This window comes from Deinococcus cellulosilyticus NBRC 106333 = KACC 11606 (assembly GCF_007990775.1).
Classification (GTDB): domain Bacteria; phylum Deinococcota; class Deinococci; order Deinococcales; family Deinococcaceae; genus Deinococcus_C; species Deinococcus_C cellulosilyticus.
In genome coordinates, this window is sequence record NZ_BJXB01000008.1 from 110,837 (window position 1) to 216,328 (window position 105,492).

Sequence of the window (105,492 nt, forward strand, 5' to 3'; positions counted from 1 at the left end):
TCAAAAACAGGATTTGCAAAACAACTGATCCTGCACGGTTGTTCTGAAATAGACTGGAAATGAAAGGGATGCGGTCTGGATACACACAGGTACAGATCACATGCCAGATGACGAGTCCTCCAATGCCACCGAACAGAAGCAGAAGCGTTCCAAAAAATCCAAGAGCATTTGCAGCACGTCCAGCTCTAACAAGGGGTGGATGATCAAAATAAACCTCATTCATTCTGGTTCAACTTACGACAGCTGGGCCAAAAAAGTTCTCTGTCAGAATTTGATGTCACCCTCAAGGTTCTGAAGCCCGATTTTTGCCTCCGAATGAAGCACGTTCAACAATCCATCCCTGAATGCGTGCTAAGATGGTAAATTCGGAGGGCGTTAGGTGGAAGTGTACCCGGCTCGAATCAAAGAAGTTGCTCCAGGGAGTCCTGCACAGCGCGCAGGCGTGAAGCCTGGCGATCAGTTGTTGCGTGTGAACGGTCAGGCTGTCACAGACATCCTGGCTTACAGATACCTTTTGGAGCAGGGGGTGGCCACACTGGAAGTGGCCAAAACCCGTGATTTTGATCAGCCCAGCTTCACTTTTCAGCAGGACCACCATACCCTGAAACCCGTTGAAACAGCGGAAACCTTCACCTTTGATGTGGAATGGGAAGACCCCGGTCTGGAGTTTGAAGAGGTGCTCTTTGACGGCATCAAGAAGTGCGCCAACAAGTGCGACTTCTGCTACGTGCACCAGATGCCACGGGGCTTCAGAAAGAGCCTGTACATCATGGATGACGATTACCGTCTGTCTTTCCTGTATGGCTCTTTTGTGACCCTCACCAACCTGACCGAAGATGACATCCAGCGGATTCTCAATGAAAACCTCTCCCCTCTGTATGTCTCGGTGCACACCACCAATCAGGACCTGCGTCAGGACATGATGAAGTGGTGGAAACTGAAGGTCAAAGACCAGCAGGCCACCGACATCAAGCACATGATTGAGCGTCTGGAGTCCATCGACCTTTACACCCAGATTGTGATGCTTCCGGGCCGCAACGATGGGGATGAGTTCGACAAAACCATGGCTTACCTGACCAGCCGCCCCAATGTGCTCTCTGTGGCCTGTGTGCCCGTGGGCCTGACCGACCACCGCACCAATCTGGCCCAGGTGCCCACCTTCAGCCCTGAGCAGGCGAAAGATGTGATCCGCCGTGCGAATGTGTGGAGAAAACGCATGCTGGAGGAGCGTGGAACCCGCTTCATCTTCCCATCAGATGAGTTTTACATCCTGGCAGGTCTGCCCATTCCTCCTGAGGAGGAGTACGAGGGCTTCCCCATGCTGGAAAACGGTGTGGGCATGGTGCGGGACTTCCTGAACGAGCCTCTGCCTGAGCTCCCTGAGGCCCTGGAAATTCCCCAGAAGGTCATTCTGGGAACAGGGAAACTCTTTGCACAATCCCTGGACCTGGCTGTGGAACCCCTGCGCAAGATCAAGGGTCTGGAAATCGAGGTGCGCAGCGTGACCAACCGCACCTTTGGGGAGAACACCACCGTGGCAGGTCTGCTGACAGGTCGCTGCTTCCGGCATGCCGTTCAGCCTTCCGAGGCAGACCTCTTGATTGTGCCTCCAACCACCCTGAGGTACGGCACAGAACTGATGCTGGACAACATGAGCCTGACGGAGCTTTCCCAGGACCTCAGGATGCCGGTGCTCCCTGGAGGGGCCACCCTGGGTGAACTGGCCCGCATCATCCTCAAGCAGGGTGCAAGTTCGGGTCTGCAATTTGGTTATTCCGCCCATGCGGTCAAAGAGCAGCGCGGTCAGGCTTAAATTCTGGGCGTAAAAGAGTACACTGAATACGTGGATTACGTTGTTTTTGACCTGGAAACCACCGGACTCTCACCGGAGCGGGATGGCATTGTGGAAATCGGGGCCATTGTGGTGCGAGATGGGCAGCTGATCGAAGAGGAGATCTTCCATACGCTGGTCAACCCTGGGCGTCCCATCCCCTATCACGCCACCAGAGTGCATGGGCTCAGAGATGCAGATGTTCGGCATGCCCCCACCATCGAGCAGGTTCTGCCTGAATTCTTGACCTTCATCAAAAGAAAACCTCTGGTTGCCCACAACATCAGCTTTGACATGGGTTTTATTCAGGCCAATGCCCGAAAACTGGGGCTGGATTTCCCTCCCCGGGCACAGATTTGCACCATGCAACTTTCAAGACGGGCCTATCCCCAGGAGCGCAGCCACAAACTGGATTTGCTGGCCTCCCGACTTGAACTGACCTTCACCGAACGCCACAGGTCGATGGGTGATGTGCGGGTCACTGCGCAGGCTTTCATTCACCTGTCGCGGGCTTTGCAGGTGGGCATGTGATGTGCCTGTAAGAAAGTCTAAAAAACAAAAGAAAAAGAGGAGGAACATTCCTCCTCTTTTTTGGTGGCTGTGAATTACTTCTTGCGGCCCTTGCGGGTTGCACCAAGCTTCTTGCCTTTTTCTTCGCTGGCTTTCATTTTGGCGCGGGTGGCTGCTGCCTGTGCCTTGAAATCCAGTTCCCCTTTGGCAAAAGCTTCGAGGCTGGGTTTGACTTTGCGGGTGCGCTTGTTCTGGGTGAGCTGGTCGTCGAGATCGTTGAACCACTGCTCGAAAGCGGGGTTCACTTCAAAGACCATTTCTTTGGCGCTCTTGCTGTAGGAACCTTCCTGTCCACGTTTTGCGTATTGCTTGGGCAATTCGAAACGCTCAGGAACTTCAGTGGCATCAAAAACCCCGTCTCTTACTGCATTGCGGAACTGACGGACGAATTGATCGCTGCGTTGTGGGTTCTTGAGCAGGGCCACCTGTTCACTTAGTCTACGTAAATTCATAAAAGCACACTCCTTTGCTTCGAGCTATTTTATTCACATTTCAGTTCTCTTTGCAAGCCCACATTGATAAACAGAATTGTGCATGATTGATGGATTTTTAAAAAATGATCTGGGCTCAAAATCCTCTTTAACGCACTGATTTACAGCTGGGCAAAAGATTTACTCAGCCTGGCTTCACCTGAGGTTCATGTGGGTGATCAGGGTTTCATGAAAAAGCAGAGCAAAGCTCAACTTTGTGGTGCCCCGAGCAGGTCAACAAGTTGCTGGTGAAGGGCTTCCAGTTGCTGACCGGGCAAGACAGGACGGGCATGGACCTCATGCACCTGATCGAGGGGCACCCAGCTGATGCAGCCGAACATTTCTGGCGTTTCAGTGAGGACAAAAGAAGTTTCCAAACTGAAAACTTCAAGAAGAAGAACATGCAAATAGGGTTTGTTCCGGTAATTGAAACGTCTTTCAATCGCTTTCGAATTCAGGGCCTGTAATTTTTCAATTTGCAGAGCCACATCCAGATCCTCGATTTTCCATACCGCCCTGACCCTGGCAAATGCTGAAAATGCCACTTCACTCGGCGGGTTCTGGTCCAGAATGAGCGGGTGGTGTTCTTCTTTCAATTCCAGTTTGTTCTGGTGAAGAAAAGTCGGGTACAGGAAGAACTCGCGGTGTTCGATTTCGAACTCCAGGTTCTTTTCGATGATGCCCCCCTTGCGGACCAGCACCGCATACTGCCCGCTGAGGAGAAGCTGAACCTGGGCATCCCATTCCTTGAGGCCATACATGCTCTGAACAGTCATGCCCTGGAGTGTAAGTTTCCCCACCCCCTCTACACAAGGCCCTTGAGAGAATGAACCAGGCTTGCTAGAGTGAGATGGATGTATTCGGCCTGCGCCACCACCATTATTCTCTAGGCGGTAACGTTCCAAAACGTTGCCGCTTGAAACCTGCCCTCCAAGGCAGGTTTTCGATTTGAAGAGACCGGTGAAACACAGGTGCGGCCCGGGAGGTTTTATGCGTTTAGCCATTGTTGGAGCCACAGGAGCAGTTGGACATGAATTCCTCAGGGTGCTCGAAAACAGCCCACTGCAGTTCAGCGAACTGCGGCTGTATGCCTCTCCCCGCAGTGCAGGCAGCAAACTCACCTTCAAAGGCAAAGAAATCACCGTCGAGGTGATGCCCGAGGGTCCCATCGCTGCAGACGTGATTCTGGCTTCTGCCGGGGGCAGCATCTCCAAGACCTACGCACCCGTCTGGGTGGAGGGAGGTGCTGTGGTGATCGACAACTCCAGCGCTTTCCGCTATGACGCAGATGTGCCGCTTGTCGTTCCTGAAATCAATGGAGACGCTGCACTGAAGCACAAGGGCATCATCGCCAACCCCAACTGCACCACCGCCATTGCTGCTGTTGCCGTGTACCCCCTGCACCAGAGGTTCAAGGTCAAGCGCATGATCGTCTCCACCTACCAGGCCACCAGTGGGGCCGGAGCCAAGGGCATGGACGAACTGCTGCACGAAACCCGCCGTTACTTTGATGGCGAGACTGTGGGCAACCAGGTGTTCGCGCACCCCATCCCCTTCAACCTGATTCCTCACATCGACTCCTTCCAGGACAACGGTTACACCAAAGAAGAGATGAAAGTGGTCTGGGAAACCCACAAGATCTTCGGCGATGACTCTTTCAAGGTGTCCTGCACCGCTGTGCGCATCCCCACCCTGCGTGCCCACAGCGAGGCCATCACCCTGGAACTCGAAAAGCCCGCCACCCCCGAAGAAGCCCGCGAGATCCTCAGCAAAGCCCCTGGTGTGCAACTGGTGGATGACCCCGGCAACAAGGTCTACCCCATGCCCCTGAATGCCAGCGGCAAGTATGACGTGGAAGTGGGCCGCATCCGCGCCAGTCTGGTGTTTGATGGCGGTCTGGAACTGTTCGTGTCCGGGGACCAGTTGCTGAAAGGTGCTGCCCTGAACGCCGTGCAGATTGCCGAGTACCTGCAAGCCAAGGGTGCCCTGCCTTCTGGTGAAGTGGCTGCCGGGTAAGACAACACACCCATTTGTAGCTTTCGCTTTTAAACCTCACCTCCCTTTCCCTTACCTTGGGAAGCGGAGGTGTTTTTTGATGGGCAGGAACTCACTCGTGCTGGGAATGGTTTTGCTGGCATCCTGCAGTTTTGCAGCAAGCAACCTCAAACTTCAGAAGGTCATTGATGGCCTCAACAATCCGCTGGGCATCACCAGCGCCATGGACGGCAGCAACCGCCTGTTTGTGGTGCAGCAGGTGGGCCTGATTCGCATTGTCAAGAATGGCAAGCTGGTTTCAGAGCCCTTCCTGGACATCCGTTCCCTGACCCGTGCAGGCGGAGAGCAGGGGCTGCTGGGGCTGGCTTTTGCTCCCGATTATGAAAAATCAGGCTTCTTTTTTGTCAATTACACGGATCGCAATGGGAACACCCAGGTGGTGCGCTACAAGGTCAGCAAGAACCCTGATGTCGCAGATGCCAAAAGCGCCCAGAAAGTCATCAGCGTGGATCAGCCTTACGCCAACCACAACGGTGGGCACCTGGCTTTCGGCAAGGATGGTTACCTGTACATCGGTCTGGGAGATGGAGGCTCTGGAGGAGATCCTCAGAACCACGGCCAGAACCTGAACTCCTTGCTGGGGAAAATGCTGCGTCTGGATGTGAGTGCCCTGCCCTACAAGATTCCAAAGGACAATCCCTTTGTGGGCAAGGACGGCAAGGATGAAATCTGGGCCTATGGCCTGAGGAACCCCTGGAGATACAGCTTTGACCGCCAGACCGGGGACCTGTGGATCGCAGATGTGGGTCAGAATGCCCTGGAAGAGGTGAATGTCCAGAAAGCCAGTTCCAAAGGGGGCGAAAATTACGGCTGGAGGCTGATGGAAGGCACCCGCTGCTACAACCCCTCGGACAATTGTGACCGGGGGAATCTGGTCAAGCCTGTCCATGAGTACCCCCGTTCTGAAGGGGTGTCCATCACGGGTGGGGTGGTGTACCGGGGCAAGGCCATCGCTGACCTGAAAGGCACCTACCTGTTTGGCGACTTTGGCACCGGGAAGCTGTGGGGCCTGACCCTGAATGGCAGCAAGGCCAGCAACAAGCTGCTGCTGGACACCGGAATGCAGATCAGCAGTTTCGGTGAGGATGAGGCAGGTGAGGTCTACATCACCGATTACAGCGGCACCCTCTACAAACTGACCGATTGATCTACCGGGTGCTCTCCGCAATCCAGCGGAGGTACTTTTCCTGACCCTCTTTGATGTCCAGAGCAATGACTTCCGGGGTGTCGTAAGGGTGGAGTTCAAGAATGCGCTGCTCCAGGGCAGCGTATTTTTCTGTGGTGGTTTTGATCAGCATCAGAATTTCACTGTCCTGATGGATCTCTCCCTGCCAGTGGTACAGGCTCAGGATCTGGGGGATGAGGTTGACGCAGGCACAGTGTTTCTCTTGCAAGAGGGTGTGGGCGAGGGTGCGGGCACCCTCCAGATCGGGAGCCGTCACCAGAACCATCTGAAATGCAGGGTTCGCCATGCCATCAGTATAAAAGCATTGACAGTATCCCTAGTTTTTCTATATAGTCAAACTATAAAGGAGGCAATGATGAGCCAACACATGCTCAAGGGGCATCTGGACATGATCCTGCTGTCGATCATTGAACCTGAACCCACCTACGGCCTGCGCATCATTCAGGAAGCCCAGTTGCGCACCGAGGGGTACTTTGATTTCAAAGAAGGCAGCCTCTACCCTGCCCTGCACCGTCTGGTGGAACAGGGCTTCCTGAGCACCGAAATGCGGCCTTCCAGCACTGGAGGGGCACCCAGAAAGTACTACTGCATCACCGAAAGCGGCAAAAAAGAGCTGGTCCAGAAACGCGAGGAATGGAAAACCTTCTCCCGGGCCGTCAACAACCTGGGGGGCATCGGATGAGAGAATTGCAGCGTTATCTGCAGCAGGCCACCAGAGGGCTGCCTGCACACCAGAAACAGGACCTGTGGCAGGAACTGGAGGCGGACATCCTGGAACGGGTCGGGCACCTCAGAAGTTTTGGCCTGACCGAGCAGGAAGCCCTCCAGAAGACCCTGGCCCAGTTCGGTGCAGCCCACAGCATTCAGCAAGGCATGCATCAGGTGTACACCGTTCCCAGAGTGACGCGCTGGTTTGCTGGCCTGATGGCAACAGGCAGCCTGGTTGTGCTCAGTTCTGCTGCCGCCACCACCACCATTGCCACCCATGCCTTTGGCTGGACCTATCTGTATGCAGCCCTGGATGATCTGAAACAGCAACTGACCGAACAGCAGGTGAAGGTGGAACAGAGCCAGAGTGCCCTGAATCTGGTCCTTCCTGCTGGACAGCAGGTGTCTTTGCCCCTCACGGAGTTCAACCACCAGGACAACCATCTGGTTCTGAACAATCTGCTGGATGCTGCCCTGCGGGCCAACCTGAACATCTCGGTGACAGGCTGGGAGACCCTGAATGTCCAGCTTGAGCAGGTGAAGTTGACCCTGAGTGCCCCGATCAAAGCCACCCGGACTTACCGCCTGTGGGAAGGAGAACAGCAGAGCAACTTCAAAAGCTGGTATCAGGAAGCTGCGCGTGGATGGTTCGAATATGGCCTCTACAAGAAAGATGCTGCCCTGGCAAAATCCACCCCACTTCTGACCGCAGACAGCACCCTGAAAGGCCACAATCCTGCCCTGGCAAACCAGATTGTTGCTGCTGCCGTTTACCGGGAGGGCCATGAGGTCTACACCGACGCCACAAAAGTGGACGCCCAGGGCAATTACACCCTGAAGGTCCCCTCTGGCACCTACCGGATGCTCCCCAGACGGGCAGATGTGCAGAACAACACCCTGGGACTGATGGTGTTTTCTGGGAAATACACTTCTGGTGCCAGCAAGCCATTCACCATCATCCCCACCCAGCAAAAACAGCTCAAAGTTCAGGCCCGGCAGACCGTGCAGGTCAAGTGATGCTGTTCACCCCACCTCGCGCCCGAGTTGTTCCAGAAACTGGCGCATCACCCCCACCCGCTTCTCGGCTTCCTCTCTGGCAGCCTGAGTGTGCATCTGGGACGGGAGTTTGAAGAGTTTCACAAAGAAGTGGTCGATGGTGTAGGTCAGGTCATCGTGCATTCGACTTTCACCAAAAGGGTCCTGTGGGTGGTACAGGGCACGTCCCATGCTGCCCCCGAGCATCAGGCAACGGGCGATCCCAATGGACCCGAGGGCATCCAGGCGATCCGCGTCCTGCACGATTTTTGCTTCCAGGGTTTCGGGCGGGATGCCTGCTGAAAAGCTGTGGGTCAGAATGGCGTGGTGAATGGCATCCAGATGCTGCTCTGGATAGCCACCTGATTCGAGGAACACCTTTGCAGCATCTGCAGCAAGTCTGGAGGCCTGCTTCCTGAGGGGGGAATCCTTGGGGACGATCACGCAGTCATGCAACCATGCGGCAGGCAGGACCACATTGAGCTCAGCGTTTTCCTGCAGGGCAATGCGTCTGGCACTGAGCACCACACGCTGGATGTGCTCCAGATCATGGCCTGCATCAAAGCTGGCGTGCGCCAGCAGGTGGCTTTTGAATCGCTCTTCCCATGCATGCAAATTCAGGGCGGGCTGTACGGACATGTTTTGCAGTATACGGGACATCACAGGACCTCTCTGGTGCGGGCAGGCTGGGCACTGCCAAAATAGGCTTCAAACAGTTCTGCATTGCGCATCTCGGTTTCCCGGTCCAGATGACCCACAAAACCGGTGGCCCTCTCCCCTTGCAGCAAGGTCTGCACGCCCGACAGGATCGCGGCCTGCACCAGATAGATGTAGGGTCCCACCTCTGCCCCGTGAATGAAGTTGACAGCATTCCCGTGGTTGCCGAGGTGCAGGGTGCGGTCCCCAAATCTGGCCCGGCTGAATTCCCCATCCCGCAGGATGCTGTCGCAGCGCACAAAGAGCCCGGGATCGAGTTCATCGTCTGCAGAAGTCACAGAGAAGGCATACACATGGGGCTTGAAGTGTGGGGTATCCTGCACAGTGAGGGCCTGGTTTCCTGTGGCACAGAAAAAAATGTCCGAGGCGGCCAGCAGGTCTGCTCTGGGACGCACCCGGTAATTGATGCACTGGGCATAAATCCGCTGATTCGGGTCGATGTCCCACACGTACACGTCGTACCCTCTGGCCCGCAGGTTGTGGGCAATGCTCTGTCCGATTTTGCCAAACCCGAACACCGTGATCACCTGATCGGCAAACAGCAGGCCTTCTTGTCTGAGCAGGGCCTCCGCAGAGAACACGATGGATTTCCCGACGTTCCAGTCCTCGGTGCGCTTGGCCAGACTGCGGGCCACCGACACGCAGGGAACGGTCAGGGGCACCACCGACTCGTATTTCTGGTGGCCGTTTTCGGTGTCCTCCACCACCCCAATGAAGCGGTCCCCGAAGTGATGCTTCAGGTCGTGCACCACCTGATGAAAATATCCCCCGATGTCAATGATCATGAAGCGTCCTGTGGGCCGCAGACGCTGAATGAACTGGATCACCTGATCGCTGTCCGAGGTGAACGCCCGGTCCAGAAAGTACAGTGGGTACTGGCTCTGGATCTGCGGCAGGTGCTGGTCGCTGATGCTGCGCGGCTTGGGAATCACCGCCAGAATCTCCCCCAGTTTTTCCAGGGCTTTCAGGAAGGGGGGCATGCTCCTGAGGACATGCCCAACCACAATGAAACCCACACCTGCATCGGGCGTGGGTTCAAGCACCTTGCTGAAGAACTGGCGGGCTTTCTCGGGTTCGATCTGGCGTCTGTCTGAGGGGGTCAGCATGGGGACTCTCCTTGTTTACATGCGGGAGTGGGGCTTGACGTCTGCTTGTCGAGGGAGTCGGGAAATTTCTGTGACAGGACAGAAAAAACAGCCAGCTCTTTCAGCTGCTGTTCATCCATGTTCGGAGATTCCTGTACAGATAAAAACGGAATAACCCCTAGGCGAACCTAAGGGTTATTCCTATGTCGTCTTCACCTCTCCAGAGGCTTCAGGGACAGGACCACTCCTGCGTTGTGGAGAGGGTCACATCAGGCAGTGCAGGGGTCAGGTCTTCCTGAAAACCCACATCTGCAAACACAAAACGCAGAGACCACGTGGGGTCCGCAAAAGTGCCCCCATTTCTGAATGGGCTGGTTCGCACCTCGGTCTCAATTCGCACGGGCAGGTTCCAGGGCAGATTCGACCAGGCCTTCAGACCATACTGGGGTTGCAATTCCAGAGGGGAAACCTCGGTGGCACGGGCATTCCACACCCATCCCACCTGCCCCATCAATCCTGCTCCGGCTGTACCGTAGCCCACCTGAACGCTGCTCTTCCATGCGCCTGCCCCAATGAACTGCTCCTTGCGCCCAAGAGGGACGCCCAGGGTGGCTTTCACAAAGAAATCATCCAGGGGATAAGCCCAGCTCAGGGTCGCATCCCCCAGCCCAAAAGCAGGCTGATCGTACACCCGCTCTTCTCCACTGCTCAGGCGGTAGAACGAGAGGGCACGCCCACGCTCAGGGTTGACAATGCGGTTCATGCGAATGATCTGGTGGTAGACGTCCAGAGGGGCATCCAGCACCCCACCCCACACGTAGGTGAGCGGCACAGAGACCCCAAACTCACCCACAGACGTTGAGGTCCGGAAGGTGGGTTCCAGCTTCCAGACTTCTGCATCAATGCCCATGTCTCCCCAGTCTCCCTTGTTGAAAGACTGCTCATTGGCAATGCTGAAATTCAATCCCAGTCTGCAGCCTTCAGAGAGAGGCAACTGCCCAAAAGGAGACAGCACCGAACTGTGAATCAGGCTGTTGGACTCAGGCATCAGAAGCTGGGCCAGGGACCCACTTGTGGTCATCAGCAGGATGCAGAGGAGGCGTTTCACAAGACAACATTCTGGCATGAAAAGCCCCTCCAGTGTTGTCTGGAGGGGAAACGTGCTCAGAAGCTTACCAGCTGAGCTGGTACTGGGCAAAGCCGTCGGGAGTGGTGCCGATCTTCTTGGCGTTGGAGGGCAGGAACTTCTCAGCGTTGGGGCTGGAGAAGAACAGCACGCTCTGTCCAGGAATGGGGGTCAGTTTCCAGTTGTTGTCTGCAGTGGGATTGATCTTGCCCTGGGCCACCATGTACTGGATGATGGCTTCGCGGTTCTCATCGGGAGAGTCCAGCACAATGTTCTGTCCCTTCAGACCGGGGAAGCTGCCACCGCCACCTGCGCGGTAGTTGTTGGTGACCACAACGAATTTCTGGTTGGGGTCGATGGGCTTGCCTTCAAACATCAGGTTCTTGATGCGGTGGGCACCAGCGTTCACCACTTCACCCTTGCTGTTGTAACGGCTGGGCTGGGTCACGTCAATTTCGTAGGTCACACCGTCGATCACGTCGAAGTTGTAGGTGGGGAAGCTGGTGTCGACAAGTTCCTGGTTGGCAGGGCCTTTGGGATCAATTTGCTTGAACTGACCGGCGCTGCGCTCCAGCCATTCCTGCACTTCGGCTCCGGTGACCAGCACGCCCTTGATGGTGTTGGGGTAGATGTACAGATCGGAGATGTTCTTGATGGCGAGGGTGCCCGCAGGAATGTCGGTGTAGTAGCTGACTCCAGCACGACCACCTGCTTTGAAGGGGGCAGCAGCAGACAGCACAGGGTACTTGTCGTACTCGGTGCCCTGCAGGGCACGTTTGGCGTACCACATCTGGGCCTGGGACACGATCTGCACGCTGGGATCATCCTGCACCACAGCGAAGTAGCTGTTGATGGGGGCTTCAAGGTCAGCAACCTTGCCACGCACGTAATCCAGGGTGTGCTGGTGGTCGTCAGCGACAGCTTCCACAATGCGGGGATCGTTGTCCACAGTGGCTTTCTTGTTGACCTTGTCAAAGATGGGGCGCAGGGTGCCCTTCTTGTCGACAATGGTCCAGCTGCCGTCTTCCTGTTTTTCGAGTTTCAGGTCCACCACGCCGAGGTTGTTGCCCCAGAATCCGGGCATCACTGCAGCGACGCCGTTCAGGGTGCCTTTGGTGACATCTGCACCGGGGTAGGTGGCGAAGGTGGCACTGGGGAACTCGGTGTGGGAGTGACCGAAGAGCACCACATCAATGCCAGGAACCTTGGTCAGGCCGGAAGTGACGTTCTCGTCCATGGCTTTGGGATCGGGATCACCAAGGCCAGAGTGGGGGATCGCCACGATGATGTCCGCACCCTTGGCTTTCATCTCGGGAACGAACTTTCTGGCGGTCTCGATGATGTCCTGGGTGGTGACCTTGCCTTCCAGGTTGGTCTTGTCCCAGATCATGATTTGTGGGGGCACAAAACCAATCACGCCGACGCGCACCACATGGGCGTTGTTGTTCTCGTCACGCACAATCTTGGTGATGATGCGGTAGGGCTTGAAGTAGTTCTTGCCGGTGTTGGCATCATAGACGTTGGCGTTGACGTAGGGGAAGTTTGCCCCTTTCAGGGACAGCTTCAGGAAGTCGAGGCCATAGTTGAATTCGTGGTTGCCGATGTTCCCGAGGTCGTAGTCCAGCAGGTTCATGGCCTTGTATACGGGGTGGGTTTCACCTTCCTGCAGGGGGTCCACGCGGGCCACATAGTCGCCGAGGGGGTTGCCCTGAATCAGGTCTCCGTTGTCGAACAGCAGGCTGTTTTTGACCTCTGCTCTGGCCTGGGTGATCAGGCTGGCGGTTTTGGACAGACCATACTCATCGGTGCTCTTGTCCTGGTAGTAGTCGTAGTTCAGGACGTTCACGTGAATGTCGGTGGTCTCCATGATGCGGAGGTCGACGGTCGCAGCGTGGGCCACGCCGGTCATGATCAGCATGGCGCTGAGGAGTTTCAGGTGTTTCATGGTCATCCTTTCGGTGCACCTTATCTAGGTCACTCTTAACTTAGTTCAGCACACGCGACTATAAACGTACCATGTCAGGGGTCTGTCAATAAAGCCCCCTTTGTTGCGTGCCAGACTTTAGTCATACGTAAAACTTTTGTTCGATTTTCCTGAAAAATGAAGGGTTTCAAAGCACGGGATTTTCGGTTCACTTCAGGACATTCGCAAAGCCTCTGGTGATGCCCTGAAACACCATCCAGCACTTCTGGAGGATTTTTTTCCCCCCAATCCAGGGTGAACTGTAAGCTTTGATCTCCCAAAAAAAAGTTCTCCCCTGGACCCTCCAGAGGAGAACAACACCAGAAACCTTACCTGTTGGAGATGTGGATGGCCTGACGGTGCACGTGCTCTGCAGCCTCAAGCACGGCCTCACCCAGCGTGGGGTGGGCGTGGATGGTCAGCGCAATGTCAGACACGGTGGCAGCCATCTCCAGACCCAGCGATGCTTCACCAAGCATGTCAGAGGCGTGAGGGCCCACAATGTGCACCCCGAGCAGCAGGTCGGTTTCTGCGTCAGAGACCATCTTCACGAAACCATCGGTGCTTTGCAGGGTCATGGCACGGCCACTGGCAGCAAAGGGGAACACCCCGGTCTTGACCTTGTAGCCCTTGTCCTTGGCTTCCTGCTCGGTGAGGCCCACCCAGGCAAATTCAGGGCTGGTGTAGACCACACCGGGAATGGCCACAACGTCCATGGCGCTCTTCTTGCCCGCGATCACTTCGGCGGCCACCAGACCCTCTTTCATGGCCTTGTGGGCCAGCATGGGGTTTCCGGCCACATCACCGATGGCATAGATGTGGGGCACAGAGGTCTGCAGTTTGTCGTTGACCTCAATGAAGCCACGGTCACTGATCTTGACGCCCACGTTCTCCAGATTCATGCCTCTGGAACGGGGACGGCGGCCCACGGCCACCAGCACGCGGTCAAAGACCTCGGTGCGTTTGGCTCCGGTTTCCACGCTCTCGATTTCCACGTGGAGGCCGTCTTCTTTCTTCTCAAAGCTGTTGGCCTTGGTGCGGACTTCGATCTCGATGCCCTGCTTCTTGATGGCCTTTACGAATTCCTTTGTCGCATCGGCATCTGCACCAGGGATCACCTGGGGGGCAAACTCAATGACCTTCACTTTGGAGCCCAGGTTGTTGTACACGTGGGCGAACTCGAAACCAATCACGCCCCCACCAATGCACAGCACACGGCCAGGGATGGGATCAGGCACCACCAGAGCACCCGTGGAGTCCACAATGTCTTTCTGGTCAATCGGGAAGGTGGGCAGGGTGGCAGGCTCAGAGCCCGTGGCGATGATGATGTTCTTTGCTGTGACCTTCTGGTCTCCAACCTGCACGGTGTTGGCATCGATGAACTTGGCTTCACCGGTGACCACAGTGACCTTGTTGCCCTTGAGCAGGCTGCTCACCCCACCGGTCAGGCGCTTGACGATGCCCTCTTTCCAGGAGTTGAGTTTACTCACATCGAGTTTCGTCTCATTGAAGGTGAGGCCAAACTCCCTGGCGTGCTTGCTCTCGGCCATCTGTTCACCTGCGTGCAACAGGGCTTTGGTGGGAATGCATCCCACGTTCAGGCACACGCCACCCACCGCACCCATCTCTGCCACGGCGGTTTTCAGACCGAGTTGTGCAGCACGAATCGCAGCGTGGTACCCGCCGGGACCTGCACCGATCACCAATACGTCGTAATCCATATCCTTCTCCTTCACTCACCCTGTGTTCGCAGGGTTGTTGAGACGGCTGCAGAGACGCAGCACAGCAAGCAATAAAAATGTCAGCGGTGGGTTTCGGGCCTGATGGGATTCAGGGCCAAGACATACCGCTAACCAGTTTACATCTGAAATTCAGATCTAAAAAGTGAAAAGCTCTCCTCGCATACGCTCAAGACCTAGATTTCTTCCGCTCATTGCCCCTTTTGAAGTTCCCGGTGATGCGGGCCAGCAGGAGCTGCTCCTCTTCAGGGGTGGCGGCGGCAAGTTGTTTGCCGAGTTTCTCTGCTTCCTTGCCTGCATAGGTCCGCACATGTTTGCCGTGATAATAAACAAAAAGTTTGCCGTCTGAATGGGCTTTGTAACTGAAAGGTTGTTCCTGAAGAGCACCGTGCTGGTCAATGGGCATGCTTTAGGTTAGAGAAAGAACCTTAAAAAGACATCAAGCATCTGGCGGAGGGGAGCAGGGTGCAGCAGGTGTGTTCAGTAGGTCAGAACAAAGTTCCCATCGGTTTTGATCCTGGCGGGCCATTTCTGAATGCCCAGACTGCAGGTTGGAATTCCCGGTCCCTGTCCCAGAATGTGCTCCATGCCCTCTGCAGAGGCAGACCCACCTCCAACGGAAGGCATCCAGTGCTGATCTGCCGCAACAACGGTGGTGGTTGGAGGCCAGTACAGGGTGGCATTTTCTGGATCTTCCAGATCAGAACCCCCATCAAAGTCGCGGTCACTGACCTCCACAGAAGCCGTGCGATAAATGTACCGCTGTCCATTGTGTTGAGGCTCTGTCTGGTAACGCATGGACACACTGCGCGGCTCGGAAGCCACACAGAAGAACCTGGCATCAAAGTCATGCTGGCGCAGCGATTGCAAGACAGGTGCAATTTTCTCCTTGAAAGTTCCCACCTGCCGAAATTCATTGATCGCTGTCTCCAGCCCCCGCTGGGTCTCTTCCTTGGTGGTTTTGAAGACCGTGGGCAAGCGTTCTGGAGGATTCAACTGGGCGGAAACAGCCTGAGCAAACAAAATTCTTTTGGTTCCTCCAAAGGCACCCCTTTTGACCTGAACTTCCCAGATTCTGAGCTGAGAAGGCTGGTACATGCGCTGGATGCTGTCGGAAAGAGCCAGATACCTGGGGTCATGGGTGACTTCACGGGTCTGGATCTGCGGGTCCATCCAGCTGAGGACAGGCGGGTTGGGGTAGTGGTTCTGGTAATTGAGTTGCCCATAGGAAATCATGCCAAGCACCGTCAAAGCCAGGGCTGCACCCAGAGGAATCAGGCGTCTGGGATGCTGCAGTTGCAACATGGTTTCCTCCCAGTGTTCATGCAGGGCTGCCTGCACAAGATCAGCGCTGGCCCGCGCCAGATACAGGCTGGCCTTAAAAGGTCCTGCTTCCCGCTGGATCTCCTGGTGCATTTCTGCTGTGTCTCTGAGCAGGTCTCTGGCATAACGCTGTCGGAATGATGCAGGGAATAAATACGTCAATGTTTTCAGCCATTTCATGGTCAGGCTCCGGTGATCCGTCTCTGTCGGGCGAGGTTCAGGGTGGCTTCGAGCTGCTGAAGTTCGTCTTCGACCAGGGTTCTTCCCTGATCACTGAGCTGGTAGTACCTCCGTCGTTCGCTCTGTTCCTCTTTCTCGGTCTCTGCAATCAGGCCCTGAGCGAGCATCTTCTTGAGGTTGGTGTAGAGGGTGGCAGGGCCGAGTTTCAGGCGGCCTCTGGTGTCTTCCTGCACGGCTTTCATGATGGCGTAACCATGTTTCTCGCCATCCAGCAGTGAAAACAGAATGTGGAACTGGGCACCCAGCACAGGCAAAACCTCCTATATCCGATTTAGATATATCATGATCGGATATAGGAGGTCTGTCAAGAGGAAAGCGTAACTTTCATCCCTCTACGTTTCGGAAAAAGCTTGCTATTCTATATAACGTATCTTTAAAGCACCCTTTCGGGAAACTTTTCACCCGTGAGCATGCGAAGCAGGCCCCATCCACAAACGATCCTCAGGCAGCAAGGAGAAACCACATGAGCATTGAAGCAAACAAAGTTGTAGAGCTGGATTACGTTCTCACCATTGAAGGCGAAGTGATTGACAAATCCGAACCCGGTGATCCCCTGCTGTACCTGCACGGCGCAGGCAACCTGATCCCTGGCCTCGAAAAAGAACTCGAAGGCAAAAGCATCGGAGACAGCCTCAGCGTAACCGTTGAACCCGCCGACGCATACGGCGAATGGAACGAAGATGCCCTTCAGGAATTCAGCAAAGAAAACTTTGAAGGGGACGTGGAAGTGGGCGCAACCTACTACGCCGAAAACGCCGATGGCGGCATCACCCCCTTCACCGTGGTGGAAGTGCGCGACGACGTGATCATCGCCGACTTCAACCACCCCCTCGCTGGCCAGACCCTGCACTTCGATGTGAAGGTCCTGAACATCCGCGAAGCCACCGAAGAAGAAATCGAGCACGGACACCCCCACGGGGCAGACGGCACCGAAGCCCACGACGAAGAAGAATTCAAATGAAAGAAGGACTGGCATGGCCAGTCCTTCTTTATGGCTGTCAGCACGAACCACTGTCTTGACCTGAAACGTATTTTGTTGACTTTAACGCAGTGCCGACCGGATTTTTCTGGGGCACTGCGTTTTACTGCACCTTTCGCTGGCGCGTCCTGACCTGGCAGAAGTCCTGGTGAATTCGCTCCCTCAACCTGCTTTGAACCCCAGCGCAAACCCGGCCACAAAAGCTGCAGTGAAAGGCAAATTGGCCGTGATCATTTTCATGAAGTTTTCGGAGACGGTTCGGACGTTCTCTTCTTTGAAAAGGGGATCGGCCTGTTTCTGGATGGTGAGCCAGTCAATCTGGATGTAACCGTAGGCAGACAGCACCTGGAGCAAGATGAAGACTCCACCCACCAGAAAAAGCGCCATCTTGCCGACCTTTTTGACAAAATACCCTGCAGCAAAACCCAGCACACCACCGAAAGAGAGCTGCCCGATGTAAGGCGTGAGGAAATCCAGATCCATAACGCCAAGTGTACTCTGCTTTTTTGTGGCTGCATGAGGACAGGATCTGCTGCTGTCTGTCACCAATGTTGCGATGTGCCAGAACAAATCTGGACAGGATACAGACAGGAGCTCTGTGTTCAACAACAGATCTGTGGCATGACCTCAGGGAGATGGGCACATTGGGCAGTAGAATACAGAGTGATGGTCCGGGCCCTTTCGCAGGGCCCACAGCAAAGCCCCTCCCAGAGAGCACCGCAACAGGGGCAGTCAGACAGTCCTGAACAGACAAAACTGGCTTTTATTGACATTGACCGCCGTGGCGGAACCATTCCCTCAGAGGTCGCGTATGAATCATGTGTCGCAAGTGTCGTCAGAGTACAACCCGAGTCATCCTGCTGAACTGCAACTCCTGAAGAAAGGAGATGAGCGTGCCTGGCATCAACTGATCGAAAACTATCAGGACCGGATGCTGACCTACCTGTTCCGCTTAGAGGGGAACTATGAGGACGCGCTCGACCTGACCCAGGAGGTGTTCTTCCGGGCCTGGAAAGGCATTGGGACCTTCAAGGATGGCGAACCCTTCCTGCCCTGGCTTTACCAGATTGCCCGCAACACCCAGATCGAGAAGCACCGCCGCAAGTCTCACCCGCAGTTCTCCATGGAGGAGGCTGCAGAGGAAGTGGGTTTCGAGGTCACCTCCCACCTGCTGAGCCCGGTGGTGCAGGCCGAGAGTGCCCAGAATGCAGAACGGGTGCAAGAAGCCCTGCTCACGTTGCCGGAAGATTACCGGGAGGCCGTGGTGCTGCGTTTTGTGGAAGAAATGAGTTATGAAGAAATCGCTACAATCCAGGGTGTTGCCGTGGGCACAGCCAAGAGCCGGGTGTTCCGTGCGAAGGAGATGCTGGCGCAGGCTCTCAAAGGACTGGTGGAGTAGGAAGACAAGGAATAGAGGTTGGCATGGACAAGCCCTTAAACGCCCACGAAGAACAACTCCTGAACGCTCTGGATTTCGGCAGCCCGCCACCAGAGGGGTTCTTTGCACGCTTCAAGGAGCTCTTCGAAGTGCAGGAGGCCCTTGACCGCCTGCCCGTCTTGCATGTGCCTGCATGGCTGACCGAATTCATGGAGGAGCGGATTCATTCCGACCTCTTTCACAGCATCTTTCTGAACACCCTGAACGTCGAAGATGTGCTGACCACGGCAAGCAGTTTCACCCGCCAGTACCTTCCTCCCACTTATACCCTCCCCGAGCGAATCATGGAAGATTTTGAAGCCCAACAGATCCTCAGCAGCCTGCCTGCCCTGAAGGCGCCCCAGGGGTTCGCTTCGCTGATGGTGGCGCGCATTCAGGAAGACCAGTTCCGTGGGCAAATGCAACAGCTGAAAGTGCAGGCCCCACAGGGACTGGCCTCCCGCATTGTGGAACGCATTCAGGAGGACAGGCTGAACGAAAATCTGCAACACCTGAAAGTCAGAGCACCTGAGGGTTTCGCTTCCCGGATTGTGGAACGGATTCAGGACGATGTGCTGACTCAAAACCTGCAACACCTGAAAGTCAAGGCTCCCGAGGGCTTCGCTTCCCGCATTGTGGAACGCATCCAGGAGGACCTTTTATCGGAGAACCTCCGGCAGCTGAAGGTGAAGGCTCCTGAGGGGTTTGCTTCCCGCATTGTGGAGCGCATTCAGGACGATGTGCTCACTGAAAACCTGCAACAGCTGAAGGTGCAGGCTCCCGGGGGCTTTGCAGGTCAGGTGCTGCAACACATCCAGACCCGCAGCGAGCAGGAAATGCAACAGGCCCTGCAGAACCTTCCGGAAATGAAAGCGCCACAGGGCTTCAGTCAGGCGATGGCCCAGCGCATTCAGGAGGCTGCCCTCAAAGAAGAACTCTCCGACCTGAAGGTCAAAGTTCCTGCAGGTTTTGCAAACCGGACCCTGCAACACATGGAAGCCAGAAGCGAGCAGGAAACGTCTGCTGTTCTGAAATCTCTGCCTGTGGTGCAGGCTCCAGAGGGTTTTGCTGCCCATGTCGCCAGTCGAATTGTCCGGGATGCCCATGCGCAGGAGACCCACAATCCTGCCCCGCTGTATCTGGTGGGCATGGCCTTGCTGGCTGCAGCTTTTGCCCTGTTCAGCTTTGTGTTCCCCAACGTGCAGGTGGGGGTGAGTGTGCTGCTGGATCTCGCCAGCAACATCTCTGCTCCAGCCATCGGGGTGATGGTCATTCTGGCCGTGATCAGCCTGTTCGGGCTCTTCAGCAAGGTCAAATTCACCCCCCAGATCACCTACGCAGCATTCACCATTGCCATGCTTGCCGTATATCCCAACGTGCAGAGCGCTTTCGGTCCTGCCACGGTGACCCCACAGCAGGAAGTGGCAAGTGTGGTGCGGGTCGGTGGCGATGTGGTCGTGCGTGGTCACGTCACTGGTGACGTGGTGGCCCTGGGTGGGGACATCACGCTGGTTCAGGGCGCGAAGGTGGATGGACGCACGGTGAGTTTGCTTGGGGATGTGAAAGCAGACCCTGGTGTAGAGGCCAGCGTGGCCCCCACTGCCATCCTGGGTCGCGTGAACGGTGAACTGCCCCTGCAGAAAACCGTGCTGCCCTCGGTGGGCGTGGCCTCGGCTTTCGTGCCCCTGATGGACCTGATGAAGTCCGAATACTGGCCTGCCTTCTACTTTGCGTTCCTGTGCATCTTCACCTTGCTGGTCTACCAGTCCGGGCATGGCACGGCCCTGGTGCGCCAGTCCCTGCGGGAACCGAACCGCAATCTGGCCCTCGGTTATGTGGCCTTCCTGCTGACCCTGCCTGTGCTGCTGGTGTCGAATCTGGTGGGCAATGGTGTGCTGCTGGGCCTGAGCATCGCCCTGCTGGTGGCCCTCACTGCCGGTCTGAGCATCAGTCTGCTGCTGCTGGGTGCTGCTGTCACAGTACGCCTGCGCAAACAGAGCCACCCCGTGACTTTCGCGTTGATCGGTCTGGCGGTTTATCTGGTGCTGCTCACCTTCCCTGCTGTGGCAACCGTGACCTGGTTTGCCGGAGGGTGCTATGGTCTGGGCGTGTTGCTGAATTATGTTCGCAAGACGAACGTGACCCACCTGAAAGCAGCGTAAATCTCACCATCAAAACGCCCCGGAACATTCCGGGGCGTTTCTAGTGGCGTTCATTTTGCAGCAGGTCTGAGCAGTTGAATGCCCAGCAGCACCACCCAGATCAGCCACATCAGGCTTCCAATCAGGCCTGCGGGTTCCCAGACAGGGACAGCGGGGATCACGGTGTGCAGAAGTTCAAGCTGGGCCAGCAGGTACACCCCTCCGGCCACAAAGCCAAGCATCCCAAGCCAGCGTGGGAAGAGGCCCGTCTGCAGCAGGATCAGGCTGAGGGTCCACATCCACAGCACTGTGAACACCTGACCGAGGTGCTCCCCAAGCAGAACGCCTCCGTACTGGTGGATGGCCTGAAAGACCACTGTAAGGGCTGCACGGGTGCTTTCGGTGGCTCCAGCAGACACGTAAAGGTCGGCCAAAACGGGATTCACGAAGACCCAGCGCAGCAGACCCACCATCTGCAGCAAAGCGGCCAGAATCCCAAACGCAGTGGCATGGTACAGCAGGGGGTGACAGGTGGTTTTCAAGAGGCCATGCAGACCGATCATGGCCAGCAACATGGGAAACCCGAGCCAGGCGAAAGCCATCCAGGTGAGGATGCCTGAACTTCCCAGGGCATGGTAGCTGCTCAGGATCTGCTCCGGGCTTTCTCTGAGGATGTCCGGGTAATTGAAATTCTGAATCAGCAGCATGTAGGGAATGTTGATGGCCATGGCCCCGATCAGGAACTCAATGCCCACCCATCTGCGGGTCTGTTTTTCCTGGGTGGGATTCTGTTCTGCAACAAGGGTGGTCATGGCTGTCCTTTCAGGTGGGGTTCAAGCACCATCCACATGAGCCCGATGCCCTGCTCGATGGTGTCCTGTGAGAGGGTCCGTCCACTGAGTTCCAGGTGGGTCGGCCAGAAGTCGGTGATCATCCAGCAGGCTTCGGCAAGCATGGTGATGCGCTCAGGCGGCAGGGAGTGCATGAGTCCTTTTTCGATCAGCATGTCGCACAGGGCATGAAAGTCCTGCTGACCCCTGGCCCGGACCTGCCTGTAGTGCTGCTCAAGTTCCGGGTCCTGCTGCAACAGCGACAGGGTTTCCCGGTAGAAGAACCGGTACTCCCAGAGCATCTGGTAGTTGCGGACAAGCATGGTGTTGATGTCCGCAAAGGTGGGCTCTGCAGGCAATCGGTAGATCTCATCCCAGTGGCCCTGGAGTTCCTGAAAGAGTGCCCGGATGATGGCTTCTTTGTTCTTGAAGTGGTAATACAGGTTCCCTGGACTGATGGAGGCGTGCTGGGCAATGTGGTTGGTGGTCACACTGTGCGTGCCTTTTTCGTTGAACAGGGTGCGTGCGGATTGCAGGATGCGAGACTGGTTGCCCATGGTCCTCCTTAGAGTATTTACTCTAATTTAGAGCAAATACTCTAAAAGATCAAGAGGCTTTCAATCCCTGGAAAACCACTCCTCCCGCAACACCCCCAGACGCACAGAATCGTAATACTCCCCCTGCCAGAAACGCACCTTGCGGATCTGGCCTTCCAGTTGAAAACCCACTTTCCGGGCAGCACGAACCATCCTCGGGTTCCCCGACCAGGTGGTCAGGCCAAGACGGGGCAGATCAAAACGTTCAAAAAGCTCAGTGGTCCACAGTTTCAGGGCTTCACGGCCATAACCTCTGCTCCAGAGACGCTCGTCATAAATCACGATGCCCATTTCAATCCAGCGCTTCAGACGCCCATCATCGAAATAATAGGACACCAGACCAGACAGGACACCATCAATCCAGATGCCCTTCCAGCGTTCATGCTCTGCAGCCAGCCTGAACGTTTCCAGAAACGCATTTTTGCTGAAGTCGCCATCCTCAAAATAAGGGGCATCGAACTTCTTCCATTCGGTGTGGTGGGTGGACAGTTCCCACAGGATGCCCAGGTCCTCCTGGGTGAGGGGTTGAATCTTGACGGTCATCAGCAAGCAGTGTACCCAAAAAAAGGCCCCCTCAAATCTGAGGGAGCCAGGGGAAAACCTGAAAATCACTGTTCCAGCAGGGCTTCAATTTCTGCTCTGGTGGGAGCATAAGCTCCTGCTTTGGTGCAATTCACTGCTGCTGCTGCCAGGGCATATCTCAGGTGGCCCTCGATCCCCCAGTCCTTGTGGGTCATCAGGGAAAAGTTCAGGGCACCGATGCTGGCATCTCCGGCCCCCACGGTGTCTGCCACGGTGATCTTGAAGGCAGGCTCAAAGATTTCACCTTCTGGGGTCATCAGGATGGCCCCCTTCGCTCCCTGGGTCAGCATGATCCAGGCTTCTGCGTTCCAGGCCCGAATCTGGTTCAGGGCTTCTTCTTCGCTGCATTCTGGCAGGAGGCCAAGCAAATCCTCATCGGACACCTTGATCAGGTTGCTGAGTTCCACCATGCGCTGAAACGTGGGACGGTAGGCGGCAGTCATGGTGATGCGGTAATTCGGGTCAAAACTGATGAATTTCCCGAGCTCCCGGGCCTGCTCGGCCAGTTTCACCAGCGTGGTCTTCAGGGGGTCCCGGGTCAGGGAGATGCCCCCAAAGTGCAAGGTTGCCACCGCATCCCACCAGCCTTCGGGAAGCAGGTGAGGATCGAACGACAGATCTGCACTGTCGTTCCCCACAAAAAAATACCTGGGAGGGTTGGTTTCAGGCACCATTGCCAGCAGAGGGGCTTTCGGATGGCGCTGCAGGTAACGCAGGTCCAGACCACCCGCCTCACTTTTCTGGTACAGATCTTCTCCAAAATCATCCTGAGAGATGCCTCCAGCAAAAGCTGCAGGAAGGCCGAGTCGGGCCACCACACGGGCCACATTCCAGCCTGCCCCTCCGGCCTTGGAGTGCCAGACTCCAGGCTCCACCTGAATGAGGTCCGTTAACGCTTCACCAGCACTGACAAATCGAGCAAGGGTCATGAATTCTCCTTCTTGGTCCAGCGGTCTTGGTCTCTGCCTTCCACTTTATCCATCATTCGGTTGAAGCCCTTTTCGAGGTCTAAACCTTGACCGTTCGCCATGCAGATGATCACGAACATCAAATCCGCAAGCTCCATCTCCAGATCGCCGACCTCCTCCCCTGGCTTGGGTTTCTTGCCATTCTGGTGCGAAATCACCCGGGCAATCTCCCCGACCTCCTCGGTCATGCGGGCAAGGTTCAAGAGGGGCGGAAAATAACCTTCTTTGAATTGACCGATGAAACGGTCCACGCGTTCACTGGCTTCTTTGAAAGTGAGGGACATGGTTTCAGTTTAAGCGGAGAGCTGAAAGCAGAAGGCAGAAGGCAGAAGGCTCCAGACTGGTTTGTGTTGCAATGCCCAGAACCACACAAAACCCTGGCTCTCTCGGCTCCCTTCAGTGAATCAGGGCTCACAACATGGCAAAGTCTTCTGTTCCCCAATAAACTGAAAACAAATGTTCAAATTCAGCACCTTTCCTCCAAGGTATTCGGATTTCTGTCAGGCTTTTTCGGACAAGACGCTACAGAAAGCCAGAGCCATCCTGCACAAGGGTGATCTGGAACTGATCGAGCTCAGCAGGCACACCATCATGGGCAACGTGATGGGAAGTGAGGGCAAATATTACACGATGAGCGTGGAATCCAATGGGCGTTTCTCCTGCACCTGTCCAGCAGAAGTGCAGCCGTGCAAACATGTGGCCGCTCTGCTCCTGGTCGTTGAGGGGTACGATGATGGCGATCAGGAACCTGAGTTGTCTCTTGAAGACCACGTTGCAAACCTGGATCTGTCCACCGCCCAGGAGTTGTTGCTGGAACTCGCTGAAATTCCCAAGGTGCGGCGTTTGCTGATGAAGTATTTCCGGCATGCTGAGCCTGTGGTGAAACGTTACACTGCCCTGGACAGGTTGCAGGAGGCTGTTCGGGCTGAGCAGAACATTGAGCTGCTGGGCAGTCTGGGCGAAGAAGCTTTTGCAGAACTGTCAGCGTTGCCTCCAGAAAAAAGGGCCGGGTGGGCCTGGGACATGGTGCTCAGGCTGAAGACCTATGAACCCGACTGGGAAACCTATGATGCTTACAGTGAAGCGGGAGACGCCCACTGGGAAGACCGGGTGGGCGACTGGACCGAGATCCTGCTGACCCACTGGGCTGAAGCTCAGGTGGAACTCGGGCAGACCGAAAAAGCCCTGGAACAACTGGAAGACTTCTTCGAAAACAATGCAGCAGCATTTGGTGGCCTGCTCCATCTGGCAGCCCAACTGCCCAATGGCCGCGCCTGGATCACGAAACGGGTTCAGGGCAGCTACAGGGAAGATGAATACATGAAGGCCATCATCAAACGAATGGGCACCCCTGAGGAGTTTGAGGCCCTCTTGCGCCAGAACCTTTCCAGCCCTTACAACCACCATGAACTGGTGGAATTTCTGGTCGAACAAAACCGACTTCCAGAAGCCCTGGACCACGCTGAAACCAGCGTACGGGAGCACGTCAGGAGACACCAGATCCAGCATCTGGACCCTCACCTTCAGGCCATGCTGGAATTGCTGCACCATCACCGGCCTGCTTTTGAATGGGAAAAGGCCCTGTTTTTCTACCAGCAGAATCTGGATGCCTACCGAGCCCTGGCCCGCTGGCCTGAGTTTACCGAGGAGCGCGACGCTTTGCTGAAAAAGGTCTGGAACATCAGTGCCAAGCTGGACATGCTGCAATGGGATCAGGACCTTGCTGGCCTGAAGGCACTGCTCAAGAGCCATCCCAATCCAGAACATGCTGTGCGATTGAAACACCTGTTGCCTCTGGAAGTCAAAACCCTGTTGAAACGGCACATCGAGAAAAGCCTGGAGGAAACCTCCAGCCGCTCCATCTATCAGGCTGCAGCCCTGTGGGCCAGAGAATACCAGGATCTGGAAGCTCCAGAAATCTTCAAACCCTGGTTGCTGGCATTGCTGGACAGATACCGCAAGCGTCCTGCCCTGCAAGATGAGTTCAAATCCCTGAAAGCCCGTCTTCAGGAACAGGGTTAATTTTGGAAACCTGAGCCATCCATTCGCTGGCTGCTTTGAACATTCGTGATGGTACTGGCAGAGGAACTTCAACCTTCATTCTGACAGTTCAAATCAGAGAAAACATTCTGCTGATCACACCTGAAGCCATTCGATTCAGCAGCTTAAGGATGCTTTTTCTGGCAGCCTTTACCCTGCCAGCCTGTAAACTGTCAACTGGGATTTCAAGCATCCTCTAAGCAACCTGCTCCCCCCTTCACCCCGAAAGGTAGGACAATGAAGACCATGAACCCTTTAGCGAAACAACTGAATGACCAGATTCAGAAAGAAAACCCTTACGTTCTGGAGATGCTCTCCGAACTCGGGAAACAGATTTACTTTCCCAAGGAGGGCATCCTCTCCCAGTCGGCCGAAGCTGGACAGAAGGCCAAGAAGTTCAATGCCACCATCGGGATTGCTGTCGAGAAGGGCGTGCCCATGCACCTCGAAGTGCTGCAGCGCAACCTCTCTGCTTACGCGCCCAAGGACCTGTATCCTTATGCCCCTCCTGCAGGGAAGCCTGAACTGCGCACCGCATGGCGCGAGAAGATGGTGCTGGACAACCCCAGCTTGAAGGGCAAGAACTACGGCAACCCCATCGTCACCAACGCCCTGACCCACGGGATCAGCATCGTGGCCGACCTGTTTGCAGACGCAGGCACGCCTGTGATTGTTCCTGACAAGAACTGGGAGAACTACGAACTGACTTTTGCCATCCGTCGTGGTGCAGAGATGGTGTATTTTCCCCTCTACAACGACAGTGGCCTCTTCAACAGCGAAGCCCTGCTGGAAGCCCTGCTCGATGCCAAAGAGCAAGGCAAGAAGAGCGCCGTGGTGCTCCTCAACTTCCCCAACAACCCCACGGGCTACACCCCCACCCAGCAGGAAGGCCAGACCATCATCGATGCCCTGGTCAAAGCTGCAGAGGCTGGCATCAACGTGGTGGTCGCCACCGACGACGCATACTTCAGCCTGTTCTTTGAGGACTCCATGCATGAGTCCCTGTTCGGCCTGCTCGCCGGACTGCACCCCAGAATCCTCCCTGTGAAGATCGACGGGGCCACCAAAGAAGAGTACGTGTGGGGCTTCCGTGTGGGCTTCGTGACCTACGCCAGCGAATCCGCTGCTGTGCTGACCGCACTGGAGCAGAAAACCATGGGCATCATCCGTGCGACCATCTCCAGTGGTCCCCACCCCAGCCAGACCTTCCTGCTGCAAGCCCTGAAAGACCCCCAGTTCGAGGCCCAGCGGGTGCAGAAGTTCGAGATCATGAAGGCCCGCGCCAACAAGGTCAAAGAAATCCTGGACAGCGGAAAATACACCGATGCCTTCGATTACTACCCCTTCAACTCCGGGTACTTCATGTGCCTGAAGATCAAGGGCACCACGGCAGAAAGTGTGCGCCAGCAACTGCTCGAAAAACACCAGATCGGGACCATCGCGCTGGGTGAAACCGACCTGCGTGTGGCTTTCTCCTGCGTGGAAGAAGAAAACCTGCAGGAAATCTACGACAGCATCTACCAGGCTGTGAAGGAAGTTCAGGCTGTAGAAGCCTGATCCCACCTGATAAAAAAGAACAGGAGGCATTGGCCTCCTGTTCTTTTGCTGTAAACCTCAACGAATCCAGAATCCAGTTTCCACCACGTCGCGGTTCTGGGCAGGGGCAGGTTGCAGGTACAGGCGAACCTGGGCGTCCCACTGTCCTCCCTCATAGCGGCCCTGGATGGAACCCCGGGCATAGCTGTTCTGGGGTTGGGTGGTGAAAATGGCTCTCACCCGCTGGTAGCCTCTGGGAGGGGCCACTTCAAAGTAATTGCTGGGACCACCGTCGATGAGGGTGGTTCCACCCCGCACATACAGGTTGTAGGCCAGAATGTTGCTGTACCCATCAGGGTTGAGGGCCACCACTGTCACGTAACCTGCGCGGTTGGTGTTGAGGCGGAAGCGGACCTGCTCACCCACGTAATAGGTGCTGTTGGTCCCACGGTCGGGCTCGAAGGAGTTGATGTAATTGGCGGTCTCAAAACTGATGGTGGCGGAAGGGGCGGTCACCCGCACCGTGCAGGCGCTCAGGGAACCCGCACCCAGCAGCATCAAAGCAGCAAGCATCAGACGCGTTTTCATGCTCTCAGTCTAGAAGCGGAGGCCTGATTTAACATGCACCTCTGCTGAAGAGGCACTTCAGGTTTTTCTCATCTGAGAGGAGGATTCAGCTGCTTTTATCCTGTTCCAGACAGCTGAACATGTTCCCCAAATGGCACCACGCAATTCCGCCCACAGGCCTTGGCCTGATAGAGCGCCTGATCGGCACGGTGAACCATTGCATCATGGGTTTCCTGAGGCATGTGCTCGGCCACCCCGAAACTGGCACTGAAACCCGGCAATTCATGCACAGCACTCTCCAGAAAACGGGTGCGCATGTGTTCTGCCAATTCCAGGGCTTCTTGCAGGGTTGTGGAGGGCAACACCACCAGAAACTCCTCGCCACCCCACCGTCCAATGTGATCAGACGGGCGCAGAACATCACGGGCTGCTTCTGTGGCTTTCCTGAGCACAGCATCTCCGGTGGCATGGCCGTACCGATCGTTGATGCGTTTGAAGTGATCCAGATCAAAGAGAATCACACTGAACTGCGACCCCTCAAGATGACCCTCCATCACCTCGTAGAGCCTGCGTCGATTGAGGGCTCCGGTCAAGAGGTCAGTGGAGGCAATCTGGTGCAACCAGTGGCTGCGTTCCTGTTCCCTCACCCACTGCTCCTTGTAAACCCCCAGCACATAAACCAGGCCCACCATGCCTGTGGTGATCAACTGCACCCGGAAAAAATCATCGAACACCCAGTCCAGCCGACGCTCAGGCAAGACGGCCAGCACCAGCCAGGGGAAAAAAATGAACACCAGATAGAGCACCTGCGTGACCCGCATGGCTGAAAAGGTGGGCAGGGAGATGAAGGTCAGCAGCACAAGCACCGTCAGACCCGTATCTGAGTGCAGTGGGAAAGCACCCATCCGGTAATGCGGACTGACGATCTCCACCGCAAAACGAAACACCCAGAAGGCCATGTACATGCCCAGACTGAGCCATTCGATCACCTGCAGAGGGACCTTTCTCTGCAGCAACAGCAACAGCATTCCTGCAGAAAAAACCCCCAGCACCGTCTGGGTGACATTCTGCACCTCGATGGACAGCTGAAAAGTCAGGGCACCCAGAATGCCCCCAATCATCACCAGGACACTCAGCAAGAAATAAATTCGCCTGCGGATCACTGCTGCATCGAACATGCCCTCTCCCTTTTTTGTATTGTGGCACAACCCTGACCTTTTCAAGGTCTTTCCCCTGTGCAGATGGATGGCATGAAGCAGAATTTCTCATGAGCGTCCGTCAAGAGCATTGAAAAACACCGTTCATCACAGCATCGAGGTAAAGTAAGCAGGTTTACATCCCCAGGAGGCAGGGATGTTAGCATGAAGTATCTGGTTCCCTGGCAGAAGAAAATCTTTTGACACCTCAGGGCTTCCAGGGGGAAAGCTGGGTAAGGTTGATTCCATGCGTAAAACACTGATGTTGTGGCTGGTCATCGGCAGCCTGGGGGCAGCACTCGCCCAGGGTTACAGTTACAGTGATCTGGTCCATGACCTGGAAAAAGGTGCCGTTCGGCAGGTGGTCATCGATGCCGCAGGCAATGCCGAGGTGCAATTCAAAACGGCAGGCCGACGCTCAATGGTGACAGTGGTGCCCACCAGTTCTGATTTCGTGCAACTTGTGCGCAAAAGCAATGCTGAACTCACCGTACGCTCAGGGGTCAAAGGGGACTTCTGGGTGTCTCTGTTGCAGTGGCTCCCCTTTCTGGTTGGCATCGGCTTCATGTTCCTGATCTGGCGTTCCTTTCGAAGCAATGTCTCGGGAGGTTCCAGTGGGGCTGCCCAGTTCAGCAAGTCGAGAGCACATGTTTTGACGGAAGGCTCGATCAAACTGACCTTCAGTGACGTGGCCGGCTGCGAAGAAGCCAAATACGAACTCCAGGAAGTCGTCGAGTTTTTAAGGAACCCCGAACGCTTCCACGCCCTCGGGGCGCGCATCCCCCACGGCATTTTGTTGGTGGGTCCTCCCGGTAGCGGCAAGACGTTATTGGCAAAAGCTGTTGCAGGCGAAGCCAGAGTGCCCTTCTTCTCGATCAGTGGCTCTGACTTCGTGGAAATGTTTGTCGGAGTCGGTGCTGCCCGCGTCAGAGACCTCTTCGAGCAGGCCAAGAAAGCCGCCCCCTGCATCGTTTTCATCGACGAAATTGACGCCGTGGGCCGCAAAAGAGGACTCAACGTCGGTGGGGGCAACGACGAAAGAGAGCAAACCCTCAACCAGCTCCTCGTGGAGATGGATGGCTTTGAGAGCAAGCACGACATCATCATCCTGGCCGCCACCAACCGTCCTGACGTGCTGGACAATGCTCTGCTGCGTCCTGGTCGTTTTGACCGTCAAGTGGTCGTCGATGCTCCCGATGTGAAGGGCAGAGAGCAGATCCTTCGCATTCACGCCCGCAAGAAACCGCTGGACCCCAGTGTGGATCTGCATGTGGTGGCGACCCGCACCCCCGGGATGGTCGGAGCGGATCTGGAGAACCTGCTCAACGAAGCTGCTCTGATCACCGCTCGTGCAGGACGCAAACGGATCAACATGAAGGACATCGATGAGGCTGCGGATCGGGTGGTGATGGGACCTGCAAGAAAATCCCGAGTCATTTCCGATAAAGACAAGAAAGTGACGGCTTACCACGAAGTGGGACATGCACTGGCCGCAGAGAAACTCCCAAATGCAGACCGGGTCCATAAACTGACCATTGTGCCTCGTGGACGAGCTGCGGGGTACATGATGCCGATGCCCGAAGACCGCATGCACTACTCGCAGGGGGTCCTGGAAGACATGATCGCTGTTGCGCTCGCTGGACAGGTGGCAGAGGAGATCATTTTCGGAGAGATCACCACGGGGGCATCAAGTGACTTCCAGAAGGCGACGAACATCGCCCGGAAGATGGTCACCGAATGGGGGATGAGTCCCTTGCTCGGGAAGATTGCCCATCAGGTGGAGAACGAAACCTACCTCGGGGGCTATCAGGACGCCCGAAATTACAGCCAGGAGACCGCTGAACTCATCGACAATGAGATCAAGCGCATCATCGACGAACAGTACACCAAGGTGAAAAGCATTCTGGAAGAGTATAAACCGGTCATCCATACGGTGGTGGAAACGCTGATGACCAGGGAAACGCTGTCGGGTGAGGAGTTCCGCATCCTCCTCAAAGGTGGACAGCTTCCCGATCAGGATGAGTCGGACAGCACGCCCCCTCAGGCCCCGAACCTCACCAAGCCTGCAACCAATTGAATCACCCAGAGCCAAATGAAAGCCTCCCCGATCTGGGGAGGCTTTCATTTGTAAGGTTTATTTGTTGGCTTCGATGAAGCTCACTGCGTCCTGCACAGTGCGGATCTTCTCAGCGTCTTCATCGGCGATGGTCACACCGAATTTGTCTTCGAGACCCATGATCAGTTCCACAATTTCGAGGGAGTCGGCGCCCAGGTCGTCCTGGAAGCTGGCTTCGAGGGTCACTTTGTCGGCGTCCACGCCGATTTTATCCACAATCACTTCTTTGACTTGTTCGAACACGCTCATGTTTTCCTCCGTATTTCTTGGGGTAGTTTACACCAAAAAATCTGATTTGCGTTAGACTCTATCAAACTTCAGGTGTCTGACAGGTGCTTTTCCCGACAGTTCTGCAGGACTGTCGGTGGGGGCTCAGTGGGAATGCATGCCACCGTTGATCTCGATGATCTGTCCATTGATGTATCCAGCGTCTTCAGAGGCCAGGAAAGCCACCAGTTTGGCGACTTCTGAAGGCTGTCCGAAGCGGCCTGCGGGAATCTGTTTCAGGTAATCCTGCTGGACATTTTCAGGCAGCTTGGCGGTCATGTCGGACTCGATGAAGCCAGGGGCCACAGCGTTGACGGTGATGCCCCTTCCGCCGTATTCCTTGGCGACAGCCTTGGTCAGGCCAATCACCCCTGCTTTTGAGGCCACATAGTTGGCCTGTCCGGGGTTGCCCATCAGGCCGACCACACTGGAAAGGTTGATGATGCGGCCATAGCGGGCTTTCATCATGCGTTTGATGGCGGCGCGGGTGGTGTAGAAGGAGGCACTGAGGTTGGTCTGGATGACGTCTTCCCAGTCCTGGTCTTTCATGCGGATCAAGAGGCCATCGCGGGTGATGCCTGCGTTGTTGACCAGCACATCCAGGCCACCCAGCGCTTCTGCAACGGTGTCCACCAGCCTGATGGCGGCGGCTCTGTCAGAGAGGTCAGCCTGGAAGGTCTGGGCCTCTCCTCCATTCTGGCGGATTTCTTCTGCGACGGATTCTGCAGCAGCCTGTGAACCGGAGTAGTGTACAGCAACCTTGAATCCTTTTTGAGCGAGTTCCAGTGCGATGGCCTTGCCCAGACCACGGCTGGACCCGGTGACAAGTGCGACTCTCATTGATGGGCCTCCAGGTATTTCTGAATGTCTTCTGGGGTGTGAATATTAAAGCTTTTCGCTTCGGGAAGGATGCGTTTGAGGAGACCGGTCAGCACGGTTCCGCTGCCGAATTCCACAAACTCGGTGACGCCAAGGTCACGCAGTTTAAAAATGCTCTCCACGAATCGAACGCTGCCGGTCACCTGTGCAGAGAGCAGGGCAGCGACCTCTTCAGGGGTCTGCACTTCCTGAGCGGTGTAGTTGGCAATCACCGGGAACTGCATTTCGCCATATTGGATGGCCTGCAGGTCATGTTCCAGTTTCTCTCTGGCAGATTGCATCAGGCTGCAATGGAAGGGGGCAGAGACTTTGAGGGGGATCACTTTGAAGCCTTTGCTTTTCAGTTCTGCACTGGCGGCCTGCACGGCATTGGCCTCACCAGAAATCACGGTCTGGGTGGGGGCGTTGAAGTTGGCCACCTCCACCACACCGGGGGTGTCTTTGCAGACCTGGGTGATGGTGGCAATGTCCTCCCCCATCACGGCGGCCATGGCTCCAAGCCCAACGGGAACAGCTTCTTGCATGTAGGTTCCGCGCTTGTGAACCAGTTGAATGGCATCAAAAAGGTCCAGGGTTCCTGCGGCCACATGGGCGGAGAATTCACCCAGGGAGTGACCCACCGCGTAGGCAGGTTTCAGGCCGGTGGCTTCCTGCCATGCGCGGTAGGCAGCAATGGAGGCGGTCACCAGTGCGGGTTGCTGGTTGGCGGTGAGGGTCAGGTCCTCAAGGGGACCTTCGGCCATGACGTTGGTGATGCCAGGGAGTGCTTGATCTGCAGTTTCAAAAACGGCTTTTGAGACCCCGTAAGCATCCCGCATGGCGGTTCCCATGCCCACAGCATGGCTGTTCTGTCCAGGAAATAAAGCAACAATCATTGTTTTCCTCCCCAGGTGAGCACACAGGCTGCCCATGACAGTCCGGCTCCAAAGGCCACAAAGAGCAGGTTGTCTCCATCGTGAACGCGTCCTTCGTCCAGGGCACGTTGCAGGGCAAGGGGGACACTGGCTGCGCTGTTGTTGCCGTAATCCTGCACGGTGACCACCACACGCTCGTGGGGCAGTTTCAGGCGTTCACGGGCCGAGTCGATGATGCGGGCATTGGCCTGGTGGGGCACAAACAGGCTGATGTTTTCGGGTTTCAGCCCTGCTTTCTGAATGGCCTCCAGGCTTGCGCTGTCCATCACACGTACGGCAAATTTGAAGACTTCGCGGCCATTCATGAACAGCTTGCGGGTCATTTTTGCCCCGCTGGGCAGGCAGTCTGCGAAGGCCTTCATGTGCAGGTGGTCTGCACCCATGCCATCTGAGCCAAGCACGAAGCTCTTGAAGCCATAACCGTCTTTGACCGGTTCAATGATGGCTGCTCCAGCACCATCTCCGAAGAGCACAGCGGTGGCACGGTCATCCCAGTTGATGACCCTCGATAAGGTCTCTGCCCCGATGGCCAGCACCTTTTTGCAGGTGCCTGAGGCCACGTAAGCCTGGGCTGCGGAAATCGCATAGAGCCAGCCAGGACATGCAGCCAGCAGGTCAAACGCTCCGGCTTTCAGGCCAAAGTGGGCCTGCACCAGAGAGGCCGTGGCAGGGAACATGGCGTCCGGAGTGGCGGTCGCGACGATCACGAGGTCCACACCATCCAGAACACCCTTGCCATAGCGGGCCTGCAGGTTTTCCACCGCCCGGATGGCAAGGGTGGAGCAGAACTCTCCATCTGCTGCGAAGTGTCTTTGCTGGATGCCCGTGCGGGTCTGAATCCATTCATCACTGGTGTCCAGGCGCTGTTCAAGGTCAGCGTTGGTGACCACCTTTTCTGGAACATAAGTGCCGAGTGCGGTAATGCCTGCGTTCATGGTGACCGCACACTATCATAAACTGACCAGTCGGTCAATTTATTGCGTTGCATTTTCTGGGACCCTCAAGGGAGCACAGTTGTGTTGAGGACAGAGGAAAAGAGATCCGCCTCCAGCAGCAGAAGGCCCCTGCGAAACCTGAGCTTCCTCAGCTTCAGAGGGATGGAGCCATCCTGATTTCACTGCAGACGTTTTTGCAGTCCATCTCGCAAGGTGGCAGCCAGTGCGTCCTCCAGCAAAAGCTGTTCGATGGCTGCCCGGTCGTTTCTGTCCACATGGATCACCCGATTGGTCTCGGTGATGGTGATTCTGCCTTTTTCCAGCAGGGTGATGGCATCTCCAGCCTGCACAGTGCCTTCCTGAAGCACACGCAGGTAGAACCCTGTGAAGCCACTCTCGGTGACCTGCACAGCCAGATCCTTGATGCCGTGACGCATGGCAAGCTTGAAACAGGGCTGTCTGGGCTGGGTCACCTGTACCCGCACCTCTCCAACCTGATACACGTCTCCGATGCACACTTCAGCTTCGAGGAGGCCCAGGGTGGTGAAATTCTCTCCGAAACCCGGCACAGGCAATTCACGACCCAGCTTTTCCTTCCAGAACGCATAGTGCTCTGCTGGATACACACAGATGGCCTTGTCTGGTCCTCCGTGGTACCTGAGGTCTGCCTGCTGGTCTCCCACCAGACCGGTCAGGGTGAGCTGCAAGGGCTCGGAGGTGGAGGATTTCACGATGGCACTGCTGACCAGCCCTGACTGATACGGGTGCTCCTGTGCCTGTCCAATGCTGAGGGTCTGCAAAATCATAGGGACCATTATGCCTGCACCCCGCAGGCAGCGCATCAGCAAAAAAAATCATCCCCAAGCGAGAACCGCTCGGGGACTAATCAGGCGAGGTCAAATTAGACGCTCAGGACCTGTTTGCCGTCGTAGTAACCACACTCGTTGCACACGTGGTGCTGGAGTTTCTTGGCGTGGCAGTTGGGGCACTCCACCAGGTTGGGGACCACCAGGGCGTGGTGGCTGCGGCGCATGTCGCGTTTGGATTTAGAAGTTTTCTTCTTGGGTACGGGGTGTTTAGCCATGAGCGTTTCTCCTTGAGACTAGAGCCTTAAAAGGCAGCAAATGAAAGTATAGCAAAAAAATTTTGAAGTGTGTGAGATTATCTCAACCGTGGCCCTTTGCCCTTCACACCAGCGAACTTTCGTTTTTTGTCCACCTTCTTGAACTTTTTGCTGTCTGTGGCACTGCCTTTTCTTGCTGCAGCAGGCGCAGGGGTCATGTCGAGCATGAACCAGCGCAGGAAGGGGATGTACACGAGCAGCATCACCAGGGTCTGGCCCCAGAAGGTGTTCATGTAGGGCACTTTCAGGGCAGCAAGGCCAACCACCACAAGGTTGATGACCATGGCGAACATGAAGGCCTTGACCAGCAGGCGAATGATTTTGTCTTTGTTGAGACCCGGGCGGGGGTCTTTGGTGTTGAGCCAGTTCCAGAAAGCCAGTGGTGCACCGAGAATTTTATCCATGCTGTTCCCTCTTAAGCCTCATTGTACTGTCCAAGTCTCTCGGAAAACGCACGGACCTGGGCAGCATCTGCAATCTCGGGGGTGTCCTGCAAGGTGAGGACCAGTGAAGGCTTGCGGGTCTTTTTGACCAGGTCTTTCACGAACTTCTGGTGGGCATCAGAACGCTCGGGAACCAGGAAGATCACACCCTGGGTGAATCCTTTGCCGTCCAGCAGGCTCAGGGCTCCAGCGAGTTCCTGTTCGATGTCGGTGCTGACCTTCACATCAATGCGGGAGTGGCGGCCCATGGCTTCGTTGCGGTCCAGATCGCTGGAAAGCACAGGGTTCAGGCCGTACTCCTTGAACATCTCCAGCACCGGGGCAACGTGGATGTCCTGTTGCAGCAGGTAACGGGGAGCAATCACGGCAACACTGCGGTATCCTGCGAGGTCTGTCACCAGATCTTTGCGGCGGGTTTTCAGCAGGGGTTTGTGGCGCTCCCAGGCCAGACGCACCTTCTGGGGGTTGCTGGTGAGCTGCGTGCCCACGGTGAGGGCAGTGCGCTGGATCTCCTCTTCCCCATAAGTCAGGACCTGTTCGGGTCTGGGGAGGCTCAGGCGGTAATTGACCACCAGGGGGAACTCGGTCAGCCAGGGGTTGGCATCGATTTTGTCCCCGATCACTTCTGCAGGCCGGGGCACGATCACGGTGGCCCCCTGCATGTGGAAATCAATCAGGCGGCCCACAGCGAACTGGACGTGGCGGGGTTCACTCGGGAGGCTTTCCCGTCCCAGGTCCAGGGCTTCCTGATCCGTGTTTCTGGGGCGGACCATTTCCAGGTCCAGTTCCCTGAAGAAGGCATTCCAGAAGGCCAGGCTGTCTTTTTGGAAGGTGTCTAACAGTGCTGCTTTCACGTTACTCCTCTGCGTGATAATCGCCGCTCTTGCCTCCGGTCTTGGAGAGCAGGCGAATGGTGCGGATCTCGATCCCTTTGCTGGCCGCTTTCAGCATGTCGTACACGGTCAGGGCAGCAACGCTGGCCGCCGTCAGGGCTTCCATTTCCACCCCGGTCTGCCCCTCGGTTTTCACGGTGGCGGTGACCCTGAGGCCCAGTTCGTGGGGCTCGATCTCCACACCGACTTTTTTCAGGGCAAGAGGGTGACACAGCGGGATCAGGTCGCTGGTTTTTTTCGCCCCCATGATTCCAGCAAGCTGGGCGACCATCAGCGGGTCGCCCTTGGGATTGTTGGCCAGTGCCTGCTTTGCAGGCTCGGGCAGCATGATGATGGCTTCTGCCATTGCGGTGCGGGTGGTGATGGGCTTTGCGGCCACATCGACCATGTTGGGCGCACCGTTTTCAAAGTGGGTCAGTTCACTCATCGGGGAGGTCCAGGTTTTTCAGAGCATCAAAGGGATTTTTGCTGTCTTTTTCCTGGGCCACCCTGGGGCAGTTCTCAAAGGGGCAGGTCTGACCACTGTCAGGGTTGAGATCGATGCCGCAGATCGGGCACAGGCCCTTGCAGTTCTCGTCGTGCAGAACCACGAAAGGCACGTTGATCAGCAGGTTTTCCACAAAGATGTCCCCGAGGTCGAAAATGGGATCACCAAACTTGATGACTTCCTCTCCGGCCTCTCCCTCGTCGAGGTAGGGGGTTTCCACTTTGGGGCTGTATTCCATCAGGATGCCCAGCGTGACCTTCACCGGTACGGGTGTGGGCCTGAGGCAGCGGGCGCATTCCTGAAAGAGGGTGGCTTCCACGGTACCGGAAAGCCAGAAACGGTCTTCTCCAACGTTGCTTGCGGTGACTTTGTAGCGCCCGTCTTGCACATTCAAGGTGGCTTGTTCGCCACTCTGTTCGTAAATCAGAGACTCAAATGTTCCAGAGTCGGTGACCTCTTCTCCAGGGATACTCAGGATGCGGGACAGGCGAATGGCGGGATTAGCGCGATTCACAGACATCATATAAGTGTATGCTTTTTGACCCTTGTGGGTCAAATCATTATGAATATGCAAATGAATATACATTTTGAGGCTGTTTTCAGCTGATTTGAAAAATATTGTTTCAGTCGTTGTGAATACTGGATTTTGCATGTTAGACTCGGTTGCATGGAAGTGGCCATTCTCGGAATCCCAATGGACCTCGGCGCAGGACGCCGGGGCGTCGACATGGGGGCCAGTGCCCTCAGAAACGCACGCATCAAACAGCACCTGCAGGACCTCGGGCACTCGGTGACCGACCTTGGCAACATCGCAGTGGAAATCGCTGACACCTTCAATGTGCTGGAACAGTCTGGCATGGTCTTCCTGGACCCCATCTATGACGCCTGCAAACGCACCTACGACACCCTGATGCAACTCCCCGAAGGGGTCTTCCCCATCTGCATGGGCGGCGACCATTCGGTCAGCATGGGAACCGTGGCCGGTTGCGCCAGAGGGGAACGCACAGGCCTGATCTGGGTGGATGCACACACCGACTTCAACACCCCCGAAACCAGTCCCACCGGGAACATTCACGGCATGCCTGTGGCCCACCTGTGCGGCATCGGGCACGAGAAACTGCTTTCCATCGCCGGAGAGTGGCAGATTCGCCCGGAAGACATCGTGATGATCGGCATCCGCAGCGTGGACATTGAAGAACGCCGCCTGATCAAGGAACACGGCATCACCGTCTACACCATGCGCGAGGTGGACGAAAAAGGCATCTCCAGAATTGCTGCAGAGACCATGAAGAAACTCGGGCACCTGAACCGCATTCACGTGTCTTTTGATGCCGACGGTCTGGACCCCACCCTGGCCCCTGGCGTGGGCACACCTGTGGAAGGTGGCCTGACCTACCGCGAAGCCCACCTGCTGATGGAACTCTTCGCAGACAGTGGAAAGGTCACCAGCATGGACATCGTGGAAGTGAACCCCATTCTGGATGAAAAGAACCGCACTGCACAGGTGATGGTGGAAATGGCCGGGAGTTTGCTCGGGAAACGGATTTTGTAAGACCGAGAGCCGGGAGCAACGTACATTTCTTGATGGATCGTGTCCAGATGATTCTGTAGGGGCGTAGCGTGCTACGTCCTTTTTGCATGCCAGAGGTCAAGCAAACTCCAGACAGTTTCGCTCGACCTCTCTGTTCATTCAAGGAGGAATCTGCAGGGCCGCAAGAAGCTTCATGTGTAGTTTATTTTTCAAGTCTATAATATTATTTTTCAATCCTACACGGAAAAAATCTTTAATTAAACTAATCCGACCAGATTACTTGACATTTGGAAAAGGGGTCTTTAAGCTCGAAGTCATGTTGAAACGCCTGACTGTTCTGACCGCCCTGATTCTTGGCTCTGCTTCTGCTGCCAATCTGGACCTTGCCACCAACCTCGATCTGATGCGTGGTCACCTGTTTGCCAGTGTCTCCAACTACAACGCTGGAAGCCTGCAATGGGGCAAAAAGCACGCTGGTCACTCTCTGGAAGAACTGTGGAGCAAAATGCAGCCTGTGGTGCAGCCTGAACTGGTCAAGCCGTTTGAAGATGCTTTGCACAAAATCATGCATGCACCGGGCAACACCCCTCCTGCCGATTACCAGGAAACCGTGGAGGACTTCCTCGAAGGTCCCTGGGACAAAGCCTATGACGCTGCTGTGGCCGGTGCAGACACCAACTTCTACATTGCCCTGACCAGCAATCTGGTCACCAGTTCCAAAGGGGACTACGCTGCAGGCATGGAAGGGGGCAACCAGAGCAACCCTGGTGAGTATCAGGATGCCGTGGGCTTCCTCAACCGTGCTGTGGTCGAAGCCGCAAAAATCTCCCATGACGCCATGGAAGGCGTGGAAAAACTGCAGATCGCACAGCTCAGCCAGATCAGCAGCGATGCCTACAGCAAACTGGCCGATGAAGTGATTGCCAGCTTCCAGGCCGTGCACAGCGATCCCAACGCCGAGAACCTGCGCCTGCTGGGTCTGGGCCTCACCGCCACCAACGATGAGTACATCGGTGAAGGAGAGATCGGTGAAGGTCTGGAATCCCTGGAAGGTGCAGAAAAACGCTGGGATCTCCTGAAAACCACTGTGGAAGCCAAAAATGCCGGATTGGCCGCAAGTTTCGCTGCCCACCTCAAAGAGATGCAGGCAGCCATCACCAAAGACGATCAGGCGGCTTTCAAAGCTGCGCTCGCTCTGGCCCAGGCAGAGTTTGCTGAGATCAGCAAGCTGTTCTAAAAGCTGACAGCTGTCAGCTTTCCAGAAAGAGGCCCGTATGGGCCTCTTTCTGTTCTGAGTTCAGGCTTTCAGTCGCGCATCAGGATTTTTGGCATACGATACAAATTTTTTTGTACAAATTGCAAAAATAGACCTGTTTCTTGACTAAATATCCAGATTTTTCTTATACTTGTGCAAGAAATTTCTGACACCGTGCAAACGGATGGGAAGGTGAAGGTCGAACTGTGTTCAACACCCCAGAGGCACTCCTGAAATACATGCGCGACGAACAGGTCGATTTTCTGGATGTGCGTTTTGTGGATGTGCCCGGCAGAGAACAGCACTTCACCCTTCCCCTTTCCTACCTCTCCCCACAGTTGCTGCAAGCAGGCATCGCCTTTGATGGGTCTTCAATCAAGGGTTTCCGGGGCATCGACAAGTCCGACATGCTCCTGATCCCTGAACCCCACACGGCCTGCCTGGACCCTTTTGCAAAGCACAAAACCCTGATGGTCACCTGCCATGTGGTGGAACCTGAAACAGGGAATCCTTACCTCAGGGACCCCCGCAACATTGCCAGACGGGCAGAGCAGCATCTGGTCTCCACAGGCATTGCAGACACGGCTCAATTTGGTCCTGAGGTGGAGTTCTTCATTCTGGACAGCGTTGGATATGCAGTTTCGCCCTACTCCAGTTTCTTTGAAGTGCAGGCCACCGAAGCCTGGTGGACCACTGGAAAACAGGGAAACGGGTACAACCTGCCCCAGAAAGGGGGATATGCCCCTCTGCCTCCTGCAGACCGTTACTCCGACCTGCGCAGTGACATGGTCAAGCATCTGGAGTCCATCGGGATTGCCATCGAACTGCACCACCATGAGGTGGCCAGCGCCGGGCAGATGGAAATCGACATGCGCTTTGCCCCCCTGCTGACCTCTGCAGAGCAGGTGCTGAAATACAAGTACGTGGTCAAAAACACCGCATTCCAGGCTGGGAAGACCGTCACCTTCATGCCCAAACCTTTCTATGGAGACAATGGTTCAGGGATGCACTGCCACCAGTCCCTCTGGAAGGATGGCAAGCCCCTCTTTTATGACCCTGAGGGGTACGCGGAGCTTTCCGACCTTGCCCTGAGCTACGCAGCAGGTCTGCTCTATCATGGACCTGCCCTGACGGCCCTGTGCAACCCCAGCGTGAACAGTTACCGCCGTCTCGTTCCAGGCTACGAGGCTCCGGTCAATCTGGTGATCAGTGCAGGCAACCGCTCGGCCGTGGTACGCATTCCCGCTTTTTACAAAGGCCCCCAGCACGCCCAGGACAAGCGCATTGAATACCGGGCCCCTGACCCCAGTGCCAACCCTTATCTGGCCTTCAGTGCGATGCTGATGGCAGGCCTGGACGGCATCCAGCAGGGCATGAAGCCTCCCACCCCGATGGACAAGAACGTGTACTCTCTCTCTGCCCGGGAATCCAGACGCATCAAGACCCTCCCCAGAACGCTGGACGATGCCCTCGATGAACTGGAGTCCGACCATGAATTCCTGCTGGCCGGAGAGGTGTTCTCCCGGGACTTCCTGGACAACTGGATCGACCTGAAGCGGGAAGAGGCAGAGTCCTTCCGGATGCAGACCACGCCCAAAGAGTTTGAGATGTACTACAACATTTGAAAAGCCGAGGGCCCAGGGCCGAGAGCAAAAGACACAGCCCAGGACAATTTTGTTCTTGAAGAGCAAGTCCTCAGGATCAAAAAGCAAAACAGCTCTCGCTGAAGAAGTGCAGGGTTTTTGCTGAGCGCTGATGGCTGACCGCTGACTGCTCTAAAAAACAAAAAAGCGTCACTTTCGTGACGCAGGTGTTCCCTGAGGGACCTTATTCCAGGATGCGCTTGAGGTGCAGGTAGATTTCGTACCAGTCCTGCTTGTCTCTGGGGCGCTTGCCACGCAGTTCAATGCGGCTCAGGGTGCGGACCCAGTCGGGGGTGAGTTGTCCACCCAGCACAGGGTCAGCGACCAGATCGGCAAGGCCTTTGGGAAGTGCACCATCAGTATTCAGACCGTAGAATTCTACGGATTCCAGCAGGTCATGCACCGTGATGTCGTACGCGGTGGCCAGGGTTTGCAGTGTGTCCAGGCTTGGGTTGGTTCTTCCGCGCTCCAGGTCGGAGAGGTAGGGGACGCTGATGCCAGCGATGGCAGCCACGTCTTTGAGCCTCAGATTCCGTTCTGCGCGGAGTTCACGTAAACGTTCGCTCAGTTTCATGTGATCCTCCTCTATCAGACTCCCGGGCGTCTTCTCGTTCTGCTTTGAACTTAAAAATCGCTCCTATCCGTAGGATAGCAGAGGTGTCAACTACGGTCAATACAGAATGTATTTTTTCGGTTCTTGAAACAGCCTACATATTATGCTATGATCATAACCAAGAACGGTTTTTTATGCGAAAGGAGCAGTTTTGATGCGCGTACTGGACACCATTGCCGACAGCTTAAAGAAAGGACAGGCCCATCCCACCACGGTGATGAACGCCCTGATCGAGGCAGACAACCAGGGAGGCAAAAACGCCCTCCGGGACCTCGAAGAGCACCTCCTGCGCAGTGCCAGAGCCCTCAAAGAGCGCCAGCATCCCCATGCTGAACTTGCTCACGCCTGGCTGCATGCCACCCGCATGTACCTGATCAATTATTACGTGCTGGAAACAGAAACCCCCGCTGCTGCTCCTGTTCGCAAGCGCACCCTCTTTCCCCTCCCCCGCAGACTGGTGATCTGAACCCTCCTGCACACTCCCGAGGTCTGACTTTAACTTATTTAACAAAAAACATAATCAAAAGAAGGCGCTCCTGGAGCGCCTTATTTGTATTTTGCATGGCATTTGTAAAGCTTTTGCCACAAATCGTTAAAGCCTGTAAACGTCTTTGTACTTGGTGTTCAGGTACTGAACGTAATGCTCTGCAGAGAGTGGAGCCCCTGTGGCCTTCTGGATCAACTCTCTGGGAGAGTATATTTTTCCATACTGGTGCACATTTTCACGCATCCAGCCCATGATTCTGGAGGCTTCGCCCTGAGCAATCAGGCTGTCCATGTCTCCGAGGTCCTTTGCAGCTGCATTCCAAAGCTGGCAGGCATACAGGTTTCCAAGAGAGTAGGTGGGGAAGTACCCGATCAGGCCTGCAGACCAGTGGATGTCCTGCAGCACTCCCATGGCGTCATTGGGCGGAGTGATCCCCAGATCGTCTTGCATCTTCTGGTTCCAGGCTTCTGGCAGGTCTTTGATGGCGAGGCTCCCCTCAAAGACAGCAAGTTCCAGTTCAAAGCGCAGCATGATGTGGAAGTTGTAGGTCAGTTCATCGGCCTCCACCCGGATCAGGCTGGGTTGCACCCGGTTCACGGCGCGGTACAGGTCTTCTGCACTGGCTTCTCCTACCACTTCGGGGGCAAAAGCCTTGAAGTCTGCATGGTGGTGCTGCCAGAACGCCCTTGAACGGCAGATCATGTTCTCCACCATGCGAGACTGGCTCTCGTGGATGCCCAGACTGGTGCCCCGGGCCAGGTTGGTGCGCTCCAGCTCAGGGTTCACCCCGTGCTCGTACAGGCCGTGTCCGGTTTCATGCCAGACCCCATAAAGCGCAGTGGGCCAGTAGGTTTCGTCATACCGGGTGGTGATGCGGATGTCATTGATTGAGAAGTTGGTCTGGAAAGGGTGTGCGGTGGTGTCCAGACGGGAGAACTCAGGAGAGAGCCCCAGATCCCGGGCCACCCGCATGGCAAACTCCTTCTGCTTCTCTGCAGCCAGAGGGCGGTTCAGGATGCTGTAATCGGTGGCATCCCCTGCATCGATCACAGCACGCAGCAGAGGGAGGGTGTCTTTGCGCAGGTTGGCAAAGGTCTCCCGCACTTCACTGACCTTCGCACCCTGCTCGTAATCATCGAGGGCTGCATTGTAAGGGTGCTCCTCATAGCCCATCAGTTCTGCATACTCACGGGCCAGATCAAACATCTCCTGCAGGTGGTCCTGAAACAGGGAGAAGTTGGATTCCTTGCGGGCCCTGATCCAGGCATGGTGGGCACGGTTGCGGGCCAGGGTCTGGCGCTCCACAAAATCCAGCGGCAGACGGGTCAGTTTGCCGTAATCCCGACGGGCCACCCGAATCATGGCTGCATCGGCAGAGCCCTCCTCCAGAGAAGCTTCATGGTCGTTGAGGTCACTGAGCAGGTTCCCCAGTTTCTCACTGGTGGAGGTCTCATGGGAGATTTTCGCAAGGGTGGCCATCTGGCGGGCCCTGGACTCTGCACCCTTTTCAGGCATGTAGGTTTCCTGATCCCAGCTCAGGAGGCCCAGTGTGCCATTCAGGTCACTGATCTGGCCCAGGATGTTTTTCAGTTCTTTCAGCTGTTCCATGGGCAAAACATACCATGTCTAGAACAGGGGCCGGATAGGTGAAACAGCTTATGGGCCGAGAGCTTGTAGGGGCGGACTGTCGGCTTGCCCTGAACTGACAGAACTCTGAAATGACTTCTCAAATGGGATCTTTCCAGGAAATGATTTCCAGCCCGGTGGTGTTCAGTGTTCCCAGCAACAGGACATGAGGGACCCCATGAAACCAGGCTCCTTGTTTGTTCTGGCGATGCAGTGTCCTGTACCAGTCCCATGTAACTGCAGGCAGTCCATCAAGTTCCTGATAACCTGTACAGTCCATCTGCTTGACTGCACCATCAGACTGATAAATCACTGCAGGCATCTGATCCAGAACAGCTGCGGGAATTTTGAACCATCTGGTGTCTCCCAGCTCTTTCCCGAGACTCTGCCATGCCTGATAAACCAGATGAGGGTGCACTGGTGCACAATGCAGCACATCATTCCACAGGCAGTTCAGCAACTGAATTCTGCGCTCAAGAAGATGTTCTCTTCCCTGATATTTCTTTCTGGCCTGCAAAGCAATCTCTGGAAAAAAATTCTGAAGTTGATTGAGGGGATAAAGCACATTGCCTTGCATGTGCTCAGGACACTGATGGTAAAGGAACATGCAAGACAGCATATGCAGATCTGAATTATTCAAATGGAAAATCCATCATGGTGATGAAAATCCAGATCTGCTACAGTTGGTGCATCCGAAAAGCAAATGCTACAGCTCCTCGATCCAGCCCTCGGCCTTTATTGCCAGCGTTCCCGATCCTCGGTTTTCTCTCCCAGAATGATTGGACGAATTTCTCCGAGCAGGTACAGGCTTCCTGCAACCAGCGAGAGACCCCCAGGAAGCAATTTCAAAGCTTCTTCTGGAGTTGCAGCGACCTGAGCTGGAGCACTGAAGTACGTTTTCAGGGTTTCTGGATCTGCGGCTCTGGGGCTGAGAACCGCACGGGTGAGGATCACTTCGGAGGCCATAGAATTCAGTTCTGCGGCCACTTTTGTGATGTCCTTGTCTGCTGCTGCACCGAAAACCACCGGGAGTTTTTCAACGCCCAGAGACCGCAAAGCCTGCACCAGTGCTGCTGCACCCTCTGGGTTGTGTGCTCCATCCAGCAAGACTTTTTTGCCTTGCCAGTCCAGCAATTCCATGCGGGCAGGCCACTGGACCTTTAAATGGTCTGGCACTTTGTGGCCCAGGGCAAGGGCCGCACTTGCGGCGAGTGCGGTGTTGCGGATCTGGTACCGTCCGATCAGGTTGGAGGAGGTCTGTGCAGAGCCCCAGGGGGTTTTGACGGTCACAGTGATCCCTTCCCAGGCATTTTCCCGACCCTCAAATTCCAGGTCTTCCCCTAAAACATGCAGGTGTGTTCCCCTGAGCACAGCCTGGTCCCGCAGGGTTTCGAGGCCTTCCCCGGTGGCTCCGGTGAGGGTGGGAAGTTGTGGGCGCATGATGCCTGATTTCTCGAAAGCAATCTGGGGCAGGGTGTCACCCAGGAACTGGGTGTGGTCGAGTCCAATGCTGCTGATCACGCTCAGCACGGGATCGAGGGCATTGGTCGAATCAAATCGGCCTCCCATGCCAACCTCCATCACCGCAATCTCCACCCCATGTTTTTGAAAGAGCACACAGGCCAGTGCAGTGATGATCTCAAAAAAGCTGGCTCCGACTTCTTCGGCAAGGGGCTTCAGGGTTTTGAGGGCTTCTCTGACCTCCTCTTCGGACAGTTCCTGTCCGGCAACCCGGAAACGTTCGGTGAAGCGGGTCAGGTGAGGGCTGGTGAAGAGTCCGGTTTTTGTTCCCCCAGCACGCAAAATGGCTTCAAGGGTGGCACTGGTGGACCCCTTGCCATTGGTCCCTCCGATCAGGACCGTTCTGAAGACCTGTTCCGGGTGGTCCAGCAACTGCAAGAGTCTCTGGATGCGCTCCAGGCCAGGTTTGATGCTGCTCTGTCTTGCAAAGAGCCAGTCAAGAAGATTCACGTTTTCAGTTTAGGGGTTTTGTTTGGGCTCCAATGTGCCCCACTTCGTAACCATCCAGAACAAACTTCGAAAGCCAGAAATGCTTTCCTGTGGCTGGTTTTTCTGAGAGATTTGGTGTACTGCAAACATTTTTTATCGGTAAAGCTATTGACAACGTTTTCAAGTTGCGTTACATTGACTCTACATCCTCAACCAACCCCACGTCTGCTGGCTGCAAGACATCTTTTTGCATGGCCAGGAGAGGACATCCATGAGCAGAAATGTCACCATCAAAGACATCGCCAAAGTGGCCGGTGTGTCGATCAGCACGGTTTCTCGCATTTTAAACAATGCACCGCTGGTCACCCCCGAGAAACGCCAGAAGGTCCTGGAAGTGATTGGTCAACTGGGTTATGAACCCAACGCCAGTGCCCAGGGTCTGGTGCGTGGCAAGTCGATGACGGTGGGCGTGCTGACCCAGGACATCGCCTCTCCCTTCTACAACGAGGTGGCACGGGGGATTGATGTGGGATTTTCCGGCACGGGCTACCAGCCCATTTTTGTCAACGGCCACTGGGAAGCGCAGGATGAAGCCAGTGCTGTTGCCGCCCTCATTCGCCGTCAGGTGGACGGACTGATCATTCTGGGAGGACGCTTACCCGAACAACAGTTGCACGCCTTGAGTGAACGCTTTCCCCTCATTCTTGTGGGCCGTTACGTGCCCGGTCTGGAACACTGCTGCATGCGTGTGGACGACCTGCAGGGCGCTTACCTTGCCACCAGACACCTGCTGGAACTCGGCCACCGCAGAATTGCCCACATTGCCGGGATCACCTCTCACCGGGACGCTGTGGAACGCTTTGAAGGCTACCGCATGGCCCTCACAGACGCCGGAATTGATTTTGATGAAAGTCTGGTCTATGAGGGTGAGTTCGACGAGCCCTCCGGCATTCTGGCCGTGGAATCCTGGGTCACCAAAGGGGTCCACTTCAGCGCCATTTTCGCTGCCAACGACCAGATGGCCTACGGAGCAAGACTCGCCCTGTACCGCAGGGGCATCCGGGTTCCCGAGGATGTCTCACTGGTCGGCTATGACGACCTGCCTGCCTCCAGTTTTTCCCTCCCCCCACTGACCTCCATGCACCAGCCCCTCTTTGAGATGGGGGAACTTGCAGCACAGACCATACTCACACGTCTTCAGGACCAGGACTGCGAAATCCCGCAGATTGCGGTGACGCTCAGCGTCCGTGAGTCCACCCGCTACCACCGCAGGTAACACGCTTTAAACCAACCCCAGACAACTGAAAACGTTTTCAGTCCAGTGCACTGATCGGCGCTGGACAGGAGGTTCTGCATGTCACAAAAAGTCCGATCCACCCACGCCCTGCTCATCGGCCTCAGCCTGCTGGTTGCCAGCTGCGGAAACGTTGCTCCCCAGCGCAACAGCCACACCGAAGTGACCGCCCAGGACTGGGGCACCAGCCCTCCTCCCGGCTCCAAGGGTGGACCCACCAACAACAACGGGGTGATCCTCAGCCCGGCCCTGACCACCAACGGCGCATCCAAAGGGAAAGCCCCCACCAACGAATTCTGGTCCTCTCTGATCTTCAAACGCTGGGCAGGCAACAACTACTCCGAGAACATGTTTGCCCACCCGCTGTCCATGAAAGCCAAGAACAGCGGTCTGGAAATCAGCTACCCCACCCAGCTGGAAATCGTGGGCGCCACCGGACTGGAAAAATACCAGTACGCCCACATCCCCGACTTCACCATGGGCATCGTTGGCCTGAATGCACCTGATGCCAAAGTGGACGACTACGGCGACTGGACCGTCACCAGCTACCACAGCGATGGCACACGCACCCTGAAAGCGACTTTTGGGCACGGCCTGCCCTTCGTGTATGCCACCAAAACCGGAGGAGATGCCCAGATCAGTTTCATTGCCACCCCCACCGTGTGGAGCAACCAGGGCAATGTGCTCGGCGTGACCATCAACGGACGCCACTACGGCATCTTCGCTCCCACAGGAGCGACCTGGAACATCAGTGGCACCAACGTCACCTCCAACCTGGCAGGCAAAGACTACTACTCCATCGCTGCCCTGCCCAACAACTCCGTCACCACCCTGAACGACTACAAGACCTACGCTTACAACTTCGTCACGGGCAGCACGGTGACCTGGACTTACAACGCCTCCACCGCCACCCTCACCACCAACTTCAACCTCACCACCACCGCCAAAGAAGGCACCGCCAGTGGGACCCTGCAGGCCCTGTACCGCCACCAGTGGATGAACTCATCCAATGTCAACACCTCCTACACCTACGTGTCCCCCAGAGGTGAAATGCGCGTGGTGAGGGGCAACAGTTTCTCCATGAACCAGAAGTTCCAGGGGGTGCTGCCCTACTTCCCGGACAACGGCAGTGCCAACACCCTCAGCAAGACCGAACTGGCCAACTACGTGAACCAGGCCAACACCTCTGCCACCCTGAACCCCACCGGAGACTCCTACTGGGTCGGTAAAGGCCTGGGCAAACTGGCAGAACTGGTGCCCCTCGCAGAGCAGGTCGGCAATACCGCTGCACAGACCGCCTTCCTGGACGCCATCCAGCGCGTGCTGCAGGACTGGCTCGACGGTCAGGGCAGCAACTACTTCTACTACAACCCCACCTGGGGCACCCTGATTGGCTACCCTCAGGGCTACGGCTCTGAAGAAGAACTCAACGACCACCACTTCCACTGGGGTTACTTCATCAAAGCTGCTGCGCTCCTCGCCAAGTACCGCCCAAGCTGGGTGAACGGAGCCACACCGCAGGGCAAGACGTGGGGGGCCAGCATCAACGACCTGATCATGGACGCTGCCAACTGGACCACCAACACCAGCCAGTTCCCCAGACTCAGAAGCTTCGATCCCTACGCCGGTCACTCCTGGGCCGCAGGACACTCCGGATTCGCAGCAGGCAACAACCAGGAGTCCAGCAGCGAAGACATGAACTTCTCCTCTGCACTGGTCCAGTGGGGCGCCGTGACGGGCAACAATGCTGTGCGTGACCTGGGGATCTTCCTGTACACCAACGAAACCGCAGCCATCGAGCAGTACTGGTTCAACCAGTCCGGCCCTGGCACGGTGTTCCCCGCAAGCTACAACAAACCCGCAGTGGGCATGGTGTGGGGCGACGGCGGAGCCTACTCCACCTGGTTCTCCCCCGAGAAGGAAATGATTCAGGGCATCAACTTCCTGCCCATCCAGGCTGGAAGCCTCTACCTGGGCAGAAACCCCAACTACCTGAAGACCAACTACGACTTCCTGGGCAGAGAGCCCAACGTCTGGAAGGACATCTTCTGGCAGGTCTACAGCATGTACGACGCTGCAGGGGCCGTCAGCAAATTCAATGCCCAGGCCAGCACCTACACCCCGGAAGAAGGCGAATCCAAGGCCCACACCTACCAGTTCATTCACAGCCTGAACGCCATGGGACAGGTGGACACCTCCGTCACCGCCAACATCCCCACCTACGGCGTGTTCAAGAAGGGCACCACCAAGACCTACGTCGCTTACAACCCTGGCACGGCCAACGTCACCGTCAACTTCTCCGACGGCTTCAACATGGTCGTTGGACCCAAACAGGTGCTCTCCAGCAGAGGCAGCAACCCCTGCGGAACCGACACCACTGCTCCCAGCATTCCTGCAGGCCTGACCTCCCCCAGCAAGACCAGCACTTCTGTGAACCTCTCCTGGAGTGCTTCCACCGACAACTGTGGCGTTGCCAGTTACGAGGTCTACCAGAACAACGCCCTGAAGACCACCGTGACCGGCACCACGGCCAGCATCACTGGCCTGACCGCCAACACTGCCTACACCTTCAAAGTCCGAGCCAAGGACAATGCAGGCAACCTGTCCGCCTTCACCAGCGATCTGAGTGTCACCACCAACCCACCCAGCCCCTGCGACACCGACACCACCGCCCCCACCACCCCCGGTGCGCTCTCCAACCCCAGCAAGACCGACAGCAGCCTGACCATCTCCTGGGGTGCTTCCAGCGACACCTGCGGAGTGACCGCCTACGAGATCTACCAGAACGGCGTTCTGAAGACCACCGTGTCTGGCACCACCACCAGCACCACCATCACCGGACTGAGCGCCAACACCAGCTATGCCTTCAAAGTGCGCGCCAAAGATGCCAAGAACAACCTCTCGGCCTTCAACACCGAAGTGAGCTACACCACCTCCCCCATCACCACCCCCAACCTGCCCGGAACGGTGACCACCAACGGTGGAGCCATCGCCAACGGGACCAGCAAGTCCTTCCCTGTGAACGTGACAAGCAGCGGCACCTACCGTCTGTCCATCCAGAGCAGCTCCTCTGTCAACAGCAGGCTCATCAACGTCAGCTTCAACGGCACCAACTACGACCTGGCTGTGGACGCTGGACAGACGGTGATTGCAGACTTCCCCAACGTCGGCACCGGAGCCAAGACCATCGTGATCACCGCCAAGTCTGACAGTGTGGTCATCGGCAGCATCTCTGGAGCCAACCTGACCGGAGGCAACGTCTGCGACACCGACACCACCGCCCCCACCACCCCCACTGGCCTGACCTCCCCCAGCAAGACCAGCAGCAGTGTCAACCTCTCCTGGAGTGCTTCCAGTGACAACTGTGGCGTGACCGCCTACGAGGTGTACCAGAACGGCGCACTGAAGACCACCGTGACCGGAACCAGTGCCAGCATCACCGGGCTGACCGCCAACACCACTTACGCCTTCAAAGTCCGCGCCAAGGATGCCAAGAACAACCTCTCGGCCTTCACTGCAGACCTGAACGTCACCACCAGCACCGGAGCGACCAACGTCCCCGGAGTGGTGAGCACCAACGTGGGAGCCATTCCCAACGGCACCAACAAAACCTTCAGCCTGAACGTGCCCACCACCAGCAACGTGCGCATCCTGATCACCAGCAACAGCACCTTCAACAGCACCAGCTTCACCGTGAACTTCAACGGCACCACCATCCCCCTCTCTGTGAACGCCGGACAGACGGTGCCCATCGACTTCGCCGGCGTGGGTGCAGGGGTCAAGACCCTGACCATCACTGCCACTTCTGCGAACGTCTCCATCGGCAAACTCGAAACCCAGACCTACTGAGCCCTCTCTCCCCCTGCCCACTCCCCTCCGGCGGCATCTGGAGGGGAGGTTTTTATTGCCGAGAGCCGAGGGCCCAGTGCGACCCAGCCGCCTGGGGAACACGTATTCAGAGTCAAGACAGAGCCGAGAGCCGAGAGCCGAGAGCCGAGAGCAACGTAAATTTTGAAATTGCTGGTGTCAACGACTTTTTTGGGACAAGCATTGACCTGCTTGTGGTCAAAACCCGAAATCAAGGCATATAACCCTGTTTTGCAAAAGCCAGAGCTGAATGAATTGCCCTCGGCCCTCGGCCTTTTTAACCCCTACAATAAAAACCAGAGGCTGCCATCATGCTTGACGTCACCCACCAGTTGCACCGGGACCATCTGCTTGCCCACACCGGGCAGCAGAAGCTTTTTCTGTTGCTGACCCTCAAGCCTGGACCCGAGGCGATTCAGGCGAGGCCCCCTCTTGCTGTGGCTTTTGTGGTGGACACTTCGGGGAGCATGCGGGAAAACGTCACGGCCTCTGGCAAGGGACGCAACAAGATGGATCTGGTGATTGAGTCCCTCAGAGGCATCCTGATGTCAGGAATGCTGGGGGCACAGGACCGGGTTTCCCTGGTGCAGTTTGATGACCGGGCTTCGGTGGTCCTTCCGATGACCAGCAGTGCGCAACGGGCCAGATTGATGGCTGGCATTGAGCGCCTCGACTGGCACACGGGGGGCACCCACATGGGTGCAGGCATGGGCCTTGCCCGTGAAGCGCTGGAGGGGCAAGAGGGCAGTGTGCGGATGGTGCTCCTGACCGATGGGCAGACTTCGGATGAAGCCCTGGTGCGCAGTGAAACCCAGAAATTTGCCGCAAAGCAGATTCCGGTGACCACTGTGGGTGTGGGGGATGAGGTCAACACGGATCTCCTGATGTTGATGACGGACCAGACGCAGGGAAAGCCCATTGATGTGGTCCCGGACACCCACAATCCGCAGCCTCCTGCGGTGAGAGCAAGTGATTTGCCCGCCGTGCTGCTGGGAGACCTGAGGCAGAGCCTCAGTGAGGTGGTGACCCGGGTGAGCCTCAGCGTGAAGACCGTGAAGGATGTGGTGCTGGAGCGGGTCACGCGCGTGCACCCCACCCAGACGGAAGTGGACATCAAGCAGCAACCGATGTCCCTGGGCAATCTGGCAGGACAGGCAGGAGCCACCTTCATTCTGGAATTCACACTGCCTGTGCGGCCTCCTGCCCGAATCCGGTTGGCGCAACTGGGGATCACGTTTCAGGTTCCCGGGGCGCAATTCACTGGAGAACTTCCGCCCATTGATGTGGTTGCCGAATTCACCCAGAACGAGGAGGTTGCTGGACGCCTGAAACCGGAGGTCATGCGCTTCGTGCAGCAGCGCAACATCGAGGGGATGCTGTCGCAGGCCATCCAGGAGGCCCAGAAGAATCCCCAGCAGGCCCAGAAGACCCTGCAGATGGCCCGGGAGGTCACCGAGCGTCTGGGGAGCCGCACCATGACCCAGGCCCTGGACCGTGCCCTGCAGGAAATCGGGCAGAGCAAAACCCTCAGTGCTGGAACCGCCAAGACCTTGAGGATCGGCTCCAAGACCCAGACCGTGAAAACTGCGGATGTGCCTCTGACCGATGAGGAGATCCGCCGCATCAGTGGAACATGACGCCCAGAAACCCCGTAATGGAGAGCATGGAGATGGACCTGTGAACAAATTGCCTGTCTGGTTGCCTGCCACCCTTGCTGGGGCAGTGGGAGGTTTTCTGGGATTCCTGCTGGCCGAGTCCACGGTGGTCCACTGGGGGGATGGTGGCCGTGGCTTTGAACTGGTGTTGAGCACCGCTGCCCTGACCGGGGTGCTCTCTGTGCCTCTTGCTGCGGCTCTGGTGGTCGCTGAAAACCTGCTGGGTCTGCGTGGGAAGTGGAACCGCGATCTGACCCGCATCCTGATTCCAGCACTCTTTGTGGGCGCGGTTGCTGGAGGAATGGCGCAAGTGTTTTATGCCTGGATGCTGCAAGGGCAATCCGAGACCAACAGCCTGATCCGGGCGGTTGCCTGGACACTGCTGGGGACAGGGATCGGCCTGCTGCTGGGCTTCAACGAGCGTTCCCTGAAGAAAGCCCTGAGGGGCATGCTGGGTGGAGCCATTGGTGGTTTTATCGGCGGGCTGCTCTTCAACAGTTTTCTCCTGATCTCTCTGGGGGAGGGAGACACTGGAACGGTCTCCCGGGGAGTGGGTTTCACCGTGCTGGGTGCTGCCATTGGGCTCATGTTGCAGGTCACCCAGGATCTGCTGAAAAGTGCCTGGTTGCTGGGCACCACCACCGGGCCTTATGAGGGCAAGCAGTACATCCTGACCAAAAACCAGGTGACGGTGGGCCGTTCGGACGCCAATGATGTGTCCCTGTACCACGACAAAACCGTGCCTCTGCAAGTCGGAAGCCTGAAACGGGAAGGGGGACTCTGGTTCTGGGAGGGAGACCCCATCCTCATCAATGGGCAGCCCTCTGGCAAAAAAGCCCTGACTTCTGGAGACCGCCTGCGTTTTGGGCAGAATGATTTTGTGTTTCAGGAGAAAGGGGCCCGCGCGAAGTCCGATGAACTTGAAGAAAAATACCTGCTGCACAGCAACGATCAGGCCTATTCCCTGCCCTCCTCTTTCAGCTCGGTGATCCTGGGGAGGCAAGGGGATGTGAAGCTGAACGAACAGGGCGTGCAGGACAGGCATGCCGAGTTGCAGGTGAAAAATGGGCAGCTTTACCTGCTGGCTTACGGTCCAGTGACCCTCAATGACCAGACCGTCCTGAAAGGCTCTTCAGAGGCCATCAAGGCAGGAGACATCATCCGACTGGGTCAGGTGGAACTCGCTGTGTTGAAAGAACGCTGAACTCGGTCTTTATATTTATGCATTTATTACAGGGAAGTTACACCCAGGAGGTACCTTTCAAGTAACGATTAGATTTCTCCACAATTTGCCCTGGACATTGGGCAGTACTTTACATCACAGTGACTGCATGAAAGACCAGACCCTCCTTTGTCACCCCACAGGACACAAAGCCACAGCAAGATCTTTCATTCTCCTGAGAAAATTTTCAATGCTCGGCATGATGCTGGGCCTGTCCGCACTGGCCCAGTCCCTCACACCCATCAAAATTGCCATTGTGGGCAACCATCAGAACAACCCCATCCACAACCAGGTCCGTCTGGGGGCTTTGATTGCTCTGGACGAGTACAAAGAAAAATTCAAGAAAGAACACAAAGTGGACCTGCAGGGCCTGACCCTGCAGGATGAAAACAACCAGCGCAAACTGGAAACGGCCCTGAATGACTCCTCCATCCTGGGGGCCATCCTCAATGTGGACAGCCAGCTTCTGGAAAAAGTTGCTCCCAACCTTGCCCGGGACAGCCTCACCCTCATGACGGTCACAGGCACAGAGGACACCCTCACCGAACAGAAATGGCCCAACATCAACCGCATCATTGCCAGAGATGAACTGCAGAGCGATGTGGTGGCCCGTTTTGCTGTGAACACCTTCTCCCCAAAGCGGGCCATGATCATCAACGACAAATCCCGCAAAGGCGAGGCCTACGCCGAAGAACTGAAAGCAGCCCTGGAAGCCTCAAACGTGCGGGTCGTGGCTTATGAGGGCCTGCCCGACAACCGGGGGGTAAACAGCGTGGCCCTCAAAGCGAATTTCTATCAGCCAGACGTGATCTTCTACAGTGGCGACCCTGAAATTGCCGGTGAGCTCCTGCGCACCCTGAAATCCCAGAAGATCGACGTTCCTTTCATCGGCAATGACACTCTGGACAGCCCCATCTTCACTGAAACGGCAAAAAGTGATGCAGTTGGGGCCTATTTTGCCTCCATCGCTGGAACCCCGGACAGCTTCAACAATGCCTACGCCTTCAACAAAGCCTACAAAGAGGCTTATGGAAAAACTGCGACTGGCTGGGCCATTTACGGGTACGACACCACCAAAGTCCTTCTGGCAGGCATCGAAAAAGCCCTGAACACCAGCAAGAAAGTCCCCACCCGCGCCCAGGTGATGCAGGCCGTGCGAAACGGCACCTTCAGTGACCTGATCACCGGAACCCTCAAATTCACCCCCAGAGGAGACCGGGCCAGCACCACCCTTTTCATCATGCGGATTGGCAATGACCTGAACGCCTCGGTGATTCGCAAGGCTGGAGGGAGTCAGAAGTAGGATTGATCCAACGTGAAACAGGGGCTTGGCTTTGCCGAGGGCCGAGAGCCCAGGGCTGAGGGCAAAAAGAAAAAAGCCCCTCCTGGAATCAGGAGGGGACATCAGATCAGCACATTCAGCCAAAATATTTTTCAAAGGCAGGCACAATCTGCTTCTTGCGGGAAATGCGGTTCCCGAGGTCGGCAACATTGTCCTGGGTGTCTGCACCGAAAACGCCCTTGATCACTTCTGCGTGGGCATCATCAAGCACAAAGGTCTGGTTGGTTTCTTCGAGGATGTCCACCACAGAGAAGAACACGCCTTCGAGGTTTTTGGCCGCTTTTTCCTGCTTCATGGCTTCCAGGATTTCCGCTTTGCGGCCCAGAGCGTAACCAGGGTTGGTGGTTTCCATCACACCCAGACCGTACTGCTTGCCACCGAAGGGGAACACCTTGTAATCCAGCTTGAGGAGTTTGTCGGCAGGGGTGTCACCGAGGTCACTCTTGGCAGCGAACATCTCCAGGGCATAAGCCTTGATGTCAGTCACGCCAGCAATCTGGGCCAGGTACACGCCCATCTCGCGGTCGGTGTCGGTGGTGGTGGGGCTTCTGAAGTGCAGGGTGTCACTCAGGATGGCAGAGAGCATGAGTCTGGCTTCCCAGCCTTCGATGGGCAGGTTGTGCTCGCGGTACAGTTTGCCCAGGATGGTTCCGGTGCAGCCCACAGGCTCGAAACGCAGGTACAGGGGGTCTTTGGAGCTCAGGTCGCCCAGTTTGTGGTGGTCCACCACACGGGTGACTTTCAGGCCGGACAGACCACTGATGCTCTGGCCAGACTCGTTGTGGTCCACCAGGGCCACTTCGGTGCCCTCGGGGAGAGCTTCGAGAAGGTCAGGAACCTCGACGCCAGCGGTTTTCAGCACAAAGCTGGTTTCGTTGTTGAGGTCGCCCAGACGGTAGGCTTTTGCAGTCACGCCCAGACGGGAAAGCAGGCTTGCGTACACAATGGCAGAGGTGATGGCATCGGTGTCAGGATTGGTGTGTCCAAAAACAGGCAGTGTCATAGCGTTCTCAGTATAAATCCACTTTGAGAGCCGCACCGTTCTTGAACCAAACAAGTGACAACTTAGGTCAATTTCAGGGAACACAAAAAACCGGACCTGTGGTGGGGTCCGGTGGCTCGAATCACGTTTCTGTCTGAAGAATGAAAGAGAAAAAAATGGTTCAGAAATTCAGGATGAGTGATCAGAAATTGAGTGTTTCAGTGTGGGTGTTTAAGAGTGTGCAAGGTCTGTTACGGATTAAGGGCGACGGTTGGTGGTCGTGGTGGTGGTGCTTTCCACACCATCGTTCATCTGCATTTCGCCAGGAGAGGGATCACGGCGGCGGGTGGAACCCACAGCGGAGATCACAGCAATACCGGCGAGCACAATCACACCGATCCAGATCCACTGCTGGGCAACTCCAAGACTGTCGGCTGCCCAGGCCAGACCGGCAATCACGATGGCAAAACCAATGATGTAAATCGCGAACGAAGACATAAATCCTCCTTTGGCTGCTTTCACAGCGAGCCTGCTTCTTTGCTGACTTCATCATGCCGCGCCACGGCGTTTCAGCCATGAGAGGGACACCGCGAAAATTTCACAGTGTTTTGAAGATCCCTTTCTCTCCCCTTTATTTTGAGAGAAGACCTGCAATTGATCGGCAGAAAATCTCACAAATGAAAGGGTTGATAAAGGTCCCAGAAGGGTCCAAAGACCGCATCACCTGACACAAACCCCTGATCTCAAACTGTTTGCAAGCGAGGTTGTGGTCCCACACCCCTGGACAGGAAAAGCTCAGTCCACAACAGAAGCAATCCCACAACATGGGCATAAAAACCTGCTCCATACATCAGCAGAGGTCCATGGGGAGGCTGCAGACTGACCATCGAACTCTGGGCCACCACCTGTGACTGAAAAGTCTGCATGCTCTGATATGCCCACATCCCGTTGAGGAGCACCCAGAGACCAGTGAGGGCCAGCAACAGCCAGACCAGGGGATGTCTCCGTTTGCCAGGTTTCAAACCAGCAGGTAAGGCACAGGCCAGGAAAACCCAGGCAAACATGGGATTCATCAGAGACATCTGGGAGTGCAATACGGCCTGCTCAACCCCTGGAAAAGCGGTCAGAAGGCTCTGGTGCTGCCCTGCTGACAACCCTGTCCATCCCACAGGACTGAGGGACACATAAGGCAAAAACACTCCAGCAATCAAAAGGGCATACGCGGGGTAAATCAGGCGTTTCATGGTTTCAGGTACGAGGGGGAAAAGGGGAAAGATCCCCCAGACAAAAACAGGAGCACCTCTCAGTGCCCCTGCCAGAATTTCAAATTTCAGTGTTTTCCGAAGTGTCCAAGCTGGGGCACGTTGGGCTTCCAGGGCACCACTTCGATGATCTCGCCGTACAGGTCGTATTCGTCGGCGTCTTCCACCAGCACGCGCACGATGTCACCAATCTTGATGCTGCCTGCGGGGATGAGGCGGGCGGCTTCGGATTCTGCGAGGTCACCGTGAACGCACATCACACTGCCGTCGATGCCAGGGGCGTCCCATTTGCTGCGTCCGATCAGCTGACCGGGTTCTTCGTTGTAATCATCAATGATCACTTCGATCACGCGGCCAATCTTTTCCTGCATGCGCTCCAGAGAGATTTCCTGCTGCACAGCCATGAAGCGTTCCAGACGGTCCTGTTTGACTTCCTCGGGGACCTGTTCTGCAAAGCGGGTGGCGTCTGCTTCCTGAACATCGGAGTAGGTGAAGCAGCCCACGCGGTCCAGTCTGGCTTCACGCAGGAAGTCGAGCAACAGCTGGAAATCCTCCTCGGTTTCACCGGGGAACCCCACAATGAAGGTGCTGCGGATGGCGAGGTCGGGGCAGATGTCGCGCCAGCGTTTGATGGTCTCGAGTTGCTTGCCTGCACCGGGGCGACGCATGGCTTTGAGCACTTTTGGACTGGCGTGCTGCAAAGGAACATCCAGGTAAGGCAGGATTTTCCCTTCGGCCATCAGTTTGACCACCTCGTCCACATGGGGGTAGGGGTAAACGTAGTGCATGCGCACCCATGCCCCCATCTCACCGAGTTTGGTGGCGAGGTCAATCAGGTGGGCTTTCACCTGTCCGCCCTGGAATTCAGACTCGCGGTGGCGGATGTCCACGCCGTATGCACTGGTGTCCTGGGAGATCACCATGATCTCTTTGGTGCCAGAGGCAATCAGGCGGAAGGCCTCATAGAGCACCTCTCCGGCGTCTCTGGAGACCTGCAGGCCACGCAGTTTGGGGATGATGCAGAAGGCGCATTTGTGGTTGCATCCTTCGGCAATTTTCAGGTAGGCGTAGTGCTTGGGGGTCAGCTTCACGCCTGTATCTGGAATCAGGGAGGTGAAGGGATTGGTGTCCGGGGGAATCAGTTCGTGAATGGCGTCCATCACGCCTTCCACATCCTGGGACCCGGTGATGGAGTGCACCTTGGGGTGGCGTTCCCGAATGGTCTCCGGGCGCTCTCCAAGGCATCCGGTCACGATCACTTTTCCGGTGGCATCCAGAGCCTCTCCAATGGCAGAGAGGGATTCTTCCACTGCCGGGGTGATGAAACCGCAGGTGTTCACGATGACGGTATCAGCCTCCTCGTAGGTGGGGGCGATGTGATAGCCTTCCGCGCGAAGCTGCGTGAGAATGCGTTCGCTGTCCACAAGGGCCTTGGGGCAACCGAGACTGATAAAACCGACTTTTTTGATGTCAACACCCTGCGTCACAAAAAAACATTGTATGACAAATGGCCGGGGTTGTGTAGAAGAGGGTCACAATTGGTTAAGGCCGAGAGCCGGCGGCCCAGTGCGACCCAGCGACCCAGCCGATCAAACCGCTTTGATCGGCGCATTGGGGTCAAGAAGCCGTCTGGGGAGCACGTCATCCGGGCCGAGACAGAGCCGAGAGCCGAGAGCCGAGAGTAAGGTAAATTCCAGAATTGCTGGCATCAATCAAATGATGCGAGCAAGGTCCGCTGTTCTTGAGCTTACGATGTGTCTGCTGGTCGAGCCAGTGCCCAGTGCGACGTGGCTCGAACTCTGGTGGCAAAAGATCTGATGTCATTTGGGGGTTCTCCCCTACAACACCTTGTTCAAGAAAAAGCTTCCCACTCTGCCCTCGGCCCTCGGCTTTGATCAGGCAACTGGTATGCAACTGGTATCAAACCGGTCCCAACCTTTCATGATCAAATTCTGACATTTCAGTCAACAGCTGCACTTTGTTTTCAAAATGATCAGAGCGTTTTTTACTGGGTTTTAGCCCAAAGAAAAAGGGGTAACGGATATGTCCAAGAAAGGAAAAACCTGCGACTTTCGCAGAAGCGTTTACAAAAATTGGTATGCCCCTGGAACGTGCAGTGCAAGGGATAAATGACTGGACTGGTCTTAGGATCTTGCAGCTTGATCAGAATGTGATTAATATGAGCTCAATTACCAATCATTCTGATCAAGCAAATTGATCAAAGTGCGCAGAGGGTTCCAGCACCGCCTGAAATTCTCTGGCATGACCTGATCCATTTGACCATCAGACCCATGTCACCCATCCCTCTGGTTCACCCCGCTCAACAAGGAGAGAAGTCATGAAAGCATCTGCAGTCAAGCTCATTGCCCTCAGCGCCACCCTGCTCGGCACCGCCGCCCTCGCCACCGACGTGAAAGTGGTCATTCCCTACTACAGCGCTGCCACCGAACCCTTCTTCAAGAAAATGGAAGCAGGCTACGAAAAAGCACACCCCGGCGTGGACATCAAACTCGAAATTGTCAACTGGGACAACCTCTACGATAAACTGACCACCGACATTGCCGGGGGCACTGCACCGGACATCTCCATCATCGGGACCCGCTGGCTCACCGATTTCGTGAAAAACGACATCGTGGAACCCCTGGATGGCTACATGAGTGCCACCGTCAAAGGCGGCTTCATTGACGCCTTCCTGGAACCCGGAAAACTGCAGGGCAAGATTTACGGCCTGCCTGTGGCCGCCTCTGCCCGCGCCATGTACTACAACAAAGACGTGCTGGCCAAAGCTGGCGTCAAAAACCCACCCAGGACCTGGACTGAGCTGCAGAGCGTGTGCAAAAAGATCGTTGCTGCCAACATCAAAGACACCTACTGCTTCGGTCTGCAGGGCAAAGAAGTGGAAACCGACGCCTACTGGTACTACGCCCTGTGGTCCTACGGTGGGGATGTGGTGTCCGGAGGCAAGAGCGGCGTGAACTCCGCAGCTGCCGTGAAAGCCGCCAACCTCTACAAGAGCCTGATCACCAACAAGTACACCCAGCCTGGCGTGACCGGATACAGCCGCGAAAACGTGCAGGACCTCTTCAAGCAGGGCCGTCTGGGCTTCGTGATCACTGCCCCCTTCCTGATTGGACAGATTGCCAAGGAAGCCCCCAAGCTGAACTACGGCATCACCGCCATTCCCAAAGGCACCAAACAGGCCACCTATGGGGTGACCGACTCCATCGCCCTTTTCAAGACCTCCAGAGTCAAGAAGGAAGCCTTTGACTTCATGGCCTACGTGCTTGATGCCAGACAACACATCGAATTCACCAAGAACGAGGGCTTCCTGCCCATTGCCAAAGGTGAGGCCAGTGACCCCTACTTCACCAACAACGCCCAGCTGAAGATCTTCACCAACCTGCTGCCCGTCGCCAAATTTGCCCCCAACATTGCTGACTGGGAAAAAGTCGCGGATGCCACCAGCCGGGCGCTGCAGAGCATCTACCTGGGTCAGAAAGATGTGAAGGCTGCGCTGAACGGTGCTGCCAGCGAGGCAAACCAGGTCATCAAGTAAATGCTTTCGGAGAAGGAAGGCCTGCCTTCTCCTGAGCAAAGCGAACAGAAACCTTCGCTGCCTGATCCACCCAACACTCCTCCACCCTCTCTGTCACTCCTCTTCTTTTCTCTCCTGCCAGAACCTGGAACTCCCCTTTCAGGTTCTGGCCCATCCCGGGGCAGATCCCACCTTTCTTTCTCCCTCTGCCCCGGGTTCTTTTTACAGGAGCACCACATGAAACAAGAAAAATTTTCCGCCACGGCCCTGCTCTTCCCGAGTCTGCTGATGGCCCTGATCGTGCTGGGGTACCCGGTGCTGGAACTCCTGAACACCAGCACGCACAGCGTCAACAAGTTTTTCAACGTCGGGGATTTTGTCCTCTTTCAGAACTACGTCAACCTGTTTCAGGATGAGTTTTTCCGTGCGGCCCTGCTGCGCACCCTCTGGTGGACCCTGGGTGTGGTGGGCGGCACGGTGCTGCTGTCTTTTCCCATTGCCATGATTTTGAACGAGGATTTTCACGGTCAGGCCGTGGCCCGCACCATCATCCTGCTGCCCTGGGCGGTGTCCCTGACCATCATGGCAGTGGTGTGGAGGTGGGCTTTAAACGGTGAAAGTGGCCTCCTCAACCTCACCCTGCAGTCTCTGGGCATCACCAGTGAGCGCATCCAGTGGCTTGCAGAATCCAGCACCAGTTTCCCAATGGCAATTCTGATCGGCATTCTGGTGTCCATTCCCTTTACGGTGACTGTGCTGCTCGGGGGTCTGAGTTCACTGCCGAAAGACGTGTATGAAGCGGCCCGGGTGGATGGAGCCTCGGGACGCATCATGTTCACGCACATCACCCTGCCGATGATGAAACCCTTTGTGAGCATTGCGGTGGTGCTGAACGTGATTTACGTGTTCAACAGCTTCCCGATCCTGTGGGTCCTCACCGAGGGGGGTCCGGTGAATTCCACCGATGTGCTGGTGACCTACCTCTACAAAGCCACCAGTGCCAAATTCTTCGGAGATCCGGGCAAGGGTGCAGCCCTGGGCATCATCATGCTGATCCTGCTCCTGATTTTCAGCCTGGTCTATGCACGCATTGCCAGAGAGGGGGATGAAGTCCGTGCTTAAGACGCCTGCCACCCCATCCATTCCCCAGGTCAAATCCCGGAGCAACCTGATGCAATCCAAAGCGTTTCGCAGCCTGATCTACTGGCTGATCCTCAGTCCCATCGTCATCCTGACCCTGTTTCCCTACGCAGTCATGATCACCACGGCCCTGAAACCCCCCACCGAGGTGTACAGCAACCCGCCCACCTGGTTTGGAAGCCACCTCGAATGGGGGAACTTTGCGAAAGTGTGGGCACAGGGCTTCGGGCAGAACATGCTGAACAGCATCTGGGTGACGCTTGCTGCCACCTTCCTGGCTTTGCTGGTGAGTTTTCCTGCCGCCTACAGCCTGAGCCGTTTCAACCATTCTCGCCGTTTTACGGGATTTTTCAGGCAGTTTCTGCTGGTGACCCAGATGGTCAGTCCGATCATCATCACGGTGGGGATCTTCAAGGTGATTGCCAGCCTGAAACTGATTGACAGCTTCACTCCCCTGATCCTGATTTACGCCACCTTCAACATAGCGTTTTGCACCTGGATGTTGCAGAGCTACTTCAACACCATTCCTGGAGAACTTGAAGAGGCCGCCTGGATTGACGGGTGTTCCAGATTCCAGAGTTTCACCACCATCTTCCTGCCTCTGGCCCTGCCTGCCACAGCCATTGCTGCACTTTTCAGCTTCATCTACTGCTGGAATGAATTCGTGCTGGCCTTCCTCGTTCTGCGCACCCCTGAACATGCCACCATCACCATGCGGGTGTTCAGTCTGGTGGGGGGACGTTACACGGTGGAGTGGGAGCAGGTCATGGCTGCTGCGGTGCTTGCCACCATCCCGATGGTCCTGATGTTCGTGTTTCTGCAGCGGCAGATCATCCGGGGTCTGGCGATGGGGTCCATCAAGTGACCTTCATTTGAACCCTCTAAAAACAAGCTCTTCTCACAGAACAGGCAGAAAACCTGTTCTGTCTTTATTTTCGCTTTATAAACTGTACTGCAGAACCCACAAGATGGAACTTTCGCAACCCTCACAGGCTCTAAGAGACAGCTAAAGAAAGGGTCAAGCTGGGCTTCAACTTCGCTTCAGTCTCAGCCCGTAGCTTGTTATAGGAAGGCTTCTGGAGCCAGGAGGAATGCATGAGACGCATCAGTGCAGCGTTCACAGATCCACAGAAAGCAAGAAATGCGCTTGAACACCTGGGAAGCAACCCCCAGATGAAAATCAACATCAGGAAACTCAGTGTCACCGATCCCCGACTGCACCAGCAGGACGTGGGATTTGCCATCCTGTATGGCGTGCTGATCGGCACCATCGTTGGCCTTCTGGTCGGTTTTGTGGGATTTTTCAGTGTGGGGGGCAGTCTGGGCAACCTGCTGCTGATCAGCACCATTCTGGGCATGGTCAATGGGGCCGTGATCGGCAGTGTGGTGGATGCCGGAACCAAGCGTTCCCTGGCCCACCAGATTGACATGCTGCGCAAGAATGGTGCCCTGCTGATCGATGTGCAGGCCGAAGATGTTTTCGCAGAAACAGAAGCCTACCAGCAGTTCACCCGCAATCAGGGTGTGATTCTGCAGAGCAAATGAACCTGCGTGCCAGAAAGACCTGTCTGAAAATGACAGGTCTTTTTCATTGACGGGGAAGTAGAATCAGGCAGATGGCAGAACAGGGCAACATCATTCACTGCACCTGTGGCAGACAATGGCGTTTTCGGTGGAGCCAGAGAGGGCACATGGTGTATTGCAAACCCCGACCTTTCCTGGGCATTGTTTTTGGCTGGAAACTCTGGAAAGGCGGCTTCTGGCATGATCCCATCCCCAAATTCCGCTGTTTCTGTGGCCGCAACCTGCGCAATGTGCGCTGATCAGAGGCTGTTCAGAAACTCCAGGGTGGTCTTCTGGTAATCCTCGGCCATGCCACTGGTGATGAGTCCACTCGCCCCGTGAATGCCCACTTTTGGAATGTACATGGCCTTGCGGGTGCTGCCAATCAGCGGAAGCAACTGCCCCGGAAACCCTGTTTCGTTTTCTGGCATGATCATCAGCACAGGGGCCGCAATTTTCGGGGCGTATTTGATGACCTCCTGCGTGAGGTCCAGATCAGGACTCACTGGAGAATAGGCGACCACTCCCTGCACCTCATCTGGATGAAGTCCGGCATAATCCAGCACCATGGCTCCAGAAGTGCTGCTCCCGGAGAGGATCACCTTCTTGAGTCCTGTTTTCTGCTGAATCCAGCGAACCGCTGTTTCCACATCCACAAAAGCATCAAAAATGTCCGTGCTGCTGGCTTTTGTGAGGTTCTGGCACAGGCCATTGCTGGCTCCAATGCGCAGGTCCACGGCAATGGTGGCAAAACCCTCTGCTGCCAGTTTTTCAGGGAAGTTGCCATATTCGCAGGTGTTCGCACGTAAACTGTGCAGCAGAACAATGGCTGCTTTTGGGGTCCCTTCGGGGGCGTAATACTTCAGGTGAATGCTGCTGCCCTCATCGGTCTTCACCATGTGGGATTCCAGGGCGGATGCAGTGCAGCAAAAGGCCAGGGCAAGAGTCAGCCAGTTTTTCATAAGACTCCTCAGGGGTTGAATTTTGATATAGAAATACGATATCGCTTTTCGATATTGATTGCAATCCCCTGCGCAGGTTCGCTTTCTGCAAATCGGGCGAGCCAGCGGCCCGCCCCTACAGATGGTCGTCCCATACCCTTCTGCGTTCTGCGTGTCTCACCTTCAGCCTTCTGCCCTCAGATGTAAATCTTCAACGCATCCTGCAACCTGTCCTGCACCGCCAGATGGGCCGCTTTCGGGTACCAGGGCAGGTGACCGCATCTCTGCAACTGGATCTCCAGCACCCTCTGCAACGCTCTGGGAACAGGCATCCCCTCAAATTCATCCAGAAGTTTGCCCAGATCAGGGTGGGTGGTTTCAATTCTGCGGAACACATCCAGGTTGTCCATGCGGTGGTGTTTCGGCTGGCCTTCCACGATGGGGAGGTTCTTGTACATGTAGATGAAACTGCGCAGCACCCCGTTCAGAAAGACTTCACGGCCACTGGCCCGCTCTCCCCTGGCGTAACGGCCCATCGAGATGATGCTGCAGGTCAGCACCTTCCCGACATGGTGCCGCAAGTCCTTCTCCTGGGGCACCTGCTCTCTGGCACAATGCCTGAGGATCTCTGCGAGGTTCCCTTTGTCCACCATCAGGCTGTAGGCATTCACCCGTGCGTACCTGTAGAGTTCATCTTCACTGAACACAGCAAATTCCAGCAGGTGCCCCGTGTCACTGATCACCTGAACCCCGTGGTCGGTGTCCTGAAATCCCAGCTCAATGTTGAAACCCTCAGGAAGCCAGGAGAGGTCCTCACGGAAATGCTGCTGCAGGCCTTCCTTCGAGATCAGAAAAAAATCGTGGTCGCTCCAGCGGTCCTGTCTGCTGCTGTCCGAGGCAGATCCCAGAAACACCAGTCCAATCAGGTCTGGATGCTCTGCGGTTCTGGCAGCCAGCCTCTCTTTGAAAGCCTGAAATTCCTCTTTGTTCATGTGCCCACCTTAAACCCTCACACGCTGGAGACTTCAAGCCCCACCCAGGTCTGACATCAGGGCAGGGTTTGGGGTTCCACCTGATAGAACACATGGGTGATCCACATGGCCGGATCGGTCTCATGCCAGGGGCCCACCTCGAAATGCTCAAAACAGATGGGGCCAAAAGTCAGTCCGTGTTGCTGGGCAGATTTCACCACCGCCTGATGGGCCAGGTGCAGGGGTTCATAAGGGCCATTGTGGGTGGTTTTCAGGTAAGGGCCACCGGGCAGAATGGCATGATGGAGCGGCAGTCGAACAGACCCCGTGGCTTCCTGCACCTGCATTCCAAAGGTCACCTCAAAAGCCCTGGGATTGAGGACCCGCTGGTGTTCCAGCAGGCCCTGCATGCGCTCGGGGTCCAGTGCATTTTTCTGAATGGCAAAAAGGCTTCCTGAGGGCCCACTGGACATGGGTGAGAGTTTTTCGATGGCCTCCAGACGGTAACGCTCGATGTCTTTCAGGCCTGAAATGGTGGAGTAGGCAATCAGGGTCCGGTCCTGCAAAAAAACCTGCTCCACAGGGTAATTCTGTTTTTCCAGAGACACCTGATCCAGTTGCTGCAAAATGCGCTGATGGGTCTGGATCTGGCCCATGATGTGCTTGCGGTGCTTTTCCAGAATCTCTTTCGTCAGCTCTGGACTGTCACTGGCCAGAATCTGCCGGATGTCCTCCAGAGAAAGCTCCAGGGAACGCAACATGCGGATGCGTTCGGCCATCTCGAACTGTTCGGGCTGGTAGTAGCGATAACCTGTGTCTGGATCGGTGTAAAGAGGTCGAAAAAGCCCCACCTGATCATAAAACCGCAAGGACCGCACCGAGATGCGGGTCAGTTGCGAGAACTTCCCGATGGACAGCTTGGGCGTGTGCAGGTCTGGTTTCAGAGGTCCACCCTTTGCAGCGGCGCTTTTTTCAGGATGCCCTGGCGGTGGTACCATTCCAGGGTTCTGGGCAGGCCCACCTCCACAGGGGTGTACTCCAGGCCCAGTTCACGCACGGCTTTTGAACCATCTGTATGAATCCCATGTCTGCTGATCCGCACCATGTCCACGGGAACCCAGGGCGGCCTCCGGGTGATTTTGGACAGGCCTTCCAGCAGGTACCCCAGCCCCAGGGTGAGGTGATAAGGCAACTCCATCACCGGTCCCATGCCCATCAGTTTGCGGCCCAGATTCATGTAGTCTTTCACCCGCATGGCCGGGCCAGACAGCAGGTAACGTTCCCCCACCTGTCCTTTTTCTGCGGCCAGGATGTGCCCTCTTGCCACATCATCAATGTAGACATAGTTGTAGGTGCCATCCACCACACCCGGCAACTGGCCTTTCAGGATCTGCAGCAAAAGCTGCCCTGTGGGCTTGAAATCCCCTGGACCATACACATTCCCGGGATTCACAATCACCACAGGAAGGCCCTTCTGAACAAATGAAAGGGCCACCCGTTCAGATTCCACCTTGGCCTGTTCATACACGGCGTAATGGTAACCCCGATGCACGGTCTCTTCGGTGCCCACTGTCCCTGGGGCCTCACCGATGGTGTTGTAACTGCTGGTGTAGACCACCCTTTTGACCCCGGCGTCCAGGGCGGCCTGCAGCACATTTTTTGTGCCTTCCACAGCGATGCGGATGATGTCGGATTTGTTCGGCATCCACATGTCATAGACTGCGGCCACATGGTACAGGACGTCCACCCCCCGCATGGCCGACTTCACGCTTGCAGCGTCCAGCACATCCCCCTTCACCACCTCGACCCCGAGGGCCTTCAGGGGGTGTGCTTTTTCAGGGGTGCGGGCCAGCACCCGAATGCTGCGATGGTCTTTCAGGAGGTGTTGCACCAGTGCCCCACCCACGAATCCGGTCCCACCAGTCACCAGAATGGTCATGTTAGAAGTGTACAGTCCCACTGTGCACATTTCGGTGAGCATCCTCCACCATCAAAAACAGGAGGGCCTTGACCCTCCTGCCAGCTTTCCGAAAGTTCACCGGACCTTGATTTTTCCATCATCCAGGCTGTCAATGATCGCCAGACTGTAGATCTCAATGCCCAGGCTCTCCAGCAAGGTGCGCCCCCCTTCAAAACTCTTCTCGATGATGGTCCCGATCCCCACAAGCTGGGCTCCGGCCTGCTCCACGATGTCCACCAGGGCCTTGATGGTCACCCCACGGGCCAGGAAGTCATCAATGATCAGCACCCGGTCTTCTGGGGCAATGTAATCCGAACTGACACTCAGGGTCACCACATCCCCCTTGGTGCGGCTCACCGCACTCGCCTGATAGGTGGTGCCATTCATGGTCACAGGCTTCTTCTTGCGGGCATACACCACCGGAAGGTTCATCACCAGGCCTGTCGCATATGCAGGGGCAATCCCACTCACTTCTGCCGTCAGAATGCGGGTCGCCCCGTAATCCTGAAAGTGCGCGGCAAAATGCTCGCCCATTTCACGGGTGAGTTGCGGGTCCAGCTGGTGGTTGATGAACGCATCCACCTTGAGGATGCCACTCCCGAGGCTCTGGCCTTCACTGAGAATACGGTCTTTGAGGCTCTGCATCTTGAACAGTATAAGGCTGAGGGCAGAAGGCTGAGGGCAGAAGACAGAAGGTGAATGTAAACCCTATTGCCTTGCTCGACTGGAAGTCACATGGGGATTGTAGGGGCGAGCCGTCGGCTCGCCCTCTATTGCCAGCCCTCTCAACAAAACCCAGAAAAGAAAGCTGTGACAAAAAAATCCTCCCCTGACAGGGGAGGACCGGGCGAAGCTCGCGGTGGGGTGGGGAGTTACACGCCACCGGGATTCAATTTGGGGGTGAAAGGAGGATTGCTTTCCTTGCCAGAGTCGTCTTCTTCGTCGGGGAGTTGACCGCCTTTGAGGAGGATGCGGAACTCCTCACCCGACAGGGTCTCCCGGGTCATCAGGGTTTCCACCACCGTGTGCATCACGGGTTTGTACTCTTCAAGGATCACTTTGATCTTGCCGTACTGGGTGTCGATGATGCGTTTCACTTCATGGTCGATCTGGCGTGCGGTTTCTTCAGAGTAGTTTTTGGCATCCTGATAACCGCCGAGGTAGGTTTCGTTCTCGACCTGATGGGCGATCTTGCCCAGCAGGGGACTCATGCCCCATTCGGTGACCATCTTCCGGGCAATGTTCGTTGCCTTCTGGAAGTCACTCGAAGCCCCTGTGGTGATCTCACCAAAGATGATCTCCTCTGCCACCTGTCCAGCGAGCGCAACAGCGATCATGTCCTCCAAGACCCCTTGACTGTAGTGCATGCGGTCTTCGGGCATGGGCATCATGTACCCTGCAGCACGGCCTCTCGGTACGATGGTCAGTTTATGGACCCGGTCTGCATTGGGCAGTTTCTCTGCGGCCAGTGCATGCCCCACCTCGTGGTAAGCCGTGACCTTCTTGTCTTTATCGGAAATGACCCGGGATTTTCTTGCGGGACCCATCACCACCCGATCTGCCGCCTCATCGATGTCCTTCATGTTGATCCGCTTCCGACCTGCACGAGCCGTGATCAACGCAGCTTCATTCAAGAGGTTCTCCAGATCCGCTCCCACCATGCCTGGGGTGCGGGTCGCCACCACATGCAGGTCCACACTGGGGTCCAGCGGCTTCTTGCGAGCGTGAATCCTCAGAATCTGCTCTCTGCCCTTCACGTCTGGGGCATCCACCACCACCTGACGGTCAAAACGGCCAGGACGCAGCAGGGCGTTGTCCAGCACGTCCGGGCGGTTGGTGGCGGCCAGGATGATGATGTCGTGCTTGCTTTCGAAACCATCCATCTCGACCAGAAGCTGGTTGAGGGTTTGCTCTCTTTCGTCGTTGCCCCCACCGACGTTGAGTCCTCTTTTGCGGCCCACGGCGTCAATTTCGTCAATGAAGACGATGCAGGGGGCGGCTTTCTTGGCCTGCTCGAAGAGGTCCCGCACCCTTGCGGCACCCACCCCGACGAACATCTCCACGAAGTCAGAGCCACTGATCGAGAAGAAGGGTACTCTGGCTTCGCCTGCGACCGCTTTGGCGAGGAGGGTTTTCCCACTTCCGGGAGGACCCACCAACAAAATGCCGTGGGGGATTCTGGCCCCCAAAGCGTGGAAGCGTTCGGGGTTCCTTAAGAACTCAACGACTTCCTGGAGTTCGTATTTGGCTTCTTCACAGCCGGCCACATCACTGAAGGTCAGTTTGATGCTGCCTTCAGTCAATACGTGCGCACGGGACTTGCTGAACTGGGTCACGCCAGCGTCTGAGTTGGCCCGGACGCTGCGGTTCATCCAGAGGATCAGCAGGATGAACACACCCACCGAGGTGAGGGGCAGGATCAGGTTCCACCAGTTGAAGTTGCTGAGGGGCTGGATGTTGATGTTCACACCGTATTCCTGCAGGGCACGGGTGCTGAGCATGGGATCGTTGTTGAGGGTGCGAACGGTGATGACGGTCTTGCCGTCTTTGAGGGTGGCCTGAGCCTCAGTGGTTGCACCTTCTGGAATCAGGGTGACCGACTGGATGTTCTGGCTCTGCAACTGCTTCTGGAATTCGCCAATGCTGACTGCACTGCTCGGGGTGTTGCGGACCGCCACGCTGATCATGATCGCGAGGATGGCCACCACCAGAAACACCCACCAATAATTGAGTCCCCTGAGGTTCATGTTCTTATTTTAGGCACGTTTTCCTTACAAAGCTATGAACCTTCCTCACAAAGATCCTTTAACCTCGTGACTTTTTCGTTACAATTCCTGAGTGTTATTGACTCAAGTCTATTGACAAAGCTTACATTCACCGTTATGATGATCATTGTAACAAGCCTGTTTATGGCTTGCTGGAAGAAAAAACACCAAAGCACTGTAAAGGAGCTTGAACATGCCTAGAGCAGTAGGAATCGACCTGGGAACCACCAACTCTGTCATCTCCGTCATGGAGGGTGGCAAGCCCGAAGTCATCGTGAACGCAGAAGGCGCCCGCACCACCCCCTCCGTGGTGGCTTACAAAGGCGAGGACCGTCTGGTCGGCCAGATCGCCAAGCGTCAGGCCGCACTGAACCCCCACGCCACCCTCTTTGAAGTCAAACGCTTCATCGGTCGCCGCTGGGATGAAGTCAAAGAAGAAGCCAAACGCAGCCCCTTCAAGGTCAAAGAAGGCCCCGGTGGCTCCGTCCGAATTGAAGTGAATGGCAAGGACCTTGCCCCCGAGCAGGTCTCTGCAGAAGTGCTACGCAAACTTGTGGATGATGCCAGCGCCAAGGTCGGCACCAAGATCAAAGATGTGGTCATCACCGTGCCCGCATACTTCGACAACAGCCAGCGTGAAGCCACCCGCCAGGCCGGTGAAATCGCAGGCCTCAACGTGCTCCGCGTGATCAATGAGCCCACCGCTGCTGCCCTGGCCTACGGTCTGGAGAAAAAAGGCAACGAAACCGTGCTGGTGTTCGACCTTGGGGGCGGGACCTTCGACGTGACCATCCTGGAACTCGGTGATGGGGTCTTCGAAGTGAAATCCACCAGCGGGGACACCCACCTCGGGGGTGCCGACTTCGACCACGCCATCGTGAACTGGCTGGTGGCCGAATTCAAAAAAGAGCACAACTTCGACCTCACCAAAGACCCCCAGGCCCTGCAGCGCCTGATCGAAAGCGCCGAAAAAGCCAAGATCGAGCTGTCCAGCGCCACCGAAACCACCCTGTCCCTGCCCTTCATCACCTTCGACCCCGAGACCCGCACCCCCCTTCACCTGGAGCGCAGCCTGTCCCGTGCCAAGTTTGAAGAGCTGACCGCTGACCTGCTCCGCCGCGTGAAAGACCCTGTGACCCAGGCCCTGCGTGACGCCAAACTGAGCGCCAGCGACATCAACGAAGTGATTCTGGTCGGGGGTTCCACCCGCATCCCCGCTGTGAAACGCATCGTGCGTGACATCATGGGCAAAGAACCCAACGAGAGCGTCAACCCCGATGAGGCCGTTGCGCTGGGTGCTGCCGTGCAGGCCGGAATCATCACCGGTGACTCCTCCCTCGGAGACATCGTGCTGGTGGACGTCACCCCCCTCACCCTGGGTGTGGAAGTCAAAGGTGGCATGATTGCCCCCCTGATCACCCGCAACACCACCGTTCCCGCCAAGAAGACCGAAGTCTTCACCACCGCTGAAAACAACCAGCCTGGCGTGGAAATCAACGTGCTGCAAGGTGAGCGCCCCATGGCCGCCGACAACAAATCTCTGGGTCGCTTCAAACTCGAAGGCATTCCCCCCATGCGTGCCGGTCAGCCCCAGATCGAAGTGACCTTCGACATCGACGCCAACGGCATTCTGCACGTGACTGCCCGCGAGAAATCCAGCGGCAAGGAGTCCAGCATCCGCATCGAGAACACCACCACCCTGGACAAGGGCGAAGTGGACCGCATGGTGCGCGAAGCCGAGCAGAACGCCAACGCTGACAAGCAGCGCAAAGAACGCACTGAGAAGAAAAACACCCTGGACAGCGTGCGCATTCAGGCCCTCGGAGCCATTGACGACTACGCCTCTGCTCCCCAGGACCTGAAAGACAAGGTCAAGGGCATCGCCGATGAAGCCGAACAGGCCATCCGTGATGACGCCGACAACAGCAAACTGGACGACATCAAGAACCGTCTGGAAGGGGCCATCCGCGACCTTGCTGCTGCCGGTCAGCCTGCACAGGGCCAGGAAGGTCAGGGCGCACAGCCCCAGGGCAACCAGAAAGCCGATGAAGACGTGATCGACGCCGACTTCAAACCTGCAGACTGATTCCATCTGTACAATGACACCCTGTAGGGGCGAGGCATGCCTCGCCCTTTTTTAACAACAACCGTGACAAGGAGCGTGCAATGAGCGAAGAGAACCTGAAAGACCAGCACCTGACCGAAGATCAGGTGGATGACAATGACACCGACACCACCAGTGGTTTTGATCCCGACAACCTTGACCCTGAAATGATGGCTGGCGTCCAGAAGATGATGGAGCAACTCCAGCGTGCCGATGAGCTCGAAAAAGAAGTGAACGACCTGAAAGGCAAATACGCCCGTCTGCTTGCCGACTTCGAGAATTACCGTCGGCGTACCAATCAGGATGTGCTGGACGCCCAGGGAGCAGGGGTGGCCAAAGCCGCAGAAGTCCTCTTCCCCATCCACGACGATCTGGATCGTGCACTGCAGGCTGCACAGCAGAACCCGGACAGTGTGATTGGAGGTCTGCAAGGCGTGCTGAACAACCTGCTGCGTTCCTTTGAAAAACTGGGTCTGGAACAGACCGGCAAAGAAGGGGAGCAGTTTGACCCCAATTTCCACGAAGCCCTCACCGTGGTTCCTGGCGAACAGGACGATGTGATCGTGCAGGTGTACCAGACCGGCTTCAAGATTGGAAGCCGCCTGATCCGTCCTGCCCGCGTGGTGGTCAGCAAGAAATAACGGCTGAGCCATCGGCCCATCCATACACACTGTAGGGGCGGGCCGATGGCTCGCCCTTCTCACAAGGAGGTGAGTCATGGCCTATAAGGACTATTACGACATCCTCGGGGTGAGCAAGACCGCCTCCGAAGATGAAATCAAATCTGCCTACCGCAAACTGGCGAAAAAATACCACCCGGACAAAAACAAGGATGATCCCGGTGCTGCAGACAAATTCAAGGAAATCGGTGAAGCCTACGCGGTCCTCTCCGATGCCGAGAAACGCAGGTATTACGACCAGTTCGGGGCCACCGGACAGGTTCCTCCAGGGGGTTACCCTGGTGGCGGCTTCAACCCTCAGGATTTCCAGGGTGGAGCGGCAGGGTTTGATCCCAGCCAGTTCAGTGATTTCTTCCAGCAGCTGTTCGGAATGGGAGGCATGGGAGGACGCGGAGGAAGCTCACGCTCCGGTGGCTTTCCCTTCGGTGACATGTTCGGAGGGGGATTTCAGGGGCAACCTGAACCCCAGGCCCACAACCTGCAGGCCAGCCTGAACATCTCCTTTCAGGAAGCCTACACTGGAGGTCCCAAAACCATCCAGATCGATGGAAAACGTCTGGAAATCAACATTCCTCCCTACACCCGCCACCACCAGAAGCTTCGTCTGAGGGGTCAGGCTCCAGGTGGAGGGGACATCATCCTGCGTCTGGATGTGAACCCGGATTCCACCTTCACGCTGGATGAAAACGACGTGCGGGTCAGTGTGGCTGTGCCCGTGACGGTTGCTGTGCTGGGAGGCAAATGGAAAGTCCCCACCCTCAAAGGGAACGTGGAACTGACCATTCCGGCTGGCACCAGCAGCGGCAAAACCCTGCGCCTGCGGGGTCTGGGCTGGAAACACAGGGACCACACCGGAGACCAGCTGGTCACCATTCAGATTCAGGTGCCCAGGGAACTCAGTGACCGGGAACGGGAGCTGTATCAGGAACTGGAATCGCTGAGGGGTTAGATCCCCCTGTGCATCGCTTCGCCTGGCACTGTCCCCCTTCGTTAAGGGGGACAGCTTCGAACGCATTGAGAAGCAGTGGAATCTGCCCCCCAGCAATCTCAAACGCCCACCATCCAGCATTCATGAAATCCATTTAACATAGACACCCCCTTGAGTTTTCATATTTTTGACAGCCCATGCCTGATACACTACCCCCTTGATGAAGGCTGGCCTGATTTTCCTCTCGCTGTCTCTGCTGGCAACAGCCCAGGCAAACCGTTTTGCCCCGGAGGGGGCAGGTGCCCTGATGCGGCTTCCCCATGCTGAGGGCGACGCTTACCTGTGGATTCCGCACAGCTGCAAAAGCAAAGCCTGCAGCATGATGGTGGTGTCCCACTCCAGAGGCAACACCTCTGATGCCACCCTGCAAAAACCGCACCTGATGGCTTTCTTTGAGACTTTCGTGGAGAACGGGGTTGCGGTGCTGATCAGCAATGACGCTGGCCCCAACACCTGGGGCAACGAAAAAGCCCTGCTGTACCTGAAAAACGTCTGGGAGGAAGCCCGCAGGAAGTTCAACTTTGGTGGCAAGACCTTTGCGATGGGGTACAGCATGGGAGGGGTCCCAGCCACCCTGAGTGTGCAGAAACAGCTGTATCCCGTCTCTGCCCTGATCCTGATTGATGCGCGGGTCAACATGCTGGGTTATGAAGCCTCCGATCCAAAACGGGTGCAGGAGATCAAGGTGGCCTATGAACAGCCAGATGGGGCAGTTGTCGGGCAGGTCCATGATCCCATGACCGGGGCTTTTTCAGGCAATGTCCCGGTCATGGTGATTGGCAGCAAGGACGACAGAACGGTTCCCTTTGAGGACAATGGAGAGAAGTTCTTTGAGCTTCATGGCAAAAACCCCAGCAGTGTGATGCTGCAACTGCCAGGAGGCCACCTGCACATGAACCGCTGGGACCCTGACACTGCACGGGACATCCTCGGATTTCTGAAGCACCTGCAGCCCATGCCTGCACCAAAACCGCTGGAAGCCAGCAGAAAATAAAAGAAGGACGCCAGAGGCGTCCTTCTTTTATTTTCCCTCTGGATCAGCGCAGCAGTCCAGCCCTCAGGCGGTGCATCTGCAGGGTGTGGGAGAACACGAGCAGACCTCCACTGAAAAGAAGCACCAACGGGATGGAGGACACAGCAGTGAAGTCCAGCACGCCCCAGTGGTTGAAGGCCCCCAGGTACCACAGCACAAAGTAGAACACTTCGAAGAGGGTGTGGTTCTGGCTGATGGCTCCCAGAGCCACCGCAAGGGTGGCGGTGAACAGGACTGCGGTCAGGACAGCCAGGGCTTCCAGCACCTGTCCGGTCAGCAGCAGGCGCAGGAACACGCTGCTGCACAGGGCAGCCCCAATCAGGAAAGCGGTGCACCATTTTGAGAACAGCAATTTCTCTCCATTCAGGGTGGTGAAAAGCACACCTGTCAGCTGATGGGCATGGGCACTGCTTCCCAGCCTGGAGAGCACCAGCACTGGAGCAATCAGCAGCAGGGGGAGCATCACTTCTGGGAAAACAAAGCCTGCAGCCCACAACGCTGCTGCCAGCACCATCAGCACTGGTGGGATGCCTTTCAGGGCAATCCTCAATTCAAGCCTGAGCACGTTCAGCCATGCGGGCATGGGCCGCAGGTCTTTGACCAGCTTCTGGACAGCAGAAACAGTTCTGTGCTGGGTTTTGTGGGGAACCTGATAGAGGGCTGCGCCCCAGCCCAGCAGCAGAATGCCTGCCAGCATCCATCCCAGACGACCCAGCAGGTATGCAGGGGTCCAGTCAAACCCGGTCCAGGTGAAGGTGTGGATGTTCAGGTTGTCCGCGACCCCAATGTTGACCTCCTGCAAGTTGGGCTGGTTGCTGATGCCGTAAAGGATGTCTTTCAGGACAGCAGCAACCCCCAGAGGGTCAGGAAAATCGCTGGTGATGGCCAGACTGGGAATCACCAGGGCCGTCCACAGGAAGAAAAACACAAGGTTCCCTGCACCTCCTCGCAGGCCCCGTGCAGCCTCGAAGAACACGGCAAGGCAGCTCACCAGAAACATGCTGGGCAGGGTGATGAACAGGGTGGGCAAAAAGAGCTGTGCTGCATCAATGCCGGTGGCCTCACCACGAAAAAGCTGCAGTGGGAGGGCAGTGATGGCCACAATCAGGGTCAGAAAGGACAGCAGGGCAAAGTTGCTGAAGGCTTTCGAGCACAGGTAGGTGAATTTCTGGATGGGACTGCTCAGGGTGAGTTGCCAGAGGCCCAGTCGGTGGTCCCGGTCCAGGGCATTTTTCACCAGATAAAACCCGGGCAGAATGAAGAGCATCGAACCCAGAATGGCGACCACCACCCCCACCCAGGCAGAGTTGTAGATGCCACGGGTGTTCATGGTGGTCAGGGTGACATAAGTGGCCTGTGAATCCGGCAGGTAATAGCCCGTCAGGATCACCATCACCAGCAGGGCCAGAATCATGTGAGGGCTGCGCAGGCGGTCTTTCAGGTCAGCCGAGGCGAGGCGCAAGCTGCGCATGGAACACCTCCTCCTTGCGGGTGTGGAACAGGTAGGCGTCTTCCAGGGAGGGGGTTACAGGCTGTGCATCGGGGTGAGGGGGCGTGGTACCGAGCATTCGCACCAGGACGCCATCTGCCTGCTGCACGCTGGCACTGATGACCCATTTGCGTTGCAGGTGCTGAAGTTCCGCTTCGGGGACCAGATGCTGCCAGACCTTGCCTTTCATGCTGTCCTGCAAAGCCCTGGTGTCGTTCTGGAACACCACCTGTCCTGCTGAGAGCAGAATCACCTGACGGGCTGCGGACTCCAGATCCGACACAATGTGGGTGGAAATCAGGATGATGCGTTCTTTTGCCATGGAGAGCAGCAGTTGTCGGAAACGCACCCGTTCTTCTGGATCAAGGCCCACGGTGGGCTCATCGAGGATCAGGAGGTCCGGTTCTCCAAGCAGGGCCTGGGCAATCCCCACCCGTTGCCGCATCCCACCGGAGAAATCACCAATGGGACGGTGCAGGGCACTGGAGAGGTTCAGGGCGTCCAGCAACTCCAGTGCCTGCTTTCTGGCTTTCAGGGACGGGATGTTTTTCAGGGCAGCCACATAATCCAGAAACTCCAGTGGACTGAGGTTGGGGTAGGCATTGAAGTCCTGGGGCAGGTAACCCAGACGGGAACGCAGCACCTGCGGCCGCCCGGTGATGTCCTCCCCGTTCCAGAGCAGCTTTCCCCGGGTGGGCCGGGTGAGGGTGGCCAGAATGCGAATCAGGCTGGATTTTCCTGCCCCGTTGGGTCCCAGCAGACCCGTGATTCCGGGTTGCAGATGGAGGTTCACATCCTGCAGGGCGATTTTCTCTTTCGAATAACGGTGGGTGAGGTGCTCAATGCTCAGGTCCATGTTCATTGCTCCTGGATGAATGTGCGGTGGTCTCAAAGAAGGGCCGCAGCGTTCTGGCCCTCATGATTGCCAAATGTACTGCACATGGAGGAGCAGGACTTCATCCAAAAGGAGGAGATGGGAATCAGGGACAAAAAGAGAAGCCAGACGCCTCTGAATTTCTGAAGGCGTCTGGCACCGTTGATTTGGAAATGTCTGCAGGATTTTTTCAGAGTGTCCCAGCAGGCTTTGCTCCGCCTGCCAGCACAATGTTCTGGCTTGCTGCCCACTCAGAGATCGGTCTGCGCTGGATCGCTGTGGCCATCAGGTCCGGAAACTGGTCCGGGGTGCAGGCAAAGCTGGGAATGTCAAAACCTGCAAAGGCCTCTGCCACACGGTGGTCAAAGCCAGGTTGACCGTCGTCGTTGAGGGCGAGCAATGCCACCACCTGCACCCCAGAGGCTTTCAGGTGGCCTGCGCGGCGGATCATGGCTTTCTGGTCTCCCCCTTCGTAAAGGTCGCTGATCAGGATCAGGATGGTTTCTTCGGGCCGCTCGATCAGCTTTTCGCAGTAAGCAAGTGCCTTGTTGATGTCGGTGCCCCCACCGAGTTGAATTCCGAAAAGCACCTCCACAGGGTCCGAAAGCTGGTCGGAGAGGTCCACGATCTCGGTGTCGAACACCACCATTTTGGTGCTGACAGACTTGATGGAAGCCATCACCGCACCAAAGATGCTGGAATACACCACCGAAGTGCCCATGCTGCCCGACTGGTCAATGCACAGCACAATGTCCCTGAGGGCAGATTTCTTGCGGCCAAAGCCAATTCTGCGCTCTGGAATGATGCTCTTGTAATCCTGCTGGTAGTGCTTGAGGTTCGCCCGGATGGTGCGGTTCCAGTCCATCTCGCTGTGCTTTGGACGGTTGTTGCGGATGGCCCGGTTCAGGCTTCCAGTGATGGCCTCCCGCATGGGCTCGGCCAGTTTGCGCTCCAGATCATCCACGACCTTGCGAACCACCAGACGGGCAGTGTCTTTCACCTTGTTGGGCATCACGGACTGCAGACTGATCAGGGTGGCCGCCAGATGCACATTTGGCTCCACGTTTTCCATGAATTCGGGTTCCAGCAGCATGCGTTCCATGCCCAGACGCTCGAAGGCGTCTTTCTGCATGACTTTCACCACACTGCTGGGGAAAAATTTGCGGATGTCTCCGAGCCACGCTGCAGCTTTGGGGGCACTGGACCCCAGACCTCCCGAGCGGTCCGAGTCATAGAGGGCTTCAAGCGCTTTATCCATGCGCAGGGCTTCACCCTGAAGTTTGCAGCCTGTGCCGTCCTGTTGCCCTCCCAGGATCAGTCTCCAGCGTTCCAGGCGGTTTGCGTTGTCCGGGTTTGAAACGGAATTTGAATGGTTTGTGGTCATGGGTGTCCTCTGGTTTATTTTAGCACGAACAGAATTCTTTGCATTGTTTTTGTGTTATAGCGTAATCACCCCTCACGGTTCCAGGCCAACCAAAGCAAGCAGGGTCATGGGATGTCTTTCCTGCTCTGGACGATCTGCTTTTCTCTGCCCCACACTCAAAGTAAGATTCAGGACTGGAAACCCCCACGGTGTTCCCTCTGGAGGAGTGCACAATGCTGGAATTTGAACACCTTACTTTTTCATTTGACCGTCAGGTCATCTTTCAAGACATGCAACTGGCCCTGCCCCAGAACACGTATGGCCTGATCGGGCGCAATGGCAGTGGAAAATCCACCCTGGTCAAACTCCTGCTGGGTGAACTGCACCCTTCCCAGGGTCGCATCCTGTTCGACGGCAAGCCCCTGATGCCCTCCTGCATTTCCTACATCCCAGAGAGCCTGAGTTTCGGACTGGACATACGGGTGCAGGAGTTTTTACGCTACATGGCTGGCATTCGTGGACTCAGCCTGAAGTGCATGCTGCAGATTGCAGAACAGCTGCATTTTGATGCCTTCCGCAGCCCCATGCGTGACCTCTCCTACGGAATGCTGCAAAAACTCAACTGGATTCAGGGACTGGCCAAAGAGCAGGCCCGGATCTTGATCATGGATGAAGCCACCGTGGGTCTGGATGATGGTGCCCGCAACCAGGTTCTGGCTTATTTCAAAACCCACTTTGCAGACCGTCACGCTTTCATGATCTCCCACCGCCTGGATGACCTGCTGACCACCAGCACTGCCTACCTCGCCCTTCAGAACCACACCCTGCACCCCATCGATATTTTTAAATATGTGGATGTGCATCTGAAAGAACAACATGGAAATGCCATCGTCACCACCACCCGCCCTTACCACCAGAGGGGAGACATCGACCCACAGAGGCTGCTCGGCATGGAAAACAGCATCGATTATGAGCGGCTGTACGGAGACCAGCATGGGTAAAATGCTGCTTCTGGTGCGCCTGATGCTGCACGAGTATTACCTGCGCACCTTCTGCGTGATGGAAATCTTGATTGCCTTTCTGGCCTTCACGCTCAGTGACCCTTCCCAGGACCCCCTGATGTTCCAGGAGCAACTGAGCCTGATGTTCTGCCTGACCAGTTTGCTGCTCGCATCCCGTCTGACGAGCCGTTTCAGGGGAAGCCTGCCGCGCATTCTGCGTGCAGAACTGGGCACCACCACCATTGCTCTGGGTCAGAACCTTGCCACCACGGTGCTCACCACCCTGCTGTATCTGCCCCTGATCCTGCGCTACAGTGTCCAGAGCCAGACATTGCCCACCAGTCTCCCTCATCTGATCCTGATGGCCTTTTTGTGCAGCAACCTGTTTTCTGTGCTGCTTTACAGAAAACACCTGAGCCTCAATCAGGGAGCAAAAGCCATCAACTCCACCTTTGGCCTGGGTGTCCTGCTGATCCTGGGGTGTTATTTTCTGGGCTCACGCTCTCAGGTGGGGCAACTGCTGCCCTTTTTTGCCGGAGATGCGAACACCCTCCTGATCGCCATTCCCAAAACCCTGCTGTACTCTGCCCTGCTGCTGTGGAGCCTCCGGCACTTCACAAGACGCAAAAACATTCTGATGGATTGAACATCAGTCCTTTTTCCAGAACTGCCACCACTGCCTGCGCCTGGTCTGCATCTGGGCAATGAAATGGCGCATCTCTCCGGCCTGCAGGACTTTTTGCTCATCGGGCACAAAAATGAAATGCACCTTGAAGAGTTTGAAAGGCCCTCTGGGTTTCAGGGTGTGCTCCTGAACGGCCTCCACCCCCAGTTCCCAGGGTTCCCCATTAAGCAGGCACTCCACAAAAGGTTCATTCCCCTCCATGGAGTGCATCACCAGACGCCAGTCGTACACCCCGAACTCGGTGAAATCGGTGGGAATGGCCCGCTGATTGACCAGTTCCACCCATGGCTGGGAGTGAAAGTGACTCAGCACTGCAGCACGGGTCTCAGGCTTCGGGGCACGCACCTGAGGGGTCCCCACATAAACCTTCCAGGTGCGAAGGAGACCAAACTCCGCATTCAGGCTGAACACCTGGTACTCGGGCTCCATGTTTTCAACGCACTGCCAGAGCACCTCATACATGGCGTTGCGCCAGTTGCGGCAGCCCTCATGGATGGCCTCCTGCGCGTCCTGCCCGAACTCGGTGATGCGTTCAGAAAGGGGACCGGACTGGGGATAGCGTTCCAGAAAGACCCGGAACTCCAGACCCACCTGCACCATGGTCGGGTGCTCCTGGCGGGCAAACTCCCGCACGGAACCCTTCATGCCTGGAAGCGAGAACGTGACGTCAGACTCCCGCACCCTCACCTGCATGGCCGGGAACATCTGACGCAGGCTCTCTGCAATCCATTTTTCGGACATTCACCCCTCCGGGAGTTGCCAGTCGATCGGGGGCAAATTTGCCTCCTCAAGTGCCTGATTGGTGCGACTGAAAGGACGACTGCCAAGAAAATGCTTCACACTTAACGGACTCGGGTGGCCTGACTCCAGCACCACATGCTGCGGGCCAGAGATCAGTTTCTTCTTCTTCCTAGCGTAACTGCCCCAGAGGATAAAAACCACCCTTTCGGTCTTTCGATTCACCGCCTGAATGATCGCATCCGTAAATTCCTCCCAGCCCTGGTTGGCATGGGAGTTGGGTTCTGCTTCCCGCACGGTGAGCACAGCATTCAGCATCAGGACACCCTGCTCTGCCCAGTGGATGAGTTCCCCATGTTTCGGAGCCTTGAAACCCACATCCTCTTTCAATTCCTTGTAAATGTTCTTCAATGAAGGCGGAGGGGTCACGCCCTTTTTCACACTGAAACTCAGACCATGCGCCTGACCTGCACCGTGATAAGGGTCCTGGCCCAGAATCAGCACCCGCACGTTCGCATAAGGGGTCAGTCTGAGGGCCGAAAACAGGTCCTCTCTGGGAGGGTAAACCTTGTTGTTGGCGTACTGCTCTTCCAGAAAGGCTTCCAGAGCAGCAAATTTTGGGGAATCCAGGACATCTTTCAAAACGTCTTGCCAGTCAGCGGGGATTAATTCACGTAGGTTCATGGGTTACTCCTTAATTGTTGGATCTTTATTGCTGGAAAGGTTGTAGGCCGAGTGTGTTAAGCAGAAGGCAGAAGGTCGAAGGCAGCGACCCAGTGCGAAGCAGGCCGTACTGCAAGCACGTCTTGGGGGTCAAGACAGAAGGCATGGCACAGGAAAACGACTTCATCGTTTTTACGGCCTTCATGAAGCTCTGGCATCAGCTTTAAAGAAGAGCCTTCTGCTTTCTGCCTTCTGCTCTCACCCATCATGCGCTCCCCAGAATCATGTGCAGCAAGGGAAGCACTTTTTCCCCTCTCTGAACATTGACCCCTTCATGGTCACCAGAGGCAATGAGGCTCTGGCCCTGTCTGGCCTGCTCTCCGAGTTTCTGGCGTTCTGCTGGGACAAAGGTGGAGAAGGTGCGTCGCATGAGGGGGAGGATGCGCTGGAAGCCCTCATCGGAAAGTTCACTGACCCACTGGTCGAGCAGATTCCAGAGGTTGTGGTCGTGGATCAGGATCAGGCCACTGCCTTTCAGGAACCCCTCGGCCCAGTTGGCGGCCTGTTCGGGTTCAGGGTTGCTGAGGCCCAGACGGAAAGATTTCGAGACTTCTTCGGGGGTGAGTTCATGGGTGTCGTTCAGCAGGCGCACCACCCGTCCAGTCACCAGACCATGCACGCCGCTCTGGGTGGAGATTTTTCTCAGGGCACGCTGCCACTCCTTCAGGTATTCTTCGTTTTGCAGGTTGCGCAGGGCAGCGTGGGTGCTCTGGATCAGTTCCATCATCTGTGTGGCGGCTTCATCGTCCAGAGAGGCCACAGCATTGGACAGGCCCACGCACACCCGGGCGATCAGGCCATCAAGCACGTGCAGCAGAAGCTGGGTGTCGGTCTGGCGCACGTTGCCGTAACGGGCCACCTGCCCGAGACTGGGAATGGCCTGCATCAGGTGGGTCACATCCGTGCTGCTTGCGGCCAGATCACTGAGCTTCTCAATGCTTCTGTGGGTGGCCTCGGACAGGTTGGCCAGCAAGGTGTCCTGCAAAACGTGGGTGACTTCTGGCAGGGCCGTGGCATGCTGGATCAGCTCCAGAACACGGTGCTCTGAAGCGGTTGCGACGGTTTGCCCGTAACGTCCAGCCTCAATCAGGCGGATTTCATATTCAGGCATCCATTGCAGGGTCCAGCCTTCCTTGAAGGTGCCCTTGGTGGACACCGGACGGAACTCCCCCCAGTTCACCCCGAGCAGGCGAAGTCGGTGCAGCACCTGGGAGCGCTCCAGATCGGTCTCTTTGCGAAGGTCCAGATCGATGTCCTTTGCTCCAGCAGAGGGCTGCAACCGGAGGCGTTTCTGCAGGGCCTGCAGGTCACGGGAAAGAGGAGCACTGGGCACCTCTGCAGGCACCGTTCCAAGCTCCTCACCCAGGATCAGTTCCTGATGAATCACCTGCACCATCGAATCATCCCCGAAGCACAGCACGGCACGCACAGCGTCCATCAGTTCAGGAAGGCCAGGGACCTTGCGCTGGGTCAGGGCGGTCAGGGTGTCGGCCAGACGCACCGCCTCAATCACCGAGGCACTGGAAGCGTCCAGGTCTTTGCTTCTCAGAAGCTGTGCCACCCGCACCATCCAGGAGACGGTGGGATTCTCGGGATTTCGCCACAGATGCGAATACCAGCCTGGAGATTCCACCCCGGCCCCATATCCGCTGCTGAAGGCCAGACGCCCGTGGGTCCAGGGCACCCAGGTCATGGCGACTTTGGTCTTCGGGAGGTCTTTCAGGAGGGCTTTGTCTGCTTTTGCGTTGCCCAGATCCAGCAGTGCAGGGGCGTGCCATGCTCCGCAAATCACGGCAATCTTCTCAAAACCGTCCTTCTGGGCTTTGCGGATGGTTTCCCGCATGAAAGCTTCACGCTGTTCCTCGAAGGCGGTGGCCGGTCTGGGGGCATCTTCGGGAGTCACCAGAAGCTCCCTGAGGGCACCCATCGCACCCAGCACCGCCTCAAAGATCCCCTCTTCATTGCCTCTAAGCTCCACATGGTGCTCCCACCAGCGTTCACTGTCCGAATAACCTGCAGCCTCTGCCAGATGGGAAATCGGGTCCTTCTGGAAAGGGCTTGCCTCGATCATTTCTTCCACAACGGCTTCCCGGGGGGCAAGCCAGTGCACTTGCGGCATGTCCATGAAACGCACCCGCACACCATGCTGGGCACCGTATTTCATGGCAATCCACTCAGGGCTGAACTCTGCAAAAGGAAAGAAGGCACAGCGACCCGGATCTTCTGGAACATAAGAAAGCATGGCCACCGGGGGCTTCAATTCTTCGGATTCCAGATACCCCAGCAGAGGTTCGGCCTCAGGGGGGCCTTCGATCAGGATCACATCGGGTTCCAGTCGTTCCAGGGCAGCTTTCAGGCTGCGGGCGGACCCTGGTCCGTGGTGACGGATGCCAAAAAGATGCACATTTGACACGATTTACTCCCGTTTCTGCCACTTCATGTGGACTTCGATTTTACGGCTGGCTTCGCCTTCCCAGGCCACCTGCAATCCTGCATCCTTCAGGGTTCTGAAAATGGCTTCAGCAATGTCTTGTTTGATCTTAAGATCGTTGTAAAAATCCTGATATCCCAGATAGAGCTTCCCATTCTCAATCACCTTGTCCACATGATGACCCGTGTAATAAACATAACCCTCGATTTTTACGGGCTTTGAATCCAACCAGCCATAATAAAATTTATCTTCTATTTCCAGTTCGTCAAATGCATCTATAATGCCAGATCGCTGGAGCCTGTAAATGACCTCAAATTCCATAGACCTTTCTTTTAACTCATCCAATGCTTCATATGGTGCTGAAGAGGAAGTGCCCTTCATGTTCTGCAACACCATGACGCCTTGGCGTTCCAGTTCAGCAAAAGCTTGCTGTAGAAGGTCATGATCCGTAGGAAATTCCCAGCTTTTTTGTTCCTCTCGAAATTCCCCAAACAGACGGTCCACCAGGGCCTCAAAGGGCGCACGATTATCTGGATTTCTCCAATCTGTCACATAATCCACAAGAAACCATTGCTTAAAAGTCTCTGCAGTGTCAAAACCACCCCAGATTCGTAGACGCATTTGCTCTTCAATTTCTTTCCAATCTTCCATCTTTTACCCTGCTCCCCCGTACTTGTAGGGGCGCAGCGTGCTGCGCCCTCTCCCCCGTCATGGCAAAAGCTTTTACCCGTCCATCTCCCCCTGATAAAGCCCCATGTCCCTGGCCTCAATGGAGTAGATGGTTGAGGTTGCCGGCGTGTCCCCGTAGAACACCAGATCCACACCTGAGGCAAATTTGAGGGTCAGGTTTTCGGGATCGTAGGTGTAGGTCAGGTTTTCGGCCTCGGCGGCACGCATGGTGTCGAGGATATGCACGCCCTGTTTCAACACCCAGGGATCAAGTTCCTGTGTGCTTCCCAGCGTGGGAACCTCGAAGTCCTGGGTGTGGATCATGTAAAGCTGTTTGCCTTTTGGGGTGAAGGCAAACTCGAACAGGCCATATTCCAGCGTGTGGGCGAAAGTGTCGGTGTACTCGTAGGTGGGTTCACCCAGAGCAGCTTTGAGGTCTTCTGGGCTGGCCCCAAGGGGAACACCAGCGAAGGCGCGGGTTTTCAGGAAGTCCAGGAGTTGGATCATGGGAAGGGTCCTTTCAGGTCAGATGGTCTCTAAATACCCGAAAAACTCATCGGGCGTCAATCCATCCGGGGTGGTTGCTTCTGCATCCTGAAAAGCCTCCAGCCGCTGTTGAGGGGTGAATTGCAGTTGCTCAAAGATGGGGAGCACCTGCTGAGCATAAGCCTCCAGTGCTTCCCGCACAGCCCGATTGCCTTCTGGTTCGTACATCCCAAACCGTTCTGGCAGGGTGTATCCGGGTCGGGGTTTGAGGACGCTGAGGTACACCGCATCGAACATCTGCTCCCGAACATCGGTGTCAAAGATCTCTCCGTGGTTTTCGGCCACTGCATTTAAACGGTCGAGCAATGTGCTCAAAGCTGCTTGGAGTTCTGCAGACATCAGCTGACTTCCTTGCAGGCCCGGTAAACGTCCTTCCATCCTGAGCGTTCCTTCACCACGGTTTCCAGGTATTCATGCCAGACCACCCTGTCCTGCACAGGATCTTTGACGATGGCCCCGACCAGCCCTGCAGCCACATCGTGGGGTCTCAGGACCGCATCTCCAAAGTGGGCAGCAAGACTCAGGCCCTGGCTCACCACAGAGATGGCCTCTGCAGTGGATAAGGTTCCAGAGGGGCTTTTCAGCTTGGTCTTGCCGTCTTCGGTGACGCCATTGCGAAGTTCGCGGAAGATGGTGACAATGCGGCGGATTTCTTCGAGGGCTGGGGGTTCGCTGGGGATTTCCAGGGCACGGCCCAGGTCCGTCACACGCTTCTGCACAATCTGGATTTCCTCTTCTGAGCTGTCTGGCACAGGAAGGATCACGGTGTTGAAGCGGCGTTTCAGTGCGCTGGAGAGTTCATTGACCCCTTTGTCCCGGTTGTTGGCAGTGGCGATCACATTGAAGCCCTTGACCGCCTGGATTTCGGTGTTGAGTTCCGGAACAGGGAGGGTTTTTTCGGAGAGCACGGTGATCAGGGTGTCCTGCACGTCGCTGGGAATGCGGGTCAGTTCTTCAATTCGGCACAGTTTGCCGTCCTGCATGGCCCGCATCATGGGACTGTCCACCAGAGCGGCACGGCTTGGACCTTCGGAGAGGAGTCGGGCGTAATTCCAGCCGTAGCGGATGGCTTCCTCGCTGGTTCCAGCGGTGCCCTGAATCAAGAGGGTGGAATCACCGGAAATCGCAGCAGCAAGGTGCTCAGACACCCAGCTTTTTGCCGTTCCAGGCACACCATAAAGCAACAGGGCACGGTCGGTGGCAAGGGTGGACACCGCAATTTCCATCAGGCGACGGCTGCCCACGTATTTTGCACTGATCTCGGTGCCGTCTGGGAGTTGCCCGCCCATCAGGTAGGTGATCACTGCAGAGGGGCTGAGTTGCCAGCTTGGGGGTTTTGGACGGTCATCAAAGTTTTTGAGGGCAGCGAGTTCGTGGGCAAATTGTTTTTCGGCGTGCTGGCGTAAGACGTCACTCATGGTTGAATTCTCCTGTCGTGTACAGCTTTGTTCTGGGTCGTTGAGGGGGCGGTTAAATCGCTCAGATCTCCCGATGCATCCTGATGCGCAGGTCAATCAGGTGTTCCACCTGTCCGTAGCTGGGATGCGCCATCACGGCTTGCTGTAGGGTTTCCGGGTGCAGGTAAAGGGCCATCTGGTGCAGGTAGCGCTCCAGTTCGTACTGCCTGCTGTAATTGTTGGTGTTCAGGTTTTTGAGCTGTTTGGAGTAAACGTGCAGCACCTGCAGTGAGAGGTCCGCGGTCCAGGGACGGTGGCTCCTGAGCACTGCCACATCGGGCAGGCGGTCTTTTGACATCCAGTCTCTGAGCAGGCGTTCATGCTGCGTGGCAGGATAAAACTCCAGCATCAGGGTTCCGGTGTAGGCCTGGATCACATCCAGCCAGTCCAGATTGCGGTTCATCTTTGCCGCTTCCGTGAAGGCAGGAAGCAGGTGCTTGCCCCAGTCCTTGTTCTGGGCAGCAAGTTCCCAGAAGTCTTTGGCAGAAAGGGCAAAGTGCCGGGTCCAGAAGTCAGGGTTCACCTTCTGAACCACCTGCACCAGCCAGTACCCCTTATCGCCAAGACCATAGATCTGGCTTTTCTCCTGGATGCCGTCCAGCTTCCAGTCTTCAGGGAGGGCATCTGGAAGTTGCACATCCAGCACAAAATCAGCGTGTCCCTGCATTTTCTTGAGCACACTGAGCTTCACAGGTTTTTTGACCAGAAGCGTGGTGGCCCGGTCCTGCATGCGTTTCTGGTAGGCCGAATCTGGAAGACAGGCCAGGAGGTCTGCGGCAGCCTCCCTGACCCCTTTTGATCGGTCCTGCAGGGCCTGGGCCAGGAAGGGTTCATCTTCTGCAGAAAGCCCGATTTCAAGGGATTTCAGGAAGTGCTCGCGGTCTGCAGCTTTTTCCTGTTTCCAGCTTTCTTCCAGCAGGCTTCTGGCCTGGGCAGGGTCGGTCTGGCGCAGGTTTTCCAGGTGTTTGCGGCGTTCCTGCGGCAGACCCTCCTCCCACACTCTGGTGCTGCCCTGCACCTGCACGGCCCACTTCCAGCGGGGGTTCTGGTGGGAAAGCCAGTTGCCCCGCTCCCCCATCACTTTTTCAAGGTGGGGCCTGAGCTCCGTGTCAAAGGTGGCAGCTTCGAACAGTCGGGGCAGCAGAGCGTGGGGCACACGCCAGCGTCTTTTCTGCAGCAAATCCAGGGCTTCAGGGAACAGCAGGTCAGAGGTGGCCTGCACCATCTGCAGCAGGGAGGCGGCAGCAGGGCTGCATTCTGCCAGCACCTCTGGAGCTGCTGCTTCTGTGTGCTGGGTGGGGGCAGAGCGTGTTTCACGGCCCACCCTGAGGTAAGTTCCCAGTGCAGCAAGTGCATGCAGGGCCTGTGTTTCTGGGGTGCCCTCTGCAAATGGCAGTCCCTCAGGGAGCGCAGGTGCATCGGACTGTCTGGCCGTTCCGAGCAGCACCTGTTTTTTCAGGGTTTCCCAGGCAGCGGTCACACTCATGGGTTGCCTCCTTTGAGGGGAATCACGGTGCCTTCTGCCAGGGCACTGAGGGGTGAGAATGTTTCACCGTTGTACACCCCGAACAGCGAAATCGGGTGGCCTCCAGAAACCGACAGCAGGGTCCAGAAATCATGGTCATAGGTGGAGGTGATGAGCAACTGCCCTTCCTGATCTTTGAACAGGGGTCCACTTTCAGGTTTGCTGATGGTGATGCCTGAAATGAGGGCCGGGAAGGTGATCATCCAGGGGTTCTGGCCCACTGCAGCAGCGTAACCATCGAGCATCCCATTGAGGTTCTGGTAGGCTTCTGGCTCCGCATCGGTCATCATCACACTGGATTGTTTGACCAGTGCCCTGAGGGGAAAACTGCTCACGAAATACACCATCTCGGCATAAAGCACACTGCCAACCGCGTAAACGGCATTGAAACTGGGCTGCCCGTGGGCGTAATCCAGCACCAGCGCGTATTTCTGGGAGTTCAGACCATAAAAATAGGTCTGGCGGGACCACAGGCGCTCGTCAGGTTCGATGCGCTGTCCGATCACCAGCCAGTCGTCTTTGAGGCCGTCTTGCTCGAGCAAGGCTTTCTGGTCCTGGGTGAAGCCAATGGCCGTTTTCACGTCCTGCCTGAACAGTTCAGGGAGGGTGTCCAGACGCTCATATGCCTGCAGCAGCAAAAAAAGATCCCCAAGTTGCCGCATGACACCTCCGGGGAAGTCCTGCCCGTGGGCACTGAAATCCAGTTGGCGGACCATTCTGGCCAGTCCCGGGGCCTGCGCATCAATCAGGCGGCGCTCCATGTTCTCCCTGTCCCTGAAGGTCTGGGGATTCACCTGGGCCAGGCCCGTATGGATCAGGTCGGAGAGCCAGATCCTGAGTTCCTGGATGCCCCCTTCAACTTTGTTTTCACGGGCCTGTTGACGTTTGGCCTGCTGTTCCTGGTTGACGGGCTTTTCTTCTTTTTCCTTTTTGGCGGCCTGCTTTTCCTTGCGCCCCTCGATCCATTCCGTCACCCATTCTGGAGCGGTGGTGTCTTTCAGGAGCGCCGGAGATGTGGCGTACATCAGCATCAGTCCGATGGCGTGCTTGCAGGGAAATTTGCGGCTGGGACAGGAACACTTTGTGGTTAAATCGCTAAAATCCACCCGGGTCTGGTAGGGCTTGCTGCCACTGCCCTGGCATTCTCCCCACAGGGCCTGTTCGTTTGCCCCGAGGGTGACCCATTTTTTGGGACCGCTGAGGCCACGTCCGGCTTTCTGCGAGGCATCATCTGGAGCAAGGCTGAGCACCTGAGCTTCTGTCAATTGCACAATAACCTCTCTTGTTATGTTATATACAAAATCCACCCTGTTGGCAAGATGGAATGCTCACCCGCATGCTGCTGATCAGGCTCTATCATAAAACAGACATGAAAAGAATCCTTGCACTCGCTCTTGCCAGCCTCGGGGCAGCCCAGGCCCAGCTCATGAATCCACCGGAATTTATCCTGAATTCCAGCTTTTTTCAGGGGCATCAGAAGGCAGCAGACGGCAGCTACAAAAAAGGCTTCAACACCCTGAAACTGACCAGCAAAGCCGGTCTGGTTTTGAAAGCCGAATACACCAGCAACAACACCAACCTGCAAACCGCTGCACAGCTGATTGCTTACCTGACCGGCTATGGGGAAAGCTTTGAAGAACCCGTCCTGAATTTCCTCAAGCAGAACCAGAAAGAGCTTTCCAGAGGGGTGTCCGTGCTGGATCAGGACAGCCAGTACAACATCAGCGTGGTGCAGCAAAGTGGTCTGCTGGGGCTCTCTGTGGAGCGTCACCAGTTTCCGGAATCCACCTTCCCGAAAAATGTGCCCACCTATGGTGATCCTAAAGCAAAAGTGGCCATTCGCATCCTCAGCGATTACCAGTGCCCCTACTGCCAGAGGCTGGCCACCACCGTGCTGTCCAGCTGGAAAAAGCAGGCTGGCAGCCTGGGCATCAAGATCGAGCACCACCACTTTCCCCTGAGTTACCACCAGAACGCCTTCCCTGCAGCAGAAGCCGCCGAGTGTGCCAACGCACAGGGCAAATTCTGGGAATTTACAGATGCCGCATTTCAGGACTGGAATTGGACCAAAAAACCTGTTCCTGATGCCCTCAAAGACTTCTCCAGAATGGCAGGCAAACTCAAACTGGACACCAAAAAGTTTGACCGTTGCCTGGCCACCCACCAGTTCAAGGATCGGGTGAATGAAGGGCTCAAAACAGGCCAAGCCGCCAGACTCACCGGAACCCCCTCGGTGTATGTGGGTGGGTTCAAAGTGGTGGATTACAACAACTGGAAGGAAATGATGACCCTGATTCAGCTGTCCCAGTAAAAAACCAGGTCTTTTTGCAGAAGTGGGCAGTTTGGCCACTTCTTTTTGTTTTCTGAAGCAAATCAAGGCAATAAGCCATATGACAGGGACATTCCTGGTGGGAGGTTCGGCTAGAATCATTCAAATGGGCAGCAAATATTTCTGCCTGCACTGGAGGATGGAATCGAATGAAGAAATGGATGGCATTGAAAATGGCTCTGGTCTGTGCACTGCTTGCCGGAACCAGTGAAGCGCAATTTCTGCAGAATGAGAAACAGTTCGCCGCCGATCTCCTGTTGCAACCTGTTGCTGGCCAGACTGGGGTCTATAAAAACAAGTATTACAAGGCTTATGTGACCTCAAAAAAAGGTCTGGTGACCGGGGCAAGTTTCGTCTTCAATGGCGAAATGCAGTTCAGGGACCTGAGCAGCATCGTGAATTACCTCTTTGATGACCTGTATTTCGAAGAAGAACGTGACCTGATCAAAGAGTGGAACAGCCATGTTCAGAACATCCGGTCCAGAGACGGTTACAGCTTCACAGATGATTCTCTGGGGTACCAGTTGAACCTGCAAGGCAAGGACAGCAAAAGTTATGTTCTGAAAATGAACCTGATTTCCCGCGATCTCAAAAGTTTCCCTGAGGATGCCGTGGTTTATGGTGATCCTGCAGCAAAAGTCAGTGTGCAGATCTTCAGTGACTTCCAGTGCCCTGCCTGCAAGATGCTGTCTTCAGAGGTGCTGGAAAAGTGGAAAACCACCCTTCCTGCCCAGGGTGTGAACATCAAGTACTACCACTATCCCCTGGATTACCACAAGAACGCCAACCCTGCAGCCCTGGCTTCCGAGTGCGCCCGGGATCAGGGCAAATTCTGGGAGTATGCTGAATACCTCTTTGAGACCACCGGATGGCTGCGCAAAACCGGAAATGACCTGACAGAAAGCCTGATCGGTCTGGCAAATCGCACAGGACTCGATGCAGCAGCATTCAAAACCTGCTATGAAACCGCACAACACCAGGACCGCATTGACCAGCACATCAAGGCCGGAGATCAGGTCAAGGTGTGGGGCACCCCCTCTGTGTATGTCAATGGCGTTCCCTTTGGCAACTGGGATGATTTCAGTCGTCTGGGTGCTTTGATTCAACTGGCAAAATGAGTCCTCTGTCTTCTCAGTCTGAGCGAACCTCAGGCTTTTTTGTGCGTCTCAGACATTAAAACTCAATAAACTTGACAATACTATACTCAACTTATATTATTGAGTTAATGAAGTTGAGCGTGTCTCAATCTGTCGTTCCCCGTAGAAAATCTGACTGCCAGCGTGCAGCGGTTTTTTTACCCTGAGAAACAGGAGGTTCCATGAATCCCGAGCGTTTCACCGAAAGCGCTTTGCAGGCGTTTCAGGAGGCCCAGCAGCTGGCGACCCAGAACCAGAACCAGCAGATTGCTCCCCTCCACCTGCTGATTGCGCTGCTTTCTGACCCCAACAACCACAAAGTCGTAGAGCTGGCCGGAGGCAATGCCACCGCTGCCCTCAACATCCTGCGCGGAGACCTCTCCAAACTGCCCAGGGTGAGCAGTGGTGCAGGCATGTATCTGGAAGCAAACGTCCCCAATGCTTTCAACAAAGCAGAAGAGATCGCCAAGGAGCTGCAGGACAGTTTCATTGCCGCTGACACCTTCCTGGTGGCTGTGGCCAGCGAGTACAGAGGCCGCGCCCTGCCCTCCTACAAAGACCTGAGACAGGCTTTGAACAAAGCCCGAGGAGGCAAGACCGTGAGCACCAAAACCGCCGAGCAAACCTTTGACGCGCTGGAAAAATACGGCCTGGACCTGACCGAGCGTGCCAGAGAAGGCAAGCTGGACCCTGTGATTGGCCGCGATGAGGAAATTCGCCGCAGCATGCAGATCCTGCTTCGCCGCACCAAAAACAACCCCGTATTGATCGGTGAACCCGGTGTCGGGAAAACCGCCATTGCAGAGGGCCTCGCCCAGCGCATCGTCAAAGGGGATGTCCCTGAGGGCCTGAAGAACAAGCGCATTGTGACCCTGCAGATGGGCAGCCTGCTTGCCGGAGCAAAATACCGGGGTGAATTTGAAGAGCGCCTGAAAGGCGTGATTCAGGAGGTCATCGACAGTGCAGGTGAAGTGATCCTGTTCATCGACGAGATCCACACCATCGTGGGCGCAGGCAAAGCCGAAGGTGCCGTGGATGCAGGCAACATGCTGAAACCCGCCCTGGCCCGTGGTGAACTGCACCTGATCGGGGCCACCACCCTCAAAGAGTACCGCGAGATCGAAAAAGACGCTGCTCTGGAACGCCGTTTCCAGCCCGTGTTTGTGGAAGAGCCCTCTGTCGAGGACACCATCTCCATCCTGCGTGGGATCAAGGAGCGTTACCAGCTTCACCACAACGTGGAAATCACCGACCCGGCACTGGTGGCCGCAGCAACCCTGTCTCACCGCTACATCTCGGACCGCCAGCTTCCAGACAAGGCCATCGACCTGATCGATGAGTCTGCGGCAAGACTCCGCATGGCGCTTGAATCCAGCCCCGAGCAGATTGACGCTTTAGAGCGCCGCAAACTGCAGCTGGAAATCGAACGGGAAGCCCTCAAGAAGGAAAAAGACGAGGAATCCCAGAACCGCCTCCTGGATCTGGAGCACCTGCTGAAAGACATCACCGAGGATCTGGCACAGCTGAAAACCCGCTGGGAATCCGAGCGTCAGGAACTGGGAGAGATCAAGCAGAAACGTGAACAGCTTGACAAGATCCGCACCGAAATTGAGCAGGCCGAGCGCAACTACGACCTGAACAGGGCCGCAGAGCTGAAATACGGCAAGCTGCCCGTGCTGGAAAAAGAAGTGCTGGATCTGGAGAAGAAACTCAAGAACGCCGAGTTCGCCCACCAGCAGGTCACCGATGAGGACATCGCCTCGATTGTCTCCCGCTGGACCGGGATTCCGCTCGAAAAACTGATGCAGGGTGAGCGTGAAAAACTGCTGACCCTCGAAGACGAGCTGCACAAGCGCGTGATCGGGCAGCATCAGGCGATCCAGAGTGTTGCAGATGCGGTGCGCCGTGCCCGTGCAGGACTGAATGACCCCAAACGTCCCCTCGGGAGCTTCATCTTCCTGGGCCCAACGGGGGTCGGCAAGACCGAGCTTGCCAAAGCCCTTGCCTCTTTCCTGTTTGACACCGAAGATGCCCTGGTGCGCCTCGACATGTCCGAGTACATGGAAAAGCACAGCGTGTCTCGCCTGATCGGGGCCCCTCCTGGATATGTCGGTTACGAGGAAGGCGGACAGTTGACCGAGGCTGTGCGCCGCAGACCTTACAGCGTGATCCTGCTTGACGAGGTTGAGAAGGCCCACCATGATGTGTTCAACACCCTGCTGCAGGTGCTTGATGATGGTCGCCTGACCGATGGCCAGGGCCGCACCGTGGATTTCCGCAACACCGTGATCATCATGACCAGCAACATCGGCTCGCACCTGATTCTGGACGCCGCCCAGCATGGGGGCATCAGTGAAGCCACCAAGCATCAGGTGATCGGTGAACTGCAACGGGCCTTCCGCCCCGAGTTCCTGAACCGTGTGGACGACATCATCGTGTTCGATGCCCTTGCTGCCGAAGACCTGCGCCGCATCGTGGACATTCAGCTTTCTGGCCTGAGGAACCGCCTCTCTGAGCGCCGCGTGACCCTCACCCTCACGGATGCTGCCAAAGACCATCTGGCACGCATTGGTTATGATCCCCAGTTTGGTGCCCGTCCCCTGAAACGGGCCATCTCCCGCGAGATCGAGACCCCGCTTGCCAGAGAGATCCTGTCAGGCAAGGTGCCAGACAACTCACAGATGGTGATCGATTTCCATGACGGTCGTCTCCTCTTCAACCCGCAACTTGTGAATTAGAGGAAATCACTCAAAACCCTGAGAGCCAGGCTCTCGGGGTTTTGTTTATTTTTTACAAAAAGGTAACAGCTTTACAGATGAAAAGCAGGTTTGCGATAAATTTTACTGGATACAATTTGTACTTTTTCAGGCAAATTCTGTATGCAATTGATTTTCTATGCATCGAATGAGATGGTTCCTCACAAAAAGCCCCAGTCTTGGCATTTCATGTGTTTCTTGTTAGAATCACTCGTCTATACCTCAGGCAGGTAGGAGAAACACCATGAAAAAAATAGCAATCGGCGCACTGCTTCTGCTGGGAGCAGCACAGGCCACTGATGCACCTTCACAAATGGACGACGGCGGAAGCGGTGGGAAAACCCTGCACATCGCCATCGTTGGCCCTTACAGCAAAAACGACCCTGTTGCTGAACAGATCCGCATGGCCACCGAACTGGCCCTCGAAGAAGCCAAAGACTACATCAGCGTCAACTTCGGCTGGCACCTCGACACCATCACCGTGGACGACGAGGACAACCTGAACAGCGTGAGCAAGGTGCTGAAAAAACTCAGTGCCGACAACCGTCTGGTCGGAGTCGTTACCGCCTCCAACTCGGACATCACCGCTGCACTCGTGGAGCAGCTTTCCAAGGACAGAATCCCGGTGATCTCCTCCACCGCCACCTCCAACAGCCTCACCGAGCGCAACTTCCTGAACTTCAACCGTCTGATTCCCCGGGAATCCACCCAGGGCGCAGTGGTTGCGGACTTCATGAAAAAATCCCTGAGTGCCAAAAAAGTCTACATCCTGAACGACAAAACCAGCACTGGAGAGGACCTTGCCACTGCGGTGCGCAGCAACCTGACCCAGGACAAGGTGGAAGTGGTCAGTTACGACGGCATCCCCGACAAAACCTACTTCGCTCCCACCCTCATCAAGATCAGGAACTACAAACCCGATGTGATCTTCTATGGGGGCAACGCAGAACTGGGCGCAGAACTAGTGAAAGCCCTCAGAGACGCAGACATCAGCACCCCCTTTGTCGGCGGAGCAGGTCTGGACACCCCCACGTACACCAGACTGGCTGGAAAGGCTGCTGTGGGCACCTACTTCAGCACCGTGGTCGGGCCCATTGAAGGTTACGCCTATGCCGACGACTTCCTGAAGAACTTCAAAAAGACCTACAAAAAAGAAGCGACAGGCTGGGCCATCCTGGCTTACGACTCTGCCAAAGTCATGATCAAGGGCATTGCCAGAGCCGCCGTGATGCGTGACACCGACCTTGGAAAAGTCCCCAGCAACAATGCCATCATGGACGGCATCCGTGGCCTCAGTGCCCAGGACCTCGCCACCGGAGATGTGCGCTTCAACAAGAAGGGGGACCGCTCTGGCACCACCCTGTTCATCATGAAAGTGGGCACCAACCTGGAACCCACCATGATTCGCAAAGTGGGCGCAGAGCAGTAGGGGCGTGCCGCTGGCTCGGCCTCAATCAGGGCCGCTGGCTCGCCCAGACCATCAAATCCCCAGAGAAAAAGACAGCAGAGCACCCCTGTGCTTTTGCATCCTACACCTGCAAAGGCCAGAGCTTCTGTTCTGGCCTTTTGCTTCTGCTGGCTCCTGAGGGAAAGTCATCCAGGATTTCTGCCTACAGGGACGAGCCTGTGGCCCGTCCCTACTTCTTCAACTCCACCAATACCGTTTCATATTTCTCTGCCACCGATTTGACGGTCCCCACACCTTCCACCACCCAGCTGGTGGATTCGGTCACCACAGGCTTCATGAAATCGAGCACCGGGATGGTCATGCCCTCGGGGGTCTGGTTGCCTGCGGCCTCCAGGCTGGCTTTCATGGCTTCCAGCATCGGGCTGGTGAAAGAGGTGGTGATTCTGGATTTCAGCTTCCAGGCGGTGAAGGTTCCGGCGGGAACGGTGACGGTTTCCTGACCCACCACTTCCTCTTCGCCTTTGAGGTTGAAAGTCATGTCCATGCCTTCGGTGGAGCCCATGAAGCTGTACTCGTAGGACCATTTTGTGCCCACATTCCAGGTGCCCAGCGGCCAGCGGCTGCCTTTCACATTGGTGTTGCTGACCTTGAAGCGCTCCATGCCAGGGCCGCTCATGCGCTGGTCATTGAGGGACATGTAGCCATTTTCGGTGCAGGTCCAGTTGGAGGTGAGGGTGTTGCCATCGCTGAACTTCATGCGCTGGGTGAAACTTTCTGGTCCCACTTCAAGGTAGGTCTGCTGGTAGGTGGTGGCGGGGGTTCCGGTGTTCTGGTAGGTCCAGACCCAGCCTTCTCGCACCGGGAAATAGGGGCTGTCGCATTTGGCCTGGGCCACGCCCAGCAGCAGAAGACCGACACCCAGCATTTTTTTCAGCATACGTCCTCCTTTGTTCCCCTCAGGATAGGGGGCAGCACAAAACACAGGTCTTAAACCGTTTTCCTAACATTATTAAAACTCTGCCTGCTCTTTTTTTGCATCAGCACAGAAAAAAAGCATGAAGTGTGCTCATATGGACTGGAAAAGCCAGAGGAAATTTCCTCTGGCTCAAAGGGAGCAGGTTTTTCAGGCGTGCTGCTCTGACTGCCTGGCCTGAATGATTCTGGCCTGCAGGTGCTGGGGCACTTCGGCGTAATTGTTGAATTTCACCGAGTAGGCACCGCGACCGCCTGTGATGGAGCGCAACTGGGCACTGTATTCCTGCAGTTCGGATTCGGGAACGAGGGCCCGGACCACGGTCAGGTTGCCGTCGGTGTCCATGCCCAGAATCTGTGCCCGTTTGCCCTGCAGGTCGGAGAGCACATCGCCCATGTTGGCTTCAGGGATGTACACGTTCAGTTGCAGGACGGGTTCCATCAGGATGGGCTGGGCTTTGCTCATGGCTTCCCTGAACGCCAGTCCTGCGGCCATCTTGAAGGCGATGTCCGAAGAGTCCACTTCGTGGTAGGAGCCGTCATAAACGACCACTTTGATGTTCTGCACGGGGTATCCGGCCAGTGCCCCTTTGGCGAGGCTTTCTTCCACCCCTTTGTGAATGCTGGGGATGTACTTGCTGGGCACCACCCCACCCACAATTTCAGAGGCAAATTCAAAGGTTTCCGCGCTGGGTTCCAGGCGCAGCCAGCAGTCTCCGTACTGGCCGTGTCCTCCGGTCTGCTTTTTGTATTTGCCCTGCGATTTGGCAACACTCTTGATGGTTTCGCGGTAGGCAATTCTGGGTTTGGTGGTGGTGACATTGACCCCGAGCAGGGCAAGTTCTTCGATGGCCAGGTTCAGGTGCATGTCGCCCAGGCCTGAAAGCACCATTTCGCCGGTTTCGGGGTTGCGGCCAAATTTGAGGGTGGGATCATCGTCGAGGAGTCGGCCCATCTGGGTGGTCAGTTTGTCCTCATCCTGGCGGGTTTTGGGGTGCAGGGCCACCGAGACCACGGGGTCAGGCAGGTGCAGGGGGCCATAGTCGATGTGGTGATGCGGATCACAGAGGGTTTCTCCGGTTTTCACATCGCTGATCTTGGTGAGGGCCCCAATCATGCCAGCGGTCAACTCTGGAACTTCCTGCAGGTCCTTGCCGTTCAGGCAGTACAGGTGGGCAGGGGTGACGGTGGTGCCACGGGAGCAGTTGTAGATGGGCTGGCCGGGTTTGAGGGTACCGGACCACACCCGCACGTAGGCCACTTTCCCCAGGAAGGGATCGGTGGACGAGCGGAAAACCCTGGCACTGAAAGGCGCATCGGGGGTGGGAGGGCGGGTCTGTCCATCCACGGCCACAAAAGGAGGTCTTTCTGCTGGTTCCCGCTCGATGGTGACCAGCAGATCCAGCAGGGCATCCACCCCCACCATTGTGGTGGCAGAGACAGGAATCACCGGGTCGATCTGACCGGTCTTGAAAGCGGTGAGGAGGGCACGGTTCAGTTCCTGCAAGGTGACTTCTTCATCTGCGAGGTAGCGCTCGATCAGTTCCTCATCGGTTTCCACAATGCGTTCAACAAGTTTTGCCCGGTATTCCTGCACCTGGTCTTCGTAACCAGATGGGATGTCCACAATCTGGCCTCCAATGTAGGCTTTGCGGGACAGCAGGTCAATCACGCCAGAGAAATCTTTTTCACTGCCGATGGGGAGGTGTGTGGCGACCACAGGGCCAGAGATGGAGGTTTCCAGGCTGCTGAGGGTTTCAAAAAAATCCGCGCGATCCCGGTCCATTTTGTTGACGGCGATGATGCGCGGCATTCCGAACTCGTCGGCGGTCTTCCACACCCTTTCGGTGCCCACCTCCACGCCCGACACCGCACTGACCACCACCAGGGTGTTGTCTGCACTGCGCAGGGCTCCACGGATCTCACCCACAAAGTCGGAGAACCCGGGCGTGTCGAGCAGGGTGACCTGACTCTCATGCCAATTGAAAGGGAGCACCGATGTGAAAATGCTCATCTGGTGCTCCTGTTCGAGGGTTGTGTGGTCCGAGGCCGTGTTTTTCTGCATCACCGATCCCAGACGTTTCAATTGTCCGGCCCTGTAGAGCATGGCCTCTACAAGACTGGTTTTGCCTACCCCGCTGTGCCCCACCACCGAAACATTAAAGCGCATAACGCCTCCTCGGGAAATGAGCCGCCCTCCAGCCTGCTGTCTCAGGTGCTGCGTGTAAATGTATGCAATTTGCCAGACAGGCGTCTCGAAAACTGGGCTATGTGTTGGACTGCCGAGAATGTGACTGACTGTGTACGAGCATCATACAACTTTCTTACAGGGCAAAACTCCCGGCTTGATTACAGCTGAGGGTTGCCTCAATGCTCCCGGGATGTTTGTCCTGTGATGGCTCATCTTTTTCATTTTCTTTTGCTGTCTCACACAATAAAAGCTGAGGATCAGCTGAAAACTAAAGGTTTGCTTAAAAAAATATCCGCTCCCAGAGAATTAAAATTTGTTTTAACAACTGCAATAAAACTGTCAGGAACTTTTCTTAGAATAGAGGTAACTCAGATCTGAGGGTGAGGCCCCACCTCCACACACATCATCACCGGGCACCTTGTCCAATGATCCGCAGCCTGCAAAGGAGGACCGTATGAAAATCGAAACGATCACACTAGAAGTCCTGGCGGATCAGCGCGAAGAATTACGCTCTGAATCGGACGAAGAAACCCAACGTCAGGCAGCCATCGCCTCTCTGGCCCACCTCGATCCTGAAGCTGTTTTCGATCACCTGCAATCCCTCGACAACCGCATGCGCCGTTCCCCCAGACAGCAAACCACCCTGCAATGCTAACTTCCGTCTTCTCGCAGGGCAGCACGTAAGAAATCCCGAGTCTTGAGCAATCAGGCTCGGGTTTTTTCTTTGGCTTCACCTTCCCCTGCCCTCAGGGCCTGAATGGTTCTGCGAAGAGGCTCTGGGATGGGCACACCTGCCCGGGCCATCTGTTCCACAATCGAAAACAGTTCATTTCCAAGCAGGATGTAGGTGACGGCATTTCTGAGGCTCTGGTCCTGCCCGAGCACCTGATCGATCTGGTGGGCAGCGGTGAGGAGCATCCAGAGCAGCAGTTTTTTCAGCAGGGTTCTGGAGGCTTTTTCTGCCCTGGATTTCGGGCGGATGAAGTGCACCAGAACACGGGTGAGCAGGTCCAGGACCATCAGGATGAACAGGGCAGAGAGGGTGGGATGTGCAGGGCCAAGAACCCAGAGAAAGATGTTTTCCACAGACAGCATAAAGCTCCTTTCTCAGCATCTTGCAGCTGATGTTCTGTCTTGAATGGATTGTCAGGGGTGATTTCGCTATTTACATAACCCAGTTTAGCACTATAATGCTAAATAGCAAGATCCGTCATTTCCCTGATGGTGTTCCTCCGTCAAACCTTCTAGCATTGTGATACTGAAGAGGTCTCTATGCCCCCCAGAACCCGCACCCCCCGAGACATCCCCCGCTGGGCCGACGCACTCCGCATGCGCCGCAGTGCCCTTGGGCTGTCACAGGATGAAGTGGCCCAGCGTTCCCAGGATGGCCTGGCCCAGCGCACGGTTTCGGCCCTGGAAAATGGCACCATCGACCTCAGAGACCTCTCTGTGGGCCGCCTGCTTGCCCTGGCAAGAGCCCTGGGGTGGACCCTGTACGACCTGCAACAGGCCACCCGCCTGGACCTCGGCATCGAGACCCCTGAAGGCAGGCTCTCCCCTGCTCCGGTTCGCACCTTTCCCCTCTATCCCCTTGAAGAAGCCAGCAAACCCCTCAGCCAGATGAAACCTTTCCCTGAGTATCCAGCTCCGGTGTGGGCCAGAGATGCCTGTCCTGGGCTCTGTGTCTTTTTTGAAGGACACCATCCGGTGACGGGGGGCAAACTGCATTACATCGACACCACGGACCACCACCCCGAACCCGACCATGCCTATTTGATCGTGTACCAGGACATTCCCCAGATTTGTGACTATCAGGAAACCTCATCCCGAAACGGCAGCATCGGTATTTTTGTGTCCAGAAGTGGTCGCTTCATTCCCCCCGAAGACAGCCAGGTGGTGGGCCGCCGTTACCTGCTCAGCAGCATTGAACGCGCCTGAACCCCATTGACAGGAGACCCCCGTGCACCGATTCAGCAAAACCAGCCTGCCCGCCCATTCTGTTCACCGCAAAATCATTGTGCCACTCTATGCTTTTGCCCTCGCCAGTGAGCCTGTGGATGGCAGCCCTCTGGAAAAACATGGCCGGGCACAGGTCCTGGAAGAGCATTACAAACCGCATTATGTCTACTTCACTGTGCAGGGGAACAGCATGGACAATGGCACCGAGTTCTCCATCCTGGACGGAGACACGCTGGTCGCCGACACCAGCGACCTGAATGCCCGCCAGAACCACATTTACCTGTGGGACATCCCCGGAGTGGGACCCTGCATCAAGATGCTGGGCTGGCATGACGACCTCGGGGCCTGCCTGATCAGCCTGAACCCGGAGCACCGCCCGTTCATTCCGCTGGATGGAGCAAGGCCCATTGGCAGGGTGATTGGCAAGCTTTTGCCCTCGGGAACTGTCATTTATATCCGCTAAGAACAGGCGTTGAAGATCAGGGAAACTTCCTATACCCGCACGGGAAGCAATCTTTTACAATTTTCTTACAGATCAAGAGCTTTCTTCTCTGGACCCCACCTGCTCCTCCCCTCAGGTGGGGGATTCGCTATCATGGGCCCATGCAAGACTTTCGAACCCAGGATTTACAGCAGATTTTTGATCAGGCTGAACCCGAGCATCAACCCATGCTTTCAATGCTGAAATCCAGCCCTCAGGACTGCTGGATGTTGAAGGTCGAAGGACAACCTGCAGGTGCAATCTGGGTCAGTGCTCCCTACGAGGGGGTCTCTCAATTCTGGATGTATTTGTTGCCCGAACATCGAGGAAAAAAACTTGCACAAAAGCTCTGGGCGCAGGTTCAGGAGCAAGCAAAAACAAAAGAAAGCCATGCTCTTGAAGCCTATCGGCCTTCAGAAAAATGGCTGGCAGAAAAAGCCCTTGCTCTGGGCTTTCAGGAAGCGGGGGCATACCATTTGCTGAGCTGGCCTGCACCTCCCCAGAAAGCGCTGCCAGAAGGCTTCGAAATCCAGTCTTATGCAGAGGTTCAGAAGGATGACCTGCTCCTCAAAATGCTGGAAACCGCCTATGCAGGTCAGCACGGGCACCAGATCCCCACACCAGAAACGGTAGAACTGCTCCTGGAAAGCGTTTCTCCAGAACACATCTTCCTGCTCAAACATCAGGAAGAATGCATTGGCATCACCCGACTGGAAATGTGGGAGGGCACCCATGTGCTGGACGCTCCAGGTCTTGTGCCTGCTTTCAGAACCCCTGAACTGGCCCTTGCCCTGGTCTCCCAGGTCAGCCAGAACCTGCAGGGCTTTCAGATGTCTTCCTGGGGTGAGAGCCCAGCTTTGCTGCAGGCCTATCTGGATGCTGGAGCCACAGTGGTCGAAAGGACCCCTTTTCTGGTCAAAGCTCTAGAACCATGATTTCTGCCTGAGAGACAGATCGGGCTTCTGTAACGAGACGTTCTGGATGTTGCCCAATAGCGGGTGAGGCATGCGTCTTGTGATGTACCAGATGCCTGCAAAGGGGTGAGCCGACGGCCCGCCCCTACAGATGTGAATCCAAATGTCTGCCTTCTGTCTTCTGCCTTTGGCTCTCGGCAATGCACCATCCACCCCTTAAACTGAATGAATCCAAATCCCCTCCCCGCGTGTCTCTATGTTTGATGCGCACCCAGGCCTCAGACCTCTTCTCTGTTTCGATGTGTGGTGGGACCCCCTGATGGACTCCGAAACCCAGCTGATCCTCAAACTGTCCAGAGGGGACGAAAACGCCCTCAGGGACCTCCATGACCTGCTGAAGGGTCGGGTGTACACCCTGGCCCTGGAGATGCTGAAAAGCCCCCAGGACGCAGAAGAGGTCCTGCAGGACACCTTTGTGAAGCTGTACCACCATGCCAGGGAATTCAGCCCGCACATCCATGCTCCCCGTGCCTTCATCTACACCATTGCCCGTCGGGAGTGCCTGAACCGCATCCGTGCCCAGAAGGCCCGGCCCCTGAACGCAGGGCTGGACCTGACCGAGCACGACCACCTTGCCTCCACCCCTTTTTCTGACCCCGAGGACCGGGTCACGGTAGACCACGCCATGAACCACCTGAACGCGCTTGACCAGCACCTGATTCACGACGCCTTCTTCGAGGGGTACACCCACGATGAACTCTCCAGCCGCTACCGGCTTCCGCTCGGGACCATCAAGACCCGATTGCGGCGTGCCCTCTCGGCCATGAAAAAAGCACTGGAGGGGAAAGGATGACCCACCCACGTGACCACCTGATCAGCTACGTGCTCGGTGAACTCCCCGAAACCGAACGGCAGGCCATGGAAGAGCACCTGCTGGATTGCCCGGTGTGCCGCAAGAAGGTGCTGGAATTGCAAGAAGGGATGGAGGTCCTGGTGGAAAAACTGCCAGAGCAGAAAGCACCGGACGTGTGGCCTGGGATTCAGGCACAGATCTCTGGTGCTTCCCGACAGGTTCCATCTTCCAGACCCCTGTGGACCCGCCCCTCCATGCTGGCAGCTTCCATTCTGGTGATGGGACTTCTGGGATATGGAACGGTGGCGTTCGTGCAGCACTACCAGTCCACCACCCTGGTTCGCCATTACGTGGAAATGGCTGTGCGAACAGAGACCATCAGGACAAAAGAAGGGCAAAACATCGCCAAAGTGATCTTCGCGCAGGATGGGAAAGCGCTGTTCGTTCCCATCTCGAAACCTCCAGCAGACCGGACCTATCAGGCCTGGGGACGGGTGGGAGGCACCCCTTTTTCACTGGGCCTCACCCGTGGAGAGCCCCTGGAAGTGCAGTACGTGGGCTTTGAACGGGTCGGACTCAGCATGGAACCCACAGGGGGCAGCGAGAAACCCACCCATCCCCTTGGTGGGATTGACCTGCTGTAAAGCTCACAGTGGACAGTTTTCAGTACAGAGAGATCCGGGGTGCTCTGGCCTGGTGCCCTCGGCTCTGGGCCCCTGGCGCTTGGCCTTCTGCCTTCCGCCCCTGCAGTCTCTGAATCCAAATCCTCCTCTCGCGTGTCTCTAGGGTTGGAGGTAGAAAACATGATGAAACACTTCTTGAGCTTTGCCCTGATGACCAGTGCCCTCGCCAGTGCCAGCAGCCTCGTGCAGTACCACGATGACGCGAAACTCGGACGCATCCTGACCGATGCCAGTGGCATGACCCTGTACATTTTCACCAGAGACACCGAAAACACCAGCAACTGTTACGACCAGTGTGCAGTCAACTGGCCCCCTCTGATGGTGCAGGATGCAAAAGAACTCCCTGAAGAACCTGGATATGGCACCACCACCCGCAAAGACGGCGCTCTGCAGGTCACTTACAACGGCTGGCCCCTCTACTACTGGGTCAAGGACCAGAAAGCCGGAGACACCACCGGACAGGCCGTGGGCAACGTCTGGTGGGTGGCCAACCAGCAACCCCTGATCACCGTGCAGAAAGACACGGCTCAGGGCAACGTGCTGGCTGGACCCAGCAACATGACCCTGTACATCTTCACCAAAGACGAGGGTACCACCAGCAATTGCTATGACCAGTGTGCGGTCAATTGGCCTCCCCTGCTGGTCTCGCACGGGTCCCAGCTGATGGGCACCTTCAAGAGCCGCCTGGGCGTGACCACCCGCAAAGACGGCGCTCTGCAGGTGACCATCGGAGGCAAACCTGTGTATTACTGGGTCAAAGACCAGAAAGCTGGAGACACCACCGGGCATGGGGTGGGGAACGCCTGGTGGGTCATTCAGGACGAAGCAGCCCAGTAAAGTCCCTTTAAGCAGGAAGAGCGTTCCAGAAGGAATTCTGGGGCGCTTTTTTATGGTCTATAAGTGCTCTAAGTGTTTTATAAGTGAAGGTCTGCTATCTTTACCG

General features: G+C 56.2%; 102 protein-coding genes (1 of these 102 running past the window's edge). 44 read left to right on the forward strand and 58 right to left on the reverse strand.

The annotated features are described in order from the left end of the window. A protein-coding gene (locus DC3_RS10575) for a hypothetical protein (protein WP_146884331.1) crosses the window boundary here: on the reverse strand, positions 1 to 223 show its beginning. Its footprint begins 275 nt before the window's first position; 223 of the gene's 498 nt are visible here — the first part of the coding sequence; it begins with the start codon at positions 221 to 223; its stop codon lies off the left edge, out of view. A gap of 156 nt (positions 224 to 379) precedes the next feature. Between DC3_RS10575 and DC3_RS10580 the strand changes: the two genes are divergently transcribed. Together DC3_RS10580 and DC3_RS10585 are read left to right on the forward strand one after the other, a co-directional pair. After that, positions 380 to 1,813 carry a DUF512 domain-containing protein gene (locus DC3_RS10580; RefSeq protein ID WP_146884332.1) on the forward strand — a complete coding sequence of 478 codons (1,434 nt, stop codon included), beginning with the start codon at positions 380 to 382 and terminating at the stop codon, positions 1,811 to 1,813. A 30-nt stretch (positions 1,814 to 1,843) separates the two neighbouring features. Further along, positions 1,844 to 2,362: a 3'-5' exonuclease gene (locus tag DC3_RS10585; RefSeq protein WP_146884333.1), complete on the forward strand. Its 519-nt coding sequence runs from the start codon at positions 1,844 to 1,846 to the stop codon at positions 2,360 to 2,362. A 74-nt stretch (positions 2,363 to 2,436) separates the two neighbouring features. Here the strand turns inward: DC3_RS10585 and DC3_RS10590 are convergent, their stop codons facing one another. Continuing rightward, positions 2,437 to 2,853: a hypothetical protein gene (locus DC3_RS10590; protein ID WP_146884334.1), complete on the reverse strand. Its 417-nt coding sequence runs from the start codon at positions 2,851 to 2,853 to the stop codon at positions 2,437 to 2,439. 227 nt (positions 2,854 to 3,080) lie between these two features. Then, positions 3,081 to 3,647, reverse strand: coding sequence for a DUF1802 family protein (locus tag DC3_RS10595; RefSeq protein ID WP_146884335.1), 567 nt, complete (start codon positions 3,645 to 3,647; stop codon positions 3,081 to 3,083). 214 nt (positions 3,648 to 3,861) lie between these two features. On the opposite strand from DC3_RS10595, the gene DC3_RS10600 reads away from it, so the two are divergent. Then, positions 3,862 to 4,887: an aspartate-semialdehyde dehydrogenase gene (locus tag DC3_RS10600; protein ID WP_146884336.1), complete on the forward strand. Its 1,026-nt coding sequence runs from the start codon at positions 3,862 to 3,864 to the stop codon at positions 4,885 to 4,887. A 79-nt stretch (positions 4,888 to 4,966) separates the two neighbouring features. Then, positions 4,967 to 6,073: a PQQ-dependent sugar dehydrogenase gene (locus DC3_RS10605; protein WP_146884337.1), complete on the forward strand. Its 1,107-nt coding sequence runs from the start codon at positions 4,967 to 4,969 to the stop codon at positions 6,071 to 6,073. Between the two features lies 1 nt (position 6,074). On the opposite strand, the gene cutA is transcribed toward DC3_RS10605, so the two are convergent. After that, positions 6,075 to 6,398 (reverse strand): divalent-cation tolerance protein CutA, encoded by a 324-nt coding sequence (gene cutA / locus DC3_RS10610; protein ID WP_146884338.1) that lies wholly within the window; start codon positions 6,396 to 6,398, stop codon positions 6,075 to 6,077. 69 nt (positions 6,399 to 6,467) lie between these two features. Here cutA and DC3_RS10615 point away from each other — a divergent pair, with 69 nt between their 5' ends. Together DC3_RS10615 and DC3_RS10620 are read left to right on the forward strand one after the other, a co-directional pair. Beyond that, a complete protein-coding gene (locus tag DC3_RS10615) occupies positions 6,468 to 6,794 on the forward strand; it encodes a PadR family transcriptional regulator (protein WP_146884434.1) in 327 nt (108 codons plus the stop codon). Further along, positions 6,791 to 7,837: a permease prefix domain 1-containing protein gene (locus DC3_RS10620; protein ID WP_146884339.1), complete on the forward strand. Its 1,047-nt coding sequence runs from the start codon at positions 6,791 to 6,793 to the stop codon at positions 7,835 to 7,837. Before DC3_RS10615 ends, DC3_RS10620 begins: the two co-directional genes overlap by 4 nt. Positions 7,838 to 7,843: 6 nt before the next feature. Here the strand turns inward: DC3_RS10620 and DC3_RS10625 are convergent, their stop codons facing one another. The 8 genes from DC3_RS10625 to DC3_RS10660 all read right to left on the reverse strand — a co-directional run bounded on the left by DC3_RS10625 (position 7,844) and on the right by DC3_RS10660 (position 16,296). Beyond that, positions 7,844 to 8,494 carry an HD domain-containing protein gene (locus tag DC3_RS10625; protein WP_146884340.1) on the reverse strand — a complete coding sequence of 217 codons (651 nt, stop codon included), beginning with the start codon at positions 8,492 to 8,494 and terminating at the stop codon, positions 7,844 to 7,846. A 20-nt stretch (positions 8,495 to 8,514) separates the two neighbouring features. Next, entirely contained in the window at positions 8,515 to 9,678 is a 1,164-nt protein-coding gene (locus DC3_RS10630) for an NAD(P)-dependent oxidoreductase (RefSeq protein ID WP_146884341.1), read from the reverse strand. 208 nt (positions 9,679 to 9,886) lie between these two features. Further along, entirely contained in the window at positions 9,887 to 10,765 is an 879-nt protein-coding gene (locus tag DC3_RS10635; protein ID WP_146884342.1) for a hypothetical protein, read from the reverse strand. A 64-nt stretch (positions 10,766 to 10,829) separates the two neighbouring features. Then, complete coding sequence (locus tag DC3_RS10640) at positions 10,830 to 12,728, reverse strand: bifunctional 2',3'-cyclic-nucleotide 2'-phosphodiesterase/3'-nucleotidase (protein WP_222594740.1); 1,899 nt, start codon at positions 12,726 to 12,728, stop codon at positions 10,830 to 10,832. 347 nt (positions 12,729 to 13,075) lie between these two features. After that, the gene (gene lpdA / locus DC3_RS10645) at positions 13,076 to 14,467 is read right to left on the reverse strand and encodes a dihydrolipoyl dehydrogenase (RefSeq protein ID WP_146884344.1); all 1,392 of its coding nucleotides are present in this window, start codon (positions 14,465 to 14,467) and stop codon (positions 13,076 to 13,078) included. A 187-nt stretch (positions 14,468 to 14,654) separates the two neighbouring features. Continuing rightward, positions 14,655 to 14,891 carry a hypothetical protein gene (locus DC3_RS10650; RefSeq protein WP_146884345.1) on the reverse strand — a complete coding sequence of 79 codons (237 nt, stop codon included), beginning with the start codon at positions 14,889 to 14,891 and terminating at the stop codon, positions 14,655 to 14,657. 74 nt (positions 14,892 to 14,965) lie between these two features. Beyond that, positions 14,966 to 15,988: a hypothetical protein gene (locus DC3_RS10655; RefSeq protein ID WP_146884346.1), complete on the reverse strand. Its 1,023-nt coding sequence runs from the start codon at positions 15,986 to 15,988 to the stop codon at positions 14,966 to 14,968. Positions 15,989 to 15,990: 2 nt separating this feature from the next. Next, positions 15,991 to 16,296, reverse strand: a complete 306-nt coding sequence (locus DC3_RS10660) for a PadR family transcriptional regulator (protein WP_246130627.1) — start codon at positions 16,294 to 16,296, stop codon at positions 15,991 to 15,993. Positions 16,297 to 16,511: 215 nt separating this feature from the next. Here DC3_RS10660 and DC3_RS10665 point away from each other — a divergent pair, with 215 nt between their 5' ends. Beyond that, complete coding sequence (locus DC3_RS10665; protein ID WP_146884347.1) at positions 16,512 to 17,009, forward strand: FKBP-type peptidyl-prolyl cis-trans isomerase; 498 nt, start codon at positions 16,512 to 16,514, stop codon at positions 17,007 to 17,009. Positions 17,010 to 17,189: 180 nt separating this feature from the next. On the opposite strand, the gene DC3_RS10670 is transcribed toward DC3_RS10665, so the two are convergent. Further along, positions 17,190 to 17,510, reverse strand: a complete 321-nt coding sequence (locus DC3_RS10670; RefSeq protein WP_146884348.1) for an FUN14 domain-containing protein — start codon at positions 17,508 to 17,510, stop codon at positions 17,190 to 17,192. Between the two features lie 328 nt (positions 17,511 to 17,838). Between DC3_RS10670 and DC3_RS10675 the strand changes: the two genes are divergently transcribed. Together DC3_RS10675 and DC3_RS10680 are read left to right on the forward strand one after the other, a co-directional pair. Then, positions 17,839 to 18,426: an RNA polymerase sigma factor gene (locus DC3_RS10675; RefSeq protein ID WP_146884349.1), complete on the forward strand. Its 588-nt coding sequence runs from the start codon at positions 17,839 to 17,841 to the stop codon at positions 18,424 to 18,426. Between the two features lie 23 nt (positions 18,427 to 18,449). Then, positions 18,450 to 20,606, forward strand: coding sequence for a hypothetical protein (locus tag DC3_RS10680; RefSeq protein ID WP_146884350.1), 2,157 nt, complete (start codon positions 18,450 to 18,452; stop codon positions 20,604 to 20,606). A 50-nt stretch (positions 20,607 to 20,656) separates the two neighbouring features. Here DC3_RS10680 and DC3_RS10685 read toward each other — a convergent pair whose 3' ends face one another. The 5 genes from DC3_RS10685 to DC3_RS10705 form a co-directional block, all read right to left on the reverse strand. Continuing rightward, on the reverse strand, positions 20,657 to 21,397 hold the full coding sequence (locus tag DC3_RS10685) for a DUF4386 domain-containing protein (protein WP_146884351.1): 741 nt from the start codon (positions 21,395 to 21,397) through the stop codon (positions 20,657 to 20,659). Next, on the reverse strand, positions 21,394 to 21,972 hold the full coding sequence (locus tag DC3_RS10690) for a TetR/AcrR family transcriptional regulator (RefSeq protein WP_146884352.1): 579 nt from the start codon (positions 21,970 to 21,972) through the stop codon (positions 21,394 to 21,396). The genes DC3_RS10685 and DC3_RS10690 overlap by 4 nt, the downstream gene beginning before the upstream one ends. A 60-nt stretch (positions 21,973 to 22,032) precedes the next feature. After that, positions 22,033 to 22,554, reverse strand: a complete 522-nt coding sequence (locus DC3_RS10695) for a GNAT family N-acetyltransferase (protein WP_146884353.1) — start codon at positions 22,552 to 22,554, stop codon at positions 22,033 to 22,035. A gap of 65 nt (positions 22,555 to 22,619) precedes the next feature. After that, positions 22,620 to 23,522 (reverse strand): carbohydrate kinase family protein, encoded by a 903-nt coding sequence (locus tag DC3_RS10700; RefSeq protein WP_146884354.1) that lies wholly within the window; start codon positions 23,520 to 23,522, stop codon positions 22,620 to 22,622. Next, positions 23,519 to 23,845: a nucleotide pyrophosphohydrolase gene (locus DC3_RS10705; protein WP_146884355.1), complete on the reverse strand. Its 327-nt coding sequence runs from the start codon at positions 23,843 to 23,845 to the stop codon at positions 23,519 to 23,521. The genes DC3_RS10700 and DC3_RS10705 overlap by 4 nt, the downstream gene beginning before the upstream one ends. A 172-nt stretch (positions 23,846 to 24,017) precedes the next feature. Between DC3_RS10705 and DC3_RS10710 the strand changes: the two genes are divergently transcribed. After that, a complete protein-coding gene (locus DC3_RS10710) occupies positions 24,018 to 25,583 on the forward strand; it encodes an SWIM zinc finger family protein (protein ID WP_146884356.1) in 1,566 nt (521 codons plus the stop codon). A 264-nt stretch (positions 25,584 to 25,847) separates the two neighbouring features. After that, complete coding sequence (locus DC3_RS10715; protein ID WP_146884357.1) at positions 25,848 to 27,158, forward strand: aminotransferase class I/II-fold pyridoxal phosphate-dependent enzyme; 1,311 nt, start codon at positions 25,848 to 25,850, stop codon at positions 27,156 to 27,158. A 57-nt stretch (positions 27,159 to 27,215) separates the two neighbouring features. Here DC3_RS10715 and DC3_RS10720 read toward each other — a convergent pair whose 3' ends face one another. Then, positions 27,216 to 27,725 (reverse strand): DUF4384 domain-containing protein, encoded by a 510-nt coding sequence (locus DC3_RS10720; protein ID WP_146884358.1) that lies wholly within the window; start codon positions 27,723 to 27,725, stop codon positions 27,216 to 27,218. A 95-nt stretch (positions 27,726 to 27,820) separates the two neighbouring features. Further along, positions 27,821 to 28,882, reverse strand: a complete 1,062-nt coding sequence (locus DC3_RS10725; protein ID WP_146884359.1) for a GGDEF domain-containing protein — start codon at positions 28,880 to 28,882, stop codon at positions 27,821 to 27,823. 265 nt (positions 28,883 to 29,147) lie between these two features. Here DC3_RS10725 and ftsH (DC3_RS10730) point away from each other — a divergent pair, with 265 nt between their 5' ends. After that, complete coding sequence (gene ftsH / locus DC3_RS10730) at positions 29,148 to 30,977, forward strand: ATP-dependent zinc metalloprotease FtsH (protein WP_146884360.1); 1,830 nt, start codon at positions 29,148 to 29,150, stop codon at positions 30,975 to 30,977. A 57-nt stretch (positions 30,978 to 31,034) separates the two neighbouring features. On the opposite strand, the gene DC3_RS10735 is transcribed toward ftsH (DC3_RS10730), so the two are convergent. The 10 genes from DC3_RS10735 to DC3_RS10780 form a co-directional block, all read right to left on the reverse strand. Continuing rightward, positions 31,035 to 31,265 carry an acyl carrier protein gene (locus DC3_RS10735; RefSeq protein WP_146884361.1) on the reverse strand — a complete coding sequence of 77 codons (231 nt, stop codon included), beginning with the start codon at positions 31,263 to 31,265 and terminating at the stop codon, positions 31,035 to 31,037. 123 nt (positions 31,266 to 31,388) lie between these two features. Next, positions 31,389 to 32,123 (reverse strand): 3-oxoacyl-[acyl-carrier-protein] reductase, encoded by a 735-nt coding sequence (gene fabG / locus DC3_RS10740; RefSeq protein ID WP_146884362.1) that lies wholly within the window; start codon positions 32,121 to 32,123, stop codon positions 31,389 to 31,391. After that, positions 32,120 to 33,037, reverse strand: a complete 918-nt coding sequence (gene fabD, locus DC3_RS10745; protein ID WP_146884363.1) for an ACP S-malonyltransferase — start codon at positions 33,035 to 33,037, stop codon at positions 32,120 to 32,122. The genes fabG and fabD overlap by 4 nt, the downstream gene beginning before the upstream one ends. Continuing rightward, on the reverse strand, positions 33,034 to 34,011 hold the full coding sequence (locus DC3_RS10750; RefSeq protein WP_146884364.1) for a beta-ketoacyl-ACP synthase III: 978 nt from the start codon (positions 34,009 to 34,011) through the stop codon (positions 33,034 to 33,036). Before DC3_RS10750 ends, fabD begins: the two co-directional genes overlap by 4 nt. A gap of 179 nt (positions 34,012 to 34,190) precedes the next feature. Continuing rightward, positions 34,191 to 34,817: an MOSC domain-containing protein gene (locus DC3_RS10755; protein ID WP_186815963.1), complete on the reverse strand. Its 627-nt coding sequence runs from the start codon at positions 34,815 to 34,817 to the stop codon at positions 34,191 to 34,193. 95 nt (positions 34,818 to 34,912) lie between these two features. Continuing rightward, positions 34,913 to 35,095 carry a 50S ribosomal protein L32 gene (gene rpmF, locus DC3_RS10760; RefSeq protein ID WP_146884366.1) on the reverse strand — a complete coding sequence of 61 codons (183 nt, stop codon included), beginning with the start codon at positions 35,093 to 35,095 and terminating at the stop codon, positions 34,913 to 34,915. A 77-nt stretch (positions 35,096 to 35,172) separates the two neighbouring features. After that, positions 35,173 to 35,538 carry a hypothetical protein gene (locus tag DC3_RS10765; RefSeq protein WP_146884367.1) on the reverse strand — a complete coding sequence of 122 codons (366 nt, stop codon included), beginning with the start codon at positions 35,536 to 35,538 and terminating at the stop codon, positions 35,173 to 35,175. An 11-nt stretch (positions 35,539 to 35,549) separates the two neighbouring features. Beyond that, on the reverse strand, positions 35,550 to 36,431 hold the full coding sequence (locus DC3_RS10770) for a hypothetical protein (RefSeq protein ID WP_146884368.1): 882 nt from the start codon (positions 36,429 to 36,431) through the stop codon (positions 35,550 to 35,552). Between the two features lies 1 nt (position 36,432). Then, a complete protein-coding gene (gene moaC, locus DC3_RS10775; RefSeq protein ID WP_146884369.1) occupies positions 36,433 to 36,897 on the reverse strand; it encodes a cyclic pyranopterin monophosphate synthase MoaC in 465 nt (154 codons plus the stop codon). Continuing rightward, complete coding sequence (locus tag DC3_RS10780) at positions 36,890 to 37,471, reverse strand: YceD family protein (RefSeq protein WP_186815964.1); 582 nt, start codon at positions 37,469 to 37,471, stop codon at positions 36,890 to 36,892. The genes moaC and DC3_RS10780 overlap by 8 nt, the downstream gene beginning before the upstream one ends. 153 nt (positions 37,472 to 37,624) lie before the next feature. On the opposite strand from DC3_RS10780, the gene rocF reads away from it, so the two are divergent. The 3 genes from rocF to glnA all read left to right on the forward strand — a co-directional run bounded on the left by rocF (position 37,625) and on the right by glnA (position 41,368). Further along, the gene (rocF, locus tag DC3_RS10785) at positions 37,625 to 38,509 is read left to right on the forward strand and encodes an arginase (RefSeq protein ID WP_146884371.1); all 885 of its coding nucleotides are present in this window, start codon (positions 37,625 to 37,627) and stop codon (positions 38,507 to 38,509) included. A 295-nt stretch (positions 38,510 to 38,804) separates the two neighbouring features. Continuing rightward, positions 38,805 to 39,725: a hypothetical protein gene (locus tag DC3_RS10790; protein ID WP_146884372.1), complete on the forward strand. Its 921-nt coding sequence runs from the start codon at positions 38,805 to 38,807 to the stop codon at positions 39,723 to 39,725. Between the two features lie 224 nt (positions 39,726 to 39,949). Beyond that, positions 39,950 to 41,368: a type I glutamate--ammonia ligase gene (glnA, locus tag DC3_RS10795; RefSeq protein WP_146884373.1), complete on the forward strand. Its 1,419-nt coding sequence runs from the start codon at positions 39,950 to 39,952 to the stop codon at positions 41,366 to 41,368. A gap of 202 nt (positions 41,369 to 41,570) precedes the next feature. Here the strand turns inward: glnA and DC3_RS10800 are convergent, their stop codons facing one another. Further along, positions 41,571 to 41,960: a helix-turn-helix domain-containing protein gene (locus DC3_RS10800; RefSeq protein ID WP_146884374.1), complete on the reverse strand. Its 390-nt coding sequence runs from the start codon at positions 41,958 to 41,960 to the stop codon at positions 41,571 to 41,573. Positions 41,961 to 42,153: 193 nt separating this feature from the next. On the opposite strand from DC3_RS10800, the gene DC3_RS10805 reads away from it, so the two are divergent. Further along, positions 42,154 to 42,465, forward strand: coding sequence for a hypothetical protein (locus tag DC3_RS10805; RefSeq protein WP_146884375.1), 312 nt, complete (start codon positions 42,154 to 42,156; stop codon positions 42,463 to 42,465). A 126-nt stretch (positions 42,466 to 42,591) separates the two neighbouring features. Here DC3_RS10805 and DC3_RS10810 read toward each other — a convergent pair whose 3' ends face one another. Next, positions 42,592 to 44,094, reverse strand: coding sequence for a carboxypeptidase M32 (locus DC3_RS10810; protein WP_146884376.1), 1,503 nt, complete (start codon positions 44,092 to 44,094; stop codon positions 42,592 to 42,594). Positions 44,095 to 44,502: 408 nt separating this feature from the next. Here DC3_RS10810 and DC3_RS29095 point away from each other — a divergent pair, with 408 nt between their 5' ends. After that, positions 44,503 to 44,664 (forward strand): hypothetical protein, encoded by a 162-nt coding sequence (locus DC3_RS29095; protein ID WP_186815965.1) that lies wholly within the window; start codon positions 44,503 to 44,505, stop codon positions 44,662 to 44,664. A gap of 183 nt (positions 44,665 to 44,847) precedes the next feature. Here the strand turns inward: DC3_RS29095 and DC3_RS10815 are convergent, their stop codons facing one another. Further along, on the reverse strand, positions 44,848 to 46,083 hold the full coding sequence (locus DC3_RS10815) for a bifunctional folylpolyglutamate synthase/dihydrofolate synthase (RefSeq protein ID WP_146884377.1): 1,236 nt from the start codon (positions 46,081 to 46,083) through the stop codon (positions 44,848 to 44,850). Between the two features lie 250 nt (positions 46,084 to 46,333). On the opposite strand from DC3_RS10815, the gene DC3_RS10820 reads away from it, so the two are divergent. The 5 genes from DC3_RS10820 (at position 46,334) to DC3_RS10840 (ending at position 55,403) form a co-directional block, all read left to right on the forward strand. Next, entirely contained in the window at positions 46,334 to 47,338 is a 1,005-nt protein-coding gene (locus DC3_RS10820) for a LacI family DNA-binding transcriptional regulator (protein ID WP_146884378.1), read from the forward strand. A 78-nt stretch (positions 47,339 to 47,416) separates the two neighbouring features. Continuing rightward, complete coding sequence (locus DC3_RS10825) at positions 47,417 to 51,205, forward strand: glycosyl hydrolase (protein WP_246130625.1); 3,789 nt, start codon at positions 47,417 to 47,419, stop codon at positions 51,203 to 51,205. 329 nt (positions 51,206 to 51,534) lie between these two features. After that, complete coding sequence (locus DC3_RS10830; protein WP_146884379.1) at positions 51,535 to 52,860, forward strand: vWA domain-containing protein; 1,326 nt, start codon at positions 51,535 to 51,537, stop codon at positions 52,858 to 52,860. Then, positions 52,850 to 54,082: an FHA domain-containing protein gene (locus tag DC3_RS10835; protein ID WP_146884380.1), complete on the forward strand. Its 1,233-nt coding sequence runs from the start codon at positions 52,850 to 52,852 to the stop codon at positions 54,080 to 54,082. The genes DC3_RS10830 and DC3_RS10835 overlap by 11 nt, the downstream gene beginning before the upstream one ends. Before the next feature lie 208 nt (positions 54,083 to 54,290). After that, entirely contained in the window at positions 54,291 to 55,403 is a 1,113-nt protein-coding gene (locus DC3_RS10840) for a branched-chain amino acid ABC transporter substrate-binding protein (RefSeq protein ID WP_186815966.1), read from the forward strand. 115 nt (positions 55,404 to 55,518) lie between these two features. Here the strand turns inward: DC3_RS10840 and DC3_RS10845 are convergent, their stop codons facing one another. The 4 genes from DC3_RS10845 to rimO all read right to left on the reverse strand — a co-directional run bounded on the left by DC3_RS10845 (position 55,519) and on the right by rimO (position 59,173). Beyond that, positions 55,519 to 56,445 carry a manganese-dependent inorganic pyrophosphatase gene (locus DC3_RS10845; protein WP_146884382.1) on the reverse strand — a complete coding sequence of 309 codons (927 nt, stop codon included), beginning with the start codon at positions 56,443 to 56,445 and terminating at the stop codon, positions 55,519 to 55,521. A gap of 237 nt (positions 56,446 to 56,682) precedes the next feature. Continuing rightward, positions 56,683 to 56,922, reverse strand: a complete 240-nt coding sequence (locus tag DC3_RS10850) for a hypothetical protein (protein WP_146884383.1) — start codon at positions 56,920 to 56,922, stop codon at positions 56,683 to 56,685. 245 nt (positions 56,923 to 57,167) lie between these two features. Beyond that, on the reverse strand, positions 57,168 to 57,668 hold the full coding sequence (locus DC3_RS10855) for a hypothetical protein (RefSeq protein WP_146884384.1): 501 nt from the start codon (positions 57,666 to 57,668) through the stop codon (positions 57,168 to 57,170). A gap of 86 nt (positions 57,669 to 57,754) precedes the next feature. Then, entirely contained in the window at positions 57,755 to 59,173 is a 1,419-nt protein-coding gene (gene rimO, locus DC3_RS10860; RefSeq protein ID WP_246130626.1) for a 30S ribosomal protein S12 methylthiotransferase RimO, read from the reverse strand. Positions 59,174 to 60,024: 851 nt separating this feature from the next. On the opposite strand from rimO, the gene DC3_RS10865 reads away from it, so the two are divergent. The 5 genes from DC3_RS10865 (at position 60,025) to DC3_RS10885 (ending at position 64,184) form a co-directional block, all read left to right on the forward strand. Further along, a complete protein-coding gene (locus DC3_RS10865) occupies positions 60,025 to 61,242 on the forward strand; it encodes an ABC transporter substrate-binding protein (protein WP_146884386.1) in 1,218 nt (405 codons plus the stop codon). Positions 61,243 to 61,458: 216 nt separating this feature from the next. Next, on the forward strand, positions 61,459 to 62,343 hold the full coding sequence (locus tag DC3_RS10870; protein ID WP_146884387.1) for a carbohydrate ABC transporter permease: 885 nt from the start codon (positions 61,459 to 61,461) through the stop codon (positions 62,341 to 62,343). Beyond that, a complete protein-coding gene (locus DC3_RS10875; RefSeq protein WP_222594742.1) occupies positions 62,327 to 63,226 on the forward strand; it encodes a carbohydrate ABC transporter permease in 900 nt (299 codons plus the stop codon). The genes DC3_RS10870 and DC3_RS10875 overlap by 17 nt, the downstream gene beginning before the upstream one ends. Positions 63,227 to 63,456: 230 nt before the next feature. Then, positions 63,457 to 63,906, forward strand: coding sequence for a hypothetical protein (locus DC3_RS10880; RefSeq protein WP_146884388.1), 450 nt, complete (start codon positions 63,457 to 63,459; stop codon positions 63,904 to 63,906). Between the two features lie 71 nt (positions 63,907 to 63,977). Then, positions 63,978 to 64,184, forward strand: coding sequence for a hypothetical protein (locus DC3_RS10885; protein ID WP_146884389.1), 207 nt, complete (start codon positions 63,978 to 63,980; stop codon positions 64,182 to 64,184). Here the strand turns inward: DC3_RS10885 and DC3_RS10890 are convergent, their stop codons facing one another. The 6 genes from DC3_RS10890 to ftsH (DC3_RS10915) all read right to left on the reverse strand — a co-directional run bounded on the left by DC3_RS10890 (position 64,185) and on the right by ftsH (DC3_RS10915) (position 70,543). Then, positions 64,185 to 64,886, reverse strand: coding sequence for an alpha/beta hydrolase (locus DC3_RS10890; protein ID WP_146884390.1), 702 nt, complete (start codon positions 64,884 to 64,886; stop codon positions 64,185 to 64,187). A 176-nt stretch (positions 64,887 to 65,062) separates the two neighbouring features. Continuing rightward, positions 65,063 to 65,857, reverse strand: a complete 795-nt coding sequence (locus DC3_RS10895) for a hypothetical protein (protein WP_146884391.1) — start codon at positions 65,855 to 65,857, stop codon at positions 65,063 to 65,065. Positions 65,858 to 65,913: 56 nt separating this feature from the next. Further along, positions 65,914 to 66,834: a MerR family transcriptional regulator gene (locus DC3_RS10900; protein WP_146884392.1), complete on the reverse strand. Its 921-nt coding sequence runs from the start codon at positions 66,832 to 66,834 to the stop codon at positions 65,914 to 65,916. Then, the gene (locus tag DC3_RS10905) at positions 66,777 to 67,775 is read right to left on the reverse strand and encodes an NAD-dependent epimerase/dehydratase family protein (protein WP_186815967.1); all 999 of its coding nucleotides are present in this window, start codon (positions 67,773 to 67,775) and stop codon (positions 66,777 to 66,779) included. Before DC3_RS10905 ends, DC3_RS10900 begins: the two co-directional genes overlap by 58 nt. A gap of 96 nt (positions 67,776 to 67,871) precedes the next feature. Continuing rightward, complete coding sequence (gene xpt, locus DC3_RS10910; protein ID WP_146884394.1) at positions 67,872 to 68,441, reverse strand: xanthine phosphoribosyltransferase; 570 nt, start codon at positions 68,439 to 68,441, stop codon at positions 67,872 to 67,874. A gap of 227 nt (positions 68,442 to 68,668) precedes the next feature. Beyond that, the gene (gene ftsH, locus DC3_RS10915; protein ID WP_186815968.1) at positions 68,669 to 70,543 is read right to left on the reverse strand and encodes an ATP-dependent zinc metalloprotease FtsH; all 1,875 of its coding nucleotides are present in this window, start codon (positions 70,541 to 70,543) and stop codon (positions 68,669 to 68,671) included. A 211-nt stretch (positions 70,544 to 70,754) separates the two neighbouring features. On the opposite strand from ftsH (DC3_RS10915), the gene dnaK reads away from it, so the two are divergent. The 4 genes from dnaK to DC3_RS10935 all read left to right on the forward strand — a co-directional run bounded on the left by dnaK (position 70,755) and on the right by DC3_RS10935 (position 75,327). After that, on the forward strand, positions 70,755 to 72,647 hold the full coding sequence (gene dnaK, locus DC3_RS10920; RefSeq protein ID WP_146884395.1) for a molecular chaperone DnaK: 1,893 nt from the start codon (positions 70,755 to 70,757) through the stop codon (positions 72,645 to 72,647). 80 nt (positions 72,648 to 72,727) lie between these two features. Then, complete coding sequence (locus DC3_RS10925; protein ID WP_146884396.1) at positions 72,728 to 73,306, forward strand: nucleotide exchange factor GrpE; 579 nt, start codon at positions 72,728 to 72,730, stop codon at positions 73,304 to 73,306. A gap of 76 nt (positions 73,307 to 73,382) precedes the next feature. Further along, positions 73,383 to 74,294 (forward strand): DnaJ C-terminal domain-containing protein, encoded by a 912-nt coding sequence (locus DC3_RS10930; protein ID WP_146884397.1) that lies wholly within the window; start codon positions 73,383 to 73,385, stop codon positions 74,292 to 74,294. 199 nt (positions 74,295 to 74,493) lie between these two features. Then, positions 74,494 to 75,327 (forward strand): alpha/beta hydrolase family protein, encoded by an 834-nt coding sequence (locus DC3_RS10935; RefSeq protein ID WP_146884398.1) that lies wholly within the window; start codon positions 74,494 to 74,496, stop codon positions 75,325 to 75,327. A 43-nt stretch (positions 75,328 to 75,370) separates the two neighbouring features. Here the strand turns inward: DC3_RS10935 and DC3_RS10940 are convergent, their stop codons facing one another. The 3 genes from DC3_RS10940 to DC3_RS10950 all read right to left on the reverse strand — a co-directional run bounded on the left by DC3_RS10940 (position 75,371) and on the right by DC3_RS10950 (position 79,113). After that, on the reverse strand, positions 75,371 to 76,837 hold the full coding sequence (locus DC3_RS10940; RefSeq protein ID WP_146884399.1) for a hypothetical protein: 1,467 nt from the start codon (positions 76,835 to 76,837) through the stop codon (positions 75,371 to 75,373). Beyond that, positions 76,809 to 77,711 carry an ABC transporter ATP-binding protein gene (locus DC3_RS10945; RefSeq protein ID WP_146884400.1) on the reverse strand — a complete coding sequence of 301 codons (903 nt, stop codon included), beginning with the start codon at positions 77,709 to 77,711 and terminating at the stop codon, positions 76,809 to 76,811. Before DC3_RS10945 ends, DC3_RS10940 begins: the two co-directional genes overlap by 29 nt. A gap of 208 nt (positions 77,712 to 77,919) precedes the next feature. Then, positions 77,920 to 79,113 carry a vWA domain-containing protein gene (locus DC3_RS10950; RefSeq protein ID WP_146884401.1) on the reverse strand — a complete coding sequence of 398 codons (1,194 nt, stop codon included), beginning with the start codon at positions 79,111 to 79,113 and terminating at the stop codon, positions 77,920 to 77,922. 212 nt (positions 79,114 to 79,325) lie between these two features. Between DC3_RS10950 and DC3_RS10955 the strand changes: the two genes are divergently transcribed. Together DC3_RS10955 and DC3_RS10960 are read left to right on the forward strand one after the other, a co-directional pair. Next, positions 79,326 to 80,093, forward strand: coding sequence for an ATP-binding cassette domain-containing protein (locus tag DC3_RS10955; RefSeq protein ID WP_146884402.1), 768 nt, complete (start codon positions 79,326 to 79,328; stop codon positions 80,091 to 80,093). Beyond that, a complete protein-coding gene (locus DC3_RS10960; RefSeq protein WP_146884403.1) occupies positions 80,086 to 80,739 on the forward strand; it encodes a hypothetical protein in 654 nt (217 codons plus the stop codon). Before DC3_RS10955 ends, DC3_RS10960 begins: the two co-directional genes overlap by 8 nt. Before the next feature lie 3 nt (positions 80,740 to 80,742). Here the strand turns inward: DC3_RS10960 and DC3_RS10965 are convergent, their stop codons facing one another. From DC3_RS10965 to DC3_RS11005, 9 genes are all read right to left on the reverse strand, one after another. Further along, entirely contained in the window at positions 80,743 to 81,519 is a 777-nt protein-coding gene (locus DC3_RS10965; protein ID WP_146884404.1) for a DUF6348 family protein, read from the reverse strand. Then, a complete protein-coding gene (locus tag DC3_RS10970) occupies positions 81,520 to 82,200 on the reverse strand; it encodes a uracil-DNA glycosylase (RefSeq protein ID WP_146884405.1) in 681 nt (226 codons plus the stop codon). It abuts the gene before it with no gap. Between the two features lie 244 nt (positions 82,201 to 82,444). After that, a complete protein-coding gene (locus tag DC3_RS10975) occupies positions 82,445 to 84,652 on the reverse strand; it encodes a DUF5682 family protein (RefSeq protein ID WP_146884406.1) in 2,208 nt (735 codons plus the stop codon). 3 nt (positions 84,653 to 84,655) lie between these two features. Next, positions 84,656 to 85,321 (reverse strand): DUF6891 domain-containing protein, encoded by a 666-nt coding sequence (locus tag DC3_RS10980; RefSeq protein ID WP_146884407.1) that lies wholly within the window; start codon positions 85,319 to 85,321, stop codon positions 84,656 to 84,658. A gap of 72 nt (positions 85,322 to 85,393) precedes the next feature. Further along, a complete protein-coding gene (locus DC3_RS10985) occupies positions 85,394 to 85,846 on the reverse strand; it encodes a hypothetical protein (RefSeq protein WP_146884408.1) in 453 nt (150 codons plus the stop codon). Between the two features lie 18 nt (positions 85,847 to 85,864). Then, positions 85,865 to 86,224 carry a hypothetical protein gene (locus DC3_RS10990; protein ID WP_146884409.1) on the reverse strand — a complete coding sequence of 120 codons (360 nt, stop codon included), beginning with the start codon at positions 86,222 to 86,224 and terminating at the stop codon, positions 85,865 to 85,867. After that, complete coding sequence (locus DC3_RS10995; RefSeq protein ID WP_146884410.1) at positions 86,224 to 87,303, reverse strand: ATP-binding protein; 1,080 nt, start codon at positions 87,301 to 87,303, stop codon at positions 86,224 to 86,226. The genes DC3_RS10990 and DC3_RS10995 overlap by 1 nt, the downstream gene beginning before the upstream one ends. A gap of 61 nt (positions 87,304 to 87,364) precedes the next feature. Continuing rightward, the gene (locus DC3_RS11000) at positions 87,365 to 88,828 is read right to left on the reverse strand and encodes a DUF5691 domain-containing protein (protein WP_146884411.1); all 1,464 of its coding nucleotides are present in this window, start codon (positions 88,826 to 88,828) and stop codon (positions 87,365 to 87,367) included. Continuing rightward, the gene (locus tag DC3_RS11005; RefSeq protein WP_186815969.1) at positions 88,825 to 90,138 is read right to left on the reverse strand and encodes an SWIM zinc finger family protein; all 1,314 of its coding nucleotides are present in this window, start codon (positions 90,136 to 90,138) and stop codon (positions 88,825 to 88,827) included. The genes DC3_RS11000 and DC3_RS11005 overlap by 4 nt, the downstream gene beginning before the upstream one ends. 98 nt (positions 90,139 to 90,236) lie before the next feature. On the opposite strand from DC3_RS11005, the gene DC3_RS11010 reads away from it, so the two are divergent. From DC3_RS11010 to DC3_RS11025, 4 genes are all read left to right on the forward strand, one after another. Beyond that, positions 90,237 to 91,178 carry a DsbA family protein gene (locus DC3_RS11010; RefSeq protein WP_186815970.1) on the forward strand — a complete coding sequence of 314 codons (942 nt, stop codon included), beginning with the start codon at positions 90,237 to 90,239 and terminating at the stop codon, positions 91,176 to 91,178. Positions 91,179 to 91,345: 167 nt separating this feature from the next. After that, positions 91,346 to 92,314, forward strand: coding sequence for a DsbA family protein (locus tag DC3_RS11015; protein WP_146884414.1), 969 nt, complete (start codon positions 91,346 to 91,348; stop codon positions 92,312 to 92,314). A 200-nt stretch (positions 92,315 to 92,514) separates the two neighbouring features. Then, entirely contained in the window at positions 92,515 to 95,070 is a 2,556-nt protein-coding gene (gene clpB / locus DC3_RS11020; RefSeq protein WP_146884415.1) for an ATP-dependent chaperone ClpB, read from the forward strand. Positions 95,071 to 95,332: 262 nt separating this feature from the next. Continuing rightward, positions 95,333 to 96,517, forward strand: coding sequence for a branched-chain amino acid ABC transporter substrate-binding protein (locus DC3_RS11025; protein WP_146884416.1), 1,185 nt, complete (start codon positions 95,333 to 95,335; stop codon positions 96,515 to 96,517). 208 nt (positions 96,518 to 96,725) lie between these two features. Here the strand turns inward: DC3_RS11025 and DC3_RS11030 are convergent, their stop codons facing one another. Beyond that, entirely contained in the window at positions 96,726 to 97,433 is a 708-nt protein-coding gene (locus DC3_RS11030) for a hypothetical protein (RefSeq protein WP_146884417.1), read from the reverse strand. Positions 97,434 to 97,619: 186 nt separating this feature from the next. Continuing rightward, entirely contained in the window at positions 97,620 to 99,638 is a 2,019-nt protein-coding gene (fusA, locus tag DC3_RS11035; RefSeq protein WP_146884418.1) for an elongation factor G, read from the reverse strand. 475 nt (positions 99,639 to 100,113) lie between these two features. Here fusA and DC3_RS11040 point away from each other — a divergent pair, with 475 nt between their 5' ends. Further along, positions 100,114 to 100,314, forward strand: coding sequence for a hypothetical protein (locus DC3_RS11040; protein WP_146884419.1), 201 nt, complete (start codon positions 100,114 to 100,116; stop codon positions 100,312 to 100,314). A 50-nt stretch (positions 100,315 to 100,364) separates the two neighbouring features. Here the strand turns inward: DC3_RS11040 and DC3_RS11045 are convergent, their stop codons facing one another. Next, the gene (locus DC3_RS11045) at positions 100,365 to 100,754 is read right to left on the reverse strand and encodes a phage holin family protein (protein WP_146884420.1); all 390 of its coding nucleotides are present in this window, start codon (positions 100,752 to 100,754) and stop codon (positions 100,365 to 100,367) included. Positions 100,755 to 100,931: 177 nt separating this feature from the next. Here DC3_RS11045 and DC3_RS11050 point away from each other — a divergent pair, with 177 nt between their 5' ends. From DC3_RS11050 to DC3_RS11075, 6 genes are all read left to right on the forward strand, one after another. Next, the gene (locus tag DC3_RS11050; protein ID WP_146884421.1) at positions 100,932 to 101,597 is read left to right on the forward strand and encodes a helix-turn-helix transcriptional regulator; all 666 of its coding nucleotides are present in this window, start codon (positions 100,932 to 100,934) and stop codon (positions 101,595 to 101,597) included. Between the two features lie 22 nt (positions 101,598 to 101,619). Then, positions 101,620 to 102,081 (forward strand): S24 family peptidase, encoded by a 462-nt coding sequence (locus DC3_RS11055; protein ID WP_146884422.1) that lies wholly within the window; start codon positions 101,620 to 101,622, stop codon positions 102,079 to 102,081. Between the two features lie 140 nt (positions 102,082 to 102,221). Further along, positions 102,222 to 103,034, forward strand: a complete 813-nt coding sequence (locus DC3_RS11060; protein WP_146884423.1) for a GNAT family N-acetyltransferase — start codon at positions 102,222 to 102,224, stop codon at positions 103,032 to 103,034. 298 nt (positions 103,035 to 103,332) lie between these two features. Next, complete coding sequence (locus DC3_RS11065; RefSeq protein WP_186815971.1) at positions 103,333 to 103,866, forward strand: RNA polymerase sigma factor; 534 nt, start codon at positions 103,333 to 103,335, stop codon at positions 103,864 to 103,866. Next, positions 103,863 to 104,510, forward strand: a complete 648-nt coding sequence (locus DC3_RS11070; protein WP_146884438.1) for an anti-sigma factor — start codon at positions 103,863 to 103,865, stop codon at positions 104,508 to 104,510. The genes DC3_RS11065 and DC3_RS11070 overlap by 4 nt, the downstream gene beginning before the upstream one ends. A 159-nt stretch (positions 104,511 to 104,669) precedes the next feature. Further along, positions 104,670 to 105,386, forward strand: a complete 717-nt coding sequence (locus DC3_RS11075; RefSeq protein ID WP_146884425.1) for a hypothetical protein — start codon at positions 104,670 to 104,672, stop codon at positions 105,384 to 105,386. The last annotated feature ends 106 nt before the right edge of the window (positions 105,387 to 105,492 follow it).

Excerpts from the sequence above, each read along its gene's own strand:
- DC3_RS10590 (WP_146884334.1), bottom strand. The coding sequence starts at position 2,853 with ATGAATTTACGTAGACTAAGTGAACAGGTGGCCCTGCTCAAGAACCCA.
- DC3_RS10595 (WP_146884335.1), bottom strand. The coding sequence starts at position 3,647 with ATGACTGTTCAGAGCATGTATGGCCTCAAGGAATGGGATGCCCAGGTT.
- DC3_RS10600 (WP_146884336.1), top strand. The coding sequence starts at position 3,862 with ATGCGTTTAGCCATTGTTGGAGCCACAGGAGCAGTTGGACATGAATTC.
- DC3_RS10605 (WP_146884337.1), top strand. The coding sequence starts at position 4,967 with ATGGGCAGGAACTCACTCGTGCTGGGAATGGTTTTGCTGGCATCCTGC.
- cutA (WP_146884338.1), bottom strand. The coding sequence starts at position 6,398 with ATGGCGAACCCTGCATTTCAGATGGTTCTGGTGACGGCTCCCGATCTG.
- DC3_RS10615 (WP_146884434.1), top strand. The coding sequence starts at position 6,468 with ATGAGCCAACACATGCTCAAGGGGCATCTGGACATGATCCTGCTGTCG.
- DC3_RS10620 (WP_146884339.1), top strand. The coding sequence starts at position 6,791 with ATGAGAGAATTGCAGCGTTATCTGCAGCAGGCCACCAGAGGGCTGCCT.
- DC3_RS10625 (WP_146884340.1), bottom strand. The coding sequence starts at position 8,494 with ATGTCCGTACAGCCCGCCCTGAATTTGCATGCATGGGAAGAGCGATTC.
- DC3_RS10630 (WP_146884341.1), bottom strand. The coding sequence starts at position 9,678 with ATGCTGACCCCCTCAGACAGACGCCAGATCGAACCCGAGAAAGCCCGC.
- DC3_RS10640 (WP_222594740.1), bottom strand. The coding sequence starts at position 12,728 with ATGAAACACCTGAAACTCCTCAGCGCCATGCTGATCATGACCGGCGTG.
- lpdA (WP_146884344.1), bottom strand. The coding sequence starts at position 14,467 with ATGGATTACGACGTATTGGTGATCGGTGCAGGTCCCGGCGGGTACCAC.
- DC3_RS10650 (WP_146884345.1), bottom strand. The coding sequence starts at position 14,891 with ATGCCCATTGACCAGCACGGTGCTCTTCAGGAACAACCTTTCAGTTAC.
- DC3_RS10655 (WP_146884346.1), bottom strand. The coding sequence starts at position 15,988 with ATGAAATGGCTGAAAACATTGACGTATTTATTCCCTGCATCATTCCGA.
- DC3_RS10665 (WP_146884347.1), top strand. The coding sequence starts at position 16,512 with ATGAGCATTGAAGCAAACAAAGTTGTAGAGCTGGATTACGTTCTCACC.
- DC3_RS10670 (WP_146884348.1), bottom strand. The coding sequence starts at position 17,510 with ATGGATCTGGATTTCCTCACGCCTTACATCGGGCAGCTCTCTTTCGGT.
- DC3_RS10675 (WP_146884349.1), top strand. The coding sequence starts at position 17,839 with ATGAATCATGTGTCGCAAGTGTCGTCAGAGTACAACCCGAGTCATCCT.
- DC3_RS10680 (WP_146884350.1), top strand. The coding sequence starts at position 18,450 with ATGGACAAGCCCTTAAACGCCCACGAAGAACAACTCCTGAACGCTCTG.
- DC3_RS10685 (WP_146884351.1), bottom strand. The coding sequence starts at position 21,397 with ATGACCACCCTTGTTGCAGAACAGAATCCCACCCAGGAAAAACAGACC.
- DC3_RS10690 (WP_146884352.1), bottom strand. The coding sequence starts at position 21,972 with ATGGGCAACCAGTCTCGCATCCTGCAATCCGCACGCACCCTGTTCAAC.
- DC3_RS10695 (WP_146884353.1), bottom strand. The coding sequence starts at position 22,554 with ATGACCGTCAAGATTCAACCCCTCACCCAGGAGGACCTGGGCATCCTG.
- DC3_RS10700 (WP_146884354.1), bottom strand. The coding sequence starts at position 23,522 with ATGACCCTTGCTCGATTTGTCAGTGCTGGTGAAGCGTTAACGGACCTC.
- DC3_RS10705 (WP_146884355.1), bottom strand. The coding sequence starts at position 23,845 with ATGTCCCTCACTTTCAAAGAAGCCAGTGAACGCGTGGACCGTTTCATC.
- DC3_RS10710 (WP_146884356.1), top strand. The coding sequence starts at position 24,018 with ATGTTCAAATTCAGCACCTTTCCTCCAAGGTATTCGGATTTCTGTCAG.
- DC3_RS10715 (WP_146884357.1), top strand. The coding sequence starts at position 25,848 with ATGAACCCTTTAGCGAAACAACTGAATGACCAGATTCAGAAAGAAAAC.
- DC3_RS10720 (WP_146884358.1), bottom strand. The coding sequence starts at position 27,725 with ATGAAAACGCGTCTGATGCTTGCTGCTTTGATGCTGCTGGGTGCGGGT.
- DC3_RS10725 (WP_146884359.1), bottom strand. The coding sequence starts at position 28,882 with ATGTTCGATGCAGCAGTGATCCGCAGGCGAATTTATTTCTTGCTGAGT.
- ftsH (WP_146884360.1), top strand. The coding sequence starts at position 29,148 with ATGCGTAAAACACTGATGTTGTGGCTGGTCATCGGCAGCCTGGGGGCA.
- DC3_RS10735 (WP_146884361.1), bottom strand. The coding sequence starts at position 31,265 with ATGAGCGTGTTCGAACAAGTCAAAGAAGTGATTGTGGATAAAATCGGC.
- fabG (WP_146884362.1), bottom strand. The coding sequence starts at position 32,123 with ATGAGAGTCGCACTTGTCACCGGGTCCAGCCGTGGTCTGGGCAAGGCC.
- fabD (WP_146884363.1), bottom strand. The coding sequence starts at position 33,037 with ATGATTGTTGCTTTATTTCCTGGACAGAACAGCCATGCTGTGGGCATG.
- DC3_RS10750 (WP_146884364.1), bottom strand. The coding sequence starts at position 34,011 with ATGAACGCAGGCATTACCGCACTCGGCACTTATGTTCCAGAAAAGGTG.
- DC3_RS10755 (WP_186815963.1), bottom strand. The coding sequence starts at position 34,817 with ATGATTTTGCAGACCCTCAGCATTGGACAGGCACAGGAGCACCCGTAT.
- rpmF (WP_146884366.1), bottom strand. The coding sequence starts at position 35,095 with ATGGCTAAACACCCCGTACCCAAGAAGAAAACTTCTAAATCCAAACGC.
- DC3_RS10765 (WP_146884367.1), bottom strand. The coding sequence starts at position 35,538 with ATGGATAAAATTCTCGGTGCACCACTGGCTTTCTGGAACTGGCTCAAC.
- moaC (WP_146884369.1), bottom strand. The coding sequence starts at position 36,897 with ATGAGTGAACTGACCCACTTTGAAAACGGTGCGCCCAACATGGTCGAT.
- rocF (WP_146884371.1), top strand. The coding sequence starts at position 37,625 with ATGGAAGTGGCCATTCTCGGAATCCCAATGGACCTCGGCGCAGGACGC.
- DC3_RS10790 (WP_146884372.1), top strand. The coding sequence starts at position 38,805 with ATGTTGAAACGCCTGACTGTTCTGACCGCCCTGATTCTTGGCTCTGCT.
- DC3_RS10800 (WP_146884374.1), bottom strand. The coding sequence starts at position 41,960 with ATGAAACTGAGCGAACGTTTACGTGAACTCCGCGCAGAACGGAATCTG.
- DC3_RS10805 (WP_146884375.1), top strand. The coding sequence starts at position 42,154 with ATGCGCGTACTGGACACCATTGCCGACAGCTTAAAGAAAGGACAGGCC.
- DC3_RS10810 (WP_146884376.1), bottom strand. The coding sequence starts at position 44,094 with ATGGAACAGCTGAAAGAACTGAAAAACATCCTGGGCCAGATCAGTGAC.
- DC3_RS29095 (WP_186815965.1), top strand. The coding sequence starts at position 44,503 with ATGCCTGATAAACCAGATGAGGGTGCACTGGTGCACAATGCAGCACAT.
- DC3_RS10820 (WP_146884378.1), top strand. The coding sequence starts at position 46,334 with ATGAGCAGAAATGTCACCATCAAAGACATCGCCAAAGTGGCCGGTGTG.
- DC3_RS10825 (WP_246130625.1), top strand. The coding sequence starts at position 47,417 with ATGTCACAAAAAGTCCGATCCACCCACGCCCTGCTCATCGGCCTCAGC.
- DC3_RS10830 (WP_146884379.1), top strand. The coding sequence starts at position 51,535 with ATGCTTGACGTCACCCACCAGTTGCACCGGGACCATCTGCTTGCCCAC.
- DC3_RS10840 (WP_186815966.1), top strand. The coding sequence starts at position 54,291 with ATGCTCGGCATGATGCTGGGCCTGTCCGCACTGGCCCAGTCCCTCACA.
- DC3_RS10845 (WP_146884382.1), bottom strand. The coding sequence starts at position 56,445 with ATGACACTGCCTGTTTTTGGACACACCAATCCTGACACCGATGCCATC.
- DC3_RS10850 (WP_146884383.1), bottom strand. The coding sequence starts at position 56,922 with ATGTCTTCGTTCGCGATTTACATCATTGGTTTTGCCATCGTGATTGCC.
- DC3_RS10855 (WP_146884384.1), bottom strand. The coding sequence starts at position 57,668 with ATGAAACGCCTGATTTACCCCGCGTATGCCCTTTTGATTGCTGGAGTG.
- DC3_RS10865 (WP_146884386.1), top strand. The coding sequence starts at position 60,025 with ATGAAAGCATCTGCAGTCAAGCTCATTGCCCTCAGCGCCACCCTGCTC.
- DC3_RS10870 (WP_146884387.1), top strand. The coding sequence starts at position 61,459 with ATGAAACAAGAAAAATTTTCCGCCACGGCCCTGCTCTTCCCGAGTCTG.
- DC3_RS10875 (WP_222594742.1), top strand. The coding sequence starts at position 62,327 with ATGAAGTCCGTGCTTAAGACGCCTGCCACCCCATCCATTCCCCAGGTC.
- DC3_RS10880 (WP_146884388.1), top strand. The coding sequence starts at position 63,457 with ATGAGACGCATCAGTGCAGCGTTCACAGATCCACAGAAAGCAAGAAAT.
- DC3_RS10885 (WP_146884389.1), top strand. The coding sequence starts at position 63,978 with ATGGCAGAACAGGGCAACATCATTCACTGCACCTGTGGCAGACAATGG.
- DC3_RS10890 (WP_146884390.1), bottom strand. The coding sequence starts at position 64,886 with ATGAAAAACTGGCTGACTCTTGCCCTGGCCTTTTGCTGCACTGCATCC.
- DC3_RS10895 (WP_146884391.1), bottom strand. The coding sequence starts at position 65,857 with ATGAACAAAGAGGAATTTCAGGCTTTCAAAGAGAGGCTGGCTGCCAGA.
- DC3_RS10900 (WP_146884392.1), bottom strand. The coding sequence starts at position 66,834 with ATGGTACCACCGCCAGGGCATCCTGAAAAAAGCGCCGCTGCAAAGGGT.
- DC3_RS10905 (WP_186815967.1), bottom strand. The coding sequence starts at position 67,775 with ATGACCATTCTGGTGACTGGTGGGACCGGATTCGTGGGTGGGGCACTG.
- xpt (WP_146884394.1), bottom strand. The coding sequence starts at position 68,441 with ATGCAGAGCCTCAAAGACCGTATTCTCAGTGAAGGCCAGAGCCTCGGG.
- ftsH (WP_186815968.1), bottom strand. The coding sequence starts at position 70,543 with ATGAACCTCAGGGGACTCAATTATTGGTGGGTGTTTCTGGTGGTGGCC.
- dnaK (WP_146884395.1), top strand. The coding sequence starts at position 70,755 with ATGCCTAGAGCAGTAGGAATCGACCTGGGAACCACCAACTCTGTCATC.
- DC3_RS10925 (WP_146884396.1), top strand. The coding sequence starts at position 72,728 with ATGAGCGAAGAGAACCTGAAAGACCAGCACCTGACCGAAGATCAGGTG.
- DC3_RS10930 (WP_146884397.1), top strand. The coding sequence starts at position 73,383 with ATGGCCTATAAGGACTATTACGACATCCTCGGGGTGAGCAAGACCGCC.
- DC3_RS10935 (WP_146884398.1), top strand. The coding sequence starts at position 74,494 with ATGAAGGCTGGCCTGATTTTCCTCTCGCTGTCTCTGCTGGCAACAGCC.
- DC3_RS10940 (WP_146884399.1), bottom strand. The coding sequence starts at position 76,837 with ATGCGCAGCTTGCGCCTCGCCTCGGCTGACCTGAAAGACCGCCTGCGC.
- DC3_RS10945 (WP_146884400.1), bottom strand. The coding sequence starts at position 77,711 with ATGGACCTGAGCATTGAGCACCTCACCCACCGTTATTCGAAAGAGAAA.
- DC3_RS10950 (WP_146884401.1), bottom strand. The coding sequence starts at position 79,113 with ATGACCACAAACCATTCAAATTCCGTTTCAAACCCGGACAACGCAAAC.
- DC3_RS10955 (WP_146884402.1), top strand. The coding sequence starts at position 79,326 with ATGCTGGAATTTGAACACCTTACTTTTTCATTTGACCGTCAGGTCATC.
- DC3_RS10960 (WP_146884403.1), top strand. The coding sequence starts at position 80,086 with ATGGGTAAAATGCTGCTTCTGGTGCGCCTGATGCTGCACGAGTATTAC.
- DC3_RS10965 (WP_146884404.1), bottom strand. The coding sequence starts at position 81,519 with ATGTCCGAAAAATGGATTGCAGAGAGCCTGCGTCAGATGTTCCCGGCC.
- DC3_RS10970 (WP_146884405.1), bottom strand. The coding sequence starts at position 82,200 with ATGAACCTACGTGAATTAATCCCCGCTGACTGGCAAGACGTTTTGAAA.
- DC3_RS10980 (WP_146884407.1), bottom strand. The coding sequence starts at position 85,321 with ATGGAAGATTGGAAAGAAATTGAAGAGCAAATGCGTCTACGAATCTGG.
- DC3_RS10985 (WP_146884408.1), bottom strand. The coding sequence starts at position 85,846 with ATGATCCAACTCCTGGACTTCCTGAAAACCCGCGCCTTCGCTGGTGTT.
- DC3_RS10990 (WP_146884409.1), bottom strand. The coding sequence starts at position 86,224 with ATGTCTGCAGAACTCCAAGCAGCTTTGAGCACATTGCTCGACCGTTTA.
- DC3_RS10995 (WP_146884410.1), bottom strand. The coding sequence starts at position 87,303 with ATGAGTGACGTCTTACGCCAGCACGCCGAAAAACAATTTGCCCACGAA.
- DC3_RS11000 (WP_146884411.1), bottom strand. The coding sequence starts at position 88,828 with ATGAGTGTGACCGCTGCCTGGGAAACCCTGAAAAAACAGGTGCTGCTC.
- DC3_RS11010 (WP_186815970.1), top strand. The coding sequence starts at position 90,237 with ATGAAAAGAATCCTTGCACTCGCTCTTGCCAGCCTCGGGGCAGCCCAG.
- DC3_RS11015 (WP_146884414.1), top strand. The coding sequence starts at position 91,346 with ATGAAGAAATGGATGGCATTGAAAATGGCTCTGGTCTGTGCACTGCTT.
- clpB (WP_146884415.1), top strand. The coding sequence starts at position 92,515 with ATGAATCCCGAGCGTTTCACCGAAAGCGCTTTGCAGGCGTTTCAGGAG.
- DC3_RS11025 (WP_146884416.1), top strand. The coding sequence starts at position 95,333 with ATGAAAAAAATAGCAATCGGCGCACTGCTTCTGCTGGGAGCAGCACAG.
- DC3_RS11030 (WP_146884417.1), bottom strand. The coding sequence starts at position 97,433 with ATGCTGAAAAAAATGCTGGGTGTCGGTCTTCTGCTGCTGGGCGTGGCC.
- fusA (WP_146884418.1), bottom strand. The coding sequence starts at position 99,638 with ATGCGCTTTAATGTTTCGGTGGTGGGGCACAGCGGGGTAGGCAAAACC.
- DC3_RS11040 (WP_146884419.1), top strand. The coding sequence starts at position 100,114 with ATGAAAATCGAAACGATCACACTAGAAGTCCTGGCGGATCAGCGCGAA.
- DC3_RS11045 (WP_146884420.1), bottom strand. The coding sequence starts at position 100,754 with ATGCTGTCTGTGGAAAACATCTTTCTCTGGGTTCTTGGCCCTGCACAT.
- DC3_RS11050 (WP_146884421.1), top strand. The coding sequence starts at position 100,932 with ATGCCCCCCAGAACCCGCACCCCCCGAGACATCCCCCGCTGGGCCGAC.
- DC3_RS11060 (WP_146884423.1), top strand. The coding sequence starts at position 102,222 with ATGCAAGACTTTCGAACCCAGGATTTACAGCAGATTTTTGATCAGGCT.
- DC3_RS11065 (WP_186815971.1), top strand. The coding sequence starts at position 103,333 with ATGGACTCCGAAACCCAGCTGATCCTCAAACTGTCCAGAGGGGACGAA.
- DC3_RS11070 (WP_146884438.1), top strand. The coding sequence starts at position 103,863 with ATGACCCACCCACGTGACCACCTGATCAGCTACGTGCTCGGTGAACTC.
- DC3_RS11075 (WP_146884425.1), top strand. The coding sequence starts at position 104,670 with ATGATGAAACACTTCTTGAGCTTTGCCCTGATGACCAGTGCCCTCGCC.